This window comes from Mesorhizobium sp. M0870 (genome assembly GCF_040319775.1).
Taxonomy (GTDB): domain Bacteria; phylum Pseudomonadota; class Alphaproteobacteria; order Rhizobiales; family Rhizobiaceae; genus Mesorhizobium.
This window is the reverse complement of sequence record NZ_JAMYOI010000005.1, coordinates 164,588-275,935: the sequence shown is the minus strand read 5'-3', so window position 1 is coordinate 275,935 and position 111,348 is coordinate 164,588. Positions and strand designations below refer to the sequence as shown.

The 111,348-nt window shown below is 62.5% G+C and carries 106 protein-coding genes and 1 tRNA gene (1 of these 107 running past the window's edge); 53 read left to right on the top strand and 54 right to left on the bottom strand.

Going from position 1 to position 111,348, the window contains the following annotated elements:
• The 6 genes from NKH97_RS09085 to NKH97_RS09060 all read left to right on the top strand — a co-directional run.
• Positions 1-1,919 (top strand): calcium-binding protein (locus tag NKH97_RS09085; RefSeq protein WP_352796247.1); only part of this gene is annotated, 1,919 nt, incomplete at its 5' end.
• A gap of 60 nt (positions 1,920-1,979) precedes the next feature.
• Entirely contained in the window at positions 1,980-2,351 is a 372-nt protein-coding gene (locus tag NKH97_RS09080; RefSeq protein ID WP_352796244.1) for a hypothetical protein, read from the top strand.
• Positions 2,352-2,382: 31 nt separating this feature from the next.
• Positions 2,383-3,156: a lytic transglycosylase domain-containing protein gene (locus NKH97_RS09075; protein WP_128305813.1), complete on the top strand. Its 774-nt coding sequence runs from the start codon at positions 2,383-2,385 to the stop codon at positions 3,154-3,156.
• A gap of 92 nt (positions 3,157-3,248) precedes the next feature.
• Entirely contained in the window at positions 3,249-4,448 is a 1,200-nt protein-coding gene (locus NKH97_RS09070) for a type 1 periplasmic-binding domain-containing protein (RefSeq protein ID WP_502897074.1), read from the top strand.
• A gap of 33 nt (positions 4,449-4,481) precedes the next feature.
• Positions 4,482-5,186: a thermonuclease family protein gene (locus tag NKH97_RS09065; RefSeq protein WP_352440313.1), complete on the top strand. Its 705-nt coding sequence runs from the start codon at positions 4,482-4,484 to the stop codon at positions 5,184-5,186.
• Between the two features lie 228 nt (positions 5,187-5,414).
• Positions 5,415-6,167 (top strand): GGDEF domain-containing protein, encoded by a 753-nt coding sequence (locus NKH97_RS09060; RefSeq protein ID WP_128305808.1) that lies wholly within the window; start codon positions 5,415-5,417, stop codon positions 6,165-6,167.
• 58 nt (positions 6,168-6,225) lie between these two features.
• On the opposite strand, the gene NKH97_RS09055 is transcribed toward NKH97_RS09060, so the two are convergent.
• Complete coding sequence (locus NKH97_RS09055; RefSeq protein WP_352610532.1) at positions 6,226-7,773, bottom strand: GMC family oxidoreductase; 1,548 nt, start codon at positions 7,771-7,773, stop codon at positions 6,226-6,228.
• A 42-nt stretch (positions 7,774-7,815) separates the two neighbouring features.
• Complete coding sequence (locus NKH97_RS09050; protein WP_023809939.1) at positions 7,816-8,493, bottom strand: FadR/GntR family transcriptional regulator; 678 nt, start codon at positions 8,491-8,493, stop codon at positions 7,816-7,818.
• 204 nt (positions 8,494-8,697) lie between these two features.
• Between NKH97_RS09050 and NKH97_RS09045 the strand changes: the two genes are divergently transcribed.
• The 9 genes from NKH97_RS09045 (at position 8,698) to NKH97_RS09005 (ending at position 17,787) form a co-directional block, all read left to right on the top strand.
• Positions 8,698-10,326, top strand: a complete 1,629-nt coding sequence (locus NKH97_RS09045; RefSeq protein WP_352610531.1) for a GMC family oxidoreductase — start codon at positions 8,698-8,700, stop codon at positions 10,324-10,326.
• Positions 10,327-10,616: 290 nt separating this feature from the next.
• Complete coding sequence (locus tag NKH97_RS09040; protein ID WP_027039500.1) at positions 10,617-11,768, top strand: cupin domain-containing protein; 1,152 nt, start codon at positions 10,617-10,619, stop codon at positions 11,766-11,768.
• Between the two features lie 45 nt (positions 11,769-11,813).
• A complete protein-coding gene (locus NKH97_RS09035; RefSeq protein WP_352773830.1) occupies positions 11,814-12,971 on the top strand; it encodes an LVIVD repeat-containing protein in 1,158 nt (385 codons plus the stop codon).
• 9 nt (positions 12,972-12,980) lie between these two features.
• A complete protein-coding gene (locus NKH97_RS09030; RefSeq protein WP_023809936.1) occupies positions 12,981-13,388 on the top strand; it encodes a RidA family protein in 408 nt (135 codons plus the stop codon).
• Positions 13,389-13,414: 26 nt separating this feature from the next.
• Positions 13,415-14,035, top strand: a complete 621-nt coding sequence (locus NKH97_RS09025) for a glutathione S-transferase family protein (protein WP_023809935.1) — start codon at positions 13,415-13,417, stop codon at positions 14,033-14,035.
• Complete coding sequence (gene fhmpcd1, locus NKH97_RS09020) at positions 14,035-14,964, top strand: 5-formyl-3-hydroxy-2-methylpyridine 4-carboxylate 5-dehydrogenase (RefSeq protein WP_352796234.1); 930 nt, start codon at positions 14,035-14,037, stop codon at positions 14,962-14,964. Before NKH97_RS09025 ends, fhmpcd1 begins: the two co-directional genes overlap by 1 nt.
• A gap of 130 nt (positions 14,965-15,094) precedes the next feature.
• Entirely contained in the window at positions 15,095-15,925 is an 831-nt protein-coding gene (locus NKH97_RS09015) for an ABC transporter ATP-binding protein (RefSeq protein ID WP_352796231.1), read from the top strand.
• The gene (locus NKH97_RS09010; protein WP_352796228.1) at positions 15,922-16,737 is read left to right on the top strand and encodes an ABC transporter permease; all 816 of its coding nucleotides are present in this window, start codon (positions 15,922-15,924) and stop codon (positions 16,735-16,737) included. The genes NKH97_RS09015 and NKH97_RS09010 overlap by 4 nt, the downstream gene beginning before the upstream one ends.
• A gap of 39 nt (positions 16,738-16,776) precedes the next feature.
• Positions 16,777-17,787, top strand: coding sequence for an ABC transporter substrate-binding protein (locus NKH97_RS09005; RefSeq protein ID WP_023809931.1), 1,011 nt, complete (start codon positions 16,777-16,779; stop codon positions 17,785-17,787).
• Positions 17,788-17,825: 38 nt separating this feature from the next.
• On the opposite strand, the gene NKH97_RS09000 is transcribed toward NKH97_RS09005, so the two are convergent.
• Positions 17,826-18,251, bottom strand: coding sequence for a hypothetical protein (locus tag NKH97_RS09000; protein ID WP_023809930.1), 426 nt, complete (start codon positions 18,249-18,251; stop codon positions 17,826-17,828).
• Positions 18,252-18,405: 154 nt separating this feature from the next.
• On the opposite strand from NKH97_RS09000, the gene NKH97_RS08995 reads away from it, so the two are divergent.
• The 8 genes from NKH97_RS08995 (at position 18,406) to NKH97_RS08960 (ending at position 26,867) form a co-directional block, all read left to right on the top strand.
• The gene (locus NKH97_RS08995) at positions 18,406-19,380 is read left to right on the top strand and encodes a putative B6 ABC transporter substrate-binding protein (RefSeq protein WP_023809929.1); all 975 of its coding nucleotides are present in this window, start codon (positions 18,406-18,408) and stop codon (positions 19,378-19,380) included.
• Positions 19,381-19,459: 79 nt separating this feature from the next.
• Positions 19,460-21,028, top strand: a complete 1,569-nt coding sequence (locus NKH97_RS08990; RefSeq protein WP_128305801.1) for a putative B6 ABC transporter ATP-binding protein — start codon at positions 19,460-19,462, stop codon at positions 21,026-21,028.
• Positions 21,025-22,122 carry a putative B6 ABC transporter permease subunit 2 gene (locus NKH97_RS08985; RefSeq protein ID WP_352796223.1) on the top strand — a complete coding sequence of 366 codons (1,098 nt, stop codon included), beginning with the start codon at positions 21,025-21,027 and terminating at the stop codon, positions 22,120-22,122. Before NKH97_RS08990 ends, NKH97_RS08985 begins: the two co-directional genes overlap by 4 nt.
• Positions 22,123-22,125: 3 nt before the next feature.
• A complete protein-coding gene (locus NKH97_RS08980) occupies positions 22,126-23,061 on the top strand; it encodes a putative B6 ABC transporter permease subunit 1 (protein ID WP_352796220.1) in 936 nt (311 codons plus the stop codon).
• Between the two features lie 47 nt (positions 23,062-23,108).
• On the top strand, positions 23,109-23,915 hold the full coding sequence (gene pldA, locus NKH97_RS08975) for a 4-pyridoxolactonase (protein WP_352736195.1): 807 nt from the start codon (positions 23,109-23,111) through the stop codon (positions 23,913-23,915).
• A 26-nt stretch (positions 23,916-23,941) separates the two neighbouring features.
• A complete protein-coding gene (gene ppaT, locus NKH97_RS08970) occupies positions 23,942-25,120 on the top strand; it encodes a pyridoxamine--pyruvate transaminase (RefSeq protein WP_352796217.1) in 1,179 nt (392 codons plus the stop codon).
• 38 nt (positions 25,121-25,158) lie between these two features.
• Positions 25,159-25,905, top strand: coding sequence for a pyridoxal 4-dehydrogenase, SDR-type (gene pldH / locus NKH97_RS08965; protein ID WP_352736193.1), 747 nt, complete (start codon positions 25,159-25,161; stop codon positions 25,903-25,905).
• A gap of 125 nt (positions 25,906-26,030) precedes the next feature.
• Positions 26,031-26,867: a sulfite exporter TauE/SafE family protein gene (locus NKH97_RS08960; protein WP_352752895.1), complete on the top strand. Its 837-nt coding sequence runs from the start codon at positions 26,031-26,033 to the stop codon at positions 26,865-26,867.
• 21 nt (positions 26,868-26,888) lie between these two features.
• Here NKH97_RS08960 and NKH97_RS08955 read toward each other — a convergent pair whose 3' ends face one another.
• Positions 26,889-28,238: an HlyD family type I secretion periplasmic adaptor subunit gene (locus tag NKH97_RS08955; protein ID WP_352773824.1), complete on the bottom strand. Its 1,350-nt coding sequence runs from the start codon at positions 28,236-28,238 to the stop codon at positions 26,889-26,891.
• Complete coding sequence (locus NKH97_RS08950; RefSeq protein ID WP_352759528.1) at positions 28,235-30,004, bottom strand: type I secretion system permease/ATPase; 1,770 nt, start codon at positions 30,002-30,004, stop codon at positions 28,235-28,237. The genes NKH97_RS08955 and NKH97_RS08950 overlap by 4 nt, the downstream gene beginning before the upstream one ends.
• Positions 30,005-31,170: 1,166 nt before the next feature.
• Between NKH97_RS08950 and NKH97_RS08940 the strand changes: the two genes are divergently transcribed.
• Entirely contained in the window at positions 31,171-33,264 is a 2,094-nt protein-coding gene (locus NKH97_RS08940; protein WP_352796213.1) for a DUF5801 repeats-in-toxin domain-containing protein, read from the top strand.
• A 351-nt stretch (positions 33,265-33,615) separates the two neighbouring features.
• Here NKH97_RS08940 and NKH97_RS08935 read toward each other — a convergent pair whose 3' ends face one another.
• The 7 genes from NKH97_RS08935 to NKH97_RS08905 all read right to left on the bottom strand — a co-directional run bounded on the left by NKH97_RS08935 (position 33,616) and on the right by NKH97_RS08905 (position 40,605).
• Positions 33,616-34,254, bottom strand: coding sequence for a response regulator transcription factor (locus NKH97_RS08935; protein ID WP_352773822.1), 639 nt, complete (start codon positions 34,252-34,254; stop codon positions 33,616-33,618).
• A 177-nt stretch (positions 34,255-34,431) separates the two neighbouring features.
• Positions 34,432-34,794 carry a EutQ-related cupin domain-containing protein gene (locus NKH97_RS08930; RefSeq protein WP_164893115.1) on the bottom strand — a complete coding sequence of 121 codons (363 nt, stop codon included), beginning with the start codon at positions 34,792-34,794 and terminating at the stop codon, positions 34,432-34,434.
• 2 nt (positions 34,795-34,796) lie between these two features.
• A complete protein-coding gene (locus NKH97_RS08925; protein WP_352796209.1) occupies positions 34,797-36,230 on the bottom strand; it encodes an NAD(P)/FAD-dependent oxidoreductase in 1,434 nt (477 codons plus the stop codon).
• The gene (locus NKH97_RS08920) at positions 36,230-37,408 is read right to left on the bottom strand and encodes an amidohydrolase (protein ID WP_352796206.1); all 1,179 of its coding nucleotides are present in this window, start codon (positions 37,406-37,408) and stop codon (positions 36,230-36,232) included. Before NKH97_RS08920 ends, NKH97_RS08925 begins: the two co-directional genes overlap by 1 nt.
• Positions 37,405-38,214 carry an ABC transporter permease gene (locus NKH97_RS08915; protein ID WP_128306010.1) on the bottom strand — a complete coding sequence of 270 codons (810 nt, stop codon included), beginning with the start codon at positions 38,212-38,214 and terminating at the stop codon, positions 37,405-37,407. Before NKH97_RS08915 ends, NKH97_RS08920 begins: the two co-directional genes overlap by 4 nt.
• A complete protein-coding gene (locus tag NKH97_RS08910; RefSeq protein ID WP_352796203.1) occupies positions 38,211-39,386 on the bottom strand; it encodes an ABC transporter permease in 1,176 nt (391 codons plus the stop codon). The genes NKH97_RS08915 and NKH97_RS08910 overlap by 4 nt, the downstream gene beginning before the upstream one ends.
• 55 nt (positions 39,387-39,441) lie before the next feature.
• Positions 39,442-40,605: an ABC transporter substrate-binding protein gene (locus tag NKH97_RS08905; protein ID WP_128306012.1), complete on the bottom strand. Its 1,164-nt coding sequence runs from the start codon at positions 40,603-40,605 to the stop codon at positions 39,442-39,444.
• Between the two features lie 14 nt (positions 40,606-40,619).
• Between NKH97_RS08905 and NKH97_RS08900 the strand changes: the two genes are divergently transcribed.
• From NKH97_RS08900 to NKH97_RS08880, 5 genes are read left to right on the top strand one after another with little or no spacing between them, the layout of a single operon-like run.
• Positions 40,620-41,954 carry an aspartate aminotransferase family protein gene (locus NKH97_RS08900; RefSeq protein ID WP_352796199.1) on the top strand — a complete coding sequence of 445 codons (1,335 nt, stop codon included), beginning with the start codon at positions 40,620-40,622 and terminating at the stop codon, positions 41,952-41,954.
• Positions 41,954-42,691 (top strand): GntR family transcriptional regulator, encoded by a 738-nt coding sequence (locus tag NKH97_RS08895; protein ID WP_127321023.1) that lies wholly within the window; start codon positions 41,954-41,956, stop codon positions 42,689-42,691. The genes NKH97_RS08900 and NKH97_RS08895 overlap by 1 nt, the downstream gene beginning before the upstream one ends.
• The gene (locus NKH97_RS08890) at positions 42,691-43,797 is read left to right on the top strand and encodes an ABC transporter ATP-binding protein (RefSeq protein WP_352796195.1); all 1,107 of its coding nucleotides are present in this window, start codon (positions 42,691-42,693) and stop codon (positions 43,795-43,797) included. The genes NKH97_RS08895 and NKH97_RS08890 overlap by 1 nt, the downstream gene beginning before the upstream one ends.
• Positions 43,798-43,828: 31 nt before the next feature.
• Positions 43,829-44,764: a 3,5-dioxohexanoate:acetyl-CoA acetone transferase gene (gene kce, locus NKH97_RS08885; RefSeq protein WP_352440332.1), complete on the top strand. Its 936-nt coding sequence runs from the start codon at positions 43,829-43,831 to the stop codon at positions 44,762-44,764.
• Positions 44,761-45,189: an acyl-CoA thioesterase gene (locus NKH97_RS08880; RefSeq protein ID WP_352630095.1), complete on the top strand. Its 429-nt coding sequence runs from the start codon at positions 44,761-44,763 to the stop codon at positions 45,187-45,189. The genes kce and NKH97_RS08880 overlap by 4 nt, the downstream gene beginning before the upstream one ends.
• Before the next feature lie 172 nt (positions 45,190-45,361).
• On the opposite strand, the gene NKH97_RS08875 is transcribed toward NKH97_RS08880, so the two are convergent.
• A tRNA-Met gene (locus NKH97_RS08875) sits at positions 45,362-45,438 on the bottom strand.
• A 240-nt stretch (positions 45,439-45,678) separates the two neighbouring features.
• Here NKH97_RS08875 and NKH97_RS08870 point away from each other — a divergent pair.
• A complete protein-coding gene (locus tag NKH97_RS08870; protein ID WP_352773821.1) occupies positions 45,679-46,644 on the top strand; it encodes a Gfo/Idh/MocA family protein in 966 nt (321 codons plus the stop codon).
• Between the two features lie 40 nt (positions 46,645-46,684).
• Here NKH97_RS08870 and mnmA read toward each other — a convergent pair whose 3' ends face one another.
• Complete coding sequence (gene mnmA, locus NKH97_RS08865) at positions 46,685-47,875, bottom strand: tRNA 2-thiouridine(34) synthase MnmA (protein WP_352796190.1); 1,191 nt, start codon at positions 47,873-47,875, stop codon at positions 46,685-46,687.
• A gap of 288 nt (positions 47,876-48,163) precedes the next feature.
• On the opposite strand from mnmA, the gene sciP reads away from it, so the two are divergent.
• On the top strand, positions 48,164-48,439 hold the full coding sequence (gene sciP, locus NKH97_RS08860) for a CtrA inhibitor SciP (protein ID WP_013529904.1): 276 nt from the start codon (positions 48,164-48,166) through the stop codon (positions 48,437-48,439).
• A gap of 64 nt (positions 48,440-48,503) precedes the next feature.
• On the opposite strand, the gene NKH97_RS08855 is transcribed toward sciP, so the two are convergent.
• On the bottom strand, positions 48,504-49,388 hold the full coding sequence (locus NKH97_RS08855; protein ID WP_352796187.1) for an NADP-dependent oxidoreductase: 885 nt from the start codon (positions 49,386-49,388) through the stop codon (positions 48,504-48,506).
• Positions 49,389-49,521: 133 nt separating this feature from the next.
• Between NKH97_RS08855 and NKH97_RS08850 the strand changes: the two genes are divergently transcribed.
• Positions 49,522-49,920: a winged helix-turn-helix transcriptional regulator gene (locus NKH97_RS08850; RefSeq protein WP_023809911.1), complete on the top strand. Its 399-nt coding sequence runs from the start codon at positions 49,522-49,524 to the stop codon at positions 49,918-49,920.
• Positions 49,921-50,006: 86 nt separating this feature from the next.
• On the opposite strand, the gene NKH97_RS08845 is transcribed toward NKH97_RS08850, so the two are convergent.
• A complete protein-coding gene (locus NKH97_RS08845) occupies positions 50,007-50,384 on the bottom strand; it encodes a flagellar export protein FliJ (RefSeq protein WP_013529907.1) in 378 nt (125 codons plus the stop codon).
• A gap of 452 nt (positions 50,385-50,836) precedes the next feature.
• On the opposite strand from NKH97_RS08845, the gene ctrA reads away from it, so the two are divergent.
• Complete coding sequence (ctrA, locus tag NKH97_RS08840) at positions 50,837-51,532, top strand: response regulator transcription factor CtrA (RefSeq protein ID WP_006203583.1); 696 nt, start codon at positions 50,837-50,839, stop codon at positions 51,530-51,532.
• A 104-nt stretch (positions 51,533-51,636) separates the two neighbouring features.
• Here ctrA and NKH97_RS08835 read toward each other — a convergent pair whose 3' ends face one another.
• Positions 51,637-52,041 carry a response regulator gene (locus NKH97_RS08835; protein WP_024504503.1) on the bottom strand — a complete coding sequence of 135 codons (405 nt, stop codon included), beginning with the start codon at positions 52,039-52,041 and terminating at the stop codon, positions 51,637-51,639.
• A 239-nt stretch (positions 52,042-52,280) separates the two neighbouring features.
• Positions 52,281-52,910: a histidine phosphotransferase ChpT gene (gene chpT, locus NKH97_RS08830; protein WP_024504504.1), complete on the bottom strand. Its 630-nt coding sequence runs from the start codon at positions 52,908-52,910 to the stop codon at positions 52,281-52,283.
• Between the two features lie 390 nt (positions 52,911-53,300).
• On the opposite strand from chpT, the gene NKH97_RS08825 reads away from it, so the two are divergent.
• Both NKH97_RS08825 and NKH97_RS08820 read left to right on the top strand, forming a co-directional pair.
• Positions 53,301-53,837: a DUF1134 domain-containing protein gene (locus tag NKH97_RS08825; RefSeq protein WP_245273156.1), complete on the top strand. Its 537-nt coding sequence runs from the start codon at positions 53,301-53,303 to the stop codon at positions 53,835-53,837.
• A 189-nt stretch (positions 53,838-54,026) separates the two neighbouring features.
• Complete coding sequence (locus NKH97_RS08820) at positions 54,027-55,163, top strand: coiled-coil domain-containing protein (protein WP_352630089.1); 1,137 nt, start codon at positions 54,027-54,029, stop codon at positions 55,161-55,163.
• Between the two features lie 91 nt (positions 55,164-55,254).
• Here the strand turns inward: NKH97_RS08820 and NKH97_RS08815 are convergent, their stop codons facing one another.
• From NKH97_RS08815 to NKH97_RS08790, 6 genes are all read right to left on the bottom strand, one after another.
• Positions 55,255-56,070, bottom strand: coding sequence for a TrmH family RNA methyltransferase (locus NKH97_RS08815; RefSeq protein ID WP_352721701.1), 816 nt, complete (start codon positions 56,068-56,070; stop codon positions 55,255-55,257).
• Between the two features lie 165 nt (positions 56,071-56,235).
• Complete coding sequence (locus NKH97_RS08810; protein WP_023809905.1) at positions 56,236-56,580, bottom strand: ArsR/SmtB family transcription factor; 345 nt, start codon at positions 56,578-56,580, stop codon at positions 56,236-56,238.
• Between the two features lie 152 nt (positions 56,581-56,732).
• Positions 56,733-57,512, bottom strand: a complete 780-nt coding sequence (locus NKH97_RS08805; protein WP_352796181.1) for a HugZ family pyridoxamine 5'-phosphate oxidase — start codon at positions 57,510-57,512, stop codon at positions 56,733-56,735.
• 31 nt (positions 57,513-57,543) lie between these two features.
• On the bottom strand, positions 57,544-58,719 hold the full coding sequence (locus NKH97_RS08800) for a CaiB/BaiF CoA transferase family protein (protein WP_352796178.1): 1,176 nt from the start codon (positions 58,717-58,719) through the stop codon (positions 57,544-57,546).
• Positions 58,720-58,725: 6 nt separating this feature from the next.
• The gene (locus NKH97_RS08795) at positions 58,726-59,487 is read right to left on the bottom strand and encodes a 3-hydroxyacyl-CoA dehydrogenase (protein ID WP_128303701.1); all 762 of its coding nucleotides are present in this window, start codon (positions 59,485-59,487) and stop codon (positions 58,726-58,728) included.
• A 61-nt stretch (positions 59,488-59,548) separates the two neighbouring features.
• A complete protein-coding gene (locus tag NKH97_RS08790) occupies positions 59,549-60,085 on the bottom strand; it encodes a GNAT family N-acetyltransferase (RefSeq protein ID WP_023809901.1) in 537 nt (178 codons plus the stop codon).
• A 275-nt stretch (positions 60,086-60,360) separates the two neighbouring features.
• Here NKH97_RS08790 and NKH97_RS08785 point away from each other — a divergent pair, with 275 nt between their 5' ends.
• Positions 60,361-61,353 carry a glutathione S-transferase family protein gene (locus tag NKH97_RS08785; RefSeq protein WP_023809900.1) on the top strand — a complete coding sequence of 331 codons (993 nt, stop codon included), beginning with the start codon at positions 60,361-60,363 and terminating at the stop codon, positions 61,351-61,353.
• 1 nt (position 61,354) lies between these two features.
• Here the strand turns inward: NKH97_RS08785 and NKH97_RS08780 are convergent, their stop codons facing one another.
• On the bottom strand, positions 61,355-61,849 hold the full coding sequence (locus NKH97_RS08780; protein ID WP_023809899.1) for an NUDIX domain-containing protein: 495 nt from the start codon (positions 61,847-61,849) through the stop codon (positions 61,355-61,357).
• A 53-nt stretch (positions 61,850-61,902) separates the two neighbouring features.
• Here NKH97_RS08780 and NKH97_RS08775 point away from each other — a divergent pair, with 53 nt between their 5' ends.
• A complete protein-coding gene (locus NKH97_RS08775; protein ID WP_023809898.1) occupies positions 61,903-62,832 on the top strand; it encodes a metallophosphoesterase family protein in 930 nt (309 codons plus the stop codon).
• On the opposite strand, the gene NKH97_RS08770 is transcribed toward NKH97_RS08775, so the two are convergent.
• From NKH97_RS08770 to leuA, 4 genes are all read right to left on the bottom strand, one after another.
• Positions 62,816-63,433: a hypothetical protein gene (locus tag NKH97_RS08770; protein WP_023809897.1), complete on the bottom strand. Its 618-nt coding sequence runs from the start codon at positions 63,431-63,433 to the stop codon at positions 62,816-62,818. The two genes, NKH97_RS08775 and NKH97_RS08770, sit on opposite strands and share 17 nt — an antisense overlap.
• Positions 63,434-63,546: 113 nt before the next feature.
• Positions 63,547-64,350, bottom strand: a complete 804-nt coding sequence (locus tag NKH97_RS08765; protein ID WP_352440341.1) for an alpha/beta fold hydrolase — start codon at positions 64,348-64,350, stop codon at positions 63,547-63,549.
• 198 nt (positions 64,351-64,548) lie between these two features.
• Positions 64,549-66,324, bottom strand: a complete 1,776-nt coding sequence (locus NKH97_RS08760; protein WP_023809895.1) for a tetratricopeptide repeat protein — start codon at positions 66,322-66,324, stop codon at positions 64,549-64,551.
• Positions 66,325-66,508: 184 nt separating this feature from the next.
• A complete protein-coding gene (gene leuA, locus NKH97_RS08755) occupies positions 66,509-68,185 on the bottom strand; it encodes a 2-isopropylmalate synthase (protein ID WP_023809894.1) in 1,677 nt (558 codons plus the stop codon).
• 712 nt (positions 68,186-68,897) lie between these two features.
• Between leuA and NKH97_RS08750 the strand changes: the two genes are divergently transcribed.
• Positions 68,898-70,064: an ATP-grasp domain-containing protein gene (locus NKH97_RS08750; protein WP_023809892.1), complete on the top strand. Its 1,167-nt coding sequence runs from the start codon at positions 68,898-68,900 to the stop codon at positions 70,062-70,064.
• 4 nt (positions 70,065-70,068) lie between these two features.
• Positions 70,069-70,845 carry an esterase family protein gene (locus NKH97_RS08745; RefSeq protein WP_023809891.1) on the top strand — a complete coding sequence of 259 codons (777 nt, stop codon included), beginning with the start codon at positions 70,069-70,071 and terminating at the stop codon, positions 70,843-70,845.
• 23 nt (positions 70,846-70,868) lie between these two features.
• On the opposite strand, the gene NKH97_RS08740 is transcribed toward NKH97_RS08745, so the two are convergent.
• Positions 70,869-72,404 (bottom strand): MFS transporter, encoded by a 1,536-nt coding sequence (locus NKH97_RS08740; protein ID WP_352796170.1) that lies wholly within the window; start codon positions 72,402-72,404, stop codon positions 70,869-70,871.
• A gap of 146 nt (positions 72,405-72,550) precedes the next feature.
• On the opposite strand from NKH97_RS08740, the gene NKH97_RS08735 reads away from it, so the two are divergent.
• On the top strand, positions 72,551-73,435 hold the full coding sequence (locus tag NKH97_RS08735) for a LysR family transcriptional regulator (RefSeq protein ID WP_352796167.1): 885 nt from the start codon (positions 72,551-72,553) through the stop codon (positions 73,433-73,435).
• 107 nt (positions 73,436-73,542) lie between these two features.
• Positions 73,543-74,622, top strand: coding sequence for an SIP domain-containing protein (locus NKH97_RS08730; protein WP_352796164.1), 1,080 nt, complete (start codon positions 73,543-73,545; stop codon positions 74,620-74,622).
• A gap of 36 nt (positions 74,623-74,658) precedes the next feature.
• Here the strand turns inward: NKH97_RS08730 and NKH97_RS08725 are convergent, their stop codons facing one another.
• The 5 genes from NKH97_RS08725 to NKH97_RS08705 form a co-directional block, all read right to left on the bottom strand.
• Entirely contained in the window at positions 74,659-75,762 is a 1,104-nt protein-coding gene (locus NKH97_RS08725) for an AbrB family transcriptional regulator (RefSeq protein ID WP_352553369.1), read from the bottom strand.
• Between the two features lie 90 nt (positions 75,763-75,852).
• The gene (locus NKH97_RS08720; RefSeq protein WP_023809887.1) at positions 75,853-76,098 is read right to left on the bottom strand and encodes a type II toxin-antitoxin system Phd/YefM family antitoxin; all 246 of its coding nucleotides are present in this window, start codon (positions 76,096-76,098) and stop codon (positions 75,853-75,855) included.
• A gap of 28 nt (positions 76,099-76,126) precedes the next feature.
• Positions 76,127-76,435 (bottom strand): putative quinol monooxygenase, encoded by a 309-nt coding sequence (locus NKH97_RS08715; RefSeq protein WP_127290228.1) that lies wholly within the window; start codon positions 76,433-76,435, stop codon positions 76,127-76,129.
• A 62-nt stretch (positions 76,436-76,497) separates the two neighbouring features.
• Positions 76,498-77,277 carry an SDR family NAD(P)-dependent oxidoreductase gene (locus NKH97_RS08710; protein ID WP_023809885.1) on the bottom strand — a complete coding sequence of 260 codons (780 nt, stop codon included), beginning with the start codon at positions 77,275-77,277 and terminating at the stop codon, positions 76,498-76,500.
• 150 nt (positions 77,278-77,427) lie between these two features.
• Entirely contained in the window at positions 77,428-77,865 is a 438-nt protein-coding gene (locus NKH97_RS08705) for a DsrE family protein (protein ID WP_023809884.1), read from the bottom strand.
• A gap of 102 nt (positions 77,866-77,967) precedes the next feature.
• Between NKH97_RS08705 and NKH97_RS08700 the strand changes: the two genes are divergently transcribed.
• Complete coding sequence (locus NKH97_RS08700; protein ID WP_352796158.1) at positions 77,968-79,059, top strand: hypothetical protein; 1,092 nt, start codon at positions 77,968-77,970, stop codon at positions 79,057-79,059.
• 244 nt (positions 79,060-79,303) lie between these two features.
• Here NKH97_RS08700 and NKH97_RS08695 read toward each other — a convergent pair whose 3' ends face one another.
• Together NKH97_RS08695 and NKH97_RS08690 are read right to left on the bottom strand one after the other, a co-directional pair.
• Positions 79,304-80,251: a cation diffusion facilitator family transporter gene (locus NKH97_RS08695; RefSeq protein ID WP_352796155.1), complete on the bottom strand. Its 948-nt coding sequence runs from the start codon at positions 80,249-80,251 to the stop codon at positions 79,304-79,306.
• Positions 80,252-80,256: 5 nt separating this feature from the next.
• The gene (locus tag NKH97_RS08690; protein ID WP_352796151.1) at positions 80,257-82,446 is read right to left on the bottom strand and encodes an anthranilate synthase; all 2,190 of its coding nucleotides are present in this window, start codon (positions 82,444-82,446) and stop codon (positions 80,257-80,259) included.
• A gap of 316 nt (positions 82,447-82,762) precedes the next feature.
• Between NKH97_RS08690 and NKH97_RS08685 the strand changes: the two genes are divergently transcribed.
• Complete coding sequence (locus NKH97_RS08685) at positions 82,763-83,533, top strand: isocitrate lyase/PEP mutase family protein (protein WP_023809880.1); 771 nt, start codon at positions 82,763-82,765, stop codon at positions 83,531-83,533.
• 273 nt (positions 83,534-83,806) lie between these two features.
• Here NKH97_RS08685 and NKH97_RS08680 read toward each other — a convergent pair whose 3' ends face one another.
• The 4 genes from NKH97_RS08680 to NKH97_RS08665 form a co-directional block, all read right to left on the bottom strand.
• Positions 83,807-84,862: a M14 family metallopeptidase gene (locus NKH97_RS08680; RefSeq protein WP_023809879.1), complete on the bottom strand. Its 1,056-nt coding sequence runs from the start codon at positions 84,860-84,862 to the stop codon at positions 83,807-83,809.
• Positions 84,863-84,949: 87 nt separating this feature from the next.
• On the bottom strand, positions 84,950-86,122 hold the full coding sequence (locus NKH97_RS08675) for an MFS transporter (RefSeq protein ID WP_352796147.1): 1,173 nt from the start codon (positions 86,120-86,122) through the stop codon (positions 84,950-84,952).
• Positions 86,123-86,247: 125 nt separating this feature from the next.
• Complete coding sequence (locus NKH97_RS08670) at positions 86,248-87,624, bottom strand: FAD-containing oxidoreductase (protein WP_352610507.1); 1,377 nt, start codon at positions 87,622-87,624, stop codon at positions 86,248-86,250.
• The gene (locus NKH97_RS08665) at positions 87,621-88,082 is read right to left on the bottom strand and encodes a DUF4126 domain-containing protein (RefSeq protein ID WP_352610506.1); all 462 of its coding nucleotides are present in this window, start codon (positions 88,080-88,082) and stop codon (positions 87,621-87,623) included. Before NKH97_RS08665 ends, NKH97_RS08670 begins: the two co-directional genes overlap by 4 nt.
• A 140-nt stretch (positions 88,083-88,222) precedes the next feature.
• Between NKH97_RS08665 and NKH97_RS08660 the strand changes: the two genes are divergently transcribed.
• Positions 88,223-88,780 (top strand): sugar O-acetyltransferase, encoded by a 558-nt coding sequence (locus NKH97_RS08660; protein ID WP_352796143.1) that lies wholly within the window; start codon positions 88,223-88,225, stop codon positions 88,778-88,780.
• Between the two features lie 5 nt (positions 88,781-88,785).
• Here NKH97_RS08660 and NKH97_RS08655 read toward each other — a convergent pair whose 3' ends face one another.
• Positions 88,786-89,775 (bottom strand): GlxA family transcriptional regulator, encoded by a 990-nt coding sequence (locus tag NKH97_RS08655; RefSeq protein ID WP_352796140.1) that lies wholly within the window; start codon positions 89,773-89,775, stop codon positions 88,786-88,788.
• Between the two features lie 127 nt (positions 89,776-89,902).
• Between NKH97_RS08655 and NKH97_RS08650 the strand changes: the two genes are divergently transcribed.
• Positions 89,903-90,547 (top strand): cysteine hydrolase family protein, encoded by a 645-nt coding sequence (locus NKH97_RS08650; protein WP_352796137.1) that lies wholly within the window; start codon positions 89,903-89,905, stop codon positions 90,545-90,547.
• Between the two features lie 65 nt (positions 90,548-90,612).
• Here the strand turns inward: NKH97_RS08650 and NKH97_RS08645 are convergent, their stop codons facing one another.
• The 8 genes from NKH97_RS08645 to NKH97_RS08610 form a co-directional block, all read right to left on the bottom strand.
• Positions 90,613-92,292 (bottom strand): formate--tetrahydrofolate ligase, encoded by a 1,680-nt coding sequence (locus NKH97_RS08645; RefSeq protein ID WP_023809872.1) that lies wholly within the window; start codon positions 92,290-92,292, stop codon positions 90,613-90,615.
• 312 nt (positions 92,293-92,604) lie between these two features.
• Positions 92,605-93,729 carry a DUF2333 family protein gene (locus NKH97_RS08640; protein WP_013529949.1) on the bottom strand — a complete coding sequence of 375 codons (1,125 nt, stop codon included), beginning with the start codon at positions 93,727-93,729 and terminating at the stop codon, positions 92,605-92,607.
• A gap of 206 nt (positions 93,730-93,935) precedes the next feature.
• Positions 93,936-95,246 (bottom strand): DUF6638 family protein, encoded by a 1,311-nt coding sequence (locus tag NKH97_RS08635; RefSeq protein WP_352796133.1) that lies wholly within the window; start codon positions 95,244-95,246, stop codon positions 93,936-93,938.
• A 195-nt stretch (positions 95,247-95,441) separates the two neighbouring features.
• On the bottom strand, positions 95,442-97,352 hold the full coding sequence (locus tag NKH97_RS08630) for an AAA family ATPase (RefSeq protein WP_352796130.1): 1,911 nt from the start codon (positions 97,350-97,352) through the stop codon (positions 95,442-95,444).
• A 24-nt stretch (positions 97,353-97,376) separates the two neighbouring features.
• Positions 97,377-98,522: a hypothetical protein gene (locus NKH97_RS08625; protein ID WP_023809869.1), complete on the bottom strand. Its 1,146-nt coding sequence runs from the start codon at positions 98,520-98,522 to the stop codon at positions 97,377-97,379.
• A 31-nt stretch (positions 98,523-98,553) separates the two neighbouring features.
• Positions 98,554-99,642, bottom strand: coding sequence for a hypothetical protein (locus NKH97_RS08620; protein ID WP_127266549.1), 1,089 nt, complete (start codon positions 99,640-99,642; stop codon positions 98,554-98,556).
• A 311-nt stretch (positions 99,643-99,953) separates the two neighbouring features.
• Positions 99,954-100,343, bottom strand: coding sequence for a c-type cytochrome (locus tag NKH97_RS08615; RefSeq protein WP_352610496.1), 390 nt, complete (start codon positions 100,341-100,343; stop codon positions 99,954-99,956).
• Between the two features lie 114 nt (positions 100,344-100,457).
• Entirely contained in the window at positions 100,458-101,315 is an 858-nt protein-coding gene (locus NKH97_RS08610; RefSeq protein ID WP_352796125.1) for a LysR substrate-binding domain-containing protein, read from the bottom strand.
• A gap of 62 nt (positions 101,316-101,377) precedes the next feature.
• Between NKH97_RS08610 and NKH97_RS08605 the strand changes: the two genes are divergently transcribed.
• Positions 101,378-102,313 (top strand): DMT family transporter, encoded by a 936-nt coding sequence (locus NKH97_RS08605; protein WP_352796122.1) that lies wholly within the window; start codon positions 101,378-101,380, stop codon positions 102,311-102,313.
• Between the two features lie 70 nt (positions 102,314-102,383).
• Here the strand turns inward: NKH97_RS08605 and NKH97_RS08600 are convergent, their stop codons facing one another.
• Positions 102,384-102,995 (bottom strand): thymidine kinase, encoded by a 612-nt coding sequence (locus tag NKH97_RS08600; protein ID WP_023809864.1) that lies wholly within the window; start codon positions 102,993-102,995, stop codon positions 102,384-102,386.
• A gap of 258 nt (positions 102,996-103,253) precedes the next feature.
• Here NKH97_RS08600 and NKH97_RS08595 point away from each other — a divergent pair, with 258 nt between their 5' ends.
• From NKH97_RS08595 to choV, 3 genes are all read left to right on the top strand, one after another.
• Entirely contained in the window at positions 103,254-104,189 is a 936-nt protein-coding gene (locus tag NKH97_RS08595; protein ID WP_023809863.1) for a choline ABC transporter substrate-binding protein, read from the top strand.
• Between the two features lie 123 nt (positions 104,190-104,312).
• Positions 104,313-105,167 (top strand): choline ABC transporter permease subunit, encoded by an 855-nt coding sequence (choW, locus tag NKH97_RS08590; RefSeq protein ID WP_023809862.1) that lies wholly within the window; start codon positions 104,313-104,315, stop codon positions 105,165-105,167.
• On the top strand, positions 105,164-106,345 hold the full coding sequence (gene choV, locus NKH97_RS08585) for a choline ABC transporter ATP-binding protein (RefSeq protein ID WP_352773805.1): 1,182 nt from the start codon (positions 105,164-105,166) through the stop codon (positions 106,343-106,345). The genes choW and choV overlap by 4 nt, the downstream gene beginning before the upstream one ends.
• A gap of 51 nt (positions 106,346-106,396) precedes the next feature.
• Here choV and NKH97_RS08580 read toward each other — a convergent pair whose 3' ends face one another.
• Complete coding sequence (locus NKH97_RS08580) at positions 106,397-107,803, bottom strand: ATP-binding protein (RefSeq protein WP_352773804.1); 1,407 nt, start codon at positions 107,801-107,803, stop codon at positions 106,397-106,399.
• Positions 107,800-108,516: a response regulator gene (locus NKH97_RS08575; protein WP_352796115.1), complete on the bottom strand. Its 717-nt coding sequence runs from the start codon at positions 108,514-108,516 to the stop codon at positions 107,800-107,802. The genes NKH97_RS08580 and NKH97_RS08575 overlap by 4 nt, the downstream gene beginning before the upstream one ends.
• Positions 108,517-108,768: 252 nt before the next feature.
• Between NKH97_RS08575 and NKH97_RS08570 the strand changes: the two genes are divergently transcribed.
• The 4 genes from NKH97_RS08570 to clpS all read left to right on the top strand — a co-directional run bounded on the left by NKH97_RS08570 (position 108,769) and on the right by clpS (position 110,471).
• On the top strand, positions 108,769-109,071 hold the full coding sequence (locus tag NKH97_RS08570) for a hypothetical protein (RefSeq protein WP_023809859.1): 303 nt from the start codon (positions 108,769-108,771) through the stop codon (positions 109,069-109,071).
• 39 nt (positions 109,072-109,110) lie between these two features.
• On the top strand, positions 109,111-109,344 hold the full coding sequence (locus NKH97_RS08565; protein ID WP_013529962.1) for a hypothetical protein: 234 nt from the start codon (positions 109,111-109,113) through the stop codon (positions 109,342-109,344).
• A 215-nt stretch (positions 109,345-109,559) separates the two neighbouring features.
• The gene (locus NKH97_RS08560) at positions 109,560-109,925 is read left to right on the top strand and encodes a hypothetical protein (protein WP_352773803.1); all 366 of its coding nucleotides are present in this window, start codon (positions 109,560-109,562) and stop codon (positions 109,923-109,925) included.
• 240 nt (positions 109,926-110,165) lie between these two features.
• Positions 110,166-110,471, top strand: a complete 306-nt coding sequence (gene clpS, locus NKH97_RS08555) for an ATP-dependent Clp protease adapter ClpS (protein WP_023809857.1) — start codon at positions 110,166-110,168, stop codon at positions 110,469-110,471.
• Between the two features lie 2 nt (positions 110,472-110,473).
• Here the strand turns inward: clpS and NKH97_RS08550 are convergent, their stop codons facing one another.
• Positions 110,474-111,348, bottom strand: the end of a protein-coding gene (locus NKH97_RS08550; protein WP_352773802.1) for a hypothetical protein. 1,204 nt of this gene lie beyond the right edge of the window; only the last 875 of its 2,079 coding nucleotides appear in the window; the start codon falls outside the window, past its right edge; the stop codon is at positions 110,474-110,476.

Genomic DNA, 111,348 nt, shown 5'->3' with positions numbered 1-111,348 from the left:
ATGCCAACAACGGCACCAACACCGTCAACAATGTCGAGACCTTCACCTACCAGGCGACCGACGCCAACGGCAACACGATCACCAACACCATCACCATCGACGTCACCGACGACATTCCGACGGCACATGCCGACACTGGCAATGTAAACGAAGGCGCTCTGCTGACCGTGACGGCGGCGGCGGGCGTGCTGGTCAATGACGTTGCCGGCGCCGACGGTGCAACCATCGACGGCGTGCGGGCAGCGGGCGGCAATACGACGACGGCGGTGACGACCGGTGTTAACACCGACATTGCCGGCCTGCACGGCACCTTGCACCTCAACGCCGACGGCTCCTATACCTACCAGTCGACGACCCACAGCATCAGCGCCAACACCACGGACGTGTTCGTCTACACCATCAAGGACGGCGACGGCGACCTGTCGACGACGACGCTGACCATCAACCTGGCGGACATCAATGACGCACCCGTTGTCGCGAACACCCAGAACTGGATGTCGAGCGACCCGGCGCAGCAGACCTTGAGCACGCCTAGCTATCCGAATGGGTATCCGTTGCTGGTTTCCATTCCGACGGATGCGGACGGGGATAACCTCATTGTCACCGCCACGGGAACGATCCCCACCGGCACATTCTATTTCAACGGCGTGACCTATGTCGCCCTAACAGCCGGCACGGTGCTCTACAATCCGTCCGGCGGTATCGATTTGCTGGACGACCTGGTTTATCGGCCAACAGCATCGCAAACTGACACGGTCAACAACAACCTGTCGCTGGATGTATATGACGGTCATACTCACATAGCGCAGACGGTCGGCATCCACGAAGTGCCGCCGACTAGCCTGCCGAGCGACACGTCGCAGATTGGCAATGGCAACAGTCCGCTTACGTCGGGCAACGATCAGATCACAACGCTCTCCCTGTCGCAAGCGACGGTCAGCGCAATCCTGGCTGATCCACACAACTCGACGGTAGTGGTCTATACCGACTTCCAGGAGTCGCCTTTCATCACGCCTATTCCCTTGGGCGAACGGAATCCGGGTGTCTACGGAGACAGCAGCGCGGGCTCGCATCGTGAGCAGGAAGTGCAAGTCGAAATCAGAATTGGCTCGGATCGCTTCGCGATCGTCGAAGATGACACCAGCCCTGGGACTTTCGAGCAGAGCTGGTTCTACGATCCGACCACAGGTTTGATGAAGGCGACCGTCGACTACGACCACATTTACCTTCTGGACGGCAGCGGCAATGCCACCTCCACAACGCTTGCCAGCTACCTGATCACGCATCCGCCGTCAGTCGGCGACAACTGGACCCTGTCTTATTTCGACAATGATGGCGGCAATTTCCAGGCGCGCAAAGTGAGCTTCTCTTTCTTCTCGCATGATCCAGGCGACCCCGGGATCACGGTGAATGGCGATGCCACACTGGCCGACCAGATCTATGGAACGTCCGGCATCGACCATCTTAACGGCAATGGCGGCAATGACATCATCATTGGGCGAGGTGGCAACGACTTCCTTGACGGTGGTGCTGGCAACGACACGCTCGATGGAGGTGCTGGCAACGACCTGCTCATCGGTGGCGCGGGCCAAGACACGCTTACCGGAGGCACTGGCGCCGACACGTTCAAGCTCGATCATCTCGACATCAAGGATCTCATCACTGACTTCAATGGCGGCGAGGGCGACAAGATCGACCTGACCGGGCTGTTCGACACAGCACCCGGAGGGGCTAATATCGGTGACTTCGTGAACTACGATGCGGGGACGGGCACGCTCAGCGTAGATGCGAATGGGACAACCGGCGGAGCCAATTTCATTGACGTGGCAACGCTGACGAACCTGCCCGCTGCCAACACCATCACGCTGCTCTACGACGATGGCGTAACCCAGCATACGACGACTGCAAACGTGGTTTAACGCCATGGCGCACGGCCACGCGACTATGTTATACATCGCTAATATCTAGGGGAGCTCAACATGAAACGTTCTGCAAGACTGCTGGTTTCCGCTGCGACGCTGTTGCTGGCAGTCGGGTCGACGGGGTATGCCGCCGACATCATCGATGGCCCGACCGGCGATTATTGCCGTGTCGTGGGGACGTCCAACCTGGTGCTGAACGACAACATCGTCGATCTGAAGCAGCAAGTGGTGAAGCTGACGGACGAGTCGGTCGCCGCCGCCAACAGTTCGGAGTGGATCAACTCGTCGCGTCCCGTCTTCGTCTGGGCATCGGAAGCCAAGGTCGCCTGCGGCATGGCTTACGGCTACCTCAAGACGAACTACAAGGACGAAGACACCCTCAACAAATGCGAGTGTTTTCACGATCGCATGGTCGAGTACATGCACTGACCGGCTAGGCGAACCACGCCTGTTGGCCATCATGACAGCCGACGGATCCTTCCTGAAGGCGGTCGCGGGCGCGATCGTGTTGCTTGGCTTTGTCCAAACGGTCACGCCGGCCAGTGCCAACTGGCTGGAACGACCATCCGTGAAACAACAGCTTTCGTCCGGCCTGAAGCAGGCAGTGCGCTGTGATCCGGCCACGGAGTGGACCCGGCAGACATTCAAGGCATTTGCCAGCTGCCAGGCATCGATCCATGGCCTGGAGCCGCTGCTGGCGCATGCGGTGATGGAGATCGAAAGCGGCTTCGATCCCGGCGTGCAAGGCGCCGACGGCGAAGTCGGCCTGATGCAGGTGATGCCGGCGACGGCCAGGATGCTCGGCTTTCGAGGTTCTCTGGACGATCTGAGCGCGCCGGCGACCAACATCGCGCTGGGAGTCAGATATCTTGCACAGGCCAACAGGCTGGCCGGGGGCGATCTGTGCACCACCGTCATGAAGTATCGCGCCGGGCACAATGAAAGCCGGTTCTCGGCCCTTTCGGTCCGCTACTGCCAGCGTGCGCGGGCAATCCTGGCAAGGGAGGGGATTGAAGTGACCGGGCCGTTGCCGGTGGCGACGTTCGGCTTTTCCGCCTTTTCAGGCGGTGAGGGTGGAGCCGCTGCCCAATTCTGGCCGGGGAAGGGGGCAAAGGGCGTTTGCGTGCGCCGCCTGTTCGTGCCCGGGCCGCGATACATGAAATGCGCCGACTATCGAAGTGCCGGGCAAGCAAGGCAGATCAGGACGCTCAGAGGCAGGCTTTTCGGCGGCTAAAAGAACTACAGACGGCACTGCAAGTCCGCCGTAACATGCGTTGGAGACCAGACCGGGAACAATATCCGGCGGCACATAGGGGTGGAGCATTCATGGAAGCTGGCCGACAGGTCCACTGTCCGCGGACATGGGCAATCGCCTTGGCGCTCGCCGCGATCTTATCGGGCTGCCAGTCGAAAGGCGGCGTGTCCGAAGTGCTCGATCCGGCGGCGATTGCCGCGCCTGCCGGGCAGAATGGCGCCGCCGGTGCCGGCCCCGTCCAGGCGACCCAGTCGCTGGGCACCGGTTCGACCAAAGTCACGATGCTGCTGCCGTTGTCCGGCTCCGGAACAGCGGGCGAAAACGGCAGGAAAATGCTGGATGCGGCCAAGCTGGCGATGACGGATATTGGCAATGGATTGCTTACGCTGACGGTAGAAGACACCAAAGGCGACAGCGCACTGGCCAGCAAAATGGCGATAACGGCCATAACGACGGGCTCGAAGGTCGTGATCGGCCCGACCGAACTGACGGCAGCCCAGCATATTGCCACGCTGTCTGGATCGAAGCGGCCACCGGTCCTGGCGCTCGCCGATAATTTCGCCGGTGGCGCCGGGGTTTATGCCGTGCTCCTTGGCGAAGCGGACAGCGCCGCCGCGGGCGCCGCGGGACTAGCCGCGAAAGGCAGCAAGAAGTTCGTACTGCTTGTCGCGGATGGCCCAAACGCCGGCGCCATGGAGAAGCGGGTCGCAAACAGCCTCAGCATCTACGGCGCGGCGCTCGCGGTCACTCTCCGATATTCCGCCGGCGACGGCGCCGCGAAGGCGGTCGACGAAATGGGCTCACTCGTGGACGCCCCCGACGCCGTCATTGTCGCCAGCGGCAATGGCAGTCCGTCGCCTGTCCTTGCCGCCCTCAAATCGAAGGGCATTCCGGGAAAGACCATCTCCGTCGTCGGAACGAACCGTTGGCTGGAGCACCCCATGGATCCGCTCTTCGAGGGGGCGTTTATCGCCACGCTCGATCCAAGTGAAACCGGGCCGATCGCCGACCGATTCAGGACGGCATACAACTATCCCGCTGACGTCAATGTGGCCTATGCCTATGACATGGTTGCCCTGACGGCAGGGATTGCCAGCGCGATCGGGCCTGATGGCTTCAGCAAAAAGGTTCTCGAGAATCCAAACGGCTTTCGCGGGTCGACCGGCCTGTTCCGGTTTCGGGCCGACGGATCCAGCGAACGCTCGATGCCGTTCTATCGGATTGAAAAAGGTGCGCTCAAGCTGGTTGCAAAATCGACGTCGGGTTTCTGACCGGCGAGAAGCCTTGAGAAGCTGTTCGCGCTGATGGGCAGGCTGGGCCGCAGCGGTCAGGCGATCGGGCTCGGCAGCCTGCTGCTTCTGGCCGGGATACTGCTGATCATTCAAGGTGGGGCGTTGCTTTCGGTCGATCGGCCTGTCCGTGCCCCGTCGCGGGATGTTGACGATACGCAGCCTATCCGGCCGGTTGCCCCGGTAGCCGGCGCACAACGCCTGGAGCCGGCGCGCAAGGTTGCTCAAGACCTGATCGCTCCGCCACGGCTTGATCCCGCTGAGATCGAACGGACCGAGCCCCGTCCGCCACTCAGCGAGCTCGGTCTCGCCGTGCCCCCGAAAACGCCAATGCCTGGGGATTGGCGGGAGGTCTTGCTCTACCGCCCGGTTGCCACATCGTCGGCGATGTTCGAATCCATGGGCCGCAAGGTGGTCATCAGCGGAGTGCGAGGCATCGATCTCGACAGCTCCTGCTCGTTTCATGACGTCACCTGGCCTTGCGGCCTGCGCGCACGCGCCGTTTTCAATTCCTGGCTGAGGGGACGCGGGCTGCACTGTTTCGTACCTCCGGACGTCGAGCGTTTTGCCGTCGCCGCACCGTGCAGGCTGGGCAAGCAGGATGTTGGCGCCTGGCTTGTCTCCAACGGCTGGGCCACGGCGCTGCCGAGCGGCATCTACGGCAAGGCGGAGGCGACAGCCAGAAAGGCTGAGATGGGCATATTCGGCCCGGCACAATAGCCTGCCATTCAACCCTGATGTTTTGTTTGTTAACCGCCACGGGCGCAGCTTAGATCTTTGTTTTTCTGCATGTCCTTTTCCCAAAGCCGAGGTCATGCATTGGGAGCAAGCCGATTTCGTCCGCAGCCTTGATGGGGTCATCGCGCAATCGATTAAATTGCAAGGTTCCTTGAAACTGAAATTGCAACACACCGGCCCTATACCAGCCCATCCACAGGAGATCGGCCAGTGACAAAGACTATGGCGAGCACCACCGACCAGGCATGGAAAGGCGTCGCTTTGTTGACCTTTCTGGGAACCACTGCAATCCTGGGCGTTTCCGTCGGCCTCAATTATCTGCTCCTGTTCTCCGAGGCGCTGACGCCATTTGGGCGCAGCATGATCACGGCAATCCTGTTGCCTGTTGTCCTTGGTGTTCCGCTTTTTCTGTTCGTTGGATTGAAACAGATCGAGCTTCGTCGCTATCGCCGGGAACTCGACAAGTCGGCAACCTTCGACACCACGACCGGCTGCCTGAACGGAGCGGTCTTCACGTCAATGGTCGAAAAAAGAACGGCAAGGCCGTCGGTGCCGGGGCCTAAATCGGGCGCCTTCCTGGTTATCCATTCGGAGCATCTGCGGTCCATCAACCTGCGCTTTGGTCTTGAATGGGGCGATCAAGCCTTGCGGCTCATAGCCTCGACCATACAATCGTCGGTGCGCGCGGAAGACCTGGTTGGACGCATGGGGACGTCGATGTTCGGGGTTTTCCTCGCCGGCGCGACCGAAGCAGAAGCCAGGGAAATCGGCCAGCGTATCGAGGCGCGCATCGCGCAAGTCTATTTCGCGCCAAAGGGGACCGAGGATGCCCTGACCGTCAAGGTCGGCGGCGTGGTGTTCGAAAACCAGGTGGAGTTCGCGGACATGTTCCGGTCCGCCGAGCAGCGCATGGCCGGCGTCCAGGACGGAGCCGCGTTTGAACTGACGCATCTCCATAGCTGACATTCGCCGGGAACCAGAGCCATTCGGAACCCAGGGGAATTGTCGGACGCGGCCGCGGTTACGCTGACGACGGGGTAGCCCGTGAAGACGCCGCCCAGGTTTCGGCTACGGCGACGATCGCGGCATTGATCGGTCCGCTCGGGATCGCCGGCATCACCGAGGCGTCGACGACAAAGGCATTGTCGAAGCCGTTCAGCCGCAAGTCAGGATCGACGACGGCCTCAGTGTCACGACCCATCCGGCACGTGCCGGCCGGATGGTGATGGGTGGAAGCAGCCCTGGCAATGAAAGCATCGAGTTCGGCATCGGACTGAACCGGGGCGCCTGGCAGGATCTCCATATCGCGCCATTCGTCCAGAGCCGCATGATGGCCGACCATGCGCGCCCGCTTCAACGCCATCCTGAATGTCGCGCGGTCGTGTTCGGTTTCGAGATAATGTGGGTCGATGACCGGCGCATCGTTGCGGCCCGGCCCGCTTGGTGTGATGCGCCCTCGGCTTGTCGGATGGGTGACGCCGCACAGGATGGTAAAGGCGGAGCCATAGGGCGGGGTCTTCAGGCCCTCGGCCGCGGACGGGGCGACGACGCAGGCGAGCACGATATCGGGACTTCCCGTAGAGCGGGTCGGATCGTCGCTGTGCAGATACATCAGCGATTCGGAGTGCTGCAGGCGGGAGGGCGGCACCGGCTTTTTCGTGCTGTAGACATTTCCGAGAGCCAGCAGATGATCCTGCAGGTTGCGGCCCACATCGCCCCGATCGGCTAGGCAGCGTATATCAGCCTGCTTCAGCGTATCGGGACAGCCAATGCCCGACCGCATGAGGATGAGCGGCGTGGATACGGCGCCGGCGCAAAGAACGATCCGGTCGGCGGAGAGTGTTCCGGTCTCACCCCCGCACACCACGCTCACGCCCGTGATCTTGTGGCCGTCCAGCACTAGATGCTCGACCTCGTGGCCGGCGAGCAAGGTCAGGTTCGGCCGCGCCATGACCCGCGGCGGCAGATAGGCGTCGGCGACGCTCAGGCGCTTGCCGTCACGTATATTGAGTGAATTGGGACTGGTGCCGACCAGTTCGCCGCCGTTGTGGTCGCTCAGGGCGGGAGCGCCCAGGGATCGCCCGGCGGCGATGTAGGCACGCACGACCGGACTGACCTCGGCGTCCGGCAGATAGACGTCCAGCGGGCCGCTCTTGCCGCGTGTCGGCGCATCGAAGGCGGTGAAGGCTTCGCTGCGGATGAAGCCCGGCAACAACCCCCGATAGGACCAGCGCTCGCCACCGGCTTGTGCCCAAGGTTCGAAATCATCGGGATGGCCGCGCACATAGGCCATTGCATGCAGGCAGCTCGAGCCGCCGACTATCCTGCCGCGCGGCCATTCATGGACGCGGTCGGCAGTGAAGGGCTGGGGCACGGTCCGGTAGCTCCAGTCATAGGCGCGGCCCTGGAGCATCGTCCATTTCAGCGGATCGGCGATGTCGGGATCGGCCGGCATCGCCCCGGCCTCGATGAGGCCGACCTGGCACGACCGGTCTTCACTGAGCCGGCTGGCAACAACCGAGCCTGCGGATCCCGCGCCGATCACCAGCACGTCGAAATGACGTTTCAATTTGAAATTCCCCGCACAGGCTCGATGTCAGAGGTGATACGATCACGCGGCAAAGGCGCCGGCGTTCGACCGTTCCATGATCTGTCTCTGCACGGACAAAAGGTGCGCGCGCATTGCGGTCTCTGCCGCTTCGGGATCGCGCTGCGAGATCGCTTCGGCGATCAGGCGATGCTCGCCGTCGCGGTGGGCGATCCGCTTGGGGCAGGTGGGTGCCGCGGTGCGCGCAACCTTCACCCGCGCATCGACACCGACCTGGCGCAGCATCTTGTAGAATTCCGCGGCAAGGTGGTTGCGGGCCGCGGCGACGATCGCGAGATGGAAAGCGAAGTCGACCTCACCCGACGGGGCGTTCTCAGGCGTGGTTGCCGCGTCGAGGATCCGCGCCGTCTCGAAAGAGGAGGCGCGCAGCGACGCCAGTCGGGCAAGGCCCGGCTCCATGATCAGGCGCAATTCCAGGACCTCGATCGGATTGGTTACCCTGACCAGTTCCTCGCCATATCTCGGAAGGGCAGTCGGCGCCCGCCTGGCGCGCGCCGGCTTGAGGTCGCCCGAAAGGCGCAGCACTTCAAGCGCCTTGCGAAGCTGATGGCGCTTGACGCTCAGATGTTCCGCAAGATCGCGCTCGGACGGAAGCTTGCCGCCGCCCTGCTGCAACTGGCGGACCGCGGCGATGATGTCGTCGAGATCCGATGGTCCGACCTGCGGCTCGAATGCGCTCAAAACCAAATCTCCTGTCCGATCGGCAGACCGCCGACTCAACGTCCCGACATCATATTGTGACACGAAAACCTGTTCGACGGCACTCAACCAATTCAACCAATCTACAACTGTACGCAATGGTTGACAACACCAGTTGCGCAATGGTTGACTGCCCATGTCGACGGTTGCCATCGCGGCGGACCGTCTTTCTCCCGAGGATCACGCATGCCGGCTGACGAAACCTTTGACTACGTCATTGTCGGTGCGGGATCGGCCGGCTGCGTGCTGGCGAACCGGCTGAGCGAAGACCCTGCCGTGTCGGTGCTTCTGCTGGAGGCGGGGGATTGGGACCGCGATCCGATGATCCACATCCCGCTCGGCTGGGGCAAGATCCTGACCGAACGCCGCCACGACTGGATGTATTTCTGCGAGCCCGAGGCCAATGTCGGCGGGCGCAAGGTCGAATGCGCGCGCGGCAAGGTCATCGGCGGCTCTTCCTCCACCAACGCCATGGCTTATGTGCGCGGCAATCGCGGCGACTATGATCGCTGGGCGGCAAGCGGCCTGACGGACTGGTCGTTCGACAAGGTGCTGCCCTACTTCAAGAAGCAGGAGCGCTGGGAAGGAGGCGAAAGCCGGTATCGCGGCGGCAGCGGGCCGCTGAACACCCAGTTCTGCCGCTACAAGGACGAACTGATCGATGCGTTCGCGACGGCCAGCCGTGATGCCGGATATCCGCAGACCGACGACTACAACGGCGCCATACAGGAAGGCTTCGGCCGCCTGCAGATGACAATTGCGAACGGCCGCCGCTGCTCGACCGCGACCGCCTATCTGCGGCCGGCTATGCGTCGCGGCAACGTCAAGGTGCTGACCGGCGCGATGGCGACGAAGATCCTGCTGAAGAATGGGCGCGCAACCGGCGTTGCCTACACCAGAGGCGGGGCGAGCCATGAAGTTGTGGCGCGGCGCGAGGTCCTGCTTGCCGGCGGCGTCATCAACACGCCGCAGCTGATGATGCTGTCAGGCATAGGCGACAGCGGCGAGCTCGCGGCGCATGGCATCGAGACGAAAGTCGATCGTGCGCAGGTCGGCAAGAATTTGCAGGACCATGTTTCGGTCATCCTGATGTATCGTCGCAAACAACCGGGACCGTTTCTCAAGATGATGCGGGCCGATCGTATCGGGCTGGATTTCGTCAAGACCTATCTCACCGGAAAGGGCTTTTCGGGAGATGTGCCTGGCGGCGTCGTGGCATTCCTGAAGAGCGACGCAAGCCGGCCGTTGCCGGACGTACAGCTGCTTTTCACCGCCGCACCGCTTGGAGCATGGCCTTACATGTCGCCGTTCAAGGCGCCGTTCGCCGACGGCTTTGCGACCCGTATCGTTGCCGTGCAGCCGGAGAGCCGCGGCAGCGTCAGGCTGGCGTCCAGCGATCCGGTCGCCGCGCCCCTGATCCATCAGAATTTCCTGTCCTCGCAGCGCGACTGGCAGTCGCTTCGCGCCGGCTTTCGTGTTGCGCGCAACCTTGCCAGCCAGCCGTCCATGGCTCCGTTCGTTGGTGCGGAGTTCTTCCCCGGCCCGAAATGCGAGAGCGACGAAGAGATCGACGAGCATATCCGCAAGACCTCGATCACCGTGCATCATCCGGCCGGCACGTGCCGCATGGGCGTCGATGCGGCATCGGTGGTCGATCCGGAATTGCGGGTGCGCGGCATCGCCGGACTTCGTGTCGTGGACGCCTCGGTCATGCCCGACCTCGTCTGCGGCAACATCAATGCGGCGGTCGTCATGATCGCCGAAAAGGCCGCGGATCTGATCCGCAGCCGCGCCCAACAGAGCGTGGCGGCCTGACAGAGGCGGCCGGAATACAACCAAAGTCTTTTGGTTGAGATTGAAAACTGCGTTGGTTGGACCGTCATGTGCCTCCGCCTGGCCGTGACGAGGCGGCTTCATGCCCTGATTTCAAGGCATATTTCGAGCATTCTTGGGCTATTTCTGCCTGTTTCTGGGCATTTGCCTCTCAAAAATGCACCTCAACCAAAAACTTATAAAATTCGCAATTTGGGTATTGTCGCGCAAAACCAATGCGAATACGGTTGAGTTGGTTAGAAGTATTTTCTTCGTGACGAGAGGTGTCCGATATGTCCCTGGCGCAACCAGCTAACGATGTGCTCACCAACAAGAAGGCAGCACTCAAGGGCCTCTATGACGCCCTCTACGCAAAGAACATGTTTCCGTTCTGGGCGACGTCGGAAGGCGTCGATCATGACGAGATCAAGCAGCTGATGGCGACGTCGAAGGCCGTTCCCTTCGTGTGGTCCTATTCGGACATCGAGCCGCTGCTGCAACGCGCCGCCGAACTGGTGACCATGGACGACAGCGAGCGCCGCTCGCTGATCCTGGTCAATCCTGGCCTTGCGCCCAAGCGTGCATCGGTCAGCACCATGTACACCGCCTACCGCCTGAATGATCCCGACGAGATCATGCCGCCGCACAAGCACTCGCCGAGCGCCATCCGCTTCGGCCTGACCGGCAAGGGCAACTTCACCGGCGTCGAGGGCGAAGACGTGGTCTTCGGCCCCGGCGACATGGTGCTGACGCCCAACGACGCCTGGCACAATCATGGCACCGTCGGCGGCGAGCAGGCGGTCAACCTGTCGGTGCTCGACCTGCCGCTGGTCGAAACGCTGCACGCCGTCCATTTCGACCACAAATACACCGAGATGGTCGACGGCAAGGAAGTCGAGAAGAAGGTGCAGACCGCCCGCTATCCCGGTGACTATTCACAGCGCATCTATGGCGAGGGCGGCCTGATGCCGCGTTTCGTCGACCACAAGCGCGGCGGCGGCCTGTCGTCTCCGATGTATGTCTATCGCTGGGAGAAGATGGAAGCGGTCCTAGACGCTCACAAGGATTGGGATGGCGACCCTCATGAAGGCATCGTCATCGACTATGTCGATCCGACGACCGGCGGACCCGTCTTCCACACCATCAATTTCTACGTGCAGATGCTGCGCCCCGGCGAGAAGACCTTGCCGCAGCGCGAGACCGCCAGCCTGCTCTTGGCGCCGTTCCGTGGCAACGGCCATTCGATCATCGACGGCAAGCGTTACGACTGGAACCAATTCGACACCATCGCCATACCCGGGGGTTCCTGGGTCGAGCATGTCAACGGCTCGTCGAGCGAGCCGGTGATCTTCTTCGGCGCCACCGATGCGCCGACGCAGAAGGCGCTGCTCCTCTACAAGCGCTGGGGCCGCAACCAGGCCGGCGATCTGCTCCGTCTCGTCTAGTTCCCATCCTACTGCCCCGCCGCCATTGGCGGCGGGGACATTGAAATGACGTTTCAGCAGCAAGGGCGTATGCATTTGGTTTCGGCGTTCAACACCAAGCAGATCGGCCATGTCGACTGCCCAGGCGGCGGCCAGGTCTGGGTCGACGGCAACATCCTCTATATCGGCCACATGCGGCCGCCGAGCGGTACGACGCTGGTCGACATTTCCGACCCGCGCAATCCGCGCAAGATAGCCACGATCGATGTTCCGCCCGGCTGGCACTCGCACAAGGTGCGCGCCAAGGACGGGCTGATGATCATCAACCACGAGCGCTTTGGCGATGCCGGCCCGGCCGATTTCGGCGGCGGGTTGGTACTCTACGACACAACCAAGCCGGCACAGCCCAAGCTCATCTCGAAATGGATAACCGGCGGCAAGGGCGTCCACCGCTACGACTTCGACGGCCGTTACGTCTACATCTCGCCGACCGCCGACGGTTATGTCGGCAACATCGTGATGATCCTCGACCTGATCGATCCCACAAAGCCGGTCGAGGTCGGACGCTGGTGGATACCCGGCCAGTGGACCGGTGGCGGCGAGGAATACCCCTGGCACGACTATGTCACGCCGCGTTGCCACCATCCTTTGCGCATGGGCGACCGGCTGTATGTCAGCTACTGGCATCACGGCCTGTTCATCCTCGACATTTCGGACATCACCAAGCCGAAGCTGGTCTCGCACGTCAATTCGAGCCCGAGCTTTCCGCATCCCACCCACACCTGCCTGCCGATTCCACAGCCGCTCAAGGGCCGCAACATCATGGTGGTGGCGGACGAGGACGTCGCCAAGCTTCGGCCATCACCGCCGGCCTTCACGTGGATCTACGACATCACCGACGAGACCAACCCGTTGCCGATCTCGACCTTCCAGGTGCCGGGCCTCGACCCGGATGGTTCACCGCAGCCGCAGATGACCGGCTGCCATCAGCCTTCCGAACGGTTCAAGGGCACGATCATTCCGTTTGCATGGTTCGCGCAGGGGCTGCGCCTCGTCGACATCGCCGACCCGTTCGCGCCAAAGGAGGTCGGCCATTTCGTGCCCGACGCGCCCGAGGGGGCGGAGCGTTCCTCGTCCAACGACGTGACCATCGACGACCGCGGCATCGTCTACCTGATCGATCGCATCCGTGGCGTCGACATCATCGAAACCAGTGTTCTCTAGGAGCAGGCATTGAGCGACAGCACGCGAAAATCCGCCAGCCATTACGCCATCGGCAACAAGAACCCGAACCTGCCGTTTCATCCGGCGGTGCGTGCCGGCGACTTCATCTTCGTCTCGGGCCAGGTGCCGAAGGACGACAACAACAACATGATCAGCGGCACGATCGAGGAAGAGACGCTGGCCACGCTGAAGACCATCGCGCGCGTCATCGCGCATGAGGGCGCGACGCTGTCGGATGTCGTGCGGATCACCACCTATCTCGAGGATACGCGCGATTTCGGCCGCTACAACAAGGCGTTCCTCGAAGGGATCGGCGATGCCGTGCTGGCGCGCACGACCGTCGAGGCAAAGGCCGTCATCAACACCAAGATCGAAATGGACGCGATCGTCTACAAGCCGCTCCCAGCGAGCAAGTAGGCATTGGACACAATCGAGGAGACGACATGTACAAGCTGTTAGGCCGCCAGACATCAGGCAACGTCCAGAAGGTGCTCTTCATGCTCGAAGAGCTTGGGGCATCCTACAAGCGCGAGGACTATGGCCGCCAGTTCGAGAACACCCAGACGGCGGAATACAAGGCGCTCAACCCGACCTCCAAGGTGCCGACGCTGGTCGACGGTGACACCGTGATCTGGGAGTCCAACACCATCCTGCGCTATCTCGCGGCATTCGGTGGCGAACAGTTGAATGGCGCCACGCCGGCGGAAAAGACCGAGGTCGAGCGCTGGATGGATTTCCTGCTGGCGGCGGTCAATCCCGGCTACCTTGCGGCCTTCAAGGGCGCCAAGCTCACACCCGAGGAACAGACCGCCGAATACAAGGAACAGGTGAAGGACCTTGTCGCGCAACTCAAGATCGTCGATGGCCACCTGGCCGGCAAGGACTTCCTGGCGCTGGACAAGCTGACCCTTGCCGACATCGCCTGCGCGCCGATCCTGAAGCGCTGCGTCGACTTCAAGATCGACCGGCCGTCGATGCCCGATCTGGAGCGTTGGGTGGCCGCGATCGCCGCCCGGCCGGCCTTCAAGGCGGCAACCACTGCTGCTCCCGCAAAGGCGGCATGATGATCAAGCGCGCCGCTCTCATCGGATTGGGAACGATGGGTCCAGGCATCGCCGCGCGGCTTTCGCGCGGCAGCCTCGATGTCACGGCGTATGATGTTTCACAGGCGTCGGTCGAGCGTGCCCGCGGCATGCTCGATCTCGCCGGCGGCGTGCTCGATCGTCTCGACATCAAGGCGCCCGGGACAGGCGCCGGCAGCGTGCGATTCGTCGAGACGATCGCCGAGGCCGTCGATGGCGCCGAACTGGTGATCGAGAACGTGCCCGAGAATATCGACATCAAGGCGCAGACCTATCGTGACATCGATCCGCTGATCGGCCCGTCCGTCATCGTCGCGTCCGATACGTCGGGCATCCCGATCACCAAGCTGCAGGCGCATATTTCGCATCCCGAGCGGATGGTCGGCATGCACTGGTCGAACCCGCCGCACATCATTCCGATGATCGAAGTGATCGGCGGCGAAAAGACCGCACCTGAAACCGTGGCCACGATCCGCGACCTCATTCGCTCGATCGGCCTGCTGCCGGTGGTGGTGAAGAAGGACGTTCCGGGCTTCGTCGAGAACCGCGTGCTCTACGCGCTGCTGCGCGAGGCGGTCGACCTTGTCGAGCGCGGCGTCATCGAACCGGAAGATCTCGACACCTGCGTATCGTGGGGCATTGGCTACAAGATCGCCGTCATCGGCCCGATGGCGCTGCTCGATATGGCGGGGCTGGATATCTACAAATCCGTCTCGTCCTTCCTGAATGCCGATCTCTCCAACCGCGACGATGTCGCGCCGATGGTGCTGGAGAAGACGGCTGCGTTGAAGTTCGGCATCAAGTCGGGCGAGGGCATGTTTGCCTACACGCCCGAGCAGACAAAGGCGCTGCAAGGCGAACGGGCGCGCAAGCTCGTCGCGGTGCGGCGCATCCTGGAAGGCCGGGAGTAGCCAATGTCAAACGGTGCGCAGAGGGCAGGCCGGTTTGAGGAGTTCCACCGGTCGGCTGTTTGTGTGAAGGGCGCCTTCGCCATCAAGACGGCGCGGCTGCGGCCGACGAAAGCGCGCGGGGCGACAAGCGATGCGCATTGAAACCATCCGAGCCGCCGGCGACAGGCCGGCCCATATCCGCCATGACGATCTGATCTCCGCCAAAGGCGTTTCGGTGGTCATCGCCCGGCAGCTGATCCTCAGGAACATCGATCTTTCGGTGCCCAAGGGATCGTTCGTCTCCCTTATCGGCCCTTCCGGCTGCGGCAAGAGCACCTTGCTGAAGGTGCTGGCCGGACTGGTGCAGCCGACCCAGGGCAGCGTTTCGATCTCCGGGCTCGCACCGGTCGAGGCAGCGCGCAAGCGCATGATCGGCCTCGTCTTCCAGGACGCCAACCTGCTCCCCTGGAAAAACGCCGTCGACAATGCCTCGATGCTGCTCGGCATTGCCGACAAGTCGCTGTCGCGCTCGGAATTGCGGGCGCGCGGGCAGGAGATGCTGGAGCTGGTTGGGCTGGGCGATAGCGCCCACAAGCGGCCAAACGAGCTGTCGGGTGGCATGCGGCAGCGGGTCGCCATCGCACGAGCCCTGGCGCTCGATCCGGCGGTGCTGCTGATGGACGAACCGTTCGGCGCGCTCGACGCCATCACCCGCGATTCGATGGGGCAGTCGCTGCTGGAAATCTGGCAGCGTACCGGCAAGACGATCGTGCTCGTCACCCATTCCATCGACGAGGCCATCCATCTGTCGCGCCATGTGCACGTGCTGGGGATCAAGCCCGGGCGGATCACCGAGAGCCTCGACATTGCGCTGCCTTATCCACGCGACCTGTCGGTCAGCGAAGATCCGGAGTTCGTCAGGCTGGTGGTCCAGTTGCGAACCATGCTGCGCTCCAGCCATCAGCCGGGAGGCGCGTCTTGAGCGACCAACCCATCACGGACCTTCCCGAGCCGCGCCTCGCCTCCAGCTGGAGTGCGGCGACCGGCAGTTGGCTACCGGCGGTCACCCTGCTGCTGGTGACGATCGTGGCGTGGGAAGCCGCCGTGCGGATCTTTGCCATATCCGCCTTCATCATTCCCGCCCCGTCCGAGATCGCGAAGTCGCTGGTGGCGCAATGGGGCACGCTGATGCAAGCGACGCTGGTGACCGCGGGCGAGATCCTGTTCGGCTTCCTGGTCTCGGTCGTGGTCGGCATTGCCATTGCGCTGGTCATCGTGCGCTTCGACTGGCTGGGACGCGCGCTGTATCCACTGGTGGTGCTGTTCCAGAACGTGCCGAAAGTCGCGCTCGCGCCGATCTTCATCCTCTGGTTCGGCTATGGGCTGGCGCCCAAGATCGGCCTCATCCTGGTCATCGCCTTCTTCCCGGTGACACTGTCGATGCTGGCGGGCATGCAATCGGTCGACCGCTCGCTGCTGTCGCTGATGAATTCCGTCGGAGCCAGCCCGACGCAGATCCTGTTCAGGATCCGTGTTCCGCATTCGCTGCCGAACCTGATGGCCGGAACCAAGATCGCCGCCACGTTGAGCGTGATCGGCGCCATCGTCGGTGAGTTCGCCGGGGCGTCGGACGGTCTCGGCTACGTCATCCAGTTCGCTTCGACCCAGCTCGACACGGCGCTGGTCTTCGCAGCGCTGCTGCTCGTTTCCGTGCTTGGCATCGCCTTCTACTACGCCGCCGAAATCCTCGAACGCATCGTGGTGCCGTGGGCGCCGAAATTCAGCCAGTCCTAGGTCCGCTCGATCAACCAAATTCATAAAAGGGAACAAAAAATGCTGAGACGCTCACTTATCAAGGCCGCTACCTTCGCGGCGTTTGTTGCAGCACTCGGTTTTTCCAACGCTGCTCTGGCGGCGGACAAGGTCAACGTTCAGCTCGACTGGGTGGTGCGCGGCAATCACGCCATGTTTTTCGTCGGCAAGGAAAAAGGCTTCTTCGCCAAGAACGACATCGATGTGGCCGAGATCCGCAAGGGGTCCGGCTCGCCGGACGCGATGCGGCTGGTGGGCAATGAGAACGCGGATTTCGGCTTCGGCGATCTTCCCACGCTTGCCGTCGCACGGTCGCAGAATGTCCCGGTCGTGGCGCTGGCGGCCGTCAATCAGCACTCGCCGCTGGGGATCATTTCGCTGGCCAAGACGCTGAAGCTCACCAAGCCGTCCGACCTCAAGGGACTGACCATCGGCATTCATCCGGCTGGCTCCACCTACATCTTCTTCAAGGGCTTCCTGGCCGCCAATGGCCTGACCGAAAAGGACATGACGCTGAACAGCGTCTCGCCGCCTTATGAAAGCTATTTGCTGCTTGGCCGGGTTCAGACGGTCGTCGGCTATATCGATGCCGAGGTTCCCGAGCTGGAGGCTAAGGCCGGAGGCCCCGGCTCGCTCAGCATCATGATGGGGGCGGACCATGGGTGGAAAGCCTATGGCTCGGGCCTGTTCACCTCGCAGGCGATGATCAAGGACAAGCCGGACGTCGTGCGCCGCTTCGTCAAGGCGTACAGGGAGGCCTTCGACTATGTCGTGGCTCATCCGGAAGAGGCCGCCGAGATCACGGCCAAGGCAGCGCCCGGCTATGCGGACAAGAAGGACGTGCTGCTGGCGCAGATCAACGCCGACATCGCCTCGACATTCAGCAGCCCCGACACCAAGGAACACGGTCTCGGCTGGATGACGAAGACGCAGTGGGAGGAGACCCTAAAGACGCTGACGGACCAGGGCGTGCTCAAGGCGGCTCTGTCGGCGGACGACGTCTTCACCGACGCATTCCTGGCAAAAGAATAAGGGGCGCGCGGTGTTCGAACGGAAAGATCGATGAGCGCCTACCGGCAGACCAGGCTGTCCTGCGCGATGGCGCAGGACACATCACGCTCGCCTTTCGCCGCATCGGCGCGGTCGAGCGTGACCTGCACGCGGGTGGCATATGCCCGGCTCGCCAGACCGCACCACAGCCGCTCGACGGGCAGGTTCTCGCGCTTGTCGTTGAGGATCGTGAACGTGCCGGTCTTCGCATCGAACCAGAGCTCGACGCGGGTCTTCTTGCCCGGCTCGATCGTTGCGATCCCGGCTGAATACCAGTGGGCGAAGTCGGCGTTGCAGGAGAGGCCTTCGCTGCCCGCATTCGAAATCGTCAACGGAACCATGTCGAGCCCGTCAGTGCCGGTGCGGACGGTGACATGGTGCAACTCAACCGCGTTGGCGAAGGACGACAACGCCAGCATCACCGGAAGGGCATAACGGATCTTCACTTTGCCTGAGCTCCATATATAAATTTCGCAGGCAGTCTATCTCGCTTTCGCGCAATAACAATAAGAATGTTGATTGGTAAATCAAAACAGAGAGGGTAACATGTTAAAGATTCTCAAGAGCAGTGTAAGTGCAGTTATATTGAGCGGTGTCTTGATGAGCGGCGCGCTTGCCGGCGAGGTCAAGTCGATCGCCATCCTGACGCCCGAAGAAGGCACGGACTATGGCTGGAACCAGCAAGGCATCGACGCTGCCAAGGCGGCGGGCAAAGCCGCAGGTGTCGAAGTGGTCGTGGCCCAGGGTCTCGGCTATGGCGACGTTCGTCCGACCTTGCGGGAACTTGCCTCCGACGGCGCCAGCCTGCTGATCGCGCATGCCAGCGGCTACAACACCTCGGCGCCCGAAATCGCCAAGGAATTGAAAGTTCCGGTGGCGATCGTCGACACGCCAGCCGGCCTGGAGAAGGGCCTTGTCGCCGACTACACGCTGAGCGGCCACGAGGGTGCCTATCTCGCCGGCCGTCTCGCCGCCAAGGTGTCGCGTTCCAAGTCGGTCGGCATCGTCGTCTCGGGCGAACCGCCATCGTGGAATTCGCAGTCGGCGGCGTTCGCACAAGGCGTGAAGGCGGAAAACCCTGACGTCAAGATCACCTATGCGGTGATCGGCCCTGCCGCCTACAGCGACGCGGCCGGCGGCAAGCGCGTCACCGAAAGCGTGATCGCATCCGGTGCCGACATCATCTTCGGCCAGGGCAACGGTTCGAGCTTCGGCATGCTGCAGGCGGTCGAGACGACCAAGGCAGCCGATGGCGGGAAGGTCTATTTCATCGATGTCATCGGCGACAAGTCACCGATCGACAAGGGCTTCCTGCTGTCGTCGGTGGTGTGGAACATCGAGCCGGTTTATGCGGCAATGATTGCCGACCTGAAGGCCGACACGTTCGGCACCAAACACTATACGATCGGCCTCAAGGACGACTCGGTCAAGCTGCTGAAGACCGCTGCGATCCCGGACAATGTCTGGACGGAAATCCAGGCGCTGCGCGAGGACGTCATTTCCGGCAAGATCAAGGTCGAGCCGGTCTATGACGCGGCCGCCGTCAGGGCACTGATGACCAGCGTCGCCCAGTAAGGCGATCACGGTCAACTGCCGGAGGGGTGATCCGTTCACCCCTCCGGACGATTCCCGTTTTTTTTGGTGCTGGGCTTTCATGAGCGGTTTTTCTTCATCGTCCGTTGCCGGGCGCGACATCGTCGCGCTTGAAGGCGTGACCAAACGGTTCCCCGGCATCGTTGCCAATGACAGCGTCGACCTGTCGATCCGCCCGGGCGAAGTGCATGTGCTGCTGGGCGAGAACGGCGCTGGAAAATCGACATTGATCGGCATGTTGTCCGGCCTGCAGCAGCCGGACGAAGGACGCATACTGGTCGACGGCAAACCGACGCCGATCACCTCGCCGCGCCATGCGCTGGCACTCGGCATCGGCACCGTATTCCAGCACATGATGCTGGTGCCGACGCTGACGGTGGCGGAGAACCTTCTGCTTGGCGGGCCGTGGTGGCAGCGCCCCAGGACCGAGGAACTGGCGGCGCGCGTCGCCGAGATCACCGGCACGCTCGGCATCACCGTCAAGCTTCAAGCCAAGGTATCGGAGTTGTCGCTCGGTGAGCAGCAGCAGGTCGAGATCCTGCGCGCGATGCTGCGCAACAGCCGGCTGCTCATCCTTGACGAGTCCACCTCCATGCTGACGCCGAAAGGTATCGACGAACTGGGCGCGCTGATGCGCCGCCTTGTCGAGCAGGGCCTGGCGATCGTCTTCATCACCCACAAGCTCAAGGAGGCGGCTGCCTTCGGCGACCGCATCTCGGTGCTGAAGCTTGGCCGCAAGGTCGGAGAGATCCCGCCCGAGCGGTTTCGCACGCTGGGCGAACAGGAGATCGTCTCCGAGATCGTGGAATTGATGTTCGGCAAGCAGAAGGATGATCCGGAAGCCGTCGAGCGTCCGGTCCGCACTGCCCGAGCAGAAGCGGCCCCGCTGCTTCAGGTTACGGATCTGGCGGTAGCACCGACGGACAATGCACCGGGCCTGTCGTCGATCTCCTTCGACATCCGCCCGGGCGAGATCCTGGGCATAGCCGGCATCGACGGCAACGGCCAGAAGCAGCTGGCGGAAGCGCTGGCCGGCCAGCGTACAGCTGCCGGCGGCTCGGTGCGGCTGGAAGGCGCCGCCATCGAGACGCTGAGCGTCGGCGAGCGCCGCCGGCGCGGCCTTCGCTACCTGACCGACGACAGGCTGGGCGAGGGCACTGTCGGAACCTTCCCGGTGTCGATCAACTTCTTCCTCAAGCAGGTCGGCGCGGCCCCGTTCTGGCGCAACGGCGTCGAGCAACGCGCGGAGATCGACAAGCGCGCCGCCCAGCTCGTGCGCGAATATGACGTGCGTACGCCGAGCCTGAAGACGCCTGTCGCGCGGCTGTCCGGCGGCAACATCCAGAAGGTGCTTCTGGCGCGAGAACTGGCTGAGGGCGCCAAGGTGGTGATCTTCAACAAGCCGACCTATGGGCTCGATCTCGCCAACACATTGGCGTCGCGCCAGCGCATCCGCGACACGGCGGCGCGTGGCCTCGCCGTGCTGCTGATCTCCACCGACCTCGAGGAATTGCTTGGCATGTGCGACCGTATCGCCGTCATCGCCGACGGAGCTTTGGTAGGCACCGTCGAGAACGTAGACGACGCCCGCACCAAGGTCGGTCGCCTGATGATCGGACTTGCCGCATGAGCATCGACACCGCCCCCACGGTCAGTGCTACCGCACTCGATGCCACGAGCGGGGTGGCGACGCGCCGCGACATCCTGCATCGGCTGCTGATGACGCTCGGCCCGATCCTCATCGCTCTCGTCATAGCCGGCTGTATCCTGCTTGCCGTCGGCGTCGACCCGCTCGCCTATTATGGCTTCGTGCTGGAGAAGGGACTGTTCTCGCCGCTCGGCATCCAGCAGACGCTGACGCGCATGGCGCCGCTGCTGTTTCTTGCCGCCGGCCTGATCGTGGCCTTTCGCGCCGGCATGTGGAATCTCGGCGGCGACGGGCAGTTCCTGCTTGGCGCGGTGACGGCGGCTGCCAGCGCTCCCGTGTTCGTGCAGATCATGCCAGCCTGGCTGGCGCTGTTCTGCTCGTTCCTCGTCGCCATGGTGGTGGCGATGATCTGGTCGCTGGTGCCGGCCCTGCTGCGTGCCTATCAGGGCGTCAACGAGATCATCACCACGCTGATGATGACGTTCCTCGGCACTTCGCTCGCCAATGTGCTGGTCAAGCTGGCATTTCGCGATCCGGGAACGACCGTGCCGCAGACGCGCACGCTGCCGGTGGAGGACCGGTTGCCGCGCCTGTTCGAAACGACCATCACCAGTGGCCTGCTGCTTGGGCTGGCGGCGATCGTCATCGTGCATCTGGTGATGACACGCACGGCGTTCGGGCTGAAGCTGAGGATCGTCGGCGCCAATCCACGGGCGGCGGTTCACTCAGGGCTTGGCGTCCCCGGCCTGACGGTTGCCGTCTTTGCCATTTCGGCCGGGCTTGCCGGACTTGCCGGTGCCGTCGACATCATCGGCGTCCAGGGCAATGTCCGCGCCGACTGGAATCCCGCCTACGGGCTTGCCGTGATACCCGCCGTGTTTCTGGCCCGCATGAACGGCTTTGCAGCCATCGGTTTCGTGTTCCTGCTTTCGGTGCTTTCGATCGGCGGCGAGAGCGCGGCGCGCCGGCTCGGCGTGCCCAATCATTTCACGCTGGTGCTGGTTTCCATCGTGCTGATCGTGCTCGCGCTCGCCGAATATTTCGATCACCGATACAACCAGTCGCGGAGGGCCTAGGGCATGACCAGGCTGTTCAGCGAAGTCTTTCTCAGCGCGCTCCTGTTTGGCGCCGTCACCGCGGCGATCCCGCTGCTGCTGGCCGGGCTCGGCGAGCAGATCTCCGAGAAGGCGGGCGTGCTCAATATCGGCATCGAAGGCATGATGCTGGCCGGCGCCTATCTCGGCTTTGTCGGCGCTTTCTATTCCGGGTCGCTGTGGCTGGGCTTTCTCACCGGTGCCGTCGGGGGTGCTGCGGTGGCGCTTGTCATGGCGCTGCTTTGCGTGCGCATCGGGCTGAACCAGATCGTCATCGGCATCGCGCTGACCTTGGGGCTCGAGGGCCTGACGGCACTGCTCCACCATTTCCAGTTCTCACGCAGCTACCCGCGCCTGCCCGCGGCGGATGCGACCGTCATTCCGCTGCTTTCGGACATCCCGGTCATCGGGCCTGCATTCTTCAAGCATCATCTGATCGTCTATCTGGCGGTCGCGCTGGTTTTCGGCATGAGCTACCTCTATCGGCGCACGCAACTCGGCCTCAATTTGCAGGCGGCAGGCGACAAGCCGGCCGCGCTCGATGTCGCCGGCATCGATGTGGTGCGGACCCGCACCATCGCCGTGTTGACGACCGGAGCGCTGGCTGGGCTCGGCGGCGCCTATCTCGCCAATGTCGGGGCTGGGCTGTTCATTCCGTTCATCACCAATGGCGCGGGCTTTCTCGGCATCGTGCTGGCCATGCTGGCGCGCGGTCGCCCGATCTGGGTGCTGTTCGGCGCGTTGCTGTTCGGCGTCTGCCTGTCGCTGACGACGGCCATGCAGGTGGCCGGCATCAACATACCGACCGACATCATCCAGATGCTGCCGTTCCTGGCGGTGATGATCATGCTGGTGCTGTTCGGCCGGCGCGCGAGCCTGCCGGCGGCGCTCGGCATTCCATACGAGCGCGGCGCGCGCTGAGCACAATTCATGCGCGGACGGGACCCGCGCCAATAAAGGAGGCAAGAATGTCGGATACCAAGGTCTACCTGCTCGACGGCGGCTCGCTCGTTCTCGACGGCTATCATGTGTTCTGGAATCGCGGCCCTGGCGGTGAAGTGCGCTTCCCCGTCTATTCGATCCTGATCGAGCATGCCGAGGGTCGGTTCCTCATCGACACCGGCTACGACTACGATCATGTGATGAAGGTGCTGCCGTTCGAAAAGCCGATCCAGGAAAAGCACCAGACCATCCCCGGCGCCCTGGCGCTGCTCGGCCTTGAGCCAAAGGACATCGACGTCGTCGTCAACTCGCATTTCCACTTCGATCATTGCGGCGGCAACAAGTATTTTCCGCATGCCAAGAAGATCTGTCACCGGACCGAGGTGCCGCAGGCCTGCAATCCGCAGCCTTTCGAGCATCTCGGCTATTCCGACCTGAGCTTCTCGGCGGAAGCGGCGGAGGCCCGTGGCGCGACCGGCCAATTGCTGGCGGGCACGACACGCGCCAACTCGACCTTCGAGGGGGTCGATGGCGACATCGACCTCGCTAAGGGCGTCCGGCTGATCTCGACGCCCGGCCATTCGATCGGCCATTACAGCCTGCTGGTCGAGTTCCCCAAGCGCAAGCCGATCATGTTCACGATCGACGCGGCCTATACGCAGAAGAGCCTTGAAACGCTGTGCCAGGCGGCCTTCCACATCGATCCGGTGGCGGGCGTCAATTCGATGCGCAAGGTGAAGAAACTCGCCGAGGACCATGGCGCCGAGTTGATGTACTCGCACGACATGGACAACTTCAAGACCTACAGGACCGGCACGCAATTCTACGGCTGACCACCTGCAATCCGGAGACCAAGACGATGCGTTATCTCGAACATGCCGATCCGGTCATCACCCTGACCGCGGGGCCGGTGAACGCCTATCCTGAAGTGCTGCGCGGCCTCGGGCGCACGGTGCTCTACGACTACGACCCGGCGTTCCAGCTCTTCTACGAGGGTGTGGTCGACAAGGCGCAAAAGGCGATGCGGCTGTCGAACAAGCCGGTCATCCTGCATGGCGAGCCGGTGCTTGGCCTGGAGGCCGCCGCGGCCTCCCTGATCGCGCCCGACGACGTCGTGCTCAATCTTGCCTCCGGAGTTTACGGCAAGGGGTTCGGCTATTGGGCGAAGCGCTATTCGCCACATCTGCTTGAGATCGAGGTGCCCTACAACGAGGCGATCGACCCGCAGGCGGTTGCGGCAATGCTGAAGGCGCATCCGGAAATCACCGTCGTTTCCGTCTGCCATCACGACACGCCGTCCGGCACCATCAATCCGATCGACGCCATCGGCGCGCTGGTTTCGGCGCATGGCGGTTATCTCATCGTCGACGCCGTCTCGTCCTTTGGCGGGATGAAGACGCATCCCGAGGATTGCAAGGCCGATATCTATGTCACCGGCCCGAACAAATGCCTGGGCGCGCCTCCCGGCCTCACGATGATGGGTGTCAGCGAGCGGGCCTGGGCCAAGATGAAGGCCAATCCCCTGGCGCCGCGCGCGTCGATGCTCAGCATCGTCGACTGGGAGCATGCGTGGTCGCGGGACAAGCCGTTTCCATTCACGCCGTCGGTCTCGGAGATCAACGGGCTCGATGTCGCGCTCGACCTCTATCTCAATGAGGGACCGGAGGCGGTGTGGGCGCGCCACGCGCTCACCGCCAAGGCCATGCGCGCGGGTGTCGCCGCGATGGGCCTATCGATCTGGGCCGCCAGCGACAGCATCGCGTCGCCGACCACGACCGCCGTCCGCACGCCCGAAGGTGTCGACGAGAAGGCGCTTCGCCAGGCCGCGCGTGCCCGCTACGGCGTGGTGTTTTCGTCTGGCCGCGGCGAGACCTTGGGGAAGCTGACACGCATCGGCCATATGGGACCGACCGCGCAGCCGATCTACGCGATCGCGGCGCTGACGGCACTTGGCGGGGCCATGAACGCGGCCGGCCAGAAACTGGCGATCGGCAAAGGCATCGATGCGGCGCTGGCCGTGATCGACGCCGACGCCTGAACAGACATCATCAGATCACGGATTGAGGGAGCATTTTCATGACTGAACGGCTTGCGGGAAAGACGGCCCTGGTTACGGGCGCCGCGCAGGGTATCGGCAAGGCGATCGCAGCGCGGCTGGCCGCCGACGGGGCAACCGTCATCGTCAGCGACATCAATGCCGAAGGCGCCGGGGTGGCGGCCGCGACGATAGGCGGGAAGGCGAGGGCGATCGCCGCGGACATTTCCGATTCGGCATCCGTCAAGGCGCTCTTCGCCGAAATCCAGACCCTGACCGGAGGCATCGACATCCTGGTCAACAATGCCAGCATCGTGCCGTTCGTCGCCTGGGACGATGTCGATCTCGACCATTGGCGCAAGATCATCGACGTCAATTTGACCGGCACCTTCATCGTCAGCCGTGCCGGTACGGACCAGATGCGTGCGGCGGGGAAGGCCGGACGGGTGATCAGCATCGCATCCAACACCTTCTTTGCCGGCACGCCGAACATGGCGGCCTATGTCGCGGCCAAGGGTGGCGTCATCGGTTTCACCAGGGCGCTCGCCACCGAGCTTGGCAAATACAACATCACCGCCAATGCGGTAACGCCCGGCCTGATCGAGAGCGACGGCGTCAAGGCGAGCCCGCACAATGAGGCGTTCGGCTTCGTCGAGATGCTTCAGGCGATGAAAGGCAAAGGGCAGCCGGAACATATCGCCGACGTGGTTTCGTTCCTGGCCTCCGACGATGCGCGCTGGATTACCGGCCAGACGCTCAATGTCGACGCCGGGATGGTGCGCCACTAACCAAAAGCGCATTCCAAAAACGCTATGACCCTTCTGGGCGACCTGCATTTTTTGGGTCGCAACAGCGGGAGCGCGGCCGTGCCCGCAAGGCCGTGCCGCAAATAGCCAATCAAGGAAAAATCACGGTGGACTTCGGATTCGACACGTCGGTTTTCGACGGGCTGACGATTGCAATGCTGGTCGCTGGCTTGGCCATGACCGGAATGGCCTCCGGCGTGCTCGCCGGTCTGCTGGGAGTCGGCGGCGGCATCGTCATCGTCCCGGTGCTGTTCTGGGTGCTTAGCCTGTTCCACTTTTCGCCTGCTGTGATCAGCCATCTGGCGGTCGCGACCTCGCTCGCGGTCATCATCCCCACCTCGATCTCGTCGATGCGGTCGCACAACAGGCGCGGCAATGTCGATCGGCCTCTGCTCACTCTGTGGGGACCGGCCATTTTCGCCAGTGCCCTCGTCGGCGGCATCATGTCGAAATTCATCCCGGGCGCCGGCTTGCGGCTGGTCTTCGGCGTCGTCGGCCTGCTGGTGGCCGTCAACATGGCGCTGCCGAAGCACCTCGTGATCTCCGATCACCTGCCGCAAAGCGGCTGGATCAACCGCGCGATCGCTGCTGTGATCGGCTTTGTCTCTTCGCTGATGGGAATTGGCGGCGGCACGCTCTCGGTGCCGACGCTTTCCAGTTTTTCCTTTCCGGTGCATCGTGCCGTCGGCACATCGTCGGCGCTTGGCCTGCTTATCGCGCTTCCGGCAGTGGCCGGCTTCATCTGGTCGGGTCTTGAAATCGCCGGCAGGCCTCCGCTCAGCCTGGGTTACGTCAGCCTGCCGGCGGTTGCCATCATAGCGCCCATGAGCTTTCTGTTTGCACCGTTGGGCGCCAAGCTCGCCCACGCGCTCAACCCGCGCTACCTGAAACTCGCCTTTGCGTTCTTCCTGGCGATCACGGCCGGGCGAATGTTGCTGTCTTGAATTTCGTTGGGCGGCGTACGGCTATTTTTCCCGCATGGCCCGGCGGAAGTTCTGCGTGATTGGCTCGGCGAGATAAGAGAGCACGGTGCGAGCCCCCGTCCGGATCATCGTCTCGCTCGACATGCCGGGCAGCAGCTTGCGGCCCTCCAGCTTGCCGAGTTCGCTTTTGTCGATCACAACCGTCGCGGCGAAATAAGGTGCGCCGCTGCGTTCCTCAACCATGCGGTCAGCCGACACGATCTCCACGACGCCCTCGAGCGGCGGCAGGTTGTAGCGAGCGAACGCCGGGAAGCTGACGCGCGCGAGCTGTCCGGGTGCGATCGTCTCGACATCCTCCGGCTTGACCATGGCCTCGACCACGAGTTGTTGTCCGAGCGGCACGATCGTCATCAATGTCTCACCGGGTTTCACGACGCCGCCTGCCGTATGGACCTTCAGGTCCATGACGATGCCGTCAACCGGTGCGGCGACGTTGGTGCGGTCAAGCACGTCCTTGGCGGAGCGCTCCTGCTGTCCGAGGTCGAACAACTCCGCCTCGACCTTGCTCAACTCATCGACGGCCTGGTTCAGCCGCACTGTGTTGAGGTTCAGGATCTGCATATCAATCTCGGCCATGGCGCTTCCGGCACGGGCGATTGCGGCAATGTTGGTAGCGCGCTCCCCTTCGATCTCCCGCTGTTGGCGTCTGAGCAACAGGTTCCGTTCGCGGGTGGTCAGCCCTTTCTTGAGCAGCCCCTCAAGGTCTTTGCTTTCATCCTCGATTGCCTCGATCTGTTTGTCTTCGGTGACGATAAGCTGCTCCAGTCCCGTTATCTCTTCCTCGACCTGGTGACGGCGCTGGCCGAGAATTTCCCGCTCGTCCTTCAGATTGTGGTGCTTCGCGGCAAACACGTCACGCTGTGCGGCCACCGCGTCCTTCACGGCCGTGGCGGGGTCTGCGAGCAACGCCGGATTGAACTCGATCCCGGTCTTGCCGTCACGCTCGGCCCTGAGACGCGCGGCCAGCGCCTCACGCGTTGCTATCCGGTTCTGGATCAGGTCGAGCTGCGCCTTTGCCTGCGTGTCGTCGAGCCGGACGAGGACCTTGCCGGTCTTGACGATATCCCCGTTGGCGGCGTTCAACTCTGCGATGATGCCGCCCTCGAGGTGCTGGATGAGCTTGCGGTCGCCGGCCACCTTGATAACGCCCGGCGCCACGGCGGCGCTGTCCAACGGCGCCAGTGCCGCCCAGCCCCCGGCCACGCCGAAGAACAGGAACATGATCGCGAACCCGGTGCAGGTCACGCCGGTGAGACGCAGCGGCACCGGTTCCAGCAGCGAGGGCGGGGGAAGGGGTAGCGGCACGACGTTCAATCCGGGGGGGCGGCTCATGCTTCCTTGACCTCTTTGATTTCCTTGACCACTTCAAGGGCTGGCAACTGGGCCGCCTTGGGCAGATGGGCCACCTTGCTGACACGGTTGGCGAGTTCGTTGAAGACATGGTCGCGCGGCCCGAAGAGATCCTGCTGACCTCTGTTGAGCACCAGTATCTTGTCTATCTTGTCCAAAAGGTTGGGGCGGTGCGCGATCAGGATAACGGTTGTGTTCGTGGCCTTGGCCACGCCGAGAGCAGCAATCAATGCCTCCTCGCCCTCTCTGTCGAGGTTGGAATTGGGTTCGTCGAGGATAAGCAGCGCGGGGTCGCCGTAGAGTGCCCGCGCCAGCCCGATGCGCTGGCGCTGCCCGCCTGACAGGACGGCGCCGGATTCGCCGATCTCGGTGGCGTAACCCTTCGGCAGTCCCTTGATCAGTTCGTGGACTCCTGCCAACTGCGCGGCCTCGACCACTTTGTTGAAGACCGCCGGGTTGAGCGTCGCGAAGCGGCAAATATTTTCGGACACGGTGCCGGCGAAGAGTTCGATGTCCTGCGGTAGGTAGCCGACATGACGGCCACGGTCTTCCGCCGCCCATTGGGCAACATCCGTTCCGTCCAGCAAGGCGCGCCCCGCGGACGGGCGCCAGGCACCGGCGAGTATGCGCGCCAGGCTCGTCTTGCCAGCCCCGCTCGGACCGATCAACGCCATCGCTTCACCCGGCTCGAGGCGGAAGTTGATGCCTTTCAGGATATGTTCGCCACCCTGTCGGGCAAGCACAATGTTCTCGGCCTCGAACCTGCCTTTCGGTCGTGGTAGCGGCAGAACCGGTGTGGATTCCCGGTGCTGTCCGGCGACAGCGGTGAGACGCCGATAGGCGGCACGCGCTCCGAGCGTCGCCTTCCATGTGCCGATGGCTTGCTCGACCGGTGACAATGCGCGGCCCATCAGGATCGAGGCGGAGATCATGATACCGGGCGAGGCCTCGTTGCGAAGTACCAGATAGGCGCCGAGGCCGAGTATCGCCATTTGCAGGGCCAGCCGGTGACAACGCGCGATAGCCGCGATGGCCCCACCCCGGTTGGCGGCAAGAACTTGTCCTTTGTTCGCCTCGTCCTGCTGTGCCTTCCAGCCCTCCAACAGGGGCTTCAGCATGCCCATGGCCTGGACGACCTCGGCGTTGCGGATTGCAGCCTCGGCCTGCACATATGCCCGCGACTGCGCACCCGCAGCCTCGGTCAAGGGCTTTCGCGTGACGTATTCGTTGAGCAGCGCCAAAGCGAACAGGACGATCCCGCCGCCGAGCGCCAGCCATCCAAGCCATGGGTGCATGACAAAAATGGCAGCGAAAAACAGCGGCGCCCAAGGAGCGTCGAGGATCGGGAAGACGCTCGGGCTGGTGCAAAAATTCCGCACCTGGTCCAGATCGCGCAATGGACGGGCGTTGGCCTGGCCGGGCGCCGAGGCGGCGTATTCCACCGATGCAGTCAGCAGAACCGGTCCCAGCCGCGCATTCATCCAGGAACCGACCTTGGCCAGAAGACGCCCGCGTATTACTTCCAACCCGGCGAGCGTCCCGAGCGCGGCCGCCGCCATCAGCGAAAGCATCACCAGCGTCTCCAGGCTATGGCTGCCGAGCACGCGGTGGTAGACTTGGAGCATGTAAAGCGCCCCGGTCAGCATCAGCACGTTGATGCCTCCGCTGAACCAGATCAGCGGCCGAATGGCGCGTTTGACCTCTTTCATGACTACCTGCAGGGCAGGGGGCTGTTGCTTGGTTTTCATCGCTATTTCTCTGGTGTGCGGAGTGACATCCGGCGCAAGGGATTGCAGTTAGTCCAGCCATAAGTTGCTATGGTGAGTGCCATCGAGATTCCCCCCTTTTTGAACGCATAAAGAAAAGGGGATCCCCCCAGATGCCCTACCCGAGTGCATCCCCCGAGTGCATCCGCTGGCGCGCTGACGCGCTGAACTGCGGCCTTTGATCCTCGATTGTGTCGCCGCCGACGAGGAGGCGTCCATTCCCGGTTCGATAGTATTGAGATCAATGTCCGCACCTGATCGAACGATATATACCTTTCGATAGATCAGGCCGGCGCAGGCGCTGCGGCGGGTATCACGGCCGATGCCATCACGCGGCTTTCCGGCCCCTTTGCCAGCTTCATGTCGATGCCAGTTGAAAGTGCTGGTGTCAGAGGAGGCCCGTTCCTGGACGCGCAGCGCCTTTGCCATGCGCCATCCAGGCCAGCTCCGCCCGGCTGCCGAGGTGCAGCTTTCGTAAACGTGGTATAGGTGCAACGTCGTCGATCTGCTCAACCAGCTCAAGACCGAGTGTCGCGCCGACTATCTCACTCGCCTCGGCTTCGTCGTCCTCGATGAACTCGGATCGTCTCACGCATCACTGTGAGATCATCGAGACTGTCAATGAGTGCGGGCGCTTCAAGAACCGCGCCTGATCACCCAACACGGCCAAGCTCATCCGCGCTCGCCGGGCTGCGCAACCCGATAAGCTCCGGCGATCGCTAAGCGACGTGCCCTACATAGAGGGCGACGCCGATCGGGCCAAGGCTTTTGACACGTATGGTTTGCTCCGGCGCGGGTATTCACTACGGCGCTTCTCCGCCAAGTCAATATTCCCATTTATACTGTCGACGGCGACCCTATCGAAAACGATATATATCGTTCGATATAGGTCAGAATACTACCAGACGGAAAGTTGACTTGCCATCCTTAGGCTGCGCCAAATTGACCCCTGAGCATCTGGGGTTTGTTAGCATTTCAAGTGGCATCTCAAGTGATGGCGGACGGGCAATCGTAGCTTTCTACGCCTCCGGAACTTACGCCCGTCAAGGCGTGCTCTGTTCCGGTTCTCGAAATCCACCATTTTCGGCGCGCCCTGACCTAATTCCAACTGACCCTGGAACAGCTCGATCACAATTGGGAGGAAGATTATGACTACGATTACCGCCACCAATCTCGTTCTCGACGAGCAGATCGGCTTACAGACCGTCACCGATGATAATGATGTCCTCCTCGACCAGACGCTGAGCGACGCGCTCATCGCTCTCGGCGTGCTTGGAATCAGTCCTACCGACCCCGCGACAGGCTTCCCGCAGGTGGCCGTCAACACCGCCCTCCTTGACACAACCGGAGCGACCGATCTGGCGCTGTCGATCCCCGCTGACGGCACGTCGAGCGGCCTCTTTACCGTCGACGGTGTGGAAATCTTCCTCTACAACCAAGACGGCATCATTTATGGGCGCGAGGCCGACGGGAATGGTGACGCCGATCCCGCTGGCGCCTTGGCGTTCGCGGTTGCGCTTGACGAGACTGACCTGTCATCGGCGCAGATTTACCTCATTCAATACGAACCGCTGCAGCACAACGTTCCTGGTGATCCTCCTGTCATTGACGATGACGACATCCTGTCATTTGCCCAGGGCAAGATCACACTGGATGTAACGACCACCGAACTTGTAACGACGTTTCAGGTGCTGGACTTCGCGTCGATCCCGTCAGGTAGCCCACAGGAGACACTCACGGTTGCGACAGCCGATCTCACTGACAATCACAGCGCCAAGTTTGATGGCATCATCTTCCCGGCAGGTGCAGTCACTGATCCGACGACCATCAACAAGAACCCCGGAACCAATGATGATCTGAATCCCGACGCCGTCGGCTTCGGTGTGAAGGGAGGCCAAGCCTCTCAGATGAATCAAAATGAGGGCTTCTTCGTCCAAGACGCGGCCTGGACTTCTGCCACTCCGGATGCGAACGAGATCGGCGGCATCAGGTTCGACGTCCAGGGCATAGGCGGTGTGAAGAGCGTTAACATCGAGTGGTGGACTATCGATAATGGGGTGATAGTTGAGCATGGCACTGACACAGTAACTTTACCTTCCGGCAGCGCCGTCTTTGAGAATTATACCATCGAGTCGGCGGATAGCGTCGATCAAATCTACGTTCGATTTACCTACGACACGAAGCAGAGCACCTCCGGTGTGCGCGTTGAGAACCTTGAAGTCGCGTTCCCATCATCGAGCGAGGTGACGGTCGTCAACCACGAGGATCTCGGGACGCACCTCGTGTTCGAGGATGCCGGGCCGACGTTCGACGGCATCACTGGTGATGCAACGCCGTTCCAGGTCGGATTGGCCGCCAATCAACAGGACACAGGGACGTTCGACCTTACTCCCGGAGCCGACGGCTCACACGTCACCATCACCCAATATACCGATCTCGGTGGCGCTGACATCGAGGAGATTCTCACCAACGACGGAACCACGCTGACGTACCGCGACGTGGCCACCGATACGGATCTTTACCAACTGAACGTGACCGACTCGGGATACACCTTCGACGTGCTCTTCACACCCCAGGGTGAGCAGTCCGACCTCAACTTCAATGCGGTCAAGTCGGGCGGTCCCCAGGAGACCTTGACAGTACCCACGGTGGATAACACCGGCAGCATCGTCTTTGACGGCCTGATCTTCAACGCTACGCCCGCAGCGGACGCGACCGAGGCAGCCTTTGTGCCGTTCAACACCACTCCACTGGGAGGCCCGACTGTAGCGGCTGACGACCTTAACCCCGATGCAGTTGGTTTCGGCGTGAAAGGCGGTCAGGCTTCGCAGATCAATAACAACGAGGGCTTCACCTTCTCCACTGCGGACGGGTCTGACATCAACAATCTAACCTTCGCGGTCGCAGGAATTGGAAACATCAACGCCATCACCGTAGAATCGTGGCTTTACGACGATGGCGGCAATCTGATCGATCACACCATCGAAAACGTTACTGGCTTGCGCTCGGGCAATCAGACCGTGACCATCGATGACGATGGTGGGCAAGCCTTCGACACGGCCTACGTTCAGTTCCACGTCGGCGGTGCCAACTCGGGTGTTCGCATCCTCGACTTCTCGACGAGCATCGAGGGCCCAGTTGACGATCAGCCGTTCGAATTCACTCTGGCAAACACCGACCTCGACGGGGATGCTGCTACGCAAACACTGAGCATCCTCGCAAGCCAGGACTTCATCGTTTGATGACGTTCTCGCAGCCTTCATTAGCTTCAACGCAGGCGATCCGGCCCCCTTCGAGGGGCCGGATGTTCAAGACACCAAGGCTCTGGACTCAAACCAGGCGACATGCAAAGCGGCGGCTTGCGGTGTATGCTGTGGCGGCTTTCCGACAACCAGCCTGTTTGGCTGAAGGAACCGGAGGAGGGGAGAGCCAGCAACCGCCAAGCCAATCTGAAATGCCCCGGTTATCAGGCGGGTCGGACCGAGAGCAGGCTGTCGCAATCGTCGAGAACAGAGGGTGTCACGGCCGATGCCATCGCGCGGCTTTCCGGCCCGCTGCCGGCCTCACGTCGATGCCCGTAAAAAGTGCTGCTTTCAGAGGAGGCCCGTTCCTGGGGGGGCGAGGCCTTTGCCGTGCGTCATCCAGGCCAGTTCCGTCCGGCCGCCGAGGTGCAGCTTCTCGTAGACGTGATGCAGGTGCATCTTCACCGTGCCTTCGGATAAATGCAGCCGCTGCGCGATGGTCTTGTTACGCAACCCGCGCGAGACGAGATCGGCGATCTCGGTCTCCCGCCCGGTCAGCCGGGACATTGACTGCGGCTGCGACCCGGGCATCAGCAGTTGCTGGACAATCTTGTTGTCGATCCACTTCTTGCCCGCCGCCACCGCATTCACGCATTCGATGAGAAAGCGATGGCTGATGCCGTCCAGAAACAGGCCGTCGACGTCGAGCGTCTGTATCTCCTTGACATCGAGCCTGCCGGTTGGCTGCACGATGAAGATGATGCCGAGAGCGCTGTTGCCAGCCTTCAGCCGTGAGGAGAGACCTGATGTCTGCTGGTCCGCGAGATCCACGCCCACGATGACGATATCAGGCTGATGGCGCTCCACATGAGCGAGAACGTCCACAGGGCGGCGACACTGGGCGACAACATCGTGCCCAGCCTTCTGCAACACCCACTCCAGACCGGCGAGATACACCCCCCGCGGGTCGGCGACAACCAAAGTCGACATACCAACACCGTCCGAAAAAAACGCAACGAACTTGGTTAAACACCCGTTAAATCAGGAAACCAGAGCCCAGGCAGATTGTCAAGGAATAGCTAATATGCATGTTGCTATAATGACAATCCGCCGTCTGCCAGGCGGATCGGCGCCGTAAAAAGCCAACCTATGATATGCCTGTCACTTTCAAGGTTCTAACGTCCCTTGCCGCGCGGCCCAGTCGTACGGGTACAGGCAGTAAAAATAGCCGGTGCGTTCGGTTGCGATGTATTTCAGATGCGTGCCATTGGGCAGCCAGACGATGTCGCCAGGGCGGCATTCGTGGCGGCCGTCATCCAGTTCGATCGTCAGCGTGCCTTCATGGATGAACAGCACCTCGTCATAGGTCACGGTCCAGTCGATCGAGGCGTTCTCCAGATACTCGATGCCACCGCCCATGGTCCGGCTGATCTCGGCATTGATCACGCGCGCGATCGACGACGTTCCGGTCGGCGTGACTGATGGCTTCAGAGTCAACTCGCTGTGCTTGAAAATCTTGGCCTTGGACATCGTCATCCTTTCTTTGCGCGAAGATTGGCTTTGGAGGGAGTGACGCCGGACGGAGCCATCCCGGCGAGCCATCTCGTCACCGGATCCAGCTTGCGCCCGGCATGTTCGAGATCGTCGCGCCGACGCACCGCGCCACGGACGAAATGCGCACCGACGAAGCGAAAGGGTTCGGGCGTGAAACCGCGCGCCACCGGACGCACCAGCGCCGAATGCGTCAGTTCCGATTCGCCGTCAGTCAGCAGGCCGGTGAGGATCTCGCCGCCGATATAAGCCATTGTCGTGCCATTGCCGGAAAAGCCGTAGCCGTAGACGACATCGCGGTTAGCGGGCAAAGCGCCGAACAGCGGCACGCCGCTGACCGTCCGGTCGATCGGGCCGTTCCACGATGTCTCGAGCGGGAAATCGGCGAGCGCTGGGTGGCCATCCCGCAGCGCGCGACGCATTTCGGCGACCCGTGGCGACAGGCCATGGAAACGCTGGTCGACGATGCCGCCGAAGCCAATGACGCCACCGCTGACGCCGACGGACAGCCGACCATCGCGCGTCGGAGACCAACCGCCAACGAAGACGCGGGAATCGATCATCAGCGGCGCCCGGCGGTAGCCGACCTTGTCGAGAAGGTCTGGAATGGGCTGTGACATGGCGTCGTCGCTGGAGATGTTGAAGATCGCAGGGGCCAGTTCCGGAATCGCGCCGGACCAGGCATTCATGGCAAGCACGACCTTGCCGCAGGACACAGTTCCTTTCGCCGTTTCCACCGTGAGCTTGCCACGTCGTGAAAACCGCTTCATCGGCGACTTTTCATAGATCCGAACGCCGCGGTTCAGCGCTGCACGACGCAGGCCGCGCACCAGGAACCCTGGATGCACAGTTGCCGACGAAGCGTCGAACGCACCGCCAAGGTGGCTCGTCGTACCGGCCATCGCCGCGATCTCAGGGCGCGAAACTCGCCGCGCCGGAACGTAGCCATGCGCTGCCAGCTTGTTTAACGCGTCGTCCCAGGCGCCAAGCTGTGCTTCGCACGTAGCGCCCCAGATCCAGCCGATGCGATCGAACCAGGCGTCGATTGCCTCGGCCTTGCAGAAAGCCTCGATGCCGCCGATCGCGGCTTCGGATGCCTTGATGATCGAAAGCGCGTCGTTTCCGTCGCGTAGCGCGGCAAGCGCGCTGTATTTGGTCCATGCCGAAAGCACCATTCCGGAATTGCGGCCGCTCGGGCCACCACCACAAATGTCGCGCTCTACAATGACAACATCGAAGCCTGGATTGTGCTGCTTGAGGCGAATGGCGGTCCACAGTCCGAGATACCCGCCGCCAACGATGCAGATGTCGGCCTGCGTTGTCTCTTCGAGCGGAGGCGCAAGGTCCGGGTCCTCGGGCAATGCCTGCCGCAGCCAATGGCTCCGCCAGCGGATGTCTTTTTCCGGCAACTGCATCACGATGCGCCTGCCGCGGACAGGCGGCGCTCCACCAGCCTGACCCAAAGACTGGCGCCCATCGGCAGGATAGCGTCGTTAAAATCGTAATTGGTGTCGTGCGCGGCGGCCTGGTGCGCGTCGTCCGCCTGGCCAAGCAAGAAATAGCAGCCCGGCCGCTGTTCCAACATGTAGCAGAAATCTTCAGAACCCATCTCGGGAGGCGGATCGACGACGAGACGTTCCGAGCCCATCACCTCGTTCGCAATCGCGATCATCGCGTCGGCTTGCGCCGGAGTGTTGATCGTCGGCGCGAAGGGCGTTTCGTAGCGAATATCGACGCTGGCGCCAAAAGCTTCAGCCTCGTTTTTCGCGATGCGGCGGATTGCCGTCTCCAGCGTCTTTTGAACCTGATGGTCGAAGGTGCGCACGGTGCCGGTCAGAAACGCCGCATCGGGGATGGTGTTGAAGGCTTCGCCGGCGCGCAGGCTGCCAACGGTGACGATTGCCGGAGAGTGCACATCGGTCAGGCGTCCGGGCAGGGCTTCTATCGCCAGCAGGATGCGCGCGGCGCTGGGAAGTGGATTGATCGCAAGATGCGGCATCGCCGCATGGCCGCCCCTTCCATGCACGACGATCTCGAAGCGATCGGCCGCCGCTGCCACCGTCTCATGGTGGACGGCGATCTCGCCCAGCGGCCGTTCGCAATTGTGCAGCGCGTAGACTTCATCGCAGGGGAAACGCTCGAAAAGGCCCTCATTCAGCATGGCGAGTGCCCCACCTCGGCCCTCCTCGGCCGGCTGGAAAATGAAATGCACGGTGCCGGCGAAGTCGGGCGAGCGGGCAAGCGCCGAGGCTGCGCCGAGCAGCATCGTCGTGTGACCGTCATGGCCGCAGCCATGCATCCTCCCGGGAATGCGGGACGCATGCGGCAGCGGCCGCGCCTCGGTCATCGGCAGGGCGTCCATGTCGGCTCGGATGCCAAGCCCGCGACCAGCGCCGAGCCTGCCCCTGAGCGTACCCACGACGCCTGTCCGACCGACGCCTTCGATCGTCTCGATGCCCCACGAGCGCAGTTTGTCCGCCACGAAACGCGCCGTCTCGAACTCTTCGAAGCCGAGTTCTGGATTGGCATGCAGATGCCGCCGCCAGGCCGTCATCTCTGTCTCCAACTGCTGCACCGATGGAACCAGTCTCATGCCGATGCCCTTGCGCGGAGAGTTTGCGAGCGGCTCTGAAGGATGGCGATGACACCAAGCAGGGTCGCCGAGAAGGCGATCAGCAGCACAGCGACGGCCGCGATAGCAGGGCTGATGGACTCGCGAACCCCGGAGAATATCATGCGAGGCAAGGTTCGCTCCGCGCCTGTCGAGAGGAAACTTGCGACGACGACTTCGTCGAAAGAGATGATGAAGGCGATGATGGCCCCTGTAATGACGCCCGGCGCTATCAGCGGCAGCACTACCTTGAAGAATGTGCGCATGGTGCCGGCGCCGAGCGATGCCGCCGCGCGAACCAATGTCCGGTCGAAGGTCGAAAGGCTGGCGACGACAGTCGTCAGCATCACAGGCACGGCCATCGCCGTATGCACCAGAATGATCGATAGCTTGTTGCCGACGAGTCCCAGTGTGGCGAAGAATGAAAAGGCCGCGACGCCGACGATGACAACCGGCGTCACCAAGGGCGCGGCGATGACCGCGTAGAGGATCCGTTTGCCGGCAAAATTGCCCCAGGCGAGTCCGATCGCCGCAGGTATGCCGAGCAGCAACGCCAGAACCGTGGTGGATATCCCGATGACGATCGAGTTCCACAGCGCGTTCGGCCAACGCTGGTCGACCCACAGTTCGGCATACCAGCGCAGCGACCAGCCCGGCGTCGGAAATGCCAGCGAATTGCTCGAGGTCAGCGACATAGGGATCACGATCAGCAGGGGTAGGATGATGAACGCCAGCAACGTCGCCGCATAGGCATACATCAGCCACTTCCGGAAGCGGTCGGCGCTCATGCGACATGCGCCTTGCGGCGGAAGAGGACGGACGCCGTCCAGAACAGCAACGCAAACAGGACGAGGATCATCAGCAGTTGCAGCGAAAGCGCTGCACCCATGCCCCAGTTCAGTGTGCTGTTCGTGTAGAAAGCTATGTAGCTGGAGATCATCTGGTCGGTCGGCCCGCCGACAAGCGTCGGGGTGATGTAATAGCCGAGAGCGAAGACAAAAACGATCGCCCCGCCAGACAGGATTCCTGGCAGGATCAACGGCAACTGCACGCGGCGCCATGCCGTGAGCCACGGCGCACCCAGCGAAAGTGCCGCGCGCATGTAGGTGGTCGGAACCCGCCGCATGACAGCGACGACGGAGAGCACCATCATGGGCAGCAGAACCTGAACCATCGCCAAATAGAGCGAAAAGCGTGTGTAAATGAGATTGAGCGGCTCGCTGACGATGCCGAGGCCAAGCAGCGTGGAATTCACGGGTCCGTTCTTCTGCAGCACGATAATCCAGATGACGGTGCGCACCAGCAGCGATGTCCAGAGCGGAAACAGGATCAGCGCGAACATGAGCTTCGACCAGGCCGGCGGCGCGCTGACAATTGCCTGCGCCAGCGGCACGGCGAGCACCGCGCAGATGACGGTCACCACGATGCTGATCCAGATCGTGCGCAGCAGCGCGTCGACGAAGATGGCGCGGTCGGCGGAAACGGCTTCGATCGAATTGTCCGCGCCTCGCTTCAGGTCCAGGCTCGCAAGCAGATAATAGTCCGTTCGCGCGCTTTGTTGACGCGCGATGACCTGCCAGAGATCGATGTCTTTCCAGCCGGCCTGTTTGGAGAGCACCTCGTCGCGCACGGGACGCATAGTCAGCTTGCCGTCGGCCGCATCCTTTGCCGTCTTGATGACGAGGAAACGGCTGCCGACGACGCGCTGGTTCACGAGTTGCGCCAGGACGCCTTCCTTCCCGGCGCGCCGCGCGTCGGCCAGGTCCTCGACGAGTGCTGCAAAGACGGGTTCGCCAGGCAGGCCGCTATCTGCTTTCCAGCCCGCCAGAGCGGCAATTGTACGCGGCAGGTTGTTCGAGAAATCCGAGTTGTCGACGGCCAGAGCGAGGAAGCGCGCCACCGGCCACAGAAACAGAATGACGACGAACAGGATAAGCGGGGCCGTCAACAGGGCGAGCATGCCGCCCCGTTGACGCCGCTTCATAGCCGGCTTTGCCCCGACCAACATGCCTAGGTTACTTCGCGAGCCAGGCCTTGAAGCGTTCTTCCAGTGCTTCCTTGTGCTCGGTCCAGAAGTCGTTGTCATAGGAGGCGCCGTACTGAAGGTGCTCCGGCGACGTCGGCAGGTTGGCCTTCCAATTCGCGGGAATGAGGTCGGCGGCTTCCTTGCGGCCGGTGCCATAGGCATAGAGTTTCGAGAAGCCGGCCTGGTTTTCAGGGATGGAGAACCACTTGAGGAGATCCAGCCCGGCCTGCTGGTGCGGCGCGCCCTTCACCACCGCCCAGTAGTCGGTGCCATAGAAGAAGCCAGCGTCCCATGCGATCGTATAGGGCTTCTTCTCGTTGATGGCTTCGTTGGTGATGCGCGCATTGAACCCGTCGCTGAGAGCCACTTCACCACTGTCGAGGTTCTGGATGCCCTGCGTCGTTGTGGACCACCAGACGACGTGCGCCTTGATCTTGTCGAGCATGGCGAAAGCCCGGTCGACGCCTTCTGGCGTGCCCAGCACCTTGTACATGTCCTCGCGCTTAACGCCGTCGGCCATCAGCGCGTTTTCCAGCGTGAACTGCGCCTGCTGGTAGAGGCCGCGCTTTCCCGGAAATTTCTCGACGTTCCAAAAATCCGCCCAGCTCTTCGGCGCGGCGTCGCCCTTGTAGACATCTGTGTTATAGGCAAGGACCGTGGCCCAGGTATCAGACGCGACGCCGCATTCGTGCAGGGTGCCCGGCAAATAATTGGCCGCGTCGCCTGTGATTTCTGGCGTCAGCGGAACGAACAGGCCTTCGGCGCAGCCGACTTCCATGGCGGGCGCTTCGACCGAGACGACGTCATAAGTGATGTTGCCCGCCTGCACCTGGGCACGCACCTTGGCGACCTCGCCGCCCCATTCTTCCATGACGATCGGAACGCCCGTCTTTTCGGTGTACTTGTCCCAGACCCCATCCTTGTAGGCCTTATCCCATGTACCACCCCAGCCGACCACTGTGACGGGTTCGGCCGCGGACACGGCAAAAGTCGAGGTCGCGAGGCAGATCGCGGCGGCAGATACGGTTTGCAGATAAGTCCTCATTGCAGTTCCCCTTTCTTTTTCGTTGTATATTTGATCAAATTTCAAGCGCAAAATTGGTTGATTAGCAACAGGAATTTGCGATACGGTGCAAAAAAGTGAAAAAGCCAAAGGGATTTGATCGAATGCTGCAAGGCACCAGAGACGTACGCGCCAATGTCAGTCTCGCTGCTGTTCTGGACGAGGCCCGACAGCGTTTCGCTGACGCCAACCCGAACAGCCTGGCGCGGCAGAACGAGGCCGCGGCATCGTTGCCGGGCGGCAATACGAGGGCTGTTCTATGGTATCCGCCATTCCCCGTATCGTTTGTTTCCGGCGAAGGCTGCAGGGTGACCGATCTGGACGGGCACATCTATGTCGACCTGGTCTCGGAATACAGTGCCGGTTTTTACGGTCATTCCGACAAGGCGATTTCGGCGGCCCTGGTGAACGTCATAGAGGGCGGCATCATGCTGGGTGCGCCCAACCGCTACGAAGCGCGCCTGGCTGCCGCGGTGGTTGACCGCTTTCCGGCCATCGAGCGCGTTCGCTTTTGCAATTCCGGCACTGAAGCCAACATCATGGCTATTTCGGCGGCTCGCGCCATCACGCAGCGCTCGAAGATACTCGCATTCCGCGAGGGCTACCACGGTGGTGTACTCACCTTTGCGCATGGCGGCTCGCCACTCAATCTACCGTTCCCCTTTGTCTTCGCCGACTACAACGATAGTGCAGGCGCCGTGGCGCTCATAAAGGAACAGGGCGACGAGCTTGCCGCGGTGATCGTCGAGCCGATGATGGGCGGCGGCGGCTGCATCCCGGCGACGCGTGAGTTCCTGGAAGCGCTGCGCGCGGCGACGAAGGAGACCGGGGCGCTGCTGATTTTCGACGAGGTCATGACTTCGCGCCTCGACTACCGCGCGCTCCACGGGGCGCATGGGATTTTTCCCGATTTCGTGACGCTCGGCAAGTATATCGGCGGCGGCGCCAGTTTTGGCGCATTCGGTGGACGCGCCGACCTCGTCGATCGCTTCGATCCGGCTTTGCCCGGTTCGTTCTCGCATGGCGGGACGTTCAACAACAATATTCTCAGCATGGCTGCTGGCTTCACCGGTCTGACCCAGGTGCTGACGCAAGAGGCGAGCCGCGCGATCAATGCGCGCGGCGACCGCCTGCGTGAAGCGATGAACGTTTCCCTTGAAAGGCGTGGCGTCGAGGGCATCGTCATCGGGCGAGGGTCGTTGATGAACCTGCATTTCGTCAGGGGGCCGGTGGATACTCCGGCGCGGCTCGACGATGCCGATCCTTCGGTGATTGCGCTTTGGCATATCGAGATGCTGTTGCGAGGGTACTACGTGACGCCGCGCGGCATGCTGGCGTTGTCACTGCCATCTGGCGACGCCGAACTCGACGGCTTCGCCTGCGCATTCGACGATTTCCTGTCGAGCAACCTCAAAATACTGCCGCGCCGGACAAACTGATGCTTGATCGCAAGGATGCCAGTGCCGGCTCGGCCGCGCAAAAGACAGCTCATGTTCGTGTACATACGGGCTTGAAGGAAGCACTGATGAACGGTGACTTCCTGCCCGGCCAAAGACTGGTCGTGCGACAGCTTGCCGAACAGTACCGGACCAGCGCCATGCCGGTGCGCGAGGCCTTGCGGCAACTCGTCAGCGACGAGGCGATGTTCGACCACCCAAATCGGGGCGTCATCGTCCCCGAGGCCACGGTGGCGCGTATTTCGGATCTGGTGCGTGTGCGCTGCAGCGTCGAAGGAACGGCGGCCGAGTGGGCCGCGACGACCATCACGCCCGAAGAACTCGATGAATTGGCGAAGCTGAACGGGCTGATGCGCGAATGCGTCGAGAGCAATGTCATGGCTAGCTATCTCGGCTTGAACAGGCGCTTCCATTTCACGATGTACCATGCCGCGCGGTCACCTCTCATCCAGCAAATCATCGAGAAATTGTGGCTGCAAGCAGGACCGTTCTTGAACATCGTCCGCTCGGACGTGACCTACGGCCTGGGCCTGGACCATCATGACGAAATGCTCGCGGCGCTGCGTCGCGCCGATGGCGCGGCTGCGCGCAAGGCGCTGGTGGCCGACCTGCGCGAGGCCGCCGACATCATTCTTCGCGCCGCCGCGGCGGCTGAGGCTCAGCCTGCGCGCAAACGCCCGGCTTCGGCACGCCGTGATCCCAAGGCGCAGGCGCGGTGATGGGCGGATCCCCGCGTGGCCCGGTTCATGTCGAGTTTCGTGGCGTCAGCAAGCGCTACGGGCAGACGGTCCAGGCGGTGCGTCAGCTCGACCTGGAAATCATGCGCGGCGAATTCCTGACGCTGCTGGGGCCTTCCGGGTCTGGCAAGACGACGGCGTTGATGATGCTTGCGGGGTTCGAAGATACTACCGAGGGCGAAATCCTCATTGACGGTCAGCGCATCGACAACGTTCCCGCCAATCGTCGCGGCATCGGCATGGTGTTCCAGAACTACGCGCTTTTCCCGCACATGACGGTCGCCGAAAACCTGGCTTTCCCGCTCGAGGTCCGCAAACTTGGCCGCGACGAGGTGACGCGACGTGTCAGGAACGTTCTCGACATGGTCCAGTTGCCCGAATTCGGCAACCGGCGTCCGGCGCAGCTTTCGGGTGGGCAGCAACAACGCGTCGCGGTTGCCCGCGCCCTGATCTTCGAACCGAATCTTGTCCTGATGGACGAACCGCTCGGCGCCCTCGACAAGCAATTGCGCGAGCAGATGCAGTTCGAAATCAAGGATATCCATGCCCGGCTTGGCGTCACGTTCGTTTATGTGACACACGACCAGACCGAGGCGCTGACCATGTCGGACCGGATCGCGGTGTTCAGCGCCGGCCGCATCGAGCAGCTTTCGACACCACGCGAACTGTATGAGCGTCCGACGGGCAGCTTTGTGGCGAGCTTCATCGGCGAGAACAACCGCATGTCCGGCACGGTGGTTGCCGGCGGTGAAAACGGTGGCGTGGCCGTCCGTCTCGACGATGGCGATCTGGTGTTGAACGCCATTTCCGCTGGCGCGACGCCCCCTGCGGGCGCCAGGGTGACGCTGTCGATCAGGCCCGAGCGCATGTCCTTATTGCACGATGGCTCCACCGCCCTCAACGTGATTGCGGCAACCGTCGTTCAGTCCGTCTATGTCGGGGATCACATCCGGCTCGTCGCTGTGACGGCGGGCGGCCTGAAATTCATTGTCAAGCTTGCCGCATCGTCGTCTCGGTCCGAACTCAATGCGGGCGAGGCGGTTCGATTGGGCTGTGGTCGTGAGGATTGCCTCGCGCTCGATAGATAACAACAAAAGGCAGACAAGGGAGAGTTCAACCATGAAGAAATCGCCGAAAGTCGTCATAACCTGTGCGGTCACCGGCTCGATCCACACGCCGACGATGAGCCCGTATCTGCCGATAACGCCGTCCGAGATCGTCGACGCCGCTGTCGGAGCAGCCGAAGCCGGAGCGTCGGTGATCCATCTGCATGCCCGCGATCCGGAGACCGGCAAGCCTACCCCTGATCCAAAGCTGTTTATGGATTTCCTGCCGCGCATCAAGCAGCAGACCGACGCCGTGATGAACATTTCCACCGGCGGCGGGCTGAAGATGACCCTCGAAGAGCGCCTTGAAGCCGCGCACGCTTCGAAGCCGGAACTCTGCTCGCTCAATATGGGATCTATGAATTTCGCCCTGCACCACATCGCGCCGAAATACACCGACTGGAAGTACGACTGGGAGAAGGGCTACCTGGAAGACACAAAGAAGGGCATCGTCTCCAACACGTTCGAGCAGATCGAGCGTATCATCGTCGAAGTCGGCCAGGCCTACGGCACGAAGTTCGAGTTCGAGTGCTACGATGTCAGTCACCTCTACACGCTTGCGCACTTTCTAGACCGCAAGCTGCTGAAGCCGCCGCTTTTCGTCCAGACGATCTTCGGGCTGCTGGGCGGAATCGGCGCCGACCCAGAAGACATGATGCACATGCGCAGGACGGCTGATCGGCTGTTCGGAGACGACTATCTCTGGTCGATCCTTGCCGCGGGCAAGCACCAGATAAATCTCTGCACGATGGGCGCGATCATGGGCGGCAATGTACGGGTCGGTTTGGAAGACAGCCTCTATGTCGCCAAGGGCACGCTCGCTAAGAGCAATGCCGAACAGGTTGCCAAGATAAAGCGCATTCTCAACGAGTTATCGCTCGAAATCGCGACGCCCGACGAAGCCCGTCAACTGCTGGATCTCAAGGGCGCAAACGAGGTCGGGTTTTGACGCCCGGCATCGAAACCTATGTCGGCGTCGTGCATCCTTGGATGTGCGACGCGATGGGCCATCTCAACGTTCGTCATTATGTGGCCATGTTTGATGACGCCAGTTTCCAGTTGCTGGGCAGGATTGCCGATCCTCGTTTGACGCCGACCCTCGGCTGGGCGGATGTGAGGATGGAGATCGACTACGTGCATGAAACCGCGGTGGGAACTCTGGTCACCGTTCGCAGCGTTATAGAAAAGCTTGGGAAATCGTCGCTGACTTATCTGCATGAAATGCGCGGTACGCTGGACGGAGTCCTGCATGCGCGCATGCGCACTGTAACCGTGCGCTTCGATCTTCAAGCGCGGAGCAAGATCGAGATCGAAGGCGAAGCCCGGCAGGCGAGCGCGAAACTCCCGAGGGGTGAAGCCGATACGCGTGGGTGACGGCGAGAATGTCTGGTGACGGCATCGTTAGCCGCATTGGCGTCACTGAGCGAGATGCTGTAGGTCGCTGAAGGCTTCTACTAGGAAGGTCAGATATAGCCGCTATCGCACAGGACACCGCATTGGGCAGCCCGCCACAATCGGCCATTGCGTACGATAGTGGGGTTTGAAGTGGTAGCGGGAGAGGGACTTGAACCCCCGACCCCAGGATTATGATTCCCGTGCTCTAACCAACTGAGCTACCCCGCCAGGGCGGCGAAAGGCCCGAAATCCGCCTCAAATCGAAAGGCATGTCGGAGGCGTTCGCCAAGGTCGCGCGGATATAAGGTTGGGAGGGTGAGCCTGTCAAGCTTCGAAGCAACCGGCTTGCCGGCTTATCGTCATTATCGAAAAGCTTTGCCGTGCGGACATTTGGTTGCCGCCGCCGGGGTTGAGTTCGAAGGGGCACGTCGCTATGTCTCGGCCAAGAGTTTTTAGAGTTTGAAACAGATGAAGCCGCGCATAGCAGTCCTCGGTTGCGGATACTGGGGCAGCAACCACATCCGCACTCTCAAGGCGCTCGGCGCGCTGCACGCGGTCTCCGATACCAACCGGGCTCGGGCAGAAGGCTTCGCCAGCGAGCAGGACTGCCTGGCGATCGAGCCGGACCAGTTGTTCGTGCGTGACGATATCGACGCCATCGTCATGGCGCTGCCGCCGCAATTCCATGCCGACCTTGCCGTGCGTGCCGTCGCGGCCGGCAAGGACGTGCTGGTGGAAAAGCCGATCGCGCTGACGGTTGCCGACGCCGAGCGCGCGGTGCGGGCGGCCAAGGACAATGGCCGCGTCTTCATGGTCGGCCATGTCCTGCGCTTCCACCCCGCTTTCGAGACGCTGAAAGGGCTCATCGACAAGGGCGAACTCGGCGAAGTGCGCTACATCCACTCGCACCGCCTCGGCCTCGGCAAGTTCCACACCGAGAACGATGCGCTGTGGGACCTGGCCCCGCACGATTTGTCGATGATCCTGGCGATCACCGGCACCGAGCCGATCGAGGTGCGCGGCGAGGGCGCCGCGCTGCTCGACAGTCTCAGCGATTTCGCCCATCTGCACATGCGCTTTCCGAACGGCCTGCGCAGCCATCTCTTCACCTCGCGGCTCAACCCCTATCGCGAGCGGCGGCTCACCGTGGTCGGCACCAAGGCGATGGCGGTGTTCGACGATGTCGAGCCATGGGAACGCAAGCTTGCCGTCTACCGCCACGCGGTGTGGCAGGACAGCGGCCAATGGGCCTTCACCACCAATGAGCCGTCCTATGTCGCGGTTGCCCAGGGCATGCCGCTGACACGCGAGCTGGAGCATTTCATCCAGTGCATCGAGACGCGTGCCGAACCGCGTACCAGCGGCGAGGAAGCGATCAGGGTGCTGCGCATCCTGACCGCCGGCACGGTCACCCACACCAAGTCGAATTCCTGAAGCGCGGATTATTCGGCGGGTATCTTATTCGGCAGGTATCTTATTCGGCAGGAATCTGGGCCGGCCTGGCGGCAAGCCGGGTCAGCATCGCCTCGGCCTCGGCGCCACGCTCCGAACGCTCGATGAAGCCGCCGCCGAACACGCGAGCTTCGTTGCCGTCATCGGAGTAGAGCACGCAGGCCTGGCCCGGCGCGATGCCGGATTCGCCGTCGACCAGTTCCACCCATGTGGCACCGGCACGATGATGCAGCACGGCCGGGCGCGGCGGCCGCGTCGAGCGGACCTTGGCGAACAGCTCAAGGCCGCCTGCAGGGACGTCTGTGAGCGGTCCGTCGCCCAGCCAGTTCATATTGCGCAGATAGATCTTGTGCGTCTCCAGCGCCTCGCGCGGGCCGACCACGACGCGAGCGCGGTCGGCATCGAGATGGACGACGTAAAGCGGCTCGCCGGAAGCGATGCCGATGCCACGGCGCTGGCCGATCGTGTAGCACAGGATGCCCTCATGGCGGCCGAGCACGCGGCCGTCGATGTGGACGATGTCGCCCGGATTGGCGGCGGTCGGCTTCAGCTTGGCGATGATGTCGGAATACTTGCCCTGCGGCACGAAGCAGATGTCCTGACTGTCCTGCTTGGCGGCAACCGCCAGCCCCATCTCCTCGGCAATGGCGCGAACCTGAGGCTTCGGCAGGCCGCCAAGGGGAAAGCGCAGATAATCGATCTGTGCCTGCGTGGTGGCGAACAGGAAATAACTCTGGTCACGGTCGGCGTCGACCGGCCTGTAGAGCGCGCGGTGGGCGCCGTTGGCGCCGGAACGGATGTAGTGGCCGGTGGCCAGCGCGTCGGCGCCGAGCTCCTTGGCGGTGGCCAGGAGGTCGGCGAACTTCACCGTCTGATTGCAGGAAACGCACGGGATCGGCGTCTCGCCGGCGACGTAGCTCTCGGCGAAGGGATCGATGACCGCCTTGCGGAAGCGTTCCTCGTAGTCGAGCACATAATGGGGGATGCCGAGCGTCTCGGAGACACGGCGGGCATCGTCGATGTCCTGCCCGGCGCAGCATGAGCCGGCGCGGTGCGTCGCCGCGCCGTGGTCGTAGAGCTGCAAGGTGACGCCGACGACGTCGTAGCCCTCACGTTTCAGCAGGCCGGCGACGACAGAGGAATCGACACCGCCCGACATGGCGACGACGATGCGGGTGTTTTCGGGACGTCCGGGAAGATCGAGACTGTTCATGATGCTTTCGTTCTGCACGGCGCCTCAATGCCAATGTCGAGAATATAGGTCAAGCTTTACCGGCGCGCCAGCGTGCAGGGCGATTCACCGGTTGCGTCCGATCTCCGCCAGGGGATGCATTTTCCCCGGCAAATCAGGGTTTGCGGGCAGATGTTTCAAATGCCGGCGAAAAGACTAACGCGGCGTTCATGATCCTTACCTAGTCATTAGGGTCTGCTTAGGCAATTTTTAAAGCTGTGGCGGTAACGTGGCGGGGATTGGGTCTTTGAGTTTTTTGTAGAGAGTACGATGACCGATCTGGTTAGACCGAGAGTCAAATATGTTATCGGGCCTGACGGCAGCCCTCTTACGATTGCCGATCTGCCGCCGACCAATACACGTCGCTGGGTTATCCGGCGTAAGGCGGAAGTGGTTGCGGCCGTGCGCGGCGGGCTTTTGAGCCTGGACGAGGCATGCCAACGCTACAAGCTCACCACCGAGGAATTCCTGTCCTGGCAGGCGTCGATCGACGAATATGGCCTTGCCGGGCTGCGCACGACACGCATCCAGCAATACCGGCACTGACCATCGCGAATTTAGACGAAGGGCGCGGCTAACCCCGCGCCCTTCTGTTTTTCACCGCTCCCGCTCAGAGCGACAGCACAACCTTGCCGATCGGCTTGGTGGCGAGGAAGGCGTGAGCGGCCCCCGCCTGGTCCAGCGGGAAGCTCTTCGCCACATGGACGGCAAGCTTGTTGGCATCGATCAACCGAGCCAGTTCCAGCAGGCCCTCACTGTCGGGCACGACGGACATACGCTCGACCCGAATGTCTCGCGCGCCGGCCTGGGCCCTTGTGTTGTCGCTGACATCGAGCAATGACACCAGCACGCCGCCACGCTTGAGCACCTTCAGCGAGCGTTGGGCGTGGTCGCCGCCCATTGGATCCAGCACCAGATCGATGTCGCGGACCTGATCGGTGAAATCGCCCTTGGTGTAGTCGATGACTTCGTCGGCGCCCAGTTTGCGGACGAAATCGAGCTTGCCCGGGCTGGCCGTGGCGACGACGTAGGCGCTGCGCGCCTTGGCGATCTGCACCGCCAGATGACCGACGCCGCCGGCTCCCGCATGCACCAATACGCGCCGATCCGATTTCAGTCGGCCGTGACGAACAAGCCCTTGCCAGGCGGTGAGGCCGGCCAGCGGCAAGGCGCCCGTCTGGAGGTGGTCCGCGCCCTTCGGCTTCAGTGCGATTTGATCGGCAGGCACGGCAGCCAGCTCGGCATAGGCCGCCGCCTGCTTGGGGAAGCGCGGCATGCCGAACACCTCGTCGCCGATCTTGAAGCCGGTGACGCCGGGGCCGAGTGCTTCGACAGTTCCCGAGATGTCCCAACCCAGGATGAAGGGCGGCTCGCCGAGCAAGGGGTAGTAGCCGGCACGGACGGTCGCCGTCGACCGGATTGATGCCTGCGGCCTTGACGCGAACCAGCACTTCGCCGGCCTCTGGCGTGGGATCCGGCTGATCGGCGATGACAAGGACGTCGGGTCCGCCGACGGATTTCTGGATAACGGCACGCATTGAGATGTCTCCTGCTCGGTTGATGCCACTATCATTTGGATAGTAATAGTCTCTTGTCCAGTATGTACCTTCCTGATATATACGCACCCCATGGATAGTGAAGATGATTGCGGTTTCGGCTATGATGCGTTCCGGCGGACGTGTCCTTCGCACACCGTGCTGGAGATGCTGGCCAGCAAATGGGTCTATCTGGTGGTTTGCGCGCTGCGCAAAGGCCGGCTGCGCAATGGCGAGCTCGCCCGCAAGCTCGAAGGCATCACGCCGAAGATGCTGACGCAGACGCTGCGGGTGCTCGAGCGCGACGGCCTGGTGCGGCGCGAGATCTTCCCGGTCATTCCGCCGCGCGTCGAATATGAATTGACCGAGCTCGGCCAGAACCTGGCGGGACTGCTTACCCAGATCAGGTCATGGGCGGAGCAGCATGCGCCGGATATCAAGGATGCCCGTGCAAGGGCAATTGCCGAGAGTGAAGGGGATTGGGCCGCGTAGGGCGGATTCATTTTTCCCGCCGGAGCCGCAAGCCGCGACAATGCGCCAGCCTGATGGCGGGCGTTGGCGCGGCAAACCGCCAGGTCTTAGCCGATCATGGCGCTGCGGCCACCGACTTCCGCTTCGCGGATCTTCGTGTCGCGCGATTCCAGCATTTCCGCCTTGGAAAGCTCCGCTTCAGCTTCGCCGAGTAATGATTCGGCGGCGCTTCGCTGCTGCGCGAGGTCGCTTTGGGAATTCCTGAGGTTGTCGCGGCGCAGGCGAGCCGCCTTGGCGAAGGTTGGATAGGCGAAATGGTTGATGTCGGTGATGCCGGCCTTCTTTTCCTCGGCGGTGATCTGAAGCTCCAGTTCGACGGCCATGCGTTCGAACTCGGCGATCATCATGTCGAGCTGCAGCAGCTGCCGCCGCTTCTCATTCACCTGAAACTGTTTCAGCCGAACGAGGTTTTCACGTGACTTCATGATTCGGTACTCCCGGAAACGCACACCCGCATCTATCGTCCAAACCACCTGGAAACGCCCAGGCCGCACCCGTGTCCACCGCCTTTCCCCGAACTATGGGAAACAAAACCCTAAAGTTTTTTGCCGACGGTAACCATTCGTTTACGGGCATTGTTAATCATACGGGTCAGGACTTAAGGCCGGGTAAAAATTCCGGCCACCGATGCGGAAGCGACGTCGATGAGTCCCTGGAGTCGCTTAGTCCAGGTTGTTAATGTGTTGCATTAGGAATTTGGTTCTGAGATTCGTTATTAGATTCAAGAGGGTGTAGAAAGAGGTTAAAAAATCTGGTACCGTCATCGACGGGAAATTAGGATTTGTTAACCATTCAATGGCAGCCTCTGCACAAGGCAACCACTGCTCCGGGTCCGGACGGGTCGTGAAATGGTCCGGCAGCAGAAAAGGGGAATGAAATGCGTGTTCTGCTGATAGAAGATGACAGTGCAACCGCACAAAGCATCGAACTGATGCTGAAATCGGAAAGTTTCAACGTCTACACGACCGATCTCGGTGAAGAGGGCGTCGATCTAGGCAAGCTCTACGACTACGATATCATTCTTCTCGATCTCAACCTGCCTGACATGTCGGGCTACGAGGTCTTGAGAACGCTTCGCCTTTCCAAGGTCAAGACACCTATTCTCATCCTCTCCGGCATGGCCGGCATCGAGGACAAGGTGCGCGGCCTCGGCTTCGGCGCGGACGACTACATGACCAAGCCGTTCCACAAGGATGAGCTGGTTGCCCGCATTCATGCCATCGTGCGGCGCTCCAAGGGCCACGCCCAGTCGGTCATCACCACCGGCGACCTGGTGGTCAACCTCGATGCCAAGACCGTCGAAGTCGGCGGCCAGCGCGTGCACCTGACCGGCAAGGAATACCAGATGCTGGAGTTGCTTTCGCTGCGCAAAGGCACCACGCTGACCAAGGAAATGTTCCTCAACCACCTCTATGGCGGCATGGACGAGCCTGAGTTGAAGATCATCGACGTCTTCATCTGCAAGCTGCGCAAAAAGCTCGACGCGGCATCAGGCGGTCAGAACTACATCGAAACGGTCTGGGGACGCGGCTATGTGCTGCGCGAACCGGAAGACATTCGCGTCAGCGCCTGAGCGACGAATCGTTCGAATCTTTTCAATAGAAAACCCGGCTTCGGCCGGGTTTTTGCATGATGGGCTGGTAACACTCTGTTTTTGGGCTTCCGAGCAGACAACCGTCACGCACTTTTTCTGGAATTGCTCAAGGATGCCGAATCAGGTGCGCTCTTCAAGGTGCGAAAGCGCTCGAGCAGCTGCGGGCGGTTGAATGGCTTCAAGAGATAGCCCTGGGCGCCGGCGCGCTTGGCCCGCATGATCGAAGCAATATCGAGCTCGACCAGGGAAATCAGGATCTGCGGCCTTATCGGGCTCTCCATGGCGCGGACGCGGCGGATGAGATCGACCGCCGGTACGTCGGGCAAGGCGCCATCGACGACGATGATGTCGGGCATGTCGGCGGCGCACATCTCCAGCGCGTCAAGTCCGCTGGCAGCCTCGATGACAATCATTTCGGAGCCGCCCAGGATGCGTTTTGCAACCTTCCTGATGACGCTTGAATCGTCGACGAACATGCAGCGTTTCATTTCCGGGTCCTCTTTGCCTTCTGGCAGTCCGGTAGCGTCGGGGGCATCCAGGGCGGACCATAGGCCAATCTGGTAAAGAAGCCGAAAAGGCGTTAGGTAAAATTTTTACAAAGATGGGCAGGTGCCTGCTTTTATTCGCGAATGCTTTGGCACTGCCTGGACGAACAGATGCCTCCCAAGTCGATGAGCTGGAATTACAGATTTCAGTGTAGAAATACTTCGCTTTATCGGCTGCGCAATCAGGCCGCAGAAAGCACGATTTCTTCCGGCGTCGCGTGGATCGATATCGTCATGCCGGCTTCGCGCGCCAGAAGCAGCGTGTAGTAGGGCTGCACGGAATGCGCGTCGATCGGTTCCTCCGGCTTGTGGCCGGAATGCAGTTCGAGGAACTTCGGCGGCACACGCAGCATCGGGCCAGCCGACGCAAGCGCGAAACGCGGTTCGGTCTCAAGATTTTCCAGCGTCACGGAAAGCTTGCCGCCGCGCGGAATGGCGGCATTGGCGACGAGGATCAGGTTGAGCAGCAGCTTGACCTTGTTCTTGGGCAGCAACGCGCGGGGCCCGTTCCAGGTCAGTTCCGGCTTTTCGTTCTTGAGGAAGGCGATGGCGACCGCTTCGGCATCGCCGGTATCGATCAACATGCCGGCCGAGCCGGCGGCACCGAAGGCGATGCGGGCGAACTGCAGGCGGGCCGAAGCGTTGCGGGCGCTCTGGCGGATCAGCTTCATGGCGTCCTCGTCGGCGCCGCCTTCATCAAGCAATTCGAGCCCGTTGTTGATCGCGCCGACCGGCGAGATGATGTCGTGGCAGACCCGACTGCACAAAAGCGCTGCCAGATCGGGTGCGGAAAGGGTGAACAGATCGGCCATCGGCGAAAAATCCCTGCAAAATCTCACAACTCGTGGCCGGGCGATCGATCGTCGCCTGCCACACGAATCACGCACTCTCTCCTCGGGCTTTCTGAATACACAGCGCCCGTGCGTGCAGCAACAAATCCAAATTGTGGTTGTGGCAAATGGCGTGTTCACGCAGGCTGCCGGCCCCACTTGAGCGACCCCAAACAGCCTTCGAACCGCCATGTTCATGTGTGAGCTTAATGGTTGAAAAAGGATTACGGCATAGTTTGCCCTAACAGTTACCCTTAACGGCCGGCTAAAAGAGCCGTACGGGGTGCGAGGCGTCGGCGAAGGTGCTCCCTGACGGAGATTGGAAGCATGTTTTCCCGATACTACGACCGGAGCTTTCTCCGTGTCTTCTCAATGGCGGTCACGCTCCTGGGCGTTCTCGTCTTCTCGACTTCAGCCCTGCGGGCCCAGGAATACACCGCTCAGGAGATTGTCGATTCCGGTCACAAATTTTTTGGCGCGACATCGGGCGGGCTCGCCACGGTGATCGAGAAGATTTTTGCCTCCTACGGCCTGCCCAACGGCTATCTGCTGGGCGAAGAAGGCTCGGGTGCGCTGATCGGTGGCCTGACCTATGGCGAAGGCACGCTCTACACCAAGAATGCCGGCGACCACAAAGTGTTCTGGCAAGGCCCGTCACTCGGCTGGGATTTCGGCGGCGAGGGGTCGCGGGTGATGATGCTGGTCTACAATCTCGACGATGTGGGCAGCCTCTACAACCGCTATGGCGGCGTCGCCGGTTCGGCCTATGTGGTGGCTGGCGTCGGCTTCAACGTGCTGAAGAACAACAATGTGATTTTGGTGCCGATCCGCACCGGTGTCGGTGCCCGGCTTGGCGTCAATCTCGGCTATCTGAAGCTTACCGAGCGCGCCACCTGGAATCCGTTCTAAGCTGAAGTCCTTGGCTGTCGTTGCCCAAAACCGGGACCGCTTTTGGGTCGACATGCATTAAACTCGTGGCGTTGCGGCAAACCCTTGCCGCAACGCTGGATTTCCGCCATGTCAACGTGGCACAGTCAAGCGCTCTATGCGCTTTTGGTTTATCTGGTTTGATGCTTACCGGCCACAACGGGTAGTCACTTGGTCCAGTCGGTCCTGTTCTTCGTCCTCGGCTTTCTCTGCGCTGGCTTTCTGGCGCTCATGGTGGCTCCGGCCATATGGCGTCGTGCGGTCGCGCTTACACGCAGACGCGTCGAATCCTCGATCCCTCTGACGCAAACCGAGATCCAGGCGGACAAGGATCGCATCCGCGCCGAATACGCTATGACGACGCGCCGCCTGGAAATCGGCGTCAAGGCGTTGCGAGAGAAGGCGGCCGAACAACTCGTCGAGATCAATCGCGGTCGCGAGGCCATAAAGGGCCTGGCGGTCGAGCGGACGGACAAGAACCAGGCGCTGACCGAGCTGGGCGCGAAGAACGAAGCGCTGCGTCAACGAGAGGGCGAGTTGCAGCAGCTTTCGGAGCGGCTGAAGGAAACCGAGCGCAAGCTGGAAAAGCGCGCAGTTGAGCTGGAAAAGCTGGAGCGCATGTATGACGACGCCAGTTTTTCCTCGAGCAGCCGGCAGATCGAGCTCGTGGCGCGAGAGTCCGAAATGCAGAAGCTCGCCAGTGACATTGCGATGCTGCGCGGCCAGCGCAAGGAAGCCGACAGGCGCGGCCAGGAAATCGTGGCTGAAAGCAAGGCCGCGCGGGAGGCCCTGAAAGCCGAGAAGAAAAGGACCGCCGAGCTCGACAAGAAGGTCGAGCGGCTGCTGGCCACACTTGCCGATCGCGAAGACAAACTCGACCGCCGCGAAAAGGAACTGGCACGCATGCGCGAAAGATCGAAATCCGAAGACAGCGCGCCAGCCTTGCGGCTGGTCGGCAAGGGCGGCGATGTCGCGGGGAGCGATGATTTCGACAAGGCAATCGCCAAGCTCGACAGTGACCGTGAGCAGCTCGAGGCGAGGCTGGCGGCGCTGGCGCGAGAGAACAAGCGGCTGAAGGCGGATCTCACCGCACTGGCAGTGTCCAAGGCCACGGACAGCAGCTCCGCCTTGCGCGAGCAGATGAACGAACTGGCGGCGGAGGTCGTCCATCTGACGGCCAAGCTCGAGGGGCCTGGTTCGCCGATCGCCAAGGCATTGGCGGTACCGTCGGACGCCCGCTCCGGCAACGATGACCGCAGTCTTGCCGACCGCGTGCGCGCGCTGCAGAAGGCTGACGCGACAAGCTGAATCAGGCTTCTTTAGAGTATTTCACCGTTTCACGGAAACGGCGAAATGCCCTAACTCTTTGCTTTGACGCAATTCTGGACGGAAAACCGCTTCACACTTTTCCTAGAATTGCTCTAGCCGAAAAATGATGCAGCGCGATGGCTGAAGCCGCGGCGACATTCAGGCTGTCGAAGCCTTCCGCCATGGTAATCCGCACGTTGCGCAGGCTTGCGAGCAGGTTGTCCGGCAAGCCTTCGCCCTCGGTGCCGAGATAGAGCGCCAGGCGCTTACTGCGCTGCGCATCGCGGATGTCGGTCTTCCCGCGTGGCGACAGCGCGAATTGTTCGAAGCCACGTCGGGCGAGCATCGTTGTGAAGCCGGCGGTGTCGGAGAACGATGCGAAGGGGATTTTGAGCGCGGCGCCGACCGAAACGCGGATCGCCTTGCGATAGAGCGGGTCGCAGCATGTCGCATCCAGCAGAACCGCGTCAGCGCCAAAGGCGGCGGCATTGCGGAAGATCGAGCCCACATTGTCATGGTTGGCGATACCGACGAGCACTACGACGAGCGCCCGAGGCGGCAAGCCATCGAGCAGGTCTTCGGCCGGCTGCGGCTCTCCCTTGCGGCCAATGGCCAGGATGCCGCGATGCATATGAAATCCGGCGATAGCGTCCATCACCGCGCTGGTGGCGACATAGACCGGGAGGTCGGCGGGCGCCTTGCTCAGGATGTTGTCGAGACCTGCCAGCCGGTTTTCCAGGACCAGGATCGATTCGGCGGCAAAGCGCCCGGTCGAGAGCAGCAGGTCGAGCACCACCTTGCCTTCGGCGACGAAGCGGCCTTGCCGGCCGGCGAGGTCACGCTCGCGAATGTCGAGATAGGCAGCGACGCGCGGATCTTGCGGGTCGTCGATGCGAATGGGATCCATGCATTCCTCGCGACCGTCGCATCGGCCCGAAAATCCGGACCGCTTCCCGGCGCTCATCTTGTTTGGAAAGCACGATGCGACAATTCGGGACAATCAGCCAGCTTTGTGCGCCCCGGATGGGCGCATGTCGCTCTGAAATCACCGGCGAGATCGGCGGTTATGTGGTCAGGTTCCAGCACGGCGCAAACGGTGCGCCATCTGGGAGAGGTCATCCTTGCCGCTGCCGAAAATGCCGTCCAGCATGACAAGCAGTTCTCGCACGGCGTCGGATTTGCAGGAGTAGTAGATCATCTGCCGGTCGCGGCGGGTCTCGACCAGGTCGAGCGCCCGCAACTTGGCGAGGTGCTGGGACAGGGCGGATTGGCTGAGCATCACCTTCTCAGCAATGGCTCCAACCGACATTTCACCTTCGGCGAGATAGCTCATGATCAACAGTCGCTTCTCATTGCCCATCAGCATGAGAAACTCTGCCGCCGATTCGGCGTTCACGATTAGCTTTGTCGAGACCATCGATCCCCCATGCTTCCTGTTCATCCCGACGCCATGGGGGCAATGGCGTCTGATTCCATAAATTCACTTGTCGATCGGCGCTGGCGATTCAGCGTCACCAAAAGGTAGAGCATTTCACTTAAATCTCAAGTGTTGCTTTTGATCCAGCATAATTAAGTCTCAGTCCCGGCGTCGGCCATGGCTCGGCCGGCCTTGGCCATATCGACCAGAACGTGCCGCAATTCGCCTGCCGCCGCCAAAGGGTGTGGGTAAAAGACCCGGCAAACATCGTCGCCCGACACCAGATCCATGCCATCGGCATCGAATCCGGCAACACGCCAGCCGTTTCCGGACGCTTTGGCGAAATGCTGTGCGTAAACGGCGATTGCGTCGAGATGGTCGGCGTTCATGTGGTCGATGGCGGATTGTTCGCGCGCCGCGAGTTCCTCGACGACCGGTCCGCTGGCGAGCAAATCCGATCGATCGAGCTGATAGGCCTTGCCGAAGCCGCCGTTGAGGCTGGCGCGTTGCGGACCGAGGCGAAAGATCGAAAAGTCGCCGAGACCGGCGTAAAGATTCGCCCTGGGATTGTGATTGAGATAACGGCGCTGGGTGCGGGCGTGTTCGGCTGATCCGCGCTCAAGCCGTGCCGCCTGGCAGATCAATGTCAGGCGCGGGTGCGCCAGCGGGTCGCCCTTGCCCGGTTCGCCGAGCAACAGGGAACAGCGCGGATCGGCAAGCAGAGCGCCGGTGTGCGCCGAAAGCATCGAAACCAGGATCAGCGGCGCACCGTCGATGTCGGTGGCCACGCCGACCCTGCTGGCCAGCGGCGAGCCGGTTTGCGGTTCGATCACCGCCAGGGCGCCAAAGCGGGCGCTGCGCAGAAGCGTCTTCGCCAGCCGGATCGCTTCGGCGTCCGTCTCGCGGATCACATCCTTTTTCGGCTCGTCCAAGGCAGCACCACAGTAAGTTGATCTTTATGCTCTAGTTATCGGTCAGCAAGCCGGATTTGACAAGGTCGTCGATCTCGGCTTTCGCAAAGCCGAAACGTGCCAGAATTGCCGATGGCGACAAATCCTCATTGCCTGGCATAGTAGCCAATGTCGGCTGCGAATTCGAGAAACGCGGCGCGGGGGCCGGGCGCTCAAATGCACCTGTCGTCACAGAGGCGTTGCGTGCCCGATTGTGCGGGTGGTGCTTCGCCTCCTGCAGCGACAGAACGGGTGCAACGCAGGCATCGGTTTGCGCGAACAGAAGGTCCCAGTCGTCGCGGGTTTTCTGCCGGATCCGATCGGTAATGGCGGCGCGCATCGGCGGCCACAGGGCCTTGTCGTACTGGCCGGACGCAAAGTGCTCGTCGAGCGGCAGCAGCCTGGCGAATTCGGCGAAGAATTGCGGCTCGAGGCAGCCAATGGCGATGTGCCCGCCATCCGCCGTCTCATAGGTGTCGTAGAACGGGGCGCCGGAATCGAGCAGGTTCGCGCCGCGCTTGTCGCTCCACAAGCCGGCCGCCGTCAAGGCGTGCAGGGGCACCGCCAGCATCGAGGCGCCGTCGACCATCGCTGCGTCGATGACGTCACCCTTGCCCGTGCGCGAACGTTGGAACAGGGCGGCCAGCACGCCGGCAATCAGCATCATGGCGCCACCGCCATAGTCGGCGACAAGGTTGAGCGGCGGGACGGGACGGCCGTCGGCATGGCCGATGGCGTGCAGCACGCCGCTATAGGCGAGGTAGGTGATGTCGTGGCCGGCGCGGCCGGCGAGCGGACCGTCCTGGCCGAAGCCGGTCATACGGCCGTAGATCAGCGCCGGATTACGCGCCTGCACCGCTTCCGGGCCGAGGCCGAGCCGTTCCATGACACCCGGGCGAAAGCCTTCGAGCAACATGTCCGCCTTTTCGGCAAGGCGCAACAACAGATCGGTGCCTTCACGGCGCTTCAGGTCGAGGCGCAGGACGGCGCGGCCATGGCGGTTGATGTTGTACTCATCAGGCAGCGACAGGAACTGGCTCGTCCCCGCCCGTTCGATGCGCAACACTTGCGCGCCCATCTCCGACAGCATCAGGCCGGCCAGCGGCACCGGGCCGAGCCCGGCCATCTCGATCACCTTCAGCCCGGCCAGCGGCCCGGTTTTAGCGGCAGCGGACAGGCCGGCGCTCATGACCTTCTATTTCGGCGCCATGCGAATGGCGCCGTCGAGGCGAATGGTCTCGCCATTCAGCATCTGGTTCTCGACGATGTGCAGGGCGAGAGCGGCATATTCGGATGGTTCGCCCAGGCGCGACGGGAATGGCACGGCGGCGCCCAGCGAATCCTGAACTTCCTGCGGCATGCCGGCCATCATAGGCGTCTTGAAGATGCCGGGTGCGATGGTGCAGACGCGGATGCCGGAACGGGCAAGATCGCGCGCCACCGGCAGCGTCATGCCGACGACGCCGCCCTTGGAAGCCGCATAGGCGGCCTGACCGATCTGGCCATCATAAGCGGCAACCGAAGCGGTGTTGACGATGACGCCGCGCTCGCCGCCCTGCAGCGGCTCGAGCTTCGACGCGCGCTCGGCAACGAGGCGGATCATGTTGAACGTGCCGATCAGATTGACCTCGATCACCTTGCGATACTGATCAAGGGGGTGGGGACCATCCTTGCCGATCGTCTTCACGCCGATGGCGATGCCGGCGCAGTTGACCAGGATCCGTGGCTGGCCAAGCTTGGCCGTAACGTCGGCGAGGGCAGCGGTCCCGCTGTCGGCGCTGCTGACGTCGCACTGGACGGCTATACCGCCGATCTCGGCCGCGACCTTGGCCGCGCGATCGATACCGACATCGAAGATGGCGACGCGGGCGCCCTTGGCCGCCAGCGCGCGCGCCGTTGCCTCGCCAAGGCCGGAGCCGCCGCCGGTGACGATCGCGATCTGGCCGTTCGGGTTCATGGCGTCATCCTTTGATCTCGGGAACAGTGGGATGGATCAGGCGCCAGATCGAAGGGAAAGGTCAAGCCATCGCCGCGGTAGGATCGGCCACCCTGGCCTGATCGGCGTGGCCGACCTCGCCCAAGAGCCTGGCTACCGCGCCCGGCGCGATCTCGTGCGACAGCAGCCGGTCGAGATCGACGGGGCGCGGCATCGAAATCTGGCCGCGCGGAATCCGCTTGAAACCGAGCGGCCCGTAATAGGGCTCGTCACCGACCAGCATTACGGCAGGTGCGCCGGCCCGGGCGGCGGCCTCCAGCGCGATCGCCACCAGCCGGCGGCCGATGCCGAGATTCTTGAAGGCCGGCCGCACCGCGAGCGGCCCGAGCATCAATGCGCGGCCGGCGCCGGCGGCGATGCGGGTCATGCGCACCGAGGCGACGACAAGGTCGCCGTCGACGGCGACAAAGGACAGCGAGCGCTCGTGCCCTCCGGCTTCACGGATCTTGTAAGCGGCCAGCACAAAGCGGCCGGGCCCGAAGGCTTCGTCGTTGATGGCTTCGATCTCGGGGTCGTGCGCCGGGGTTTCCGGCAGGTATTTCACGTCGGCAAGGCTCATGGTCGTTGCGGTCCGATACAAGGAGGAGAGGTTTGCTGCAAACGGCAGCATTCGCCAGTCAGCGCTTCATCAAGCGCGGGCGCCCTTTCGTCGTCGGTCAAACCGGATCAAAGCAAAGTCGAACATGCGGATTGTCCGCTAGCATCAATTTCCCGCCGCTGCAATCGGCCGTTTTTGTCCGTCATTTCTGCCAAGTGACGGTCTGTTCAGCACCTGACGTCTTCGACAGGGCAGCCTTGTGCCTACATCAACCAACAGGACGCAAGGAGATTTGCATGGGATTGCTGGTTGAAGGAAGATGGCAGGATCGCTGGTATGATACGGCGGACAATGGTGGCAGCTTCGTGCGGACGCAGTCGCAATGGCGCGACTGGATCACTGTTGACGGCAAGCCGGCTGAAGGCCGGACGCGCGGTTTCAAGGCCGAGCCCGGCCGCTATCACCTCTATGTCTCGCTTGCCTGTCCGTGGGCCCACCGGACGTTGATCTTTCGCGCGCTGAAGAAGCTGGAAGGCGTCATATCGGTGTCGGTGGTGCATCATTTCATGGGCGCCAACGGCTGGACGTTCGTGGCTGAGGACGGCGCCACGGGCGACACGCTTTACGGCCTCGACTTCCTGCACCAGATCTATGCCAAGGCCGATCCCGCCTATTCGGGCCGGGTGACGGTGCCGGTGCTGTGGGACAAAAAGGAGCAGACCATCGTCTCCAATGAGTCTTCCGAAATCATCCGCATGCTGAATTCAGCCTTCGACGAATGGGGCGACGCCAGCCTCGATTTCTATCCGAAGGCGTTGCGCGGCGAGATCGATCGGATCAATGCGCTGGTCTATCCCGCGGTCAACAACGGCGTCTATCGCGCCGGCTTCGCCACCACGCAACGTGCCTATGAAGAGGCGTTCGGTGAATTGTTCACAGCGCTGGATACGCTGGAGGAGCGGCTGTCGAAGCAGCGCTATCTCGTCGGCGATCGTATCACCGAAGCCGACTGGCGGCTGTTCACCACGCTGGTGCGCTTCGATCCGGTCTATGTCGGCCATTTCAAATGCAATCTGCGCCGTATCGCCGACTACCCGAACCTGTCCAACTATCTGCGCGATCTCTATCAGGTGCCTGATGTGGCCGGGACGGTGAATCTGCATCATATCAAGGCGCATTATTACGGCAGCCACCAGACAATCAATCCGACGCGGATCGTGCCTGTCGGACCGGATCTGGATTATGCCGCACGGCATGACCGGGCGCGCTTCGAGAAAGCGGCAGCCTGATCTACCAGTAGGGCGAGGGCTGCTCGCCGTCAAAAACCTCGGCGATCCGGCGCAGCGTCGCCGGCGTCGTGCCCTGCGGCAAGCCGTCGAGCGGGAAGAAGCCGGCTTCGGCGATTTCGTGGTCCGGCAGCTTCGGCGCCGTCTGGCTGAAATGCTCGAGCAAATAAAAGCCGACATGGTCGCGGCGGCTGGAGCGGCGGTTGAAATGCATCGATTTGAGCACCGGCGGGGCGGTGAGAGCGATGTTGCCTTCCTCGGCCAGTTCACGGGCCAGTGCCTCGTTCATCGTCTCGCCGACTTCGACGCCGCCGCCGGGAAGCTGCCAGCCCGGTACATAGGTATGGCGAATAAGGAAGACGGACCTGGACGCCCTGTCGTGGATCAAGCCGCGCACGCCAAGCGTCATCGGCCTCCGCAGCACGAAATAGAGATGGAACAGCCTGGCCCTCAAACCTGGCCAGCCGGTCTGGCGGAAGGCATCTTCAGGGCTCGTCATTGATAGCGAAACCGTGGGTGGAAAGCCGCGCGCGGGTCGCCTATGAAGGTTGTATGTTCAGGCTCGCGCATATTTCCGATGTCCATCTGGGGCCGCTCCCCGATGTATCCTATCGCGATCTCGCCTCCAAGCGCGTGCTCGGCTATGTCAACTGGCAGCGCAACCGCCGCCGCCATATGCATGATGCGGTGATTGACACGATCGTCGCCGACATCAAGGCGAACACGCCTGACCACCTCGCCGTCACCGGCGACCTGGTCAATCTGGCGCTCGACGGCGAGATCGAGATGGCCAGGCACTGGTTGGAGACGCTGGGGCCGGCGCATGATGTTTCGGTCGTTCCGGGCAACCACGACGCCTATGTGCCAGGCGCCTTCGACAAGGTCTGCCGATCCTGGGCGGCGTGGATGAGCGGCGACGGCGTCAACACGCCGGTCGATCGTAACGCATTTCCCTATCTGCGCGTGCGCGGCAACGTCGCGCTGATCGGTGTCTCGACAGCGCGCGCCACGGCACCCTTCATGGCCAATGGTTTCTTCATGGAAGGCCAAGCGAAGCGGCTCGGCAAAATCCTCGGGGATACCGCCGGACAGGGGCTGTTCCGCGCCATCATGATCCATCATCCGCCGGTGCGCGGCGCGGTCCCGCAGCACAAGCGGCTGTTCGGCATTGCCCGCTTCAACAAGATCATTCGCCGCCACGGCGCCGACCTTGTCCTGCACGGCCATTCACATCTGCCGTCGCTGTTCTTCATCGGCGGTCGCGGCGTCAGGATTCCAGCGGTCGGCGTCGCCGCCGCCGGCCAGGCGCCGGGCGGCAAGAACCCGGCGGCGCAGTACAATCTGTTCGACATTGACGGCGAGACGGGCAACTGGCGGATCCGGCTGACGCGGCGCGGCCTGACCGGGCCGTCCATGCCGCCATCCGATCTGCAGACGCTGGAACTCGGTGCCGTGACTGGCGCCGCTATGGCCGCAAGCTGACTACCATGGCGACGATGCGGTCCCAGAACAGGACGATGGACACGAGAAGACCGACCAGGGCACCGGCAGCCACAAGGCCAAGCCCGGACAGAAAGGCCGACCAGCGTTTGCCGCGCGCCGTCGCGCGCAGCGGCGGTTCGGCTTCCGGCACATAGGCACGTTTCATGCCGGCGACGGCCGGTTCGACGCCGCCTTCCAGCATCCTCTGACGCTCGACAATGCGCTCCGCGACATAGCGTGTCACGGAATGGGCAACCGGCTTCATCTCGGTGGATTCGGCAAGCACCACCCGGCCGATACGGGTGTCCTTGAGGAAGCGATAGGTCCGGCGGTCGCGCCCCATGGCGACATGACTGATGGCGTCGATCCACAAGCGCGGCTGCAAGCCGGACGAGACGACAAAGTCGAAATTGTCCATGTCGGCCGGAACATCGGCAAAAACCGGTGCCAGTTCGGCGGCGAGCAGATCGAGGCGCATGCGATGCGCCTCGCGCATGTCGACGACGACGTCGTCGCGGTCGGCGAAGGCATTTTTGACATCACGGATGGCATCGGACAGTTTCTTGGACTGGTCGATGGTCTTCTCGCCTGCTTCCTTCATCGGCGTCTGCCTCGTGGGTTTGGTTAACACCGGGTTAACACAGCCGCCGGCAAAATGCACTGGCGAGATCGACGGCCCCCGGGGTGCCCAGGAAGGTTGTCGTGCGAAAAAGGTCAGCTGGCTGCTGCGGCGAATTTCTGGCGATGTGGCCCGGCGCGACGATTGGTGTTGCGGCGAATGATCTCGGCAACAAGGCCGGGGGCTTCCTCAGCCAGCATATGGCCGGCCTCCAGCACGTGGTGCACGTGAAAATGCGCCGGCAGGTCATCCGCCTGGGTAAAGGGCAGCACCGCATCGTTGGTTCCCCATGCCACCATCACTGGCATGTTCAGTCCATCGAGGCGATCGTGCGGGATGACGCCTTGCCGACCGTCCACGGTCATGGCGGCTGCGATCTCGACCAGCTTTTCGAGTTGGCCGGGTCGCCTGCGCATTTCCCAAAGGGTGTCCACCATATGTTCGAGTGGCGGGGCTGAAGGTCCCGACATGACGGCGAGGCAGGAGCGGATCTCGGACCGATCCGAGGCTTCGGCATAGCGGCGCAATAGCGGTCCATTGATTTCGGGGCCAAGGCCGCCCGGCGCCAGAAGCGTCAGCGAGGCTATCTTTTCAGGCTCGGCCAGCGCCATCAGCGCCGCCACGGCACCGCCCATCGAGTGGCCCACGAGATGAACGCGCTTCAGGCGACGCTCAGAGAGATCGGCGAGCACGGCCTTGGCCGCCACCCTGGCCGGACCGGCGGCGGGAAAATCGAGCGACATCCCATACCCAGGCAGATCATAGGCCAGCGTATGCGTGGAAGGCGTCAGGGCGGAAATCACCTCGCGCCATACATCATGGCAGCCGCCGAAACCGTGCAGCAGGACGATGGCCTTCGAGCCAACACCCTCTTCGGCGGCAAAAAGTGATGCGGTCATGAAAGCTGATTTTTTTGTTATTGCAGAATGCGCGACACCAATGATGGCTGAATTGCTCCTAGTCCAACGTGATGACCAGTAAAATTTTCGCGATTTGTACGGTTGTGTACAGAACTTGGCCACCAATCGGCAATCGGCGATCGGAGCGCAGGAAATCCATCGGGACGCGGCGCAGCCAGTGCGCGGACGTCGATGGTGTCAGCTTGGGCTGCCGAGCCCGGCAGCGCGGAGTGCCTGGACCAGCCGGTCGGTCAGGTCGGCCGGATATTTCCGCTCGACGAAAGTCGCCCGTGGATCGGCGGCAAATTTGGGGAACTCGGTGGTCAGCTGTTTCAGCAGCGTGCTCACCAGATGGTCCTGTCCGGCAGCCTTGGCGCCGACCAGCCGCGCCGCCAGATAGTGTGATTTCGTTGCCGTCGTTCTCAGTGCCATGCTGGCCGCGACCGCCTTGTTCATGTCGCCGAGCATGAACTCACCAACGAACAGCCCGTAGTCCCACCATGTCGGGTGCCCGCTGAAGGTCTCCGCCGCATGATCGAGGATCGGCGTTCCCTCGGCATATCGTCCGGCGAAGATCAGCCCGTAGCCGTAAGCGGCGGCCATGCCGAGGTCGTAGGGGTTGAGTTCATAGGCCTTGCGCATCCAGCGGATCGCTTCGTCCGTATTGCCGAGGCGCGAACTGACATAGCCGTAGGAGCGATGCGCATAAGGGCTGGTCGGACCCATCTGCACGCCGCGATGGGCAAACTCGACGGCTGTCTCAATCGTCGCATTGGGCGGATAGGCGTAATGATCGGACACCGCCTCGAGATGCAGGGAAGCAAGTTCCGAATAGACGAGCGAGGACTTGGTTCCACCATTGGCCAGCTTCTCGAGGCAACGGTAGGCTGCCTCATGGGTCCTGGCGTTCTGGTCGAGATAATATTTGCCGTTGAGCAGCAGACATTGCGTCAGGCCGTTTGGCGTGCCGGTCTGCTCGATATAGTTGTAGATGGTGCCGGAGGCGGGGAGTGCCGAGCTCAGCATGTCGGCGATACGGTCTTCGACCGCGGCAGGTGCGCTGTCGGCGGGGGTGAGATTGCGCGATAGAAGCACCCGTCCGGACGCCATGCTTTGCAGTTCGATCGTGATGTCGCCCGCGTCCGGTCCGGGCAGGACGTCGAATATGAAGCTCGCAGCGTCGTCAGCCGGATCGCCGACGGTGTCGCGGCCGATGAAGTCGATGGTATCGAAGCCACTCAGGCCGGCGCGCAGCGATGCGGCGACACGGCTGGCGTCGGGGCCGTCAGCCTTGAGTCCGATATAGACTTGCGGAAGGGCGTCAGCCCTTGCCGATGCCGTGACGCTTGCGCTTGCGCCAGCGATCTCCGGCGTTGCCGAGATGTCGCCGCCTGCCAGCAAGGCAGTGCTGCCCTGGCGAAGGATCAGTACGCCCAGCATGGCGATGACCAAGGCGATCGCCATCCAGAAAAAGCGGAGATGGCGCGCCACCGAGGGGGCAGGCGAAATCGGTACGGAAGCCAGAGACATCGCGTCCAGCATGCCCGTGCCGGCTTCGTTGGACCGATCGGCGGATACGACGCCGTCCAGCCTGAGTTCGGGAACAGCCTCGGCAATATCCGGCAGGCGGATCGCGTTCAATTCATAGGCAGGAACATAGCCGCCGCGCGGAATGGCGATGCGGACCGGCTCGGCAATTCCCTCATTGGCAAAATAGTGCTGCAGAAGCTCGCGCAGCCTGCCTGCCTGCACACGCACCACGGCATCGGTGGACGGATCGAAGTCGCCGTCCTTGCCGAAAACATCCATGGCAATGGAAAAGCCCTTGAGCCTGTCGGCTTCGCCGGCCTGTTCACGTTCGACAAGATAACGCAGCAGCTTGCGCGCGCGTTCGGATCGGCCGAACGTTTGGCTGGCAAGCAGTCGCTCCAGTGTCTCGCGCACTGCGGGGGCGGCAGGCGTGGCATGCTGCAAGTGTCGATCCTCTCGAAGTCGGCACAGGTTGAGGCGCGATCATATAGGTCCCGCACCACCACACAAGTATACACCCCGTTATGCGATCACGTACCCACCGGATAATTCCGCGGTGGTTAATGGCCCGAAAGATCGGAACCGTTCACCAGGTTGGGAGGGTTCCGATCTTTGTTCCCGTCGGGCGTCAGCCGGCTTTTTTACCGACGATACGGTTCGCGGCAGACATCACCGCCTCCAGTGAGGCGGCGACGATGTTGGTGTTGATGCCGGCGCCGAACAGCTTGCCCTGGGGATACTCCATCTCGACATACGAAATGGCTGACGCGTTCGAGCCGCGCTGCATCGAGTGCTCGGAATAGTCGAGCACCGACATCTCGACGCCGACATGGCGCGACAGCGCATCGACGAAGCCGTCGATCGGACCGGTGCCTGTGCCGGAGATCGTCACTTCCTTGCCATTGTCCAGGATGACCGCCTCGACGACGCGCCGGCCCTTGATTTCGGTGCTGGGATAGGTGTGGTGATCGAGGAATTTCAGCCGCGCGGCCGGCTGATCGACATAGGTCTCGAGAAAGCGCTCGTAGATACGCCTGGCCGGCACTTCCTTGCCCTCGGCGTCGGTAATCGCCTGGATTTCCTGGCTAAATTCGATCTGCAGATTGCGCGGCAAGTTGAGGCCGTAATCGGCCTGCAGCACATAAGCGATGCCACCCTTGCCGGACTGCGAGTTGATGCGGATGATGGCTTCATAGCTGCGGCCGACATCGGCCGGATCGATCGGCAGATAGGGCACTTCCCACAGGCTCGTATTGGCCTTCTTCAGCGCCTTCATGCCCTTGTTGATGGCATCCTGGTGCGAACCGGAAAAGGCGGTGTAGACGAGTTCGCCGACATAGGGGTGGCGCTCGGGGATCTTCAACTGGTTCGAATATTCGTAGACGTCCTTCATCCGGTTGATGTCGGAGCAGTCGATCAACGGATCGACACCTTGCGTGTACATGTTCAGCGCCAGCGTGACGATGTCGACATTGCCGGTGCGCTCGCCATTGCCGAACAGCGTGCCTTCGACACGGTCGGCGCCGGCCATCAGGCCGAGTTCGGTGGTGGCGATGCCGGTGCCGCGGTCATTGTGCGGATGCAGCGAGACCAGCAGGTTCTCCCGGTTGTCGAGGTTGCGGCACATCCACTCGATGCGGTCGGCATAGATGTTGGGTGTCGACATCTCGACCGTCGAGGGCAGGTTGACGATCAGCTTGTTGTCCGCCGTCGGCCTGACGATCTCGGTGACGGCGTTGCAGATCTCCAGCGCCACTTCGAGTTCGGTGCCGGTAAAGCTCTCCGGCGAATACTCGAAGCGAAAGCCTCCGCCGGCCTTGGCCGCCATGTCGGTGATCATCTTGGCGGCGTCGGTGGCGATCCGCTTGATGCCGCCGACGTCCTTTTCGAAGACGACGCGACGCTGCAGCTCGCTGGTCGAATTGTAGAAATGGACGATCGGGTTGGTGGCGCCCTTCAGCGCCTCGAAGGTGCGGGTGATCAGCTCCGGCCGGCACTGCACCAGCACCTGCAGCGAGACATCGGCGGGCACGTTGCCTTCCTCGATGCACCAGCGGGCAAAGTCGAAATCGGTCTGCGAGGCCGACGGGAAGCCGATCTCGATCTCCTTGAAGCCCATGTCGAGCAGCAGGCCGAACATGCGTGCCTTGCGCTCATGGCCCATCGGATCGATCAGCGCCTGGTTGCCGTCGCGCAGGTCGACCGAGCACCAGATCGGCGCCTTGTCGATGACCTTCGAGGGCCATGTGCGGTCGGTGAGGCCGACGGTCGGATAGGGCTGATATTTGCGGGCTGCGTCGGACATGCCCTTGTTCTGGATGCTTCGTTCCGCATCCTTGCCGGCTACCGCGGCATCGGAACGGATCTCTTCTCGTGCGTTCATCGTCTTTTCTCCCGGCGGCTCATGGATCCACCCTCAGGTGGATTGATGGCGAGCGGCGCCTTACCAGAATTTCGTTCGCTTGATGTGATTGCCAAGGAGCATGCGCTTGCGCGGCGGTTCGACCGCCGGGCGCTCCTTCAGCGAACCCGGCGATCGCCGATAAGGCCGAGAAGAAGCAGGGTCGAAGCCAGCGCGCGCACGGTCTCGCCGGAAAAACCGGTCGGACGGGAAGCGTTGGTGGCGCGCGTGTTCATGGCTGATCTCATATAGGAGCGGCTTGTGGGAGGCAAGTGGGGCCGCATTGCGGGTAATGCTGATGACAGCGAGTTCGGCAGTGTTGGCAGCCTTTGTGCCGGCAGCTTTCCACGATAGGAATTTTTTCTTGACTGGGTGACCTCAGCTACGGTACATATTCGTCCATGGTGCTGATCTGCGCCAGTGACCCGCCGCACAGGCGGGTTTTTCGTTTGATGCTCCGTCAGCCAACGCGCCGAAGGCCGCGAGGGAACCCGAGTTCGGTGCCTTGGCTTTGCTGGCCGGATTTTGCTGGATATTGTCCCCACCGCACATGCCCTTCCCCAGGCGCTGCAAATGCGCCAGACTTGGGCATCGACGGGTTGCGATGGGGTTGTCCATGAATTTCGTGTTCTTCTCCCCGCATTTTCCCGCCAACGGCGCGGATTTCTGCGACCGTTTGAAGAAGGCCGGAGCCAGGGTGCTCGGCATCGGCGACGCACCCTATGACGCACTCGACGCCAAGCTGAAGGCGGCGCTTTCGGAATATTACCGTGTCGCCGACATGGAAGACTACGATCCGGTGTTCCGGGCGATGGGGCATTTCATCCACAAATGGGGCCGCATCGACCGTTTCGAATCGCTCAATGAACATTGGCTGGAGCTGGAAGCCAACATCCGCTCCGACTTCAACATCTACGGCACCAAGCTCGATTTCGTGAAGAATCTGAAGCGCAAGAGCCGCATGCGCGCCTTCTTCCGCAAGAGTGGCGTCGACACCATCGCGCAGCGCAAATGCTCCGACCGTGCCGGGGCCATGACTTTCATCCGGCGCGTCGGCTATCCGGTGGTGGTCAAGCCCGACAGCGGTTCCGGCGCATCGAACACCTTCAAGATCTCCAACGCCAAGGAACTCGACCAGTTCTTCCGGGACAAGCCCGAGGACGTGACCTTCGTCATGGAGCAGTTCATCGAGGGACTGGTGGTGACTTATGACGGGCTGGTCAACCGCGACGGCGAGGTGGTGCTGGCGGCCAGCCATCGCTATGACCAGAGCATCATGGAGGTGGTCAACAAGGACCGCCACATGAGCTACACCTGCTTTCCCAAGGTTAGACCGGCGATCGAGGAGGCCGGCCGCAAGATACTGAAGGCGTTCGACGTGCGCGAACGCTTCTTCCACATTGAGCTGTTCGAGACCAAGGACGACCGGGTCATCGCGCTGGAGGTCAACATGCGTCCGCCCGGCGCCTGGATGACCGATGCGATCAACTATACGTTCGACGTCGACGTCTATGCGGCATGGGCCGATATGGTGGTCAGAGATGCCGCCGGCGGCCCTTACGAGGGCAAATACTTCACCGCCTATGCCAGCCGCAAGCGACGCCTCCACTATTTGCACAGCCATGAGGACGTGCTGGCCGCGCACCGCGACAAGATCGTCCACCATCAGGCCATCGAAGAGGTTTTCAGCCGCGCCATGGGAAATTACGCCTATCAGATGCGCTCGAAGGACGAAGCAGCGTTGCGCGAGGCAGTCGCCTATATCCACGCGGAAAAGGCGTGAGGCGATGGACATCTCCTATCACAAGAATTTCTCGAGCCAGCTCGGCCGCGACATGGAATACAAGCGCTACGGCCATGCCGGCCGGCCGGTGGTGGTGTTTCCGACCTCGCAGGGCCGGTTCTACCAGTTCGAGGATTCCGGCGGGGTGGGCGCACTGGCCGAATTCATCGACACCGGCCGCATCCAGCTGTTCACGGTCGACGGCGTCGATTCGGAATCCTTCTTCGACAAGCATGCCGACGCGGCCCATCGCATCGCCCGCCACGAAGCCTATTTCCGCTATGTGCGCGAGGAGGCGCTGCCGGAGTTCCTGTCCGCAGCCGAGCAGGCCAATGGCGGCCGCAAGCTGAAGCCGCTGTTCTCGGGCTGTTCGATGGGCGGCTATCACTCGTCGAACTTCGTCTTCCGCTTTCCCGAACTTGCCAGCGGCGTCATCGCGCTGTCGGGCGTCTATTCGGCGCGCGACTTCTTCGGCAAAGCGCTCGAGGGCGACATTTTCTACAACTCGCCGCTGGACTATCTGCCCGGCATCGTCGATCCCAAACTGCTGACCCGGCTGAAGGCGCTCAGGCTGATCTTCTGCTGCGGGCAGGGCGCATGGGAAGAGCGGATGCTGGTCGAGACGCGCAGGTTGGAACAAATCCTGCGCGACAAGTCCATTCCCGCCTGGGTCGATTATTGGGGTGGCGATGTCAGCCACGACTGGCCGTGGTGGCACAAGCAACTGGTCTATTTCTTCGGCCGCTGGCTGGATGAGGACCTGATGCACAGGCTCGATTGATAGCGGGGGCCGTCCGCTGACTGCTACCCTTCCTGCGGCACTGCCTGGACGTCGACACTTTCACCTGAAGCCGATCCGCGACGCAGGCCAAGGAAGACGACGACGGCGGTCATGACGGTGATTGCCGCCAGCACGATCAGCAGCCTGTCGAACGCCGTCTCGTAGGCCTGGACCAGAACAGCGGCTCCGGCTTGGGGCAGATGTTGTGCTGCTTCGCCGAGATTGCCGGTCACCAGCAGCTGGGCTGCCGCCGCCGCCTCCGTCGAAGATGCCGTTTCCTCGGCGGCGACCTGCGCGGCGGTAAAGCCGGAAAGGGTCGCCATGACGATCGCGAGCGCCACACCCTCGCAGGCGACGCGGGTGGTGTTGAAGATGCCGACCGCCATGCCGGCGCGCTCTCTCGGCACGACACTGACGGCAAGCCCGTCCATCAATCCCCAGGGCAGGGCGATGCCGACGCCGATCAGCATCAGCGGCGCCACCAGCGCACTATCGACCGGTGGTGTCAGGCTCAGCCAGACAAGCCCGGCGGCAGCGACAAGCAGGCCGACGCCGCAGATCGTGGCCGGCGCGATCCAGCGCGCCAGCTGTCCGGCGAGCATCGGCAGGATCAGCAGCGGGCCTGATAGGCAGATCATCAATTGCCCGGCCTTGATCTCGCTCATGCCCTCGATGCCGATGAAGCGGATCGGCAACAGGACGAGCAGGACGACGAAGGCGTAAGCGGGTGCCGCAGCCAGAAACTGGACGCCGACGAAGCGGGGATAGGCAAACAGCGTGAGGTCAAGCATCGGCCGTTGTGCGCGCCGCTCGACAAAGACGAAGGCGACAAAACAGATGACAGAAGCGGCCAGAAGGGTGACGACAAGGGGATCGGCCCAGCCGCGCTGCGGGGCCTGGAGCACGCCATAGGTCAGCGACGCCAGCGCGATCGTGAAGGTGCCGGCTCCCGCCCAGTCGAGGCCAGTCGCATCCGGATCTCGCGATTCCCTGATGGTGCGCAGGCCGAGCATGGCGGCGGCAATCGCGAGTGCTGCAACCAGAATAAAGATCGACCGCCAGCCGAATGCAGAGATAAGCAGGCCCGACGCGATCGGGCCGAAGGCGAGGCCGATGCCGAAACTGGTGCCGAGAAAGCTGAAGGCGCGCAGCCGCAATGGCCCTTCGAATTCCTGGGCAAGTGCCGAGGCGCCGCCAGCAAAGGCGGCCGCACTGCCGATCCCCTGCGCGGCCCGGAAAATGTCGAACCAGATGATGTCCGGCGCCAGCATCGCGCCCAGCGATGCCAGGATATAGAGGGAGAGGCCGACGAGGAAGAGGCGCTTGCGGCCATGGTTGTCGGCCAGAGCGCCCGACGCCATCAGGGTGGCGCCAAAGGTCAGCATGAAGGCGTTGGTCACCCAGTTGAGCTCGATCGGACTGCCGCCGAGATCGGCCGCGATGCGCGACAGAGCGACGGCCGGACCGGTGAAGGTCAAGGGCATCGTCATCGCGGCAAGGCACACGGACAAGAGCACGAGCCATCTCTCGGCAGAGCCGGTTGTGGTCCTAGAAGTCATGGATTTCCCTATCTGAAGCAGTATCTGCCGGTAGCCGCGCGGTTGCGGAGCCGGTCGTGATGACAAGATAGGTCGCCGGCATTTCAGGAAAAATAGTGTTATATCTCCTGGTATATCGGACTGAAACGCTCGAATGGAATGACGCGATGGATCGTCTCAACGGCCTCCTGGCCTTCGCCCGCACCGCCGAGCTCGGCAGTTTCGTCGCTGCCGGGCGGGGACTTGGCATCTCGGCTTCCGCCGTCGGCAAAAGTGTCGCCCGTCTCGAGCAGGAACTCGGCGTGCGGCTGCTGCAGCGCAGCACGCGGCGGATTGGCCTGACGGAAGAGGGCAGACTGTTCAACGAGCGCGTGCGCCGCATCCTCGACGACATCGACGATGCCGAAGCGATGCTGTCGCGGACACGGGAAACGCCGCATGGGCGGCTGCGCATATCCACTCCGATCGTCACCTATCATTTGCTGCTGCCGGTGCTGTCGGAGTTCATGGCCCGCTATCCGGAGATAGAGCTCGACATCGATTTCAACGACCGGATCGTCGACGTCATCGACGAGGGCATCGATGTCGCGATCCGTAGCGGCGAACTGCCGGATTCGCGCCTTGTTTCGAGACCCGTTGCCCCCTTTCGCATGCTGCTGTGCGCGGCGCCCTCCTATCTGGATCGTCATGGCGCCCCCAGTGTGCCGGCGGATCTCACCACGCATTTCGGCATAAACTTCCGCTTCCTGAACAGCGGCAGGTTGCTGGAGTGGCCGTTCATGACCGGAAGCGCCGAACCGCAGATCCGCTCGATGCTGACCTGCAACAACATGGAAGCCTTGAAGGGCGCCACGCTCGCCGGCCTCGGCATAGCCTGCATGCCGGATTTCCTGGTGCGCGAGGCGCTGCACGAAGACAGGCTGCGTACCGTCCTCGACGGTCATGTCGACGGCCGTGGCCAGTTCCGGATGCTGTGGCCCTCCAATCGCCATTTGTCGCCGAAGGTGCGCGTCTTCGTCGACTTCCTTCCCGAGCGGCTTGCTGCGCGGTAGGCGTTCATCGCTAAATATGTTTATGTGGAAACGCCGCAGCGGCTGTGGCATGTCGCTGACGGCGGTGGCGCTGCGGCGCTTGCCGAATTGTTGCGAAGGACTGAGCGATGGACCAACTTAGCGCGCAAACCCGGATCAGCGACGCGGCGATCAGGTTGGTGATGGACCGGCTGCGCGCAGAGCACAGCGAATTCGAGATTGACACTGGCGTTGCCGACCAGTGGGAGCTCCGCCTCTACTACGGCTCGTTGAGCGCTACGCTTGATGATGAAAGCGTGCTGATCCGGGTCGCGGCGACAGACGAAACCTGCCTGTCCTACATGAAGATGACGGTCGCCGGCCATGTCGCCGAACATCTCGGCACGACCGGGGGCATTCATTGGCAAGGCGACGGCGTTGACGCCGGCACGCCGGTCTTCTTCCGCGAGATCACGGTGATGTCGTCGACGCGGATTTCGGCGCATATGCAGCGTCTGCGCTTCGCCGGCAAAGATCTCGGCCGGTTTAGCCATGGCGGCCTGCACATGCGGCTGCTGCTGCCGCCGGCTGGCCGCCAGCCGGTCTGGCCGACGATGGGCGCCGACGGCCTGATTGTCTGGCCTTCGGGCGACGATGCTCTTGCCGTGCGGGTCTACACGATCCGGGCGCTGGATGCCGCAAGCGGCTGGCTCGATGTCGATTTCGTGCTGCACCCCGGCCAGGAGACGCCCGCCGCCACCTTCGCGCAAAATGCACAGGCGGGAGATGTCATCGGCATGATCGGACCCGGCGGCGGCGACGCCCCGGTGGCGCAGATCTTGCTTCTGCTCGGCGACGACACCGCACTGCCAGCCATCGGCCGGATTTTGGAGCATTTGCCGGCGTCAACCCGCGCCGAGGCACTGATCGAGGTCGATGGCCCGGATGACGTGATCGCGCTGGCGCAAGGGGACAATATCGATATCACCTGGCTCTACCGGCACGGCCGAGAGGCCGGCACCGCCGGCCTGTTGCCAGCCGCCTTGCGGGAGCGCAGCCACATGGCGCTTGCCGACGGTCTTTATGTCTGGGCCGGATGCGAATTCGGCGATTTCCGGGAGATCCGCAAGATCGTGCGCAAGCAGTGGAACCTGTCGCGCGACCGGCACCTGGTCACCGCCTACTGGCGCCGGGACGCGCACAGCGTGGGCGAGGGCGGCGAGGAATAATCCGCGGCTTATGACCGTCTCCGGCGTCGGTTTTGCCTATTGCCTGACGCTTCTGGCCACCAGTCGCGCGACGCTCGGGCCGACCAGCAGCACGATCAGGAAGCGCGCCGACTGCAGCGCCATGACGAAGGAGATGTCGACGTTCTGCGCTGCGGCGGCGATGATGGCGATGCTGTCCATGCCGCCAGGGCTGGTCGCCAGATAGGCGGTCAGCGGATCGATGCCCAGGAGATGGCTGATCATGAAGGCAAGGCCGCCGCAAAAGGCGATCAGCGCCACGATCGAGGCGATGATCTGCGGCAGCGCGCGCGTTGCATGGCGCAGGATCGCCCTGGTGAAATTCAACCCGATCGACCAGCCGACCATAGCGTAACTGAATGCCAGCAGCCAGGGCGGCAATTGCATCTCAACGCCCAGGCCGAGATGGATGACGCCGCCGAAGATGAAGGTGCCGAGGAAGTAGGGAGAAGGCAGCCGGCACAGCTTTCCCGCCAAGCCGCCGATAAACGCGATGCCGATGGTGGCGGCGAAGGCTTGGGCGTCGATCGGCGGGAACCAGGTGATGGCGGGGATTTCGACGCCCGATGTGTCGACCCACATCTTGGCAACGAGTGCTGCCGTCATCGAGACGAAGATGACGCGCAGATATTGCATGAAGGCGACGAGACGCTGGTCGGCGCCGAACGCACCGGCCATCAGCACCATGGCGGTGGCCGCGCCCGGCGACGAACCCCAGACGGCGGTGGTGCCGGGCAGGATGCGCCAGCGGCTGATCAGCCAACCGAGCAGGCTGGAGGCCGTGACGGTGGCCACCACGACACCGAGAAACAGCGGCCATTCCCGGTAGAAGACTGGAAAGATGTCGGCCGAGATCGAGCTGGCGACGAGGCAGCCGACGATCGCCTGGGCGGCGCCGAACAGAAGGCGCGGCACACGCACCGTGGCGCCATTGGTGCCGGCGACGATGGCCGCCAGCATCGGCCCGATCAGCAACGCCGCCGGCAGGGTGGCGAGTTCCAGCGCGCCGGCAAACAGGAGAGAAACAACCAGCAGGGCAAGCCACTGCCAGAGCTTGCGCATCCGCGCCATGCGCTCGAGTGTGGGCAGGTCCGGGGAGGGCTGCTCGGCCGAGGAATCCATGTTTCGCTCTTAGACCCGCAGGGCGAAAAATGCGAACCGCGGTTCATAGAAAACTATTGTTTCACCCGTCCAGGTGTCGAGTAACAGGTTTCATAAGCCGGCGTCGAACCGTTGCTCGATCTCATTGCGACCCATGCGGTCGAAATCGTCGGGGACGGAAAACTGGCCGGCCATAAAACCGACCCGTCGCGCCTGCAGAGCCGGTTGTTCGATCGGCACGATTCTGGCCAACGGCTTGCCGGCTTTGGCAATAACAAACGACTCGCCTTGGGCTGCACGTCTCACAAGGCGCGACAGATGGGCTTTCGCATCGCGAATGTTTACTGTCTGCGTCAAAGGTTGCTCCTCAAAGTTGGCATCGAACTCACCCCGTCTTGCCGTCGGCCAGGCCGAAGCCGCCGACAGGGTGGGTTTCGACCTGGAATTCGAAGCCGGCGATGAACGGCCGCGCCTTGGCGATCGCCGCCTGGACTTCGGGAAGCTGCAGCGAGGCCTTGTGGCTTTCGGCGTCGGTCCACACTTCGGTGACCCAGATCGCATCGGCATCCGCGGGGTCGCGGGCGATGATGTAGTTTAGGCAACCCGGCAGGGCGCCGGTGCTGGCGCGCAGGAGGTCGATGACCGCGTCACGCTGGCCGCGCGCCGCCCGCATCTTGCCGATCAGTCCATACATTCCGTTGTCTCCCTTTGAGGTTTCGACAAGAGCGTGCAGACCGCCAGTATGCCGATAGCCGCTCAAGGCATCAACTGGCCGCCATTCACCTCGATGACCTGGCCGGTGATGTAGCCGCTGAGAAGATCGGAAGAGAGGAACAGATAGGCGCCGACGCAATCCTGCGCCGTGCCGGCGCGTCCCTGCGGAATGGTGGCGACCATGCCTTTGATCTGCTCGTCGGTCGAATAGCGCTCGTGGAACGGGGTGAGAATGGTGCCGGGCGCCACCGCGTTGACGCGGATGCCGAAGCCGATCAGTTCCTTGGCCATGCCGCGCGTCACATTGGAGACGAAGGCCTTGGCCGAGCCGTAAAGCCCGGCGCCGCCGCCGGCGCCATTGCGGGCGGCGATCGAGGAGGTGTTGACGATGAAGCCGCCCTGTTTCTTCAGCCACGGGATCGCCTTGCGCGAAGCAGTCAGTACCGAACGGGCGTTGAGGTCCATCACAGCGTCGTAATGCGCCTCGGTCTGCTCGGCATAGGGAATGCGGCCAAGCATGCCGCCAGCATTGTTGACCAGCCCGTCGAGGCGGCCGAAATATTGCGCGCTATCCTCGACGACGCGCTCGACATCGGCGGCAACGGAGAAATCGCCCTGAACGAGAAACACCTCGCCGCCCTTGTCGGCAATCGTCAGGCCGAGCTTCTCGGCGGCGTCTTGACTCGAATTGTAGTGCAGCGCCACCTTGCATTTCTGCGCTGCATAGGCCAGCGCGAGCGCCGCTCCGATGCCGGTCGACGCACCGGTGACCAGCACTGCCTTGCCGGCAAGATCGGGTATGCTGAGTGTGGTGGCTGGCACGGTTCTTCCTCCGGGACGTCTGCCTGTCCTTCGTAGGCCCTTGCCACCCCGGTGTTCAAGCCTTTGAGCAATTCAAGGAAACGTGTGAAACGGTTTCCCGGGAAAAGGAGTAGCGCTTTCCCTTGGGGAATTTGCGCCAAGCAAACCGCTCTACGGGTGCAGATAGGCGTAACCTTGGCCTTGCAGTTCGGCGAGTTTGACGACGCCGCCCTTGTCGGCGGCATGAAACCCGGCGAGCAGGTCGGGGAGCGAAATATCCATGCCTTGCATGGTGTTGGCGCAAGCATGGGATTCCAGCCCCTGCCGCACCAGGCCGGCGAAGCGCCCGGAAATCGCGGCCGATATTCCCTTCGATTTGAAGCTGGCCAAGGCCGGACCATGCACGACCAGCACGATGTCGACATTGCCGCCGGTGCCCTCATAGTGGTTCTTGATGTTGCCGAGCACGAAATTGACCTTGTCGGTGTCGCTCAAGTGGTAGGCGACTTTTTGCCTTGTGGGCTCGGTGGCGGCTGCCTGTGCTGCCCGCAAACCGAGAAGCGTTCCGGTTCCGGCAAGAACCGCGCGGAACATGTCGCGCCGACGCATGGCATCCTCCTTCGCTTGGCGGCCCGCCGCGAATTGCGTGGCTGCGGCCGCAATACTAGCATAAATTGACGTTGCGTCCTGTCGATGCGGAGGAGAGATCACGTGGCGTTCAGGGCAGGGGAATGGAAGACAATTGCTGGCGCGGCGCTGATTGCCACGCTTGCCGGCTCGGCCTCCGCCGACGATGCGCTGAAGCTCACCGAACTCAGTCCGAACGGCGCTGATGCCTGTTTCGGCCGCGTCTATGATGCGGGGCATCTCAAGGCGCACCCGAAGCAGAAGGTGGCGCGGATCTTCTTCTACTACGGCCATGATCCAGTCAGCCGGCCGAACGAGGAACCGACCGCGAATTCCGACACGTCCTACAATGCTTTCATCGCCACCACCGTGCGCGGCGCCAAGGCGCCTGAATGGGCCGGCGGCTGGTGCAATCACGCATCCGAGGACGGCAAGACAGGCCCGATCCATTGCGGCATGGAATGCGACCGGACGCTTGCGTCGCTGAAGGTCGACGACAAGGGCCGGCTGTTCCTCTCGGATCTGCAGCCCGACATCTATCTCGATGCCGGATCGGAAGAGGAGCTTGGCGCAGCGGAGTATGACAGGCAGGCGCTCGGCTCGGAGGACGACAATTTCCGCCTCGACCCGATGCCGGCGGTGACCTGCAAGGCCGAGTTCGCGCGCATCGATCCGATCGCCCCTGCGCTCGGGGTTCCACTGCGCGAGCGGCTGAAGCCGGACCAGGCATTCTGCTATGGGCGCGACTATGATGCTGCCCATCTCGGTTCGCACCCCGATCAACTCACCCAGTCGATCCGGGTTTTCCGCGGCAAGGTAGAGCTGGCGTCCTTCGCCTCGGGTGGCGACGCCGCCAACTGGCCAGACGGCGCCGACATTGCCGTTACCGTCACCACACAGCAGAAATCGGCTGAGGTGACGCAGACTTATTCCTGCCAGGGCGAAGCCGACCAGTGGCGCTGCGCGGCCAGTTCGAAGATGAGCGATTTCTCCTGCGACATCGCGCAGAAGGAGATTTTCCTCAAGCGTGGCGCCGATGGCACAATGATGCTGGCAAATCCCAACAGTGCACTCGCGATCGTCGACCTGTGTTCGAAGGCCGTCGACGGCAAGACGAAATCCGACGACAAGGTCTATCGGCTGCAGCCGATGCCGCAATCGGCATGCGCTCCGTAAGCACCCAGCGTTTTCGTCATCCTATGGCGGAGCAAGGAGCGAAGCGACGCGGCGCAGACCATAGGATCCATGCCGTGACATCCGAGCGCTGCTGCGGTGCAGAATTCTGTTCCGCTGCACTCTGAGGCCAAGGTCGCGGCATGGATCCTCGGGTCTCCGCGACGGAGCTTCGCTCCTGCTCCGCCCGTGGATGACGAAGTCGAGGGGCTTTGGCTAATTTTTCAAAGACGTGACGGAAACCGCCTCATGCAAACGGCACGGCCGTCGTGCCCTTGGGCAGCTTGGCCTCGTCGTCGGGCTCGACGTGGATGGTGACGCGCACCGATGGGATTTCGGCCTTCAGCGCGTCCTCTATCCGGTCGCAGATGACATGGCTGGCGCCGACCGACATGTCGGCATCCACGACCAGATGAAACTCGATGAAGGTGGCGCGGCCGGCGATGCGCGTCTTGAGGTCGTGCACCTCCAGCGCGCCCTTGCAATTGGCCGAGATGACGTCGCGGATGCGCATGTGTTCCTGGGTGTCGACTGCGCGGTCCATCAGGCCGTTCATCGACGAGCCTATGACATGCCAGCCCTGCCACAGGATGTTCAAGGCCACGAGGACAGCAAGCGCCGGGTCGAGGATCTGCCAGCCGGTCAGGATCGCCCCGACCAGGCCGCCGAAGACGCCGATCGAGGTCACCACGTCGGTCATGATGTGGTTGCCGTCGGCAACCAGCGCCGGTGATTTCTCAGCCCTGCCGGCGCGGATCAGCGTCCAGGCCCAGAAGGCGTTGATGACTGTAGCGACGCCGTTGACGGCAAGACCTTCCCAGGGCTGTTGGAGCGGTGCCGGGGTCTGCCAGTGGCGCCAGACCTGGTTGAGGATCAAAAGGGCGGCGAGCACGATCAGCACGCCTTCCAGCACCGCCGAGAAATACTCGGCCTTGTGATGGCCGAAAGGGTGGTCCTGGTCGGCCGGCTTGTGGCTGACCTGGATCGCCCAGAAGGCTGCAACCGAGGCAATGACGTTGACGATCGATTCCAAGGCGTCCGAATAGAGCGCGACAGAGCCGGTGACGTACCAGGCGGCGGCCTTCAGCGCGAGCACGACAAAGGCGACGACGATCGACCAGAAGGCGAGGTTGGCGACTTTGCGCTTCGCGGCCGCCTTGGCCGCGATCGCCATCGTGTTCTCGGCTTCGGCCATGATCGTCAGGCGGCCTTTTCCTTGGCCTTGCGCGGCAGGTGGGCGACGATGTTCTCGATGATGCGCATGCCGGCATTGTGGCCGAGCGTCATGATCGATTCCGGGTGGAACTGTACCGCGGCGATCGGCTCCTTGCGGTGTTCGAAGGCCATGATGACACCGTCCTCGGTTTCGGCCGTGACGATGAAATCGTCGGGCAGGCGAACCGGATCGGCGAAGATCGAATGGTAGCGGCCGACGGTGACTTCCTTGGGCAGGCCGGAGAAGATGATGCCGGGCTTGGAGACGCGGATGCGCGACGGCTTACCGTGCATCGGTATGTGCAACTGCCGCAGTTCGCCGCCATAGGCCTCGGCCAGTGCCTGCAGGCCAAGGCAAACGCCGAAGATCGGCAGTTCACGGGCGCGCGCCTTCTTGATGGTGGCGGCGCAGTCGAAATCTTTCGGCGTGCCGGGGCCGGGCGACAGCACGACGAGGTCGGGCTTCAGCCGGTCGAAGACTTCCTCCGGCACCGGCGAGCGGACGGTCGAGACATTGGCGCCGGTCTGGCGGAAGTAATTGGCCAGCGTGTGAACGAAACTATCCTCGTGGTCGACCAGCAGGATGTTGACGCCGTCGCCGACGCGCGCGGTGGTTCGCTCGGTGCTGGCGGAATTGCCTGTCTTGGCGTCGCGAATGGCGGAGAGCATGGCGGATGCCTTCAGTTCGGTTTCGGCTTCTTCTTCCTCGGGAATGCTGTCGAACAGCAATGTGGCGCCGGCGCGCACTTCGGCAATGCCGTCCTTGATACGGATGGTGCGCAGGGTGAGGCCGGTGTTCATGTCGCCGTTGAAATTGACCATGCCGATCGCGCCGCCATACCAGGCGCGCGGGCTTTTCTCGTTCTGCTCGATGAAGCGCATGGCCCACAATTTCGGCGCGCCGGTCACGGTGACCGCCCAGGCATGCGACAGGAAGGCGTCGAAAGCATCCATGCCTTCGCGCAGCCGGCCTTCGATGTGGTCGACCGTGTGGATCAGACGCGAATACATTTCGATCTGCCGGCGGCCGATGACGCGCACCGAACCCGGCTCGCAGACCCGCGATTTGTCGTTGCGGTCGACGTCCGAGCACATGGTCAGCTCGGATTCGTCCTTCTTCGAGTTGAGCAGTTTCAGGATCTGCTCGGAGTCCGAAATGGCATCGTCGCCGCGCTTGATGGTGCCCGAGATCGGGCAGGTCTCGACGCGGCGGCCGTTGACGCGAACGAACATTTCGGGCGAGGCGCCGATCAGGTATTCGCCTTCGCCCAGATTGATGAAGAAGGAATAGGGCGAGGGGTTGATTGCCTTCAGCTTGCGCGAAATCTCGGATGGCTGCGTTTCGCAGCGCTCGTAGAACATCTGGCCGGGCACGACCTCGAACAGGTCGCCGCGCTTGAACGAATCCATCGCCTTGCGCACCAGATCGGCGTATTCGCCGGGTTCATGATCGCCGCGCGGCGGGATGCGGTCGGGGCTCTTGAACGGCTCGGCGATTTCGTCGCGCGGCAGCCCTTCAGTCGAAAAACCCTCGCCGGCATAGTCGTAGCGGTCAGTCCAGGCCTTGGCCGAATAATGGTCGACGACCAGGATCTCGTCGGGCAGGAAAAGCACCAGGTCGCGCTGGCTCTCTTTGCGCTCGAGAGTGTGTTCGACCGGATCGAACTGGAAGGCGAGGTCGTATCCGAAGGCGCCGTAGAGACCAAGATTGGCGTCTTCCTCGGTCTTGAACAGAGCGGTGATGGCGCGCAGTACGGTGAAGACTGAAGGGACGCGGCTGCGCTCCTCCTCGGTGAAGACACGGCCGGGCTTGGCGACATCGAGGCGGATGAGTGTCTTCGACGTCTCGGCGATGGTGACATCCGCCTGGCTGGCGAGCGCCTTGCTGATGACCGGCAGCAGCGCCTCGCCACGGCGGTTCAGCGCCTCGATGCGCATGGCACGGCCGCGCGCCGAGACGACCAGCGGCGGATCGATGATGGCGGTGTCCCAGCGCGTGTAGCGGCCGGGATATTCATAATTGGAGGAAAACACCGCACCGCGGCGCGAATTCAGGCCGTCGACATAGGCGTCAATCGCACCTGCATAGGGCCGGTCGTGGCGCGCGCGCGTGATGGTTATGCCACCCGCGGTCACGAAACTTTCCGCGCCGTTTTCCAGAACCTTCATCGTCATTGCCGTCTCCATCAGCTTCTTGGGCAACGGACCCGGGAATGGCTTGGAAAAAACAAATGGCCGCCCGGACTTTCCGTTGCGGCCACCCTCTCTTTTCACGCGCACGTGTTCGAACAGGCCGCTGTCAGCAGGCCCACCACCAAATGGTCTTGATCGAACGCATGTTCATGGCGAAATCCATAGCCGCGAAAAACCGGATGCGCAACTGATTTGAAAAGCCTGCGGTGGCTGTCGCTTCTGCGCCTCATGGTACATCGCCAGAACCGGCTATGGCGCTTAGAATGTTCGTCAACAGCAGGAAGACGAGAAAACAATCATGACCGAGCAGATCGAGCGTGCGCGGACGTTCCATTCCCTCCACGTCAAGGGAAACCCGATCGTTCTCTACAACGTCTGGGATCCGGGTTCGGCCAAGATCGTCGAGAAAGCGGGCGCCAAGGCGATCGCCACCGGAAGCTGGCCGGTGGCGGCCGCCTTCGGCTATGCCGATGGCGAGAAAATCCCGCTGGAGCTGGCGCTCGACAACATCAAGCGCATCGTCACTGCCGTCGACCTGCCGGTGACCATGGACCTCGAGGGTGGTTACGGCGTCGACCCGGAAATTGTTGCTCGCACGGTAACGTCGGCACTGCGGGCCGGCGCTGTTGGGTTCAATTTCGAAGACCAGGTTGTCGGTGGCAGCGGCCTGCACGACATCGCTGTTCAGGTAAAACGCATCGAAGCCGCGGCGGCGGCCGTCAAGGCTTCCGGGATACCGGCGTTCATCAACGCTCGAACCGACATCTTCCTCAAGGCGAAACCGGATGCGCATGATGACGCCCTGCTCGACCAGGCCATAGAGCGCGCACAGGCCTTCGAAAAAGCTGGCGCGCACGGCTTCTTTGCGCCGGGCCTTGGCGATGAGGGCCTGATCGAGACACTCTGCAAGGCAATTGCGTTGCCGGTCAACATCATTGCGCTGGCGCATGTGCCGCCGCGCCAGCGGCTGGCGGAACTGGGTGTCGCCCGCATCAGTCACGGCCCGGTGCCTTACCGGCAGATGGCCGAATGGCTGGAGGCGAAGGCGCGGCTGGCTATTTCGGGCTAGGCGGTGATGCTGCATGCAACGGGTTTGGGATTGGCCGAAGCCTCGCAACTTCGTCATCCTCGGGCGGAGCAGGAGCGAAGCGACGTCGCGGAGACCCGAGGATCCATGCCGCGACCTCAGTTGAAGGGCGCAGCGGAACAGAATTCTGAACGTAGCGACGCTTTGAAGTCGCGGCATGGATTCTAGGGTCTGCGCCGCGTCGCTTCGCTCCTTGCTTCGCCCTAGAATGACGAAGCTATGGAGTGCTTCGGCAAACTACGAGGCAAAGCTTTCTCAATCTTCCAGCGTCCCCGACCGGGCGTCGGCGCTCTTCCTGTCGCCGACCAGCTTCAACAGATCCTCGCCGGCGCGGATGATGCGGCGCGAGCGGCGGGTCAGGATGATGCCATCCTGCGGCGCAAACACTTCGGTGCGGCCATCGGCTTCGCCCGGTGCATGGACGATGGTGGCTAGGCGCGCGCCCTTGGCGACGCGGTCGCCGGGTTTCACGTCGTAGAGCACGGCACCGGCCCGTGGCGCCGGCATCATGTCGATGTTTTCCAATGGCGCCACGAAGCCGGTGAAAGGACCCGGCGCGGGCAGGGCGCTATCGGCGATCACGCCGCGCGCCACCAGCAGCCGGTAGAGGCCGTCGGCGTCGGCGTCGGCCAAGGCACCGTCGACATCGAGGATGCCGCGATATTCGACGGTGGTGGCGACGCGACGGTCGAGCTTGGCCACATCGGCGGGGACGTTCTGGTAGGGCATGATCGAGGCGCCCTCGAAGGTGCCGTCGGTGTCCTCGCTCCACAGCACGACCGCGTCGACGCCCATGGCGGCGGCGCAATCGGCCATGGCCGGCCACAGGCTGGTGTGGACGTAGAGATAGGCGAGGCCCTCGTCATCGCAGTGCAGGTCGAGCACGATGTCATGGCCTAGCGAGAGCTGCACCAGCCGCGTCTTCAGCCGCTGGTCGACGCTGCCAAGGGTGGTGTCGGGCAAGAGCGCTGTGTCGGGCGCGGCGAGCAGTGGAAAGCCGCGGTTGAAATTGGTGCGCGTGCCGAGATGGAAGCGGCCCTGATGCTCGCCGAAATGATATTGCGCCCGGCCGACAGGGTTGGCCCAGGGCACGACGGTGAGGTTGCCCTTGATGCGGCCTTCGGCCTCCGCCCTGGCAAGCATCGGCATCAGCGCGTCGATGGCGACGACGCCCGGCAACTCACCGGCATGGAGCGCCGCCTGCAGATAGGCCGAAGGAGCAGCCTTGTCGGAACCAGTGAAGCGGAACAGCGGGAATTCGTAGGAAACCCCTTCGCTTTCGCCGGCGATGCGCTCGATCGATTTCTGCATGACTTCCTCCATCAAGGACCAGAAGACATGCGATTTGAAGGCGCCTATGTCGATTGGTCCAGCCCGCCGCGCTATGGGCGCAAGAGACTATTCAGCCGGGAGCTGGATGACCGGCGCGCGCCGGTCCAGCGCCTGTGACAGCACGGCGACGGTCACTGCCAACAAAGCGAGTGCTGCGCCGACCAGCGGCAAATTGGCATAGGAAACACCGGCGGAAAGGGCCACGCCGCCGATCCAGGCGCCGCTGGCATTGCCGACATTGAAGGCGCCCTGGTTCAGCGTGGCGGCGAGGTTCGGTCCCTCGGAGGTTGCCTCGACGACCCGGATCTGCAGCGGCGGCACGACGACGAAGATGAGCAGGCCCCACAGGAAGACGATGCCGACGGCAACGCTGGCGATTGCGCCGAATTGCCTGAAGCCAACGAAAAGCAGGGCCATCAGTAGCAGCGTGCCGATCACCGTCGGCATCAGTTTCCAGTCGGCCAGTCTGCCGCCGATAATGTTGCCGATGGTCATGCCCGCGCCGAACAGCAGCAGAACCCACGTGACTGCGGAGGTCGACAAGCCCGATACCTCGGTGAGGTAGGGCTTGATGTAGGTGAAGACGGTGAACAGGCTTGCGGAAGTCAGCGCCGCGATCAGCATGGCCAGCCAGACCTGCAGCTTGCCCAGCACGCGCAGCTCGCCGCGCAGGCCGCCACCGCTTGGCTGGGCGACATCGGACGGCACCAGCCAGGCGATCGCTGCCACCGAGATCAGGCCGATACCGACCACGGCAACGAAGGCGGAGCGCCAGCCGAACGCTTCGCCAAGTGCGGTTCCGGCGGGAACACCCAGGATGTTGGAGAGCGTCAGCCCGGCGAACATCAGCGCGATGGCGCTGGCCCGTTTGTTGCGCTGCACCAGGCTGGCGGCAACGACCGAGCCGATGCCGAAGAAGGCGCCATGGCCGAAAGCGGTGAAGACGCGCGCGGCCATCAGCGTCCAGTAATTGGGCGAGATGGCGCAAAACAGATTGCCGATGACGAACAGCACGGCCAGCCCGACCAGCACCGGCTTGCGCGGCAAATGCGCAGTGGCCATGGCGACGATCGGGGCGCCGAAGACGACGCCCAGCGCATATCCTGTGACCAGCAGGCCCGCAGATGGGATCGACACGCCGAGGTCGGCGGCGACCTCGGGCAGCAAGCCCATGATGACGAATTCGGTGGTGCCGATGCAGAAGGACGCAATGGCAAGCGCAAGGATCGGCAAGGGCATGGGGCGTCCAGACTGAATCGGTTCAAATCCAGACTGCGCGAAGGACGCCGCCGTGCGCAAGCGGCATTGCTGCATTGCAGCGATGCAGAAAAGGAAGAGCTTTGAAATGGGTCGCCAACAGGCTGTCAAGCCAGCGGCTTCAGTTCCTGAGCAATGGTGGGCAACAGTTCCGAGACATTCGGGTGGATATGCACGGCACGCGCGAGCGTGTCGACGGGCGCCTTGGCGTACATCAGGTCGAGCACGCAATGAATAACCTCGTCGCCGCCGGGTCCGAGCACCGAGCAGCCGAGGATCTCCCTCGTGTCTGCGTCGACCAGGATCTTCATGAAACCCTGCGTCTCGCCCTTTTCGATAGCGCGGCCGACGCGGGTCATCGGCCGCTGGCCGACCAGCGCGCGACGGCCGGATTTCTTCACCGCGGCCTCGGTCATGCCGCAGCGGCCGAGCGGTGGGTCGATGTAGAGCGCATAGGCTTCGATGCGATCACTGACCTTGCGCGGATCATTGTCCAGCAGGTTGGCGGCGACGATCTCGTAGTCGTTGTAGGAGGTGTGGGTGAAGGCGCCCCTGCCGTTGCAGTCGCCCATCGCCCAGATGCCGGGCACGCTGCTGCGCAACTGGTCGTCTACAGAGACGAAGCCGCGCTTGTCGACCTCCACGCCAGCCCTCTCCAGGCCGAGGTCATCGGTGTTGGGCGTCCGCCCCAGAGCCAGCAGCACGTGAGAGCCGACCACCGGCGGTTTGCCGGCGGAGAAGGTCACGGCAATGTCCTGGCCTTGTCTGGCGAAAGCGATGTCGTCGGCGCCGAGATGGACCGCGATGCCTTCGTTTTCGAGGATCGACAGGATGGCGGCAGAGACGTCCTCGTCCTCGCGGCCGGTCAGGCGTGGGCTCTTTTCGATGACTGTGACCTCCGAGCCGAAGCGGCGGAACATCTGTGCGAATTCGAGCGAGATGTAACTGCCACCGACGACGATGAGATGGCGCGGCAGCACGTCGAGATTCATCATCGAGGAATTGGTCAGATAGTCGATGTCGTGGATGCCGGGCAGGTCTGGGACCGAGGCGCGGCCGCCGGTGTTGAGGAAGATATTTTCGGCGGTCAGCAGATCGTCGCCGACGCGCACCGTGTTGGCGGATTCGAAACGCGCATGGCCGCGATAGAGGGTGCATTTGTCCATGCCGGCAATCCAGGTCTCGAGATTGGTGCGAGCGTCGATCGTCACCTTGTCCTTGCGCGCCTTGATCCTGGCATAGTCGACGCCGACGGGGCCACTGAGCGTCACGCCGTAGTCGGCGGCGCGGCGCGCCAGATGCGCGGCATAGGCGCTGGCGACCATGGTCTTGGTCGGCATGCAGCCGGTGTTGACGCAAGTGCCGCCGACCAGCTTGCGCTCGATCAGCGCCACGCTCCTGCCGGCGGCCGTCAGCCGGCCGGCCAGCGGAGGGCCAGCCTGTCCGGCACCGATGATGATGGCGTCGAAGGTTTTCGTCGTCATGCCACCGCAGCCACGATCAGCAGACCGCCGATGATCGCCACCGCGTCCTCGATGAAGGCGGCGGGCGGATCCTTGCCGAAGGCGGCTGCGAGCCGGCCGCGAGCTTCAGCGCCGCCCAGCGTGCCGATGACAGCGCCGATGGCGCCGGCAATCAAGCCGCCGATGGTGGCGCCGCCTGTCGCGCCGATCACCGCGCCGGTGAAGGCGCCCATGACGATGCGGGCGCCGAATTGCTGCGGCACTTTACGGCTCGGCGTCGACGGCAACTGGTCGGTGACCAGTTCGACGATGGCCAGGATGGTGAAGATGCCGACAGCCGCCCAGTGATTCATGAAGCTCGCCCAGGTGCCGGCAACCGGCAGCCAGCCGAGATAAGCGCCCCAGGCAACGGCAGCCGGCGCCGTCATGGCGCGAAGACCGGCAATGACGCCGATCAGAAGTGCGAGAATGTAGAGCATGGTCGATCCCCCTCGATCACCGGGCCAAGACGGCCTTGAGACACAGGCTACCATAGGTCCAATATTTGGCCAGTACTTGCATCGGCGCTTTTCTGTTGGCCGCACTTGTGCTTTGCAAGGACGTGAACTGGAGACGCGTCATGGTCGAAAGCGAGCGCGTGAAGATGGCGGCCGGCGAATGGTACACCTGCCTCGATGATGAGCTGGAGTCCTTGCGTGTTGTCGCGCGTGACGCGGTGTTCGAGCACAATTGCCTGCCGCCGCGGCAGCGCGGCAATCTCGGGCCGGGCTTGAAAACTTTGCTCGGCAACGCCGGTGAGGGCGCCCGCATCGAGGCGCCGTTCCACTGCGCCTATGGTTTCAACATCTTTCTCGGCGCCGGCGTCTTCCTCAATGCCGGCTGCACCATCCTCGACACGGCGAGTGTGCGCATCGGCAAGGGAACGCTGCTTGGCCCCAATGTGCAGATCTACTGCGCCGAGCACCACAGGGAGGCCGCTGGGCGGCAAGCGGGACTGGAGATCGCCAAGCCGGTCGAGATCGGCGCCAATGCCTGGATCGGCGGCTCAGCCGTCATCCTTGGCGGCGTCAGCATCGGTGAAGGTGCCATCGTCGGCGCCGGCGCGGTGGTGACACGCGACGTGGCTGCGAACACCACGGTGGTCGGCAATCCGGCACGGGCGGTCAAGCGGGATTGAATGGATCAGTGCGACAGCGCGATGCGCTCGTCCTGACCGGCCCGCCTGGAGAATTCGCGCCGATATTGCGCCGGCGATGTCCTGAGCCTTGCGGCGAAATGCTGGCGCAGCGAGGTGGCGCTGCCGAAGCCGGCTTCGAAGGCCACCATGTCCATCGATTTCTCCGTTGCCTCCAGCAACCGTTGAGCCAGTTCTATCCGCTGGCTGGTCAGCCAATCGCCGAAACTGGTGCCGATCGATTTCTGGAAGCGGCGGGTAAAGGTGCGCCGGGTCAGGCCGGCGGCCTCGGCGACGCTATCCAGGCTATGCGTCTCTCCGAGCGCCGCGCGAACCGCGTCGAGGGCTTGGGTGAACCGGTCGGCGTCCGCGCTTCTTGCCACCGGATGCTCGATGAATTGCGCCTGCCCGCCCTGCCGATGCGGGGAAAGGACGATCTGGCGGGCGAGCCGCAGTGCCGCTTCCGCGCCATAGCGGGCGCGCACGATGTGGAGACAGCAGTCCAGACCGGCGGCGACGCCGGCCGAGGTCACGATGTCGCCATTGTCGACATAGAGCACCGAGGCATCGACGGCGACGTCGGGATGGAGTTTCTGCAATTGTTCGGAATAGGCCCAGTGCGTCGCGGCACGACGGCCCGAAAGCAGCCCGGCAGCGGCAATGGCGAAGGTTCCGAGGCAAAGGCCGACGATCAAGGCGCCGCGCCGGTGTGCCTGACGTAGTGCCTTCATCAGCAGCGGCGGTGCCGGCTCGCCGAGACGATGCCAGCTTGGGACGATGACGATGTCGGCGCCGTCGAGCCCTTCGAGCCCATGCGGCGCGGCAATTGTCAGTCCCGCTTCGGTGTGGATCGGACCGGCCTTGACCGCGCAGATGCGGAAGTCGAAGCGCGGCAGGCCAAGCGCCGTCCTGTCCTCGCCGAAGACCAGGCACGGCACGGAAAGATGGAACGGGCTGATGCCGTCGAAGGCGAGGACGGCAATGATCGGGTCGGTCATGGGTGCTTCCGGCAGTTGAAAGCGGATTGTCCCAATTCTTTCGAATGATGTCAATCGGGCCACTTTTAGCGGGCCGGCGCCCCGCCTATTTTCGGCCCATCGCATTCAAGCCGGAAAGGAAAACACCATGTCTGACCCAGCCAACACCACGCCACGCCGGGCGCTGATCGTCGTCGATGTGCAGAACGACTATGATGGCGGCAATCTTGCCATCCAGCATCCGCCGTTCCGCGACAGCGTCGTCCATGTGGCGCGGGCGATGGATGCAGCGACTGCTGCCGGCATCAAGGTGGTGGTCGTCAAGCAGATGGCGCCCGAGACCTCACCTATCTTCGCCAAGGGCAGCCATGGCGGCGAACTGCATCCCGAAATCACCAAGCGTGAGCGCGACCATTATGTCGAAAAGAACCTGCCCTCCGCCTTCACCGGCACCGACCTCGAGGACTGGCTGCGCGCCAACGCCATCGATACGATCACGGTGGTCGGCTACATGACGCATAATTGCGACCTGTCGACCATCATCCACGCCGTGCATATGGGCTTTGCCGTCGAGTTCCTGTCGGATGCGACCGGCTCGGTGCCTTACGCCAACAGCGCCGGCTACGCCTCGGCCGAGGAGATCCACCGCGTGGTCACGATCATCCTGCAGTCGCGCTTCGCCGCCGTGCTCAAGACCGCCGAATGGGTCGAGTGCCTGAAGACCGGCGCGCTGCCGGAACGCGACACCATCTTCGGCTCCAACCAGCGGGCGCTCTCGCGCAGCGCTGCTTAGGGTTATCCGAAAACAGAAGGGCGCCGCATCGCTGCGGCGCCCTTTGCGGTTTGAACTGAAGGATTTTAGAACAGGCCTTCGATCTGGCCCATCTCGTTGAGGAAGATCTTTTCCGAGGACGGCGCCTTGGGCAGGCCGGGCATGGTCATGACCTCGCCGCAGATGATGACGACGAAGCCGGCACCGGCCGAAAGCCTGACCTCGCGCACCGGCACCGTGTGGCCGGTCGGCGCGCCGCGCAGGTTCGGGTCGGTCGAGAACGAGTACTGCGTCTTGGCCATGCACACCGGCAAGTGGCCGTATCCGGCGTCTTCCCAGGCCTTGAGCTGGTCGCGCACCGACTTGTCGGCGATCGCTTCCGAGCCGCGATAGATGCGCTGGACGATGGTGTTGATCTTCTCGAACAGCGGCATGGCATCGGGATAGAGCGGCGCGAACTGCGAAGCACCGGATTCGGCCAGTGCCACCACCTTGTTGGCGAGATCCTCGATGCCGGCCGAGCCGTGCGCCCAGTGCTTGCACAGGATCGCCTCTTCGCCCATCGAGGCGACATAGTCCTTCATCGCCTGGATCTCGGCGTCGGTGTCGGAGTAGAAGTGGTTGATGGCAACCACCGCCGGCACGCCGAACTGGCGGATGTTCTCGATGTGGCGGCCGAGATTGGCGCAGCCCTTCTTCACCGCTTCGACGTTTTCCTTGCCGAGGTCTTCCTTCTTGACGCCGCCATTCATTTTCATGGCGCGCACGGTGGCGACAATGACGGCCGCCGCCGGCTTGAGGCCCGCCTTGCGGCACTTGATGTCGAAGAACTTTTCAGCACCGAGGTCAGCGCCGAAGCCGGCTTCGGTGACGACGTAGTCGGCGAGCTTGAGCGCCGTCGTGGTGGCGACGACCGAGTTGCAGCCATGCGCGATGTTGGCGAACGGGCCGCCATGCACGAAGGCCGGGTTGTTCTCCAGCGTCTGCACCAGGTTCGGCTGCATGGCGTCCTTCAACAGCACGGCCATAGCGCCGTCGGCCTTGAGGTCGCGGGCATAGACCGGCGACTTGTCGCGGCGATAGGCGACGATGATGTCGCCGAGGCGCTTTTCGAGGTCCTTCAGGTCGGTCGACAGGCACAGGATGGCCATGACTTCCGAGGCGACGGTGATATCGAAACCGCCCTCGCGCGGGAATCCGTTGGCGACGCCGCCGAGCGAGCAGATGATTTCGCGCAGCGCGCGGTCGTTCATGTCCATGACGCGGCGCCAGACGACGCGGCGGGTGTCGATGCCGAGCTCATTGCCCCAGTAGATGTGGTTGTCGATCAGCGCCGAAAGCAGGTTGTGCGCCGTGGTGATGGCATGGAAGTCGCCGGTGAAGTGGAGGTTCATGTCCTCCATCGGCACGACTTGCGCATAGCCGCCGCCGGCGGCACCGCCCTTGACGCCGAAGTTCGGGCCCAGCGAGGCCTCGCGGATGCAGATGATCGCCTTCTTGCCGATGCGGTTCAGGCCGTCGCCGAGACCGACCGTGGTCGTGGTCTTGCCTTCGCCGGCCGGCGTCGGGTTGATGGCGGTGACGAGGATCAGCTTACCGTCCTTGTTGCCCTTCACCGATTTGATGAATTCAGCTGAGATCTTGGCCTTGTCGTGGCCATAGGGCAGCAAATGTTCGGTCGGGATACCGATCTTCTGGCCGATCTCCTGGATCTGCTTTTTCCTGGCGCCGCGCGCGATCTCGATGTCGGACTTCACTTCGGCCATGACGGCTTTCCTCTGGATTGGACGATGGAGGGGACGGGTTGATCTTACTCGCAGGCAGGTTGGACCCGGGCGCGGGCATGTTCTAACCCTGTCGCTGCCGCGGCGTCAACTTTCATGCAACTATGTTTCCTATAGAGAAAATTCCTCTGCGGACCGGCCGACCTGTCATCGGTTCTTCCTGGCTCCGTTGCCGCGCCGTATAGAAGCCAGAGGACACGCCGCGCCGCCGTCTCAAAACAGCCGCACAATGCACGGAATGCGACAGAGGCGACGGCGCAAATTCGCCATCGCCTGGTCCCTAATGGAACAGCGCTACTGCGTCAGAACGTTGCTGATTTCGACCATGTTGGAGCGCACCCTGAGCACATAGAAGCCCATCGTCGTCAGATGCGTCGGCAACAGCCAGCCATCCTCGCGGCCATTGGCGATGATGAAAGGCTGGATCTTCAGCGCCGAAACGAACTGCGAGTCCATTGTGTCCCACAGGTTCTGCAGATGCTTTTCCTTGATGACGTCCTCGAAGTCGGCCTGGGCGCCCTTCATCAGGCCGTAATAGCCATAGAGCTGGCCATAGGCGAACCAGTAGCGGTCGTCGGCGCGGAAGTCGAACCAGCCATTGTTGTGGTTCTCGGCGCGTTCCTTGAGGATCGCCGAGGTCGAGCCGATGTCGGACGAGATGCGGTCGATATACTGTTTCAGATTGTCGGCGCGGGCGTCGAATGTCGCCTGGCAGGTAGCAAGGCGAGCGTTGAAGGAACGCAGCATGCGCACAGCGTCGCGATAGTAGCTCGGTGTCGGCGTCTTGGGGCCGAACGGGTTCAGGCCGAAATACCAGGTCTCCTCGTCGAACTGCAGGTTGCCGCGGGCATTCTGCAGATCGCTGTCGATCTGCGAGGTGGTGCGGACGCGGCCGAGATTGTCAGCGAGTTCGGTCGCGGTGCGCCGCACCGCCTGGTTGATGCCGCGCTGGAAGGAGGCCTTGTTGTCCATCCACGGCGTGTTGTCCCAGTCGATGCCGAACAGGCCAAGCTTGTAGAGGATCATCGACGAGATCCAGGCATTCTGGTTGACGTTGAAGTCGGTCAGGTCGGCGGCGATCTGGGCAATGCCGGAGTTGCCGCAGGTCTTGGCGGTGTCGGTGCCGGCGCCGGCGGAGACCTGTTCGCCGGCGGAGACATTGCGCTTCTCGAACGTGTAGGTGTCGGGATAGTTCGGGTTGAAATTGTTCCACCATTGGGTGGCGTAGAAGAAATTGGCGTAGAGGCCGATCAGCACCAGCAGGGCGAGGCCGACCGCCGCCTTAAGGATCCAGCCGCGCTGCGTGTACCAGCGCCCGGCCCACAGGAACGGCCACAGGATGACGCCGATCAACAGGCCGATGCCGCGGCCAATCCACTGGAAAATGCGGGTGAAGAAATTCACGATCGGATCGAGCATGGCTGTGTCACCCCCTCAAAGCATGACGCCAAAAAGTTGCAGGCTTTTTGGATAACATCATGCGCCAAAACAAGAAGTTAGAACGACATAACGATTCATTTCGTTCTAAAGCGCGTCGCGTCGAACGGATTCATGCGACGCGCTTTAGGTCTTTGGTCTATGCATGTCGTTCTCCCAAAACCGAGGTCACTTTTGGGCGACATGCATTAGTCAGTCAGGCCGTAGAGGCGTGTGCGAAACGCCACCTTGTCCTTCAAATATGTGGTTTTGAGAACGTCCACAACATGCGATCGCCACGCGTCGCTGAAGCCGCCATAGTCCTCATAAAAGCCGTCCTTGTTGAAGATGTAACGCGAGACGAAGTCCGACGGTACGAAATCCGAGATCAGCCGGTTGGTCAGCCAGGCGTCGGGGTGGTCAGGCTTGGCGCGGATGACAAGGAAACGTTGCTGCGGGAAGACATCCTCGATCTTGAGGTGGCCGAGTTGGGCGATCTCGCGCTTGGCGGCGTTGAGGAACGGAAAATTGCCGTCTCTGGTGATCAGGTCGGCATGGCTCTGGATCCAGGTCTGCAGCCAGACCTTGTCGACATAGGTCAAATTGCGGTTCGGCTCGGCATCGCGGATCAGCGCGCGCACCACCATCTCGGCGCGGTGCTCGAGATAGCCCGAGGTCTCCACCCAGGAGGCACGCGGCAGCTCGATGCGGCCGGTGGTGGCGAGGAACTTGAACACCTTGTCGGCGTCGTTGATGGAGAGATAGCTGACCTGCCACGGCCGCGAGCGGCGGAAACCGGGGGCGGCCGGATCGCTGATCACCGTCGTTATATCCGGATCGACGAACACGTAGAGGCCGCCGAAGTGGCTGGTCCAGTAGGCGTTGTGGCGGAAGATCACCTGGTCGGGCACCAGCGCGTTCTCGCGGATGTCGCCGCAGATTTTGGCGAGCTCCACCATGCGGTTCAGCATGGCGCTGTCGCGCCAGGCATCGGGCTCCTGCTTCAGCCGGTCCACGAGCTTGCCGAGTTCGGCGGCCTTGCCCAGCACATCCTCGGCCGACAGCACCTTGAATTCGACCTGGCTGATCGACAGCAAATCCTCGATGTCGTTGACCTTGGGAATGGAATCCTCGATCTCGCCGTAGATGACGTCCTTGATCGTCAGCGCATCGATGGCGCGCCGGTTCCTGGACATGAACTCGAACATGAGTTGCGAGGTGTTGGAGAAGGCGGTGTGCACCACCGGCAGGTCGATCTGCGACGGCGTCAGGATGATGAAACGGCGGTTGACCTCGTTGGGATCGAGATAGTCATAATCGTCACATTCCTCGGCCACTTCCGGCGAGAAGCCGGTGCGGTCGATCTGGAAGCTCTTCAGTTTCGTCGGCTTCAAGCCGAACGCGGCGAGCGCTTTGTTGTAGCGCTGGATCAGATGCGGCTCGTCGACCGTCAGCAACCGGCCGTAGATCAGCTCATTGTCGCGCAGAAGATCGGGCTTCTTGGTAGGTTTGGCGGTCAAGGTGCATCGCTCCCTAGGAGCGTGCCAGCACCCCCCTCTGGCCTGCCGGCCATCTCCCCCTCAAGGGGTGAGATTGGCAGCGTCGTCCATGCTGCTTTTCCAGATAGGTCGAAGATTGGCGAAAGCGATGATGGAAGTCGATCTCCCCCTTTGAGGGGGAGATGGCCGGCAGGCCAGAGGGGGGTAGGCGCGCACTCACGCATTCCACAGCCCCTTCTTCTTCATCTCCTCCATCTCGCGCGCGGCCCGTTCGCGCAGGCGGGCGTCGCGCAGCAGCTTTTGTACGGCGGAGTCGTCGGACTTGTCGGAATAGCGGAACTCCGAGTCGGCGTAGCGGTTGATCTCCTGCATGACCATGTCCATCGAAAACGGTCCGCGCAGTTCCTCGATCATCGCTTTCTTCTCGTTATAACCCTTGTGCATGAAGACTTCCGGCTTCTCGAACCAGTCGTCGGGAAGCTCGATGTCCATGGCGCGCATCTTGATGGCGTCGGTGACGTTCTTGATGGCGCGGCCGGTGAAGCGGGGCTCGGCATCCTTGATCAGGTGCAGATAGGTGCCGATGTCGGCCATCGTTTTCGGCGCGCCGTTCTCCTTCATGTAGCGCTCGTAGACCTTCATCAGCCCGTCTTCTTGCGGCCTCTCGTGCTCCTCATAGGCTTCGGTCACGGCGCGCTGGATTTCCTGCGCGGCGTAGAGATCGTGGTCGCCGAGCGGGATCTTGTGGTTTTTTCCCGCCAGCAGGACAAAAATGTCGATGTAGTCGTCGCGGCTCTGCGGCCCGTCGACCAGCCAGCGGGCGCCGGCGCGCTGACGCAGCGCGTCGTCGACATTTTCGGGGTAGTTGGAGAACATGCCGAACGAGCAGTTGCCGCGCACCACGGTGGCGGCACCGGCGAAGGCATCCATCAACACGCCGGTGATTTCCTGCTGGCCGGCCGAGGCGCGGTCGTCTGAGCGGCGCGCCGCCACCTGGTCGATGTCGTCGATGGTGCCGAATCCGATGACGCGCGGGTTCAAGACATTGTTGATGAACTGGCGGCAGTTCTGGCCTGATTTGCCCTGATAGGACGAGATCTGGTCGACGCCGAAATTCTCGTAGGCGAAGGGATAGCCGGCGACCTGGCAATAGCCGTTGACGAGGCCGGCGATCATCTGGATCAGGGTCGTCTTGCCGGTGCCGGGGGCGCCGTCGCCGATGAAGGTGAACAGGAAGCCGCCGAGTTCGACGAACGGATTGAGTTCGCGCTCGAAGTCGTAGGCCATCAGCATCTTGGCGAGCTTGACCGACTGGTATTTGGCGATGTGATTGCCGACGACCTCTTCCGGCTTCTTGAATGTCATCACCAGCGGTTTTGAACGCTTGCCCGGCGCGACGTCGAAACCATCGAGGGTGAAATCGTCGGCATCGATACGGATATGCGCGTTCTCGAACGGGCCGATGCCGTCGAAGCGGCCCTTGCGGGCCAGAAGCCCGTCGATGGCGACGCGGGCGAAGGCACGCGCCCTTGTCATCAGGTCGGCGTCGTCGGACGATCCCGAGATCGCCTTGTCGAGGCCGGCCAGGATCGACTTCACCGCATCCTGCGGCGTGTCGAACAGGAAGTCCGGTTCGGGACTATCGTTGGGCGCCTCGCCGTCGCTGTCGATCAGCTGGAACAGGTAGGAGGCGAGGCTGAAGGCCGAAATGTAAGCCGAGGCCGACAGAAGCTTCTTGAAGGTAGACGCCTCGTCGCCTTCGAGCGGCGCGCGGGTGTTCTTGGCCTGCAGGCTTTCAAGGTCCGAGCCCTCGGCAAAGACGTCCGATATTGCCAGCGCGATCGCCGTGCCGCGCCGGGCGCGAAACAGGAGCGTGTGCTGCGGGATGGTCAGCAGCTGATCATCGGGATGAACGGCGCCGACGGTCTTCGACAGCTCGACCTCGCGCGTGCGGCGCACCGAACCGACCGAGACGGTCGAGACGAAGCGGCGGTTGGTGCCGGCAAGCGCTGTGCCGGAGGAGCTAGACGGGTCCTCCAGCACGACGACGCGGGTGATGAAGCTCTGCGCGGTAGCGCGGTGCTTCTCGATGGCGGCTTCCGGGATGGTGGTCAGGCCGGTATCCATGAAGGGTGCTCCGTGGTGTGACGGTCAGACGTCCGAGATGACCTGTCCGTTGGACAGGATGTGAACCTTGTAGCCGGCAAAGACCTTTTGCGCCTCGCCGGCGGCGTAGAGCGCCTGATAGGCCTCGTGCGGGATCAGCGCGTGGTTTTCATAGCTCGACACGCCCTGGCGCGCGGCTTCCAGATCGTCGGTGTTGATGAAGAATTCCTGCGTCGTCTTTTCGCTGGAAAACAGGCCCTTGCGGCCGGGCTTTTCGGCCTTGGAATAGACCTCCTGGATGGTCCAGGTCAAAAGCCAGGCATTTTCGGGCTTGCGCACCTTGGCCAAAACCTCGGTCACCGTCGAATTGTTGTCGGTGATGCCAGCCGAATAGAACGGGCCGAGCACAACGCGGCGCAGCTGCTTGGGGTGCAGCGGCTCGAAATCCTTGTCGAGATTGACCGCGATGGTCGCCGGCGACAGCGTGTAGGCGGAGTTCTTCTCGGTGAAATCGTCGAAACGGTGGGCAAGCTCGGGATTGAGCAGGCCATCGACCGGCAGCGGAATGTCAATCGTCTCGTTCAGCTTGCCGTTTCTATCGACAAGCTGGCGAATCATCGTTTCGGACGAATCCTCCACCGTCACCATGTAGACTAGCGGCAGGTTGGCGCTGCCGTCGAACGTCGCCCAGTGGACGAGATAATAAGGCCGCCCCGTCTTCGGATTGACCGAGACCTTGGCCGTTTGCGCCAAGGTGAACGGGCCGAACGTGTTCTCGCTTTTCACGTCCTCGAGATAAAGCCGCTCGGCTATCGACTTCTGCAGCGCCGCGGGGAATTCCTTGTGGCGCAGGATGAAGTCGGCCATTTCCTCGCGCAACTCGCCGGCGAGCGGAATGTTGGCAAGCCGCGCGTCGGCCTGGCGTCGGTCGTTTTCCAGTTCGAGCAGGTTCTGGAACACCGGAAATCCGCTTTCGGCGCGCGAAATGCGGAATGTGTCCATGAAGCCGAGCCGGTTGCGCCAGCAGGAAAACGACTTGTCGAGCCTGGCGATGTGTTCGGCGACGATCTTGGCGACGATGCCATGCCGGTAGAGCGGCGAGCGATCGTCGCGCATGAACACTTCAAGGCCGCTGAGTGCGGCCGTGATGGCGGAAAAATACCGTGCCGCCGCTTCGTTTTCGGGGGTCATGCCTGTGCGCTCGCGGGCAGTCCTGTCACTCCTAAGACTGCACGTAGTTCGCCGAATTGTGCTTCTTCAGCACCTCGTCGAAGCGGCGGGCAAAGGCATCGTCGGCCAGCTTCTTGCGGCGCTGGATGTCAGCGGTAGCGACCATGTTCTTCTCGTGCATCTCAAGCAGGTCACCGATGTGCTTTTGCGAAGCAGCCCCGATGCCGGCCATGGTTTCCTCGGCGGTGTTGTCGACCTGGCTGCCCAGCGTGTTGATCTTGTGGGCGACGTCCTGCTGAGCTGCGGTCTTCAGCGAATCTTCCAGCGCCTTGTAGAGCACGATGCGCTGCTCGGTATCGATGGTCAGCTTGTTGATCAGCGTCGATTGCGCCGCGATCTGGTTGTTGAGCGAATCGACGAAGGTCTGGAACATCGAGGTGTAGCGCTCGAGCGTCTGGCTCTCGGCCAGCAGCTCCTGCTCCTTGGCCTGCTTTTCGTTGTATTCCGTCGCCAGCTTGGAGCGTTCGCCTTCGAGCTGCGTGCGATCCTTCTGGCTGGTCGAAGCGGCGATCTTGTTTTCGATGTCGAGCAGCATCGGGTTGAGCTCCTCGATGCGCTTCTGCACGGCTTCGAGGTTGGTCATGGTGGTCTTGCGGCGCTCGATCACCTGCGACAGGCTGGTTTCCGAGGTCTTGTAGCGTTGGTCGAGGACCTCTTTCTGCGCCTTCAATATGCCGACGATGGTGTCGGATTTGACCAGCAGTTCCTGCAGATTGCCGGCCAGCGACATGTTGCGGACGCGGTCGGTGCGCATGCGCTGCTTGCTCTGGCTGGAGAAGATGCCGATGAATTTTTCCCAGCCGGTGTAGTTCTTCATGCTCTCGAACTCGGCGCCGAAGACGTTGGTGGCGTCCTCCAGCCCGATGATCAGGTCGGCAATGTTGCCTTCCATCACCTTCTGCTGCTTCAGCACATCCTCGATGCGGGCGTTCTCGAGGTCGAAATTTGCGTCGCCGATCTTCTTGTCTGATGTGGCAAGCGTATCAAGCATGGTGCCGGATTGCTCGATCTTGGAGCGCATGTCCTGCACGACCTGCTTGGTCTTGGCAATTTCGGCGTCGAAATTCTGCAATGTCGCCATTGGGGCCTCCCGCTTCGGCATGACGTCGCTGGTCGCGAACAGCGGCGAATATATGTGGGGCATCAGGGGATTGAAAGACGTGAAGATAAGGGCGGCGTGAAAACAAAAAAATTCGTCAGGGTCTTGAAAACCAGTGAAGGCGTGGGCTTAGCGTGATTAGCTTGCCGACCAGCCATAGTTCAGCTGTCATTGAACTTTCATGCGGCAAGGCGAAGGCGCACGGATGCCTTTGTATTGGGCAAACCACCGAAGCAATCGCGGCCGCGATATGCGAGGAGAAAGCCGGCTTTACAGAGCTGACGAACAGCGGATCAGGGCTTGGGATCGGCCTTCAGATAGGCAATGACATTGGCGATGTCGTCGTCTTTGGCCAGGCCGGCAAACGCCATCTTGTTGCCGGGCACTTTCAGCTTGGGTGCTCTGAGATACTCGGCGAGATTGGCTTCATCCCAGACCAGGCCGGCGGCGCCGGCACTCTTCATCGCCTCGGAATAGCGGCCAAGAAAACTCTCCGCACTTCCGGCGGTGCGACCAACGACGCCCAGCAGATGCGGACCGACCTTGTCGCGGTCGGTGGCTGCTTCATGGCAGGCCATGCACCGGTTGAAGGCCTTCTTGCCCAGGGCCGGGTCGCCGCCGGCATGGGCCACAAGCGAGCTGGCAAGGAGAAGGATGCTGGCGGACGAAGCGGCTCGAAACATGCTGCCCCCGGAGAGTTCTGGCTGGCGGCCTTATAGTACCGAGGCTTTAACAAACGCTGCATCGCGGAAACAAACGCTGCATCGCGGCGGGATTGCGGAAGACAGGCCCGCGAGTCAGGCCTGTTGTGCCAGATCGCGGCGCAGGAAATCATTCAGCCGCTCGACCGCCTGGGTCGTCGACAGCGGGTTGCGAAGGATGCCGATTTCGAGGTCCGGCAGCACCGGAAGCCCTTCATTGCCGCCGACGATGCGCAGCGACGGCGGTACGCTGCGCAGGGCGAGGCCAGCCACCGCGAGCCCGGCCTGGACGACGGCGATCAGGCCAAGCAGAGAGGCGCTTGAATAGGTACAGCGATAGGAGCGGTCGGCATCGCCAAGCGCCTGCAGAACATTCATCCTGGCGGCGCAGCCCGGTTCGAACAAGGCGACCGGAAGCGGATCGGTCTCCCAGGCGACATGGTTTGATGAGGCGACCCAGACGAAGCGTTCCAGCCGGATCACCTCAAGCGGCTGCTCCGGCAAGCGGGTGATGATCGCCAGATCCAGCCGCCCCTCCGCCAGCGTCTTCACCAGCGCGGTCGACTGTTCGCAGATCAACTCCACCGTCACCAGGGGATGCTCCGCCGCGAAGCGTGAGAGCACGGGCGGCAGGAGGAAGGCGGCATAATCGTCGGGCACCCCCAAGCGGGCGCTGCCTGTTTCCTTGGGCCGGGTGACACTTGCCCAGGCTTCATCCGACAGTTTCAGCAACCGGCGCGCATAGATCAGGAAATCCTCGCCGATCGCATTGGGAGTGACGGTTCTGGGACCACGCACCAGAAGCTGGTTGCCGACCATCTCCTCCAGCCGCTGCATCTGCATGCTGACCGCCGACTGGCTGCGGCCGACCCTGGGTGCTGCATTGGAAAGGCTGCCGCTCTCGACGACGGCGACAAAGGTTTTCAGCAGATTGAGATCGAGTGGCGCGGCCATGGTGCTATCAGTATATCGAATAGGTCATCACAAATCTATTCGCTTGTTTGAAGGTGGCGCCAGTGACCAGATGGTTGCTGGGATCGCTGGGAAACCACCACATGACGGACGCCTCGACAGCCCGCTTTCCGGCCGCGAGCCTTGCTCTGGCAATGGTGATCGCCGGTACGGTCGGCGCCTTCGCCACGGAATCGGGGCTGCATCCCGTCGCCGTCGTCTTCTGGCGATGTGTGTTCGGCGCGATATTCCTTTTCTTATGGTGCCTGTTGCGCGGCTATCTGCCGGATCGGACGCTGTCGCCGTCTCGGCTTGCCCTTGCAGCACTTGCCGGCGTCTGCATGGTGCTGAGCTGGACGGCCTTCTTCGCCGGCTTCGCCATGACATCGATCGCCACGACGACGATTATCTACCATATCCAGCCGTTCTTCGTGGTCCTGATCGGTGTCGTCTTCCTCAAGGAGCGCATCTCGCTCGACCAACTGCTGTGGATGCTCGGTGCGTTTCTCGGCGTCGTGCTGGCCAGCGGCCTCGTCTTCGCGCACGGCCACGACGATGCCAACTGGGCGCCGGGCATTGCGCTGACGCTGGGCGGCGCAATGCTCTACGCCGTTACAACGATCCTCGCCAAGGGCCTTGGTCAGCAGCGCGCCGAAATTACGGTACTCTGCCAAACACTGGTTGGGGTCGTCATGCTCGCCCCGTTCGCCGGCATCGGCCAACATATTGCGCCTGCGTCATGGGGCTGGCTGCTCGGCATCGGCGTGCTGCACACTGGCATCGCCTACGTGTTGATGAATTCGGCCTTTCCGCGCCTGACGACACCGGTGATCGGCGTCATCACCTTCATCTATCCCGTCGTCGCCATCATCGTCGACTGGGCGATCTATGGGCATCCGCTCGGACCGGCGCAGGCTGCCGGCATGGCGCTGATTGCAGTGGCGACGCTGGGTGTGCGGCTGGGTTGGCGGTTTCCGAAGTGGCGTGTCTCGACCGTATGAGCCCGGTGCAATTCCAAGAAAAGCACATAGCGCTCCCCCTGGGAACTGCTCCAAAAACCAAGAGACAGAGTCAGCCCTTGATAAAGCCGATGAAGTCGTCGGGCGCGGCGCGGCCCATTTCTTCTTCCCAATGACGGCGGCAGAGCGAGACATAGACGTCCTTGCCGATCGCCACCTGCTCGCCCAGGCGCGCCACTTTGCCATCGGGGCCGAGGCGCACGACCATCGTCGCCTTGCGGCCGCAGCGGCAGATTGTACGCACTTCGCGCAAATCGTCGGCGATGGCCAGCAGCGCGCGCGAGCCGGAAAACAGCTTGCCCTGGAAATCGGTGCGCAGGCCGTAGCACATGACCGGGATATTCAGCCGGTCGGCGATGCGGGCGAGCTGCCAGACCTGCTCCTCCTCGAGGAACTGCGCCTCGTCGACGAAGACGCAATGCACTGACGTATGCGCGTGATGATCGGCGACGCGGGTGAACAGATCGTCGCCATCGCGGAACATCTCGGCTTCCGTCTCCAGGCCGATGCGCGACGAGATCAGGCCGGTGTCGCCCTTGCGGTAGTGGCCGGCGACGAACAGCATCGTGCCCATGCCGCGCTCGCGATAATTGTAAGAGGCCTGCAAGAGCATCGTCGTCTTGCCGGCGTTCATAGTCGCGTAGTGGAAGTAAAGCTTGGCCATGCCGCTCTTTTAAGCCGACTTGCCCTGATACGGGGAGGGGCGGTCGCCCGCATTCCCCTGAAAAAGCCCGCCCGTCTTCGAAAAAACCGTCCGGCATGGCAAAAGCGCCTGATGTGTCGCTGATTGGCCAGCCCGCGCCGTTGATCGTGATTGTCTTAATGCTTGAAACCACACCAGAATGGTGTTTGGCTGACGAAACAAGGCGGGCATAGAAACCGTAGCTACGCTTCGCCAAAGAATCACAATGGGAGACTGTCTATGTCGCGTATGAACTCTTTCGTCGCCGGCCTCGGCCTGGCGGCTTTTTTGTCCACCAGCGCTGCCTTTGCCGGCGATCCGGCGAGCTGCAAGGCGGTGCGTCTTTCCGATGTCGGCTGGACCGACATCCAGGCGACGACCGGCGTCGCATCGGTACTGCTCACCGCGCTCGGCTACGAACCGCAGACGATCCAGCTGTCGGTGCCGGTGACCATGGCGTCGCTGAAGAACAAGGATCTTGATGTCTTCCTCGGCAACTGGATGCCGTCGATGACCAACGACATCAAGGACTACACCGCCGACGGTTCGGTCGAGACCATCAGCGAAAACCTCAGTGGCGCCGGCTACGGTATCGTCGTGCCGACCTATGTCGCGGACGCCGGCGTCAAGACGCTGACCGACCTCGGCAAGTTCAAGGACAAGTTCGACGGCAAGATCTACGGCATCGAGGCCGGCAATGATGGTAACCGCATCATCCTCGACATGATCAAGAACCCGAAGGACAATCTCGAAGGCTTCGAGCTGGTCGAATCCTCGGAGGCTGGCATGCTCACGCAGGCCGAGCAGTCGATCAAGAGCAATGAGTGGATCGCGTTCCTCGGTTGGACGCCGCATCCGGTGATGGGTGCCATGAAGATCACCTATCTCGATGGCATGGGCGACAGCGGCTTTGGCGCAGCCACCGTGCATACCAATGTGCGCAAGGGTTACACCACCGAGTGCCCGAATGCCGGAAAATTCATCGCCAACCTGAAGTTCAATCTCGACATGGAAGGCGAGATAATGGACGCGATCCTCAAGGGCGCCGATGCCAATACGGCTGCGACCGACTGGCTCAAGAAGCATCCGGACGCGGTTGCTCCATGGATTGCCGGCGTGACCACTTTCGATGGCGGCGACGCGGCTGCAGCCGTGAAGACTGCGCTCGGAAGCTGAGCAGGTCTTGCGTTCGGCGTGACCGATCAAGAAGGGCAGTCACTTTAGAAGGGGCTGCCCTTTTTCATATCCTGTGACAAGATGACCGTCCGGCAAGGACGGCGACTGTCAAAGAGGGGCAAGATGGATCCGATTTCAAAATTCTTTGTCAGTTACAAGATCCCCATAGGCGAATGGGGCAAAGCGTTCTTCACCTTCCTTACCGACAATTTCAACACCTTCTTCCGCGGTCTCTCCGGCGGTTTGAATTTCCTGCTCGACGGAGTGGTCGACACGCTGCTGCTGGTACCGCCGGTCCTTCTCATCGCGCTGATTGCACTGCTTGCCTATTATCTGCAGCGATCGAGAGGCTTGGCCGTGGCTGTCTTTCTCGGGTTGCTGTTCATCCTCAACCAGAACCTCTGGAAGCAGACGGTAGAGACGCTGGTGCTGGTGGTTGCCGCCGCCGCCGTCTCGATGGCCATCGGTGTGCCACTCGGTATCTGGGCGGCGCACAAGCCGAAGGTCTATCGCGTCATGCTGCCGGTGCTCGATTTGATGCAGACGCTGCCGACCTTCGTCTACCTGATCCCGGTGCTGACGCTGTTCGGCCTCGGCAATGCGCCCGGCCTCATCGTCACCATCATCTTCGTCATCCCGACCGCGGTTCGTCTCACGCATCTCGGCGTTGTCTCGGTGCCGAAGTCGATCGTCGAAGCCGGCGAGGCGTTCGGCGCCACCAAGAGCCAGTTGCTGTGGAAGGTGGAGCTGCCCTCGGCGCTGCCCACCATCATGGCCGGTCTGACGCAGTCCATCATGCTGTCGCTGTCGATGGTGGTGTTTGCCGCACTGATCGGCGCTGGCGGCCTCGGCACCGAAATCAACCGGGCGCTGGGTTCGCGCAAGATCGACCTCGGGCTTGAGGCGGGCCTCGCCATCGTCGTCTTGGCCATCGTGCTCGACCGGATGACCCGCATCGCCGTTGGAGGCAAGAAATGACCGTCGCCGTCGATTTCCGGAACGTCGATATCGTCTTCGGCGCCGACCAGGCCGGATCGCTGAAGATGGTCGACGCCGGAGCCAGCCGCGCCGAGATCCTCGACAAGACCGGCAATGTACTGGGTTGCGCCGGCGCCAGCCTGACCGTGAACGAGGGCGAAATCTCCGTGCTGATGGGTCTCTCCGGTTCGGGCAAGTCGACATTGCTGCGGGCGGTCAACCGGCTCAACGTGGTGTCGCGCGGCCAGGTGCTGGTCAAGGATGGCGACAAGACCGTCGACGTCGTCACCTGCGACGAGGCGACCCTGCGGCGCCTGCGCCAGAAACAGGTGGCGATGGTGTTCCAGCAGTTCGGCCTTTTGCCCTGGCGTACGGTGGAGGAGAATGTCGGTCTCGGCCTCGAACTCGCCGGCGTACCGGAGCAAGAGCGCAAGGAGCGCGTGCAACGCCAGCTCAAGCTGGTCAATCTCGACCAGTGGTCGAAGAAATACGCGCATGAGCTGTCGGGCGGCATGCAGCAGCGCGTCGGCCTGGCGCGGGCCTTCGCCACCGAGGCGCCGATCCTGTTGATGGACGAGCCGTTCTCGGCGCTCGACCCGCTGATCCGCACCAAGCTGCAGGACGAATTGCTGCAGCTGCAGGCCGAGTTGAAGAAGACCATCATCTTCGTCAGCCACGACCTCGAGGAGGCGCTGAAGATTGGCTCCCACATCACCATCATGGAGGGTGGGCGCATCGTGCAAACCGGCGCGCCGGAGGACATCGTGCTGCGGCCTGCCAACGACTATGTCCGCGACTTCATCGCCAATGTGAACCCGCTGTCGGTGCTGACCGCCTGGAACGTGATGCGCGACCGTCGCGATCTGGAGCACGGCAAGGACGGCTGGGTGTGGCTCGACCGCCGCAAGACGACGCGCTTCAAGATCGACGATCACGGGCTGGTGGCGGCGGCCGAACGCGACGGCAAGCCGGCGGTGTGGGTGTCGTGCGCCGACGTCGAAGGCCAGCCCGAGGAAGTAGCGCAGGTGTTCTGGGCCAACCCCGGCACCTCGTTGAAAACCGTCATGCTGGCCATGCACCGTTCGCAGACCGCTCCCGTTGCGCTGTTCGACGACCAGTCGCGCTTCGTCGGCGCCATCGGCATCCGCGATGTGCTGAGCGCGGTGCTGCGGCGGTAACGCCAAATTCGTGGACGCCGCCGCGGGCAGCGGAGGCTGCTTGAATGCTTTTTATGCCACCAGCGGCAGGCGCAGTTGCGTCAGCAGGCCACCGCCCGGGTTGTTGGACAGGCGGATCTCGCCACCTGCGGCGCGCGCGATGTTGCGGGCAATGGTCAGGCCGAGGCCCAGACCACCGGTCTGGCGGTTGCGCGATTGTTCAAGGCGCACGAACGAGCCGAACACGGCGTCGATCTGTGCCTGCGGTATGCCCGGCCCTTCGTCGCGGATGGTGAGCAAGATCATGTCCTCCGACCGGCGCAGCGAAAGATGCGCCTTCTTGCCGTAGGTGACCGCGTTCTGTACCAGATTGGTGACGCAGCGCTTGAGCGCGACCGGCCGCGCCATGCAGATCAGCCCGCGCGAACGGGTCTCGTCGTCGAACGACACGTCGTCATAGCCGTCGGCGATCGATTCCACGAGCGACCAGAAATCGATGCGTTCGTTCTTTTCCTCGGTCACTTCGAAGGTGGCGAAGTCGATCACCGAGCTGGCGATGCTCTCGACATCGGCGAGGTCGTGCGCCAACGCCTCGCGAACCGCCGATTTGCGCAACAGCTCCAGGCGCAGGCGCATCCTGGTCATCGGCGTGCGCAGATCATGCGCCAATGCCGCCGCCAGATGTTCGCGGTCCTCGACATATTCGCGCAACCTCGCCTGCATAGCGTTGATCGCCTTGGCGGCGGCACGGACCTCGCGGCTGCCGCTCTCGGCGATCGGTGGGCTCTTCAGATCCTTGCCGATCCGGTTCACGGCGGTTTCCATCATCCGGTAGGGCGCCGTCAGCCGGCGCAGCGACCAGATCGACATGATCACCACCAGCCCTGCGATCAGCGAATAAAGCGGCAGGCTGTCGAAGCTCAGGATCGGGCCGACGGGCGTGATCGGTTCGGTGAAGTTCAGCCATTGGCCGTCGGCGAAGCGCAGCGAGGCCGTCAGCTTGTCGCTCTGGGCGAAGTCGGCGGCCAGCACCAGAAGGTCACGCTCGACCTGTCCGATGTCGGGTCCCGGCGCCGTGCCGTCCGCGTCATCGGCCTCGCGCGTCGCCGGATCGCGGCGTACGCGTGCATCGGTGATGCCGAATTTCGACAGCCGTCCGACGAGGATGTCTTCGAGTTCGGCCAGTTCGTCGTCGCCGGCGATCGACGAAGTGACCGCCGGCGTGTCCGAGACGGTGAGCGCGTAGGTGGAGTTGAACAGGCCGGTCGCCGTCGCCTTGCGCTCGTCCGGACTGGCGTCATGCATGAGCTGAACCAGCGAGAAGGCACGGTCGTTGAGCCGGTAGAGGTCGACGACACCGTTGGCGGCGGCGCGGTCGCGCGACACGATGTAAAGGGTCGCGACCTGGCTGATCAGCAGGCCGGCAATGACGATCAGCAGCACCCAGACAGGCAAGGTCTGCGGCAGGAAACGTCTCATTCGCAGGTCGTCTCGGGCAGGAACTGGTAGCCGCCGCTGCGTACGGTCAGGATCAGCTTGGGCGTCTTCGGGTCGTCCTCCATCTTGCGCCGCAGCCGGCTGACCAGGATGTCGATGCTGCGGTCGAAGGAATAGTCGCTGTCGCCGCCGGACAGCTCGATGAGCTGGTCGCGGGTCAGCACGCGCTGCGCGCTCTTGACGAAGGTCTGCAGCAGGTTGAATTCGGCCATGGTCAGCTCGACCCTGACATCGTCGGGTGCGATCAGCCGGCGCCGAGCACAATCCATCGTCCAGCCGGCGAAGCGGTAGATCTGCTTGGTGGTGGCGCGCTTAGGCTCGGCGGTGCCATTGCGCCTGAGCACGGCGCGGATACGCGCCAAAAGCTCGCGCGGATCGAAGGGTTTGGGGACATAGTCGTCGGCGCCCATTTCCAGGCCGACGACGCGGTCGGTCGTCTCGGTGACGGCGGTCAGCATGATGATCGGCGTCGAATACTGGGCGCGCAGGTCGCGGCACAGCTCCAGCCCGCTTTTGCCGGGCAGCATCACGTCGAGGACGATGAGGTCCACCTGGACGCGCCGCAGGATGGTCTCCATCTCGATGCCGTCGGCGGCAACCGAGGTGTGCAGGCCCCGCTTCTGGAAGAATTCCTGCAGCAGGTCGCGGATACCCTTGTCGTCGTCGACGATCAGTATGTGTGCGTCGGATTTCACAGCAGCCCTGTCATTGTTGCCAAGCCCTTCTGTCTTTGATTGCCAAGCCCTTCTGTCGCAACCCACACGATAGAATTCAGGCCATATGTTGGCCAGTGGCTATGACGGGTTCACACCGGCTTTCTCAGACACAATCCAGAAACAAAATTCTACAGTTCAGAAAAACTCCTGAAAAATTTCAAGGGCATAACTGGTCTCGTGGCGGTCAGGTCATCGGCTGCGACGCTAGTCTCCGGGTTTACGGGTAAACCGATGCCAAGATTGTCGATCAGTTTGTTGGGTGCGTTGCTGGGCTTCTGCCTGGTCACTGCCGCTGTCGGACAATCGGACGCAAAGGTGACGCTCACAACCCGGAGCGAACGGTGCGCCAATCTTAGCCACCAATTTGATGAAGCCCTCGAAACCCATGCCACGGCAACGCAGGTCACCGCGGCAAAGGCACTTCAGAGAAAGGGCAACCGGTACTGCGCCGCCAAGAAACAGGCGCAGGGCATCCGGATGCTCGCCAGTGCTTTGAAGCTGCTTGGAGTGACGCCGAACGACCCGGTTCAGTAACACTCCGAAACTTGACCCGCATAAAAAGGAAACGAAGCCATGAAAAAGTCCATCCTCTCCGCAACCGGTCTCGCCGTCGCTCTCGCCTTCGCGATGCCGGCTCTCGGCAACGCCGCCGCCACCACGACCGCTGCTCCGGCTGCTTCGACGACCACCGCTCCGGCGACTGCCGCTCCGGCCAAGGCTGCTCCGAAGAAGGTCGTCAAGAAGACCGTCAAGAAGCACAAGAAGGCTGCCGAGAAGGCCGTCAAGAAGGACGCCCCGAAGACCTAATAAGGTCCGGCGCAAAATGCCGGCCTGTTGACCAAGGCCGCTCCAGCTGGTTTCGGCTGGAGCGGCCTTCTTCCTGTCCGAACCGCTGAAGCCCTGACGTTGGCGATGAAGCGGGTCGATGGTTCAACCGATCTTTGGCGAAGTCTGGCACCGGCAGCTTCCGCCTCGACTGACACTTAACCCGTTTGCAACGCCGACCGTGTAGGACAATCCGCATGAAGAAGCGGCTTTCGTCCATTTTGCGCTCGATGGTGATCGGCGGCCTGGTTGCCACCGGCGTCGCCAGGGTGCTGATCCTGTTCACCGCCAGCCCGGTGCCCGATCCGGCCAGCGGACGCACCGAGCCTTCGCTGTTCGCGCCGGCGATTTCCACCAGCTGGGACTACATCACGCCGGCACAGACCTGGCTGCTGGTCGTGCTGACCGGCGCGACGCTGATCTGCGTCGCCGCGTGGCCGATCGCGACCTGGCTGGAACGCCGGGCGGATGCCGGTGGAAACCGCTTTCGGTCCGATATGCCGTCGGCCACGGCCGCTCGGCAGATTCCCAGCCGCCGCATGTTCGGCCGTCAGGACCGTTGAACGGCAACCGACACTTTCCCACATAGTTGCGAATGGCCGCGCCCGCGGACATCGGCTTTGCGCGTCGCTCGAAATAGACGGCCGCTTTCGCTGGTGCCAGAATGGCGGCAAGGTTGCTACGCCAGAAGCAATTCACCGTTTCGTGGAAACGGCGAACTGTTCTGATCTTTTGTCTTGACGCAATTCCGGGCGGAAAACCATTTTACACTTTTCCGGGAATTGCTCTAACGGTCGGTTCCGATGCCTGAAATCACCACAAAACCGCGCGTCCAGGTCAAGCCGCAGGTCGAACGGCCAAAGCTCTACAAGGTCATCCTCATCAATGACGATTTCACGCCGCGCGAATTCGTGGTGACGGTGCTGAAGGGCGAGTTCAAGCTCAGCGAAGACCAGGCGCACCGGGTGATGATCACCGCGCATCGGCGTGGCGTCTGCGTCGTCGCCGTGTTCACCAGGGATGTCGCCGAGACCAAGGCGACGCGTGCCACCGATGCCGGCAAGGCCAAGGGCTATCCGCTGATGTTCACGACGGAGCCGGAAGAGTAGCCCTACCGTCCTTCGCGGTACCACATCGAACCCATTGCCAGAAGCAGCAGGCCGAGGCCGAGGAAGCCGCCGAACAGCGGCACGCGCGAGACGGCCTTGAGCACGCTGTCGTCCGTGGTGCGCAGTCCGATCCAGTCGTTGCCGGACGCGGCACCAGCCGAGCGCACCGGCACGATGGAGGGCAGCGTCACGTCGCTGCCAAGGGCTGTGGACGACGCCAGCCGGCGCACGCTGCCGCCGGTGGCTTCAGCCGGCGCCTTCAGCCGGCTTTCGGTGGAAATGACGTCGGCGAATTCCGGTGCGTTGACCGGCCCGACATGGGCGAGCGCGGTGAGGTCGCCATTGGCGACCTGATAGAGGCCGATCTCGCTGGTCTCGACGCTGCCGAGGAAGACCCCGGGCTCGGATTTATCGAGCTTGACGGTCAAGGTCTTGCCGGACGGGGTGATGATCTGCGCGGGGCCGGGATCGTCGGCCATCGTCTGGCGGCGGATTTCCAGCACCATGCCGCGGCCGTCGGCGGTCAGCCGCTCTTCCTCGAGCTCAGGCTCCTTCATCAGCCAGTGGGCGATGCGCCGGTAGAGCTGGACATGCGGGCCGCCGCCCTCGAAGCCGCGCGCCCACAGCCAGCCCTGATCGGACAGCAGCATGCCGACGCGGCCTTCGCCCTTGCGGTCGAGCAACAGCAGCGGCCGGTTGTCGGCGCCCTTCATCACCACTGCGCCTTCGGGGTTCTGCACGCCGATGGTGCGGAACCAGCGGCTCCAGTGCGGCGGCTCGGTGGCGGAGCCATCCAGCCCACGCGTCACCGGGTGGCGCTGGCCGAGTTCGGTGAGGCGCGGATAGAAGGCCTTGTCGACCACCTCGCCGGTCGGCA

Excerpts from the sequence above, each read along its gene's own strand:
- NKH97_RS09080 (WP_352796244.1), top strand. The coding sequence starts at position 1,980 with ATGAAACGTTCTGCAAGACTGCTGGTTTCCGCTGCGACGCTGTTGCTG.
- NKH97_RS09075 (WP_128305813.1), top strand. The coding sequence starts at position 2,383 with ATGACAGCCGACGGATCCTTCCTGAAGGCGGTCGCGGGCGCGATCGTG.
- NKH97_RS09070 (WP_502897074.1), top strand. The coding sequence starts at position 3,249 with ATGGAAGCTGGCCGACAGGTCCACTGTCCGCGGACATGGGCAATCGCC.
- NKH97_RS09065 (WP_352440313.1), top strand. The coding sequence starts at position 4,482 with ATGGGCAGGCTGGGCCGCAGCGGTCAGGCGATCGGGCTCGGCAGCCTG.
- NKH97_RS09045 (WP_352610531.1), top strand. The coding sequence starts at position 8,698 with ATGCCGGCTGACGAAACCTTTGACTACGTCATTGTCGGTGCGGGATCG.
- NKH97_RS09040 (WP_027039500.1), top strand. The coding sequence starts at position 10,617 with ATGTCCCTGGCGCAACCAGCTAACGATGTGCTCACCAACAAGAAGGCA.
- NKH97_RS09035 (WP_352773830.1), top strand. The coding sequence starts at position 11,814 with ATGACGTTTCAGCAGCAAGGGCGTATGCATTTGGTTTCGGCGTTCAAC.
- NKH97_RS09025 (WP_023809935.1), top strand. The coding sequence starts at position 13,415 with ATGTACAAGCTGTTAGGCCGCCAGACATCAGGCAACGTCCAGAAGGTG.
- fhmpcd1 (WP_352796234.1), top strand. The coding sequence starts at position 14,035 with ATGATCAAGCGCGCCGCTCTCATCGGATTGGGAACGATGGGTCCAGGC.
- NKH97_RS09015 (WP_352796231.1), top strand. The coding sequence starts at position 15,095 with ATGCGCATTGAAACCATCCGAGCCGCCGGCGACAGGCCGGCCCATATC.
- NKH97_RS09005 (WP_023809931.1), top strand. The coding sequence starts at position 16,777 with ATGCTGAGACGCTCACTTATCAAGGCCGCTACCTTCGCGGCGTTTGTT.
- NKH97_RS08995 (WP_023809929.1), top strand. The coding sequence starts at position 18,406 with ATGAGCGGCGCGCTTGCCGGCGAGGTCAAGTCGATCGCCATCCTGACG.
- NKH97_RS08990 (WP_128305801.1), top strand. The coding sequence starts at position 19,460 with ATGAGCGGTTTTTCTTCATCGTCCGTTGCCGGGCGCGACATCGTCGCG.
- NKH97_RS08985 (WP_352796223.1), top strand. The coding sequence starts at position 21,025 with ATGAGCATCGACACCGCCCCCACGGTCAGTGCTACCGCACTCGATGCC.
- NKH97_RS08980 (WP_352796220.1), top strand. The coding sequence starts at position 22,126 with ATGACCAGGCTGTTCAGCGAAGTCTTTCTCAGCGCGCTCCTGTTTGGC.
- pldA (WP_352736195.1), top strand. The coding sequence starts at position 23,109 with ATGTCGGATACCAAGGTCTACCTGCTCGACGGCGGCTCGCTCGTTCTC.
- ppaT (WP_352796217.1), top strand. The coding sequence starts at position 23,942 with ATGCGTTATCTCGAACATGCCGATCCGGTCATCACCCTGACCGCGGGG.
- pldH (WP_352736193.1), top strand. The coding sequence starts at position 25,159 with ATGACTGAACGGCTTGCGGGAAAGACGGCCCTGGTTACGGGCGCCGCG.
- NKH97_RS08955 (WP_352773824.1), bottom strand. The coding sequence starts at position 28,238 with ATGAGCCGCCCCCCCGGATTGAACGTCGTGCCGCTACCCCTTCCCCCG.
- NKH97_RS08950 (WP_352759528.1), bottom strand. The coding sequence starts at position 30,004 with ATGAAAACCAAGCAACAGCCCCCTGCCCTGCAGGTAGTCATGAAAGAG.
- NKH97_RS08940 (WP_352796213.1), top strand. The coding sequence starts at position 31,171 with ATGACTACGATTACCGCCACCAATCTCGTTCTCGACGAGCAGATCGGC.
- NKH97_RS08935 (WP_352773822.1), bottom strand. The coding sequence starts at position 34,254 with ATGTCGACTTTGGTTGTCGCCGACCCGCGGGGGGTGTATCTCGCCGGT.
- NKH97_RS08930 (WP_164893115.1), bottom strand. The coding sequence starts at position 34,794 with ATGTCCAAGGCCAAGATTTTCAAGCACAGCGAGTTGACTCTGAAGCCA.
- NKH97_RS08925 (WP_352796209.1), bottom strand. The coding sequence starts at position 36,230 with ATGCAGTTGCCGGAAAAAGACATCCGCTGGCGGAGCCATTGGCTGCGG.
- NKH97_RS08920 (WP_352796206.1), bottom strand. The coding sequence starts at position 37,408 with ATGAGACTGGTTCCATCGGTGCAGCAGTTGGAGACAGAGATGACGGCC.
- NKH97_RS08915 (WP_128306010.1), bottom strand. The coding sequence starts at position 38,214 with ATGAGCGCCGACCGCTTCCGGAAGTGGCTGATGTATGCCTATGCGGCG.
- NKH97_RS08910 (WP_352796203.1), bottom strand. The coding sequence starts at position 39,386 with ATGCTCGCCCTGTTGACGGCCCCGCTTATCCTGTTCGTCGTCATTCTG.
- NKH97_RS08900 (WP_352796199.1), top strand. The coding sequence starts at position 40,620 with ATGCTGCAAGGCACCAGAGACGTACGCGCCAATGTCAGTCTCGCTGCT.
- NKH97_RS08895 (WP_127321023.1), top strand. The coding sequence starts at position 41,954 with ATGCTTGATCGCAAGGATGCCAGTGCCGGCTCGGCCGCGCAAAAGACA.
- NKH97_RS08890 (WP_352796195.1), top strand. The coding sequence starts at position 42,691 with ATGGGCGGATCCCCGCGTGGCCCGGTTCATGTCGAGTTTCGTGGCGTC.
- kce (WP_352440332.1), top strand. The coding sequence starts at position 43,829 with ATGAAGAAATCGCCGAAAGTCGTCATAACCTGTGCGGTCACCGGCTCG.
- NKH97_RS08870 (WP_352773821.1), top strand. The coding sequence starts at position 45,679 with ATGAAGCCGCGCATAGCAGTCCTCGGTTGCGGATACTGGGGCAGCAAC.
- mnmA (WP_352796190.1), bottom strand. The coding sequence starts at position 47,875 with ATGAACAGTCTCGATCTTCCCGGACGTCCCGAAAACACCCGCATCGTC.
- sciP (WP_013529904.1), top strand. The coding sequence starts at position 48,164 with ATGACCGATCTGGTTAGACCGAGAGTCAAATATGTTATCGGGCCTGAC.
- NKH97_RS08850 (WP_023809911.1), top strand. The coding sequence starts at position 49,522 with ATGGATAGTGAAGATGATTGCGGTTTCGGCTATGATGCGTTCCGGCGG.
- NKH97_RS08845 (WP_013529907.1), bottom strand. The coding sequence starts at position 50,384 with ATGAAGTCACGTGAAAACCTCGTTCGGCTGAAACAGTTTCAGGTGAAT.
- ctrA (WP_006203583.1), top strand. The coding sequence starts at position 50,837 with ATGCGTGTTCTGCTGATAGAAGATGACAGTGCAACCGCACAAAGCATC.
- NKH97_RS08835 (WP_024504503.1), bottom strand. The coding sequence starts at position 52,041 with ATGAAACGCTGCATGTTCGTCGACGATTCAAGCGTCATCAGGAAGGTT.
- chpT (WP_024504504.1), bottom strand. The coding sequence starts at position 52,910 with ATGGCCGATCTGTTCACCCTTTCCGCACCCGATCTGGCAGCGCTTTTG.
- NKH97_RS08825 (WP_245273156.1), top strand. The coding sequence starts at position 53,301 with ATGGCGGTCACGCTCCTGGGCGTTCTCGTCTTCTCGACTTCAGCCCTG.
- NKH97_RS08815 (WP_352721701.1), bottom strand. The coding sequence starts at position 56,070 with ATGGATCCCATTCGCATCGACGACCCGCAAGATCCGCGCGTCGCTGCC.
- NKH97_RS08810 (WP_023809905.1), bottom strand. The coding sequence starts at position 56,580 with ATGGTCTCGACAAAGCTAATCGTGAACGCCGAATCGGCGGCAGAGTTT.
- NKH97_RS08800 (WP_352796178.1), bottom strand. The coding sequence starts at position 58,719 with ATGAGCGCCGGCCTGTCCGCTGCCGCTAAAACCGGGCCGCTGGCCGGG.
- NKH97_RS08795 (WP_128303701.1), bottom strand. The coding sequence starts at position 59,487 with ATGAACCCGAACGGCCAGATCGCGATCGTCACCGGCGGCGGCTCCGGC.
- NKH97_RS08790 (WP_023809901.1), bottom strand. The coding sequence starts at position 60,085 with ATGAGCCTTGCCGACGTGAAATACCTGCCGGAAACCCCGGCGCACGAC.
- NKH97_RS08785 (WP_023809900.1), top strand. The coding sequence starts at position 60,361 with ATGGGATTGCTGGTTGAAGGAAGATGGCAGGATCGCTGGTATGATACG.
- NKH97_RS08780 (WP_023809899.1), bottom strand. The coding sequence starts at position 61,849 with ATGACGAGCCCTGAAGATGCCTTCCGCCAGACCGGCTGGCCAGGTTTG.
- NKH97_RS08775 (WP_023809898.1), top strand. The coding sequence starts at position 61,903 with ATGTTCAGGCTCGCGCATATTTCCGATGTCCATCTGGGGCCGCTCCCC.
- NKH97_RS08770 (WP_023809897.1), bottom strand. The coding sequence starts at position 63,433 with ATGAAGGAAGCAGGCGAGAAGACCATCGACCAGTCCAAGAAACTGTCC.
- NKH97_RS08765 (WP_352440341.1), bottom strand. The coding sequence starts at position 64,350 with ATGACCGCATCACTTTTTGCCGCCGAAGAGGGTGTTGGCTCGAAGGCC.
- leuA (WP_023809894.1), bottom strand. The coding sequence starts at position 68,185 with ATGTCCGACGCAGCCCGCAAATATCAGCCCTATCCGACCGTCGGCCTC.
- NKH97_RS08750 (WP_023809892.1), top strand. The coding sequence starts at position 68,898 with ATGAATTTCGTGTTCTTCTCCCCGCATTTTCCCGCCAACGGCGCGGAT.
- NKH97_RS08745 (WP_023809891.1), top strand. The coding sequence starts at position 70,069 with ATGGACATCTCCTATCACAAGAATTTCTCGAGCCAGCTCGGCCGCGAC.
- NKH97_RS08740 (WP_352796170.1), bottom strand. The coding sequence starts at position 72,404 with ATGACTTCTAGGACCACAACCGGCTCTGCCGAGAGATGGCTCGTGCTC.
- NKH97_RS08735 (WP_352796167.1), top strand. The coding sequence starts at position 72,551 with ATGGATCGTCTCAACGGCCTCCTGGCCTTCGCCCGCACCGCCGAGCTC.
- NKH97_RS08730 (WP_352796164.1), top strand. The coding sequence starts at position 73,543 with ATGGACCAACTTAGCGCGCAAACCCGGATCAGCGACGCGGCGATCAGG.
- NKH97_RS08725 (WP_352553369.1), bottom strand. The coding sequence starts at position 75,762 with ATGGATTCCTCGGCCGAGCAGCCCTCCCCGGACCTGCCCACACTCGAG.
- NKH97_RS08715 (WP_127290228.1), bottom strand. The coding sequence starts at position 76,435 with ATGTATGGACTGATCGGCAAGATGCGGGCGGCGCGCGGCCAGCGTGAC.
- NKH97_RS08705 (WP_023809884.1), bottom strand. The coding sequence starts at position 77,865 with ATGCGTCGGCGCGACATGTTCCGCGCGGTTCTTGCCGGAACCGGAACG.
- NKH97_RS08695 (WP_352796155.1), bottom strand. The coding sequence starts at position 80,251 with ATGGCCGAAGCCGAGAACACGATGGCGATCGCGGCCAAGGCGGCCGCG.
- NKH97_RS08690 (WP_352796151.1), bottom strand. The coding sequence starts at position 82,446 with ATGACGATGAAGGTTCTGGAAAACGGCGCGGAAAGTTTCGTGACCGCG.
- NKH97_RS08685 (WP_023809880.1), top strand. The coding sequence starts at position 82,763 with ATGACCGAGCAGATCGAGCGTGCGCGGACGTTCCATTCCCTCCACGTC.
- NKH97_RS08680 (WP_023809879.1), bottom strand. The coding sequence starts at position 84,862 with ATGCAGAAATCGATCGAGCGCATCGCCGGCGAAAGCGAAGGGGTTTCC.
- NKH97_RS08675 (WP_352796147.1), bottom strand. The coding sequence starts at position 86,122 with ATGCCCTTGCCGATCCTTGCGCTTGCCATTGCGTCCTTCTGCATCGGC.
- NKH97_RS08670 (WP_352610507.1), bottom strand. The coding sequence starts at position 87,624 with ATGACGACGAAAACCTTCGACGCCATCATCATCGGTGCCGGACAGGCT.
- NKH97_RS08665 (WP_352610506.1), bottom strand. The coding sequence starts at position 88,082 with ATGCTCTACATTCTCGCACTTCTGATCGGCGTCATTGCCGGTCTTCGC.
- NKH97_RS08660 (WP_352796143.1), top strand. The coding sequence starts at position 88,223 with ATGGTCGAAAGCGAGCGCGTGAAGATGGCGGCCGGCGAATGGTACACC.
- NKH97_RS08655 (WP_352796140.1), bottom strand. The coding sequence starts at position 89,775 with ATGACCGACCCGATCATTGCCGTCCTCGCCTTCGACGGCATCAGCCCG.
- NKH97_RS08650 (WP_352796137.1), top strand. The coding sequence starts at position 89,903 with ATGTCTGACCCAGCCAACACCACGCCACGCCGGGCGCTGATCGTCGTC.
- NKH97_RS08645 (WP_023809872.1), bottom strand. The coding sequence starts at position 92,292 with ATGGCCGAAGTGAAGTCCGACATCGAGATCGCGCGCGGCGCCAGGAAA.
- NKH97_RS08640 (WP_013529949.1), bottom strand. The coding sequence starts at position 93,729 with ATGCTCGATCCGATCGTGAATTTCTTCACCCGCATTTTCCAGTGGATT.
- NKH97_RS08630 (WP_352796130.1), bottom strand. The coding sequence starts at position 97,352 with ATGGATACCGGCCTGACCACCATCCCGGAAGCCGCCATCGAGAAGCAC.
- NKH97_RS08625 (WP_023809869.1), bottom strand. The coding sequence starts at position 98,522 with ATGACCCCCGAAAACGAAGCGGCGGCACGGTATTTTTCCGCCATCACG.
- NKH97_RS08620 (WP_127266549.1), bottom strand. The coding sequence starts at position 99,642 with ATGGCGACATTGCAGAATTTCGACGCCGAAATTGCCAAGACCAAGCAG.
- NKH97_RS08615 (WP_352610496.1), bottom strand. The coding sequence starts at position 100,343 with ATGTTTCGAGCCGCTTCGTCCGCCAGCATCCTTCTCCTTGCCAGCTCG.
- NKH97_RS08610 (WP_352796125.1), bottom strand. The coding sequence starts at position 101,315 with ATGGCCGCGCCACTCGATCTCAATCTGCTGAAAACCTTTGTCGCCGTC.
- NKH97_RS08600 (WP_023809864.1), bottom strand. The coding sequence starts at position 102,995 with ATGGCCAAGCTTTACTTCCACTACGCGACTATGAACGCCGGCAAGACG.
- NKH97_RS08595 (WP_023809863.1), top strand. The coding sequence starts at position 103,254 with ATGTCGCGTATGAACTCTTTCGTCGCCGGCCTCGGCCTGGCGGCTTTT.
- choW (WP_023809862.1), top strand. The coding sequence starts at position 104,313 with ATGGATCCGATTTCAAAATTCTTTGTCAGTTACAAGATCCCCATAGGC.
- choV (WP_352773805.1), top strand. The coding sequence starts at position 105,164 with ATGACCGTCGCCGTCGATTTCCGGAACGTCGATATCGTCTTCGGCGCC.
- NKH97_RS08580 (WP_352773804.1), bottom strand. The coding sequence starts at position 107,803 with ATGAGACGTTTCCTGCCGCAGACCTTGCCTGTCTGGGTGCTGCTGATC.
- NKH97_RS08570 (WP_023809859.1), top strand. The coding sequence starts at position 108,769 with ATGCCAAGATTGTCGATCAGTTTGTTGGGTGCGTTGCTGGGCTTCTGC.
- NKH97_RS08565 (WP_013529962.1), top strand. The coding sequence starts at position 109,111 with ATGAAAAAGTCCATCCTCTCCGCAACCGGTCTCGCCGTCGCTCTCGCC.
- NKH97_RS08560 (WP_352773803.1), top strand. The coding sequence starts at position 109,560 with ATGAAGAAGCGGCTTTCGTCCATTTTGCGCTCGATGGTGATCGGCGGC.
- clpS (WP_023809857.1), top strand. The coding sequence starts at position 110,166 with ATGCCTGAAATCACCACAAAACCGCGCGTCCAGGTCAAGCCGCAGGTC.